Annotated in this window: 102 protein-coding genes, 1 tRNA gene and 6 pseudogenes (2 of these 109 running past the window's edge); 51 read left to right on the forward strand and 58 right to left on the reverse strand. The window is 61.6% G+C overall.

Annotated features, from left to right (window positions below):
- Both DBIPINDM_RS25460 and DBIPINDM_RS25465 read left to right on the forward strand, forming a co-directional pair.
- Positions 1–2507, forward strand: the 3' portion of a protein-coding gene (locus DBIPINDM_RS25460; RefSeq protein ID WP_258581794.1) for an efflux RND transporter permease subunit. 604 nt of this gene lie to the left of the window's left edge; the window shows 2507 of its 3111 coding nt (coding positions 605–3111); its start codon lies beyond the left edge, outside the window; the stop codon is at positions 2505–2507.
- A 732-nt stretch (positions 2508–3239) separates the two neighbouring features.
- Positions 3240–4526 carry a pentapeptide repeat-containing protein gene (locus DBIPINDM_RS25465; protein WP_258581795.1) on the forward strand — a complete coding sequence of 429 codons (1287 nt, stop codon included), beginning with the start codon at positions 3240–3242 and terminating at the stop codon, positions 4524–4526.
- 585 nt (positions 4527–5111) lie between these two features.
- Here the strand turns inward: DBIPINDM_RS25465 and DBIPINDM_RS25470 are convergent.
- Positions 5112–6083, reverse strand: a complete 972-nt coding sequence (locus tag DBIPINDM_RS25470) for a DUF4231 domain-containing protein (RefSeq protein WP_258581796.1) — start codon at positions 6081–6083, stop codon at positions 5112–5114.
- A gap of 777 nt (positions 6084–6860) precedes the next feature.
- On the opposite strand from DBIPINDM_RS25470, the gene DBIPINDM_RS25475 reads away from it, so the two are divergent.
- The 5 genes and pseudogenes from DBIPINDM_RS25475 to tnpA (DBIPINDM_RS25500) form a co-directional block, all read left to right on the forward strand.
- The gene (locus tag DBIPINDM_RS25475) at positions 6861–11210 is read left to right on the forward strand and encodes a toll/interleukin-1 receptor domain-containing protein (protein ID WP_258581797.1); all 4350 of its coding nucleotides are present in this window, start codon (positions 6861–6863) and stop codon (positions 11208–11210) included.
- An 828-nt stretch (positions 11211–12038) separates the two neighbouring features.
- Positions 12039–13139: pseudogene (locus DBIPINDM_RS25485) on the forward strand (toll/interleukin-1 receptor domain-containing protein); the annotation flags it as partial.
- A gap of 100 nt (positions 13140–13239) precedes the next feature.
- Positions 13240–15657, forward strand: a complete 2418-nt coding sequence (locus DBIPINDM_RS43445; RefSeq protein WP_323806033.1) for a WD40 repeat domain-containing protein — start codon at positions 13240–13242, stop codon at positions 15655–15657.
- Positions 15658–16590: a WD40 repeat domain-containing protein gene (locus DBIPINDM_RS25495; protein ID WP_416361709.1), complete on the forward strand. Its 933-nt coding sequence runs from the start codon at positions 15658–15660 to the stop codon at positions 16588–16590.
- A 233-nt stretch (positions 16591–16823) separates the two neighbouring features.
- Positions 16824–17070 (forward strand): annotated as a pseudogene (tnpA, locus tag DBIPINDM_RS25500) (IS66-like element accessory protein TnpA); the annotation flags it as partial.
- Between the two features lie 139 nt (positions 17071–17209).
- Here tnpA (DBIPINDM_RS25500) and tnpC (DBIPINDM_RS25505) read toward each other — a convergent pair.
- Genes tnpC (DBIPINDM_RS25505) through tnpA (DBIPINDM_RS25515) form a run of 3 tightly spaced genes read right to left on the reverse strand, consistent with a single transcriptional unit; the run spans position 17210 to position 19643 of the window.
- On the reverse strand, positions 17210–18781 hold the full coding sequence (gene tnpC, locus DBIPINDM_RS25505; RefSeq protein WP_258581801.1) for an IS66 family transposase: 1572 nt from the start codon (positions 18779–18781) through the stop codon (positions 17210–17212).
- 54 nt (positions 18782–18835) lie between these two features.
- Positions 18836–19189 carry an IS66 family insertion sequence element accessory protein TnpB gene (gene tnpB / locus DBIPINDM_RS25510; protein WP_014761846.1) on the reverse strand — a complete coding sequence of 118 codons (354 nt, stop codon included), beginning with the start codon at positions 19187–19189 and terminating at the stop codon, positions 18836–18838.
- Positions 19170–19643 carry an IS66-like element accessory protein TnpA gene (gene tnpA, locus DBIPINDM_RS25515; protein ID WP_258580855.1) on the reverse strand — a complete coding sequence of 158 codons (474 nt, stop codon included), beginning with the start codon at positions 19641–19643 and terminating at the stop codon, positions 19170–19172. Before tnpA (DBIPINDM_RS25515) ends, tnpB (DBIPINDM_RS25510) begins: the two co-directional genes overlap by 20 nt.
- A 125-nt stretch (positions 19644–19768) precedes the next feature.
- Here tnpA (DBIPINDM_RS25515) and DBIPINDM_RS25520 point away from each other — a divergent pair.
- The 4 genes and pseudogenes from DBIPINDM_RS25520 to DBIPINDM_RS43665 all read left to right on the forward strand — a co-directional run.
- Positions 19769–19891, forward strand: a pseudogene (locus DBIPINDM_RS25520) (IS66 family insertion sequence element accessory protein TnpB); the annotation flags it as partial.
- Entirely contained in the window at positions 19872–20225 is a 354-nt protein-coding gene (gene tnpB, locus DBIPINDM_RS25525) for an IS66 family insertion sequence element accessory protein TnpB (RefSeq protein WP_014761846.1), read from the forward strand. The pseudogene DBIPINDM_RS25520 and the gene tnpB (DBIPINDM_RS25525), both read left to right, overlap by 20 nt.
- 54 nt (positions 20226–20279) lie before the next feature.
- Entirely contained in the window at positions 20280–21851 is a 1572-nt protein-coding gene (tnpC, locus tag DBIPINDM_RS25530; protein ID WP_258581801.1) for an IS66 family transposase, read from the forward strand.
- 119 nt (positions 21852–21970) lie between these two features.
- Positions 21971–22108 (forward strand): annotated as a pseudogene (locus DBIPINDM_RS43665) (hypothetical protein); the annotation flags it as partial.
- A gap of 77 nt (positions 22109–22185) precedes the next feature.
- On the opposite strand, the gene DBIPINDM_RS25535 reads toward DBIPINDM_RS43665, so the two are convergent.
- The 9 genes and pseudogenes from DBIPINDM_RS25535 to DBIPINDM_RS25575 all read right to left on the reverse strand — a co-directional run bounded on the left by DBIPINDM_RS25535 (position 22186) and on the right by DBIPINDM_RS25575 (position 28805).
- Positions 22186–22875 carry a recombinase family protein gene (locus tag DBIPINDM_RS25535; RefSeq protein WP_258581802.1) on the reverse strand — a complete coding sequence of 230 codons (690 nt, stop codon included), beginning with the start codon at positions 22873–22875 and terminating at the stop codon, positions 22186–22188.
- Between the two features lie 126 nt (positions 22876–23001).
- The gene (locus DBIPINDM_RS25540) at positions 23002–24279 is read right to left on the reverse strand and encodes a PBSX family phage terminase large subunit (protein WP_258581803.1); all 1278 of its coding nucleotides are present in this window, start codon (positions 24277–24279) and stop codon (positions 23002–23004) included.
- An 18-nt stretch (positions 24280–24297) separates the two neighbouring features.
- Entirely contained in the window at positions 24298–24714 is a 417-nt protein-coding gene (locus tag DBIPINDM_RS25545; protein WP_258581804.1) for a hypothetical protein, read from the reverse strand.
- A gap of 1 nt (position 24715) precedes the next feature.
- Positions 24716–25090: pseudogene (locus DBIPINDM_RS25550) on the reverse strand (DNA methyltransferase); the annotation flags it as partial.
- A 27-nt stretch (positions 25091–25117) separates the two neighbouring features.
- Positions 25118–26827: pseudogene (locus DBIPINDM_RS25555) on the reverse strand (ParB N-terminal domain-containing protein); the annotation flags it as partial.
- 306 nt (positions 26828–27133) lie between these two features.
- Positions 27134–27472, reverse strand: coding sequence for a helix-turn-helix domain-containing protein (locus DBIPINDM_RS25560; RefSeq protein WP_258581805.1), 339 nt, complete (start codon positions 27470–27472; stop codon positions 27134–27136).
- A gap of 103 nt (positions 27473–27575) precedes the next feature.
- On the reverse strand, positions 27576–27782 hold the full coding sequence (locus DBIPINDM_RS25565) for a helix-turn-helix transcriptional regulator (RefSeq protein ID WP_258581806.1): 207 nt from the start codon (positions 27780–27782) through the stop codon (positions 27576–27578).
- Positions 27779–28027 (reverse strand): helix-turn-helix domain-containing protein, encoded by a 249-nt coding sequence (locus tag DBIPINDM_RS25570; RefSeq protein ID WP_258581807.1) that lies wholly within the window; start codon positions 28025–28027, stop codon positions 27779–27781. Before DBIPINDM_RS25570 ends, DBIPINDM_RS25565 begins: the two co-directional genes overlap by 4 nt.
- A 121-nt stretch (positions 28028–28148) precedes the next feature.
- Positions 28149–28805 carry a hypothetical protein gene (locus tag DBIPINDM_RS25575; protein WP_258581808.1) on the reverse strand — a complete coding sequence of 219 codons (657 nt, stop codon included), beginning with the start codon at positions 28803–28805 and terminating at the stop codon, positions 28149–28151.
- Between the two features lie 652 nt (positions 28806–29457).
- On the opposite strand from DBIPINDM_RS25575, the gene DBIPINDM_RS25580 reads away from it, so the two are divergent.
- The 3 genes from DBIPINDM_RS25580 to DBIPINDM_RS25590 all read left to right on the forward strand — a co-directional run bounded on the left by DBIPINDM_RS25580 (position 29458) and on the right by DBIPINDM_RS25590 (position 31618).
- The gene (locus DBIPINDM_RS25580) at positions 29458–29895 is read left to right on the forward strand and encodes a DUF2924 domain-containing protein (protein WP_258581809.1); all 438 of its coding nucleotides are present in this window, start codon (positions 29458–29460) and stop codon (positions 29893–29895) included.
- Between the two features lie 89 nt (positions 29896–29984).
- A complete protein-coding gene (locus tag DBIPINDM_RS25585; protein ID WP_318036899.1) occupies positions 29985–31226 on the forward strand; it encodes a recombinase family protein in 1242 nt (413 codons plus the stop codon).
- Complete coding sequence (locus tag DBIPINDM_RS25590; protein ID WP_258581810.1) at positions 31223–31618, forward strand: hypothetical protein; 396 nt, start codon at positions 31223–31225, stop codon at positions 31616–31618. The genes DBIPINDM_RS25585 and DBIPINDM_RS25590 overlap by 4 nt, the downstream gene beginning before the upstream one ends.
- A gap of 70 nt (positions 31619–31688) precedes the next feature.
- Here the strand turns inward: DBIPINDM_RS25590 and DBIPINDM_RS25595 are convergent, their stop codons facing one another.
- Together DBIPINDM_RS25595 and DBIPINDM_RS25600 are read right to left on the reverse strand one after the other, a co-directional pair.
- Positions 31689–33503, reverse strand: coding sequence for a hypothetical protein (locus DBIPINDM_RS25595; RefSeq protein ID WP_258581811.1), 1815 nt, complete (start codon positions 33501–33503; stop codon positions 31689–31691).
- The gene (locus DBIPINDM_RS25600; protein ID WP_258581812.1) at positions 33500–35275 is read right to left on the reverse strand and encodes a hypothetical protein; all 1776 of its coding nucleotides are present in this window, start codon (positions 35273–35275) and stop codon (positions 33500–33502) included. The genes DBIPINDM_RS25595 and DBIPINDM_RS25600 overlap by 4 nt, the downstream gene beginning before the upstream one ends.
- A gap of 229 nt (positions 35276–35504) precedes the next feature.
- On the opposite strand from DBIPINDM_RS25600, the gene DBIPINDM_RS25605 reads away from it, so the two are divergent.
- From DBIPINDM_RS25605 to DBIPINDM_RS25615, 3 genes are read left to right on the forward strand one after another with little or no spacing between them, the layout of a single operon-like run.
- On the forward strand, positions 35505–37220 hold the full coding sequence (locus DBIPINDM_RS25605; protein ID WP_258589338.1) for an SIR2 family protein: 1716 nt from the start codon (positions 35505–35507) through the stop codon (positions 37218–37220).
- On the forward strand, positions 37217–37768 hold the full coding sequence (locus DBIPINDM_RS25610; RefSeq protein ID WP_258581813.1) for a hypothetical protein: 552 nt from the start codon (positions 37217–37219) through the stop codon (positions 37766–37768). Before DBIPINDM_RS25605 ends, DBIPINDM_RS25610 begins: the two co-directional genes overlap by 4 nt.
- On the forward strand, positions 37765–40179 hold the full coding sequence (locus DBIPINDM_RS25615) for an AAA family ATPase (RefSeq protein WP_258581814.1): 2415 nt from the start codon (positions 37765–37767) through the stop codon (positions 40177–40179). Before DBIPINDM_RS25610 ends, DBIPINDM_RS25615 begins: the two co-directional genes overlap by 4 nt.
- Before the next feature lie 499 nt (positions 40180–40678).
- Here DBIPINDM_RS25615 and DBIPINDM_RS25620 read toward each other — a convergent pair.
- Positions 40679–40755: transfer RNA gene (locus tag DBIPINDM_RS25620), tRNA-Met, on the reverse strand.
- 240 nt (positions 40756–40995) lie between these two features.
- Here DBIPINDM_RS25620 and DBIPINDM_RS25625 point away from each other — a divergent pair.
- The gene (locus DBIPINDM_RS25625; protein ID WP_258581815.1) at positions 40996–41955 is read left to right on the forward strand and encodes a Gfo/Idh/MocA family protein; all 960 of its coding nucleotides are present in this window, start codon (positions 40996–40998) and stop codon (positions 41953–41955) included.
- A 45-nt stretch (positions 41956–42000) separates the two neighbouring features.
- Here the strand turns inward: DBIPINDM_RS25625 and mnmA are convergent, their stop codons facing one another.
- Entirely contained in the window at positions 42001–43191 is a 1191-nt protein-coding gene (gene mnmA, locus DBIPINDM_RS25630; RefSeq protein ID WP_258581816.1) for a tRNA 2-thiouridine(34) synthase MnmA, read from the reverse strand.
- A 287-nt stretch (positions 43192–43478) separates the two neighbouring features.
- Here mnmA and DBIPINDM_RS25635 point away from each other — a divergent pair, with 287 nt between their 5' ends.
- Positions 43479–43754: a DUF1153 domain-containing protein gene (locus DBIPINDM_RS25635; RefSeq protein WP_006203587.1), complete on the forward strand. Its 276-nt coding sequence runs from the start codon at positions 43479–43481 to the stop codon at positions 43752–43754.
- 149 nt (positions 43755–43903) lie between these two features.
- Here the strand turns inward: DBIPINDM_RS25635 and DBIPINDM_RS25640 are convergent, their stop codons facing one another.
- Positions 43904–44830: an NADP-dependent oxidoreductase gene (locus DBIPINDM_RS25640; RefSeq protein ID WP_258581817.1), complete on the reverse strand. Its 927-nt coding sequence runs from the start codon at positions 44828–44830 to the stop codon at positions 43904–43906.
- Positions 44831–44919: 89 nt separating this feature from the next.
- On the opposite strand from DBIPINDM_RS25640, the gene DBIPINDM_RS25645 reads away from it, so the two are divergent.
- The gene (locus tag DBIPINDM_RS25645; RefSeq protein ID WP_258581818.1) at positions 44920–45318 is read left to right on the forward strand and encodes a winged helix-turn-helix transcriptional regulator; all 399 of its coding nucleotides are present in this window, start codon (positions 44920–44922) and stop codon (positions 45316–45318) included.
- A gap of 94 nt (positions 45319–45412) precedes the next feature.
- Here the strand turns inward: DBIPINDM_RS25645 and DBIPINDM_RS25650 are convergent, their stop codons facing one another.
- Positions 45413–45790, reverse strand: a complete 378-nt coding sequence (locus DBIPINDM_RS25650; RefSeq protein ID WP_056578132.1) for a hypothetical protein — start codon at positions 45788–45790, stop codon at positions 45413–45415.
- Positions 45791–46242: 452 nt separating this feature from the next.
- On the opposite strand from DBIPINDM_RS25650, the gene ctrA reads away from it, so the two are divergent.
- Positions 46243–46938: a response regulator transcription factor CtrA gene (gene ctrA / locus DBIPINDM_RS25655; RefSeq protein ID WP_006203583.1), complete on the forward strand. Its 696-nt coding sequence runs from the start codon at positions 46243–46245 to the stop codon at positions 46936–46938.
- Positions 46939–47047: 109 nt separating this feature from the next.
- Here the strand turns inward: ctrA and DBIPINDM_RS25660 are convergent, their stop codons facing one another.
- Positions 47048–47416 carry a response regulator gene (locus DBIPINDM_RS25660; RefSeq protein WP_258581819.1) on the reverse strand — a complete coding sequence of 123 codons (369 nt, stop codon included), beginning with the start codon at positions 47414–47416 and terminating at the stop codon, positions 47048–47050.
- A 245-nt stretch (positions 47417–47661) separates the two neighbouring features.
- The gene (gene chpT, locus DBIPINDM_RS25665) at positions 47662–48291 is read right to left on the reverse strand and encodes a histidine phosphotransferase ChpT (RefSeq protein ID WP_258581820.1); all 630 of its coding nucleotides are present in this window, start codon (positions 48289–48291) and stop codon (positions 47662–47664) included.
- A gap of 415 nt (positions 48292–48706) precedes the next feature.
- Here chpT and DBIPINDM_RS25670 point away from each other — a divergent pair, with 415 nt between their 5' ends.
- Both DBIPINDM_RS25670 and DBIPINDM_RS25675 read left to right on the forward strand, forming a co-directional pair.
- Positions 48707–49243: a DUF1134 domain-containing protein gene (locus DBIPINDM_RS25670; RefSeq protein ID WP_246135674.1), complete on the forward strand. Its 537-nt coding sequence runs from the start codon at positions 48707–48709 to the stop codon at positions 49241–49243.
- Positions 49244–49403: 160 nt separating this feature from the next.
- The gene (locus tag DBIPINDM_RS25675; RefSeq protein ID WP_258581821.1) at positions 49404–50555 is read left to right on the forward strand and encodes a hypothetical protein; all 1152 of its coding nucleotides are present in this window, start codon (positions 49404–49406) and stop codon (positions 50553–50555) included.
- Positions 50556–50572: 17 nt separating this feature from the next.
- Here DBIPINDM_RS25675 and DBIPINDM_RS25680 read toward each other — a convergent pair whose 3' ends face one another.
- The 5 genes from DBIPINDM_RS25680 to DBIPINDM_RS25700 form a co-directional block, all read right to left on the reverse strand.
- On the reverse strand, positions 50573–51370 hold the full coding sequence (locus DBIPINDM_RS25680) for a TrmH family RNA methyltransferase (RefSeq protein WP_258581822.1): 798 nt from the start codon (positions 51368–51370) through the stop codon (positions 50573–50575).
- A 103-nt stretch (positions 51371–51473) separates the two neighbouring features.
- Positions 51474–51818, reverse strand: coding sequence for an ArsR/SmtB family transcription factor (locus tag DBIPINDM_RS25685; RefSeq protein WP_258589339.1), 345 nt, complete (start codon positions 51816–51818; stop codon positions 51474–51476).
- 155 nt (positions 51819–51973) lie between these two features.
- Positions 51974–52756 (reverse strand): HugZ family protein, encoded by a 783-nt coding sequence (locus tag DBIPINDM_RS25690; protein ID WP_258581823.1) that lies wholly within the window; start codon positions 52754–52756, stop codon positions 51974–51976.
- 133 nt (positions 52757–52889) lie between these two features.
- The gene (locus DBIPINDM_RS25695; protein ID WP_258581824.1) at positions 52890–53651 is read right to left on the reverse strand and encodes a 3-hydroxyacyl-CoA dehydrogenase; all 762 of its coding nucleotides are present in this window, start codon (positions 53649–53651) and stop codon (positions 52890–52892) included.
- Between the two features lie 69 nt (positions 53652–53720).
- Positions 53721–54245 carry a GNAT family N-acetyltransferase gene (locus tag DBIPINDM_RS25700; protein WP_258581825.1) on the reverse strand — a complete coding sequence of 175 codons (525 nt, stop codon included), beginning with the start codon at positions 54243–54245 and terminating at the stop codon, positions 53721–53723.
- 273 nt (positions 54246–54518) lie between these two features.
- Here DBIPINDM_RS25700 and DBIPINDM_RS25705 point away from each other — a divergent pair, with 273 nt between their 5' ends.
- Positions 54519–55502, forward strand: coding sequence for a glutathione S-transferase family protein (locus DBIPINDM_RS25705; RefSeq protein WP_258581826.1), 984 nt, complete (start codon positions 54519–54521; stop codon positions 55500–55502).
- Between the two features lie 13 nt (positions 55503–55515).
- Here the strand turns inward: DBIPINDM_RS25705 and DBIPINDM_RS25710 are convergent, their stop codons facing one another.
- The gene (locus DBIPINDM_RS25710; RefSeq protein ID WP_258581827.1) at positions 55516–55995 is read right to left on the reverse strand and encodes an ABZJ_00895 family protein; all 480 of its coding nucleotides are present in this window, start codon (positions 55993–55995) and stop codon (positions 55516–55518) included.
- Between the two features lie 66 nt (positions 55996–56061).
- On the reverse strand, positions 56062–56556 hold the full coding sequence (locus DBIPINDM_RS25715; RefSeq protein WP_258581828.1) for an NUDIX domain-containing protein: 495 nt from the start codon (positions 56554–56556) through the stop codon (positions 56062–56064).
- Positions 56557–56627: 71 nt separating this feature from the next.
- Between DBIPINDM_RS25715 and DBIPINDM_RS25720 the strand changes: the two genes are divergently transcribed.
- Positions 56628–57557 (forward strand): metallophosphoesterase family protein, encoded by a 930-nt coding sequence (locus DBIPINDM_RS25720; protein WP_258589340.1) that lies wholly within the window; start codon positions 56628–56630, stop codon positions 57555–57557.
- Here the strand turns inward: DBIPINDM_RS25720 and DBIPINDM_RS25725 are convergent.
- From DBIPINDM_RS25725 to leuA, 4 genes are all read right to left on the reverse strand, one after another.
- Positions 57541–58149 carry a hypothetical protein gene (locus DBIPINDM_RS25725; protein WP_258581829.1) on the reverse strand — a complete coding sequence of 203 codons (609 nt, stop codon included), beginning with the start codon at positions 58147–58149 and terminating at the stop codon, positions 57541–57543. The genes DBIPINDM_RS25720 and DBIPINDM_RS25725 overlap by 17 nt on opposite strands.
- Positions 58150–58258: 109 nt before the next feature.
- Complete coding sequence (locus DBIPINDM_RS25730; RefSeq protein WP_258581830.1) at positions 58259–59062, reverse strand: alpha/beta fold hydrolase; 804 nt, start codon at positions 59060–59062, stop codon at positions 58259–58261.
- Between the two features lie 207 nt (positions 59063–59269).
- The gene (locus tag DBIPINDM_RS25735; RefSeq protein ID WP_258581831.1) at positions 59270–61036 is read right to left on the reverse strand and encodes a tetratricopeptide repeat protein; all 1767 of its coding nucleotides are present in this window, start codon (positions 61034–61036) and stop codon (positions 59270–59272) included.
- A 257-nt stretch (positions 61037–61293) separates the two neighbouring features.
- Positions 61294–63039, reverse strand: a complete 1746-nt coding sequence (leuA, locus tag DBIPINDM_RS25740; protein ID WP_416361710.1) for a 2-isopropylmalate synthase — start codon at positions 63037–63039, stop codon at positions 61294–61296.
- A gap of 430 nt (positions 63040–63469) precedes the next feature.
- Between leuA and DBIPINDM_RS25745 the strand changes: the two genes are divergently transcribed.
- Genes DBIPINDM_RS25745 through DBIPINDM_RS25755 form a run of 3 tightly spaced genes read left to right on the forward strand, consistent with a single transcriptional unit; the run spans position 63470 to position 65731 of the window.
- Positions 63470–64636: an ATP-grasp domain-containing protein gene (locus DBIPINDM_RS25745; protein WP_258581832.1), complete on the forward strand. Its 1167-nt coding sequence runs from the start codon at positions 63470–63472 to the stop codon at positions 64634–64636.
- A gap of 4 nt (positions 64637–64640) precedes the next feature.
- Positions 64641–65417: an esterase family protein gene (locus tag DBIPINDM_RS25750; RefSeq protein ID WP_258581833.1), complete on the forward strand. Its 777-nt coding sequence runs from the start codon at positions 64641–64643 to the stop codon at positions 65415–65417.
- On the forward strand, positions 65417–65731 hold the full coding sequence (locus tag DBIPINDM_RS25755; RefSeq protein WP_258581834.1) for a nuclear transport factor 2 family protein: 315 nt from the start codon (positions 65417–65419) through the stop codon (positions 65729–65731). Before DBIPINDM_RS25750 ends, DBIPINDM_RS25755 begins: the two co-directional genes overlap by 1 nt.
- Positions 65732–65800: 69 nt before the next feature.
- Here the strand turns inward: DBIPINDM_RS25755 and DBIPINDM_RS25760 are convergent, their stop codons facing one another.
- Positions 65801–67333: an MFS transporter gene (locus DBIPINDM_RS25760; protein WP_258581835.1), complete on the reverse strand. Its 1533-nt coding sequence runs from the start codon at positions 67331–67333 to the stop codon at positions 65801–65803.
- Between the two features lie 146 nt (positions 67334–67479).
- Here DBIPINDM_RS25760 and DBIPINDM_RS25765 point away from each other — a divergent pair, with 146 nt between their 5' ends.
- From DBIPINDM_RS25765 to DBIPINDM_RS25790, 6 genes are all read left to right on the forward strand, one after another.
- On the forward strand, positions 67480–68367 hold the full coding sequence (locus DBIPINDM_RS25765; RefSeq protein ID WP_258581836.1) for a LysR family transcriptional regulator: 888 nt from the start codon (positions 67480–67482) through the stop codon (positions 68365–68367).
- A 99-nt stretch (positions 68368–68466) separates the two neighbouring features.
- Positions 68467–68928: a MarR family winged helix-turn-helix transcriptional regulator gene (locus DBIPINDM_RS25770; protein ID WP_416361792.1), complete on the forward strand. Its 462-nt coding sequence runs from the start codon at positions 68467–68469 to the stop codon at positions 68926–68928.
- Between the two features lie 54 nt (positions 68929–68982).
- Positions 68983–69546: a cysteine hydrolase family protein gene (locus DBIPINDM_RS25775; RefSeq protein ID WP_258581837.1), complete on the forward strand. Its 564-nt coding sequence runs from the start codon at positions 68983–68985 to the stop codon at positions 69544–69546.
- Positions 69547–69548: 2 nt separating this feature from the next.
- Positions 69549–69878, forward strand: a complete 330-nt coding sequence (locus DBIPINDM_RS25780; protein ID WP_258581838.1) for a hypothetical protein — start codon at positions 69549–69551, stop codon at positions 69876–69878.
- Positions 69875–71155 (forward strand): MFS transporter, encoded by a 1281-nt coding sequence (locus DBIPINDM_RS25785; RefSeq protein ID WP_258581839.1) that lies wholly within the window; start codon positions 69875–69877, stop codon positions 71153–71155. The genes DBIPINDM_RS25780 and DBIPINDM_RS25785 overlap by 4 nt, the downstream gene beginning before the upstream one ends.
- A gap of 148 nt (positions 71156–71303) precedes the next feature.
- The gene (locus DBIPINDM_RS25790; protein ID WP_258581840.1) at positions 71304–72383 is read left to right on the forward strand and encodes a siderophore-interacting protein; all 1080 of its coding nucleotides are present in this window, start codon (positions 71304–71306) and stop codon (positions 72381–72383) included.
- Positions 72384–72404: 21 nt separating this feature from the next.
- Here the strand turns inward: DBIPINDM_RS25790 and DBIPINDM_RS25795 are convergent, their stop codons facing one another.
- A complete protein-coding gene (locus tag DBIPINDM_RS25795) occupies positions 72405–73502 on the reverse strand; it encodes an AbrB family transcriptional regulator (protein ID WP_258581841.1) in 1098 nt (365 codons plus the stop codon).
- A 179-nt stretch (positions 73503–73681) separates the two neighbouring features.
- Here DBIPINDM_RS25795 and DBIPINDM_RS25800 point away from each other — a divergent pair, with 179 nt between their 5' ends.
- Both DBIPINDM_RS25800 and DBIPINDM_RS25805 read left to right on the forward strand, forming a co-directional pair.
- A complete protein-coding gene (locus DBIPINDM_RS25800; protein WP_095201961.1) occupies positions 73682–73927 on the forward strand; it encodes a type II toxin-antitoxin system ParD family antitoxin in 246 nt (81 codons plus the stop codon).
- Positions 73928–73944: 17 nt separating this feature from the next.
- On the forward strand, positions 73945–74244 hold the full coding sequence (locus DBIPINDM_RS25805) for a type II toxin-antitoxin system RelE/ParE family toxin (RefSeq protein ID WP_258581842.1): 300 nt from the start codon (positions 73945–73947) through the stop codon (positions 74242–74244).
- A gap of 101 nt (positions 74245–74345) precedes the next feature.
- On the opposite strand, the gene DBIPINDM_RS25810 is transcribed toward DBIPINDM_RS25805, so the two are convergent.
- The 3 genes from DBIPINDM_RS25810 to DBIPINDM_RS25820 form a co-directional block, all read right to left on the reverse strand.
- Complete coding sequence (locus DBIPINDM_RS25810; RefSeq protein ID WP_183462547.1) at positions 74346–74654, reverse strand: putative quinol monooxygenase; 309 nt, start codon at positions 74652–74654, stop codon at positions 74346–74348.
- Positions 74655–74718: 64 nt separating this feature from the next.
- On the reverse strand, positions 74719–75498 hold the full coding sequence (locus DBIPINDM_RS25815; protein WP_258581843.1) for an SDR family NAD(P)-dependent oxidoreductase: 780 nt from the start codon (positions 75496–75498) through the stop codon (positions 74719–74721).
- Positions 75499–75562: 64 nt separating this feature from the next.
- On the reverse strand, positions 75563–76000 hold the full coding sequence (locus DBIPINDM_RS25820; protein WP_258581844.1) for a DsrE family protein: 438 nt from the start codon (positions 75998–76000) through the stop codon (positions 75563–75565).
- 96 nt (positions 76001–76096) lie between these two features.
- Between DBIPINDM_RS25820 and DBIPINDM_RS25825 the strand changes: the two genes are divergently transcribed.
- The 3 genes from DBIPINDM_RS25825 to DBIPINDM_RS25835 all read left to right on the forward strand — a co-directional run bounded on the left by DBIPINDM_RS25825 (position 76097) and on the right by DBIPINDM_RS25835 (position 77895).
- Positions 76097–77200 (forward strand): hypothetical protein, encoded by a 1104-nt coding sequence (locus DBIPINDM_RS25825; protein ID WP_258581845.1) that lies wholly within the window; start codon positions 76097–76099, stop codon positions 77198–77200.
- Between the two features lie 66 nt (positions 77201–77266).
- Positions 77267–77512, forward strand: coding sequence for an antitoxin (locus tag DBIPINDM_RS25830; RefSeq protein WP_258581846.1), 246 nt, complete (start codon positions 77267–77269; stop codon positions 77510–77512).
- Entirely contained in the window at positions 77509–77895 is a 387-nt protein-coding gene (locus DBIPINDM_RS25835) for a type II toxin-antitoxin system VapC family toxin (RefSeq protein ID WP_258581847.1), read from the forward strand. Before DBIPINDM_RS25830 ends, DBIPINDM_RS25835 begins: the two co-directional genes overlap by 4 nt.
- A 6-nt stretch (positions 77896–77901) precedes the next feature.
- Here the strand turns inward: DBIPINDM_RS25835 and DBIPINDM_RS25840 are convergent, their stop codons facing one another.
- From DBIPINDM_RS25840 to DBIPINDM_RS25850, 3 genes are all read right to left on the reverse strand, one after another.
- Positions 77902–78849 carry a cation diffusion facilitator family transporter gene (locus DBIPINDM_RS25840; protein ID WP_318036900.1) on the reverse strand — a complete coding sequence of 316 codons (948 nt, stop codon included), beginning with the start codon at positions 78847–78849 and terminating at the stop codon, positions 77902–77904.
- A 5-nt stretch (positions 78850–78854) separates the two neighbouring features.
- Positions 78855–81044 carry an anthranilate synthase gene (locus DBIPINDM_RS25845; protein WP_258581848.1) on the reverse strand — a complete coding sequence of 730 codons (2190 nt, stop codon included), beginning with the start codon at positions 81042–81044 and terminating at the stop codon, positions 78855–78857.
- A 95-nt stretch (positions 81045–81139) separates the two neighbouring features.
- On the reverse strand, positions 81140–81334 hold the full coding sequence (locus DBIPINDM_RS25850) for a hypothetical protein (RefSeq protein ID WP_258581849.1): 195 nt from the start codon (positions 81332–81334) through the stop codon (positions 81140–81142).
- A 28-nt stretch (positions 81335–81362) separates the two neighbouring features.
- On the opposite strand from DBIPINDM_RS25850, the gene DBIPINDM_RS25855 reads away from it, so the two are divergent.
- Positions 81363–82133, forward strand: coding sequence for an isocitrate lyase/PEP mutase family protein (locus tag DBIPINDM_RS25855; RefSeq protein WP_258581850.1), 771 nt, complete (start codon positions 81363–81365; stop codon positions 82131–82133).
- 264 nt (positions 82134–82397) lie between these two features.
- On the opposite strand, the gene DBIPINDM_RS25860 is transcribed toward DBIPINDM_RS25855, so the two are convergent.
- The 4 genes from DBIPINDM_RS25860 to DBIPINDM_RS25875 form a co-directional block, all read right to left on the reverse strand.
- Positions 82398–83453 (reverse strand): succinylglutamate desuccinylase/aspartoacylase family protein, encoded by a 1056-nt coding sequence (locus DBIPINDM_RS25860; protein ID WP_258581851.1) that lies wholly within the window; start codon positions 83451–83453, stop codon positions 82398–82400.
- Positions 83454–83541: 88 nt separating this feature from the next.
- Positions 83542–84717: an MFS transporter gene (locus DBIPINDM_RS25865; protein WP_258581852.1), complete on the reverse strand. Its 1176-nt coding sequence runs from the start codon at positions 84715–84717 to the stop codon at positions 83542–83544.
- 111 nt (positions 84718–84828) lie between these two features.
- Positions 84829–86205 carry an FAD-containing oxidoreductase gene (locus DBIPINDM_RS25870; RefSeq protein ID WP_258581853.1) on the reverse strand — a complete coding sequence of 459 codons (1377 nt, stop codon included), beginning with the start codon at positions 86203–86205 and terminating at the stop codon, positions 84829–84831.
- Positions 86202–86663 (reverse strand): DUF4126 domain-containing protein, encoded by a 462-nt coding sequence (locus DBIPINDM_RS25875; RefSeq protein WP_258581854.1) that lies wholly within the window; start codon positions 86661–86663, stop codon positions 86202–86204. The genes DBIPINDM_RS25870 and DBIPINDM_RS25875 overlap by 4 nt, the downstream gene beginning before the upstream one ends.
- Before the next feature lie 139 nt (positions 86664–86802).
- Here DBIPINDM_RS25875 and DBIPINDM_RS25880 point away from each other — a divergent pair, with 139 nt between their 5' ends.
- Complete coding sequence (locus DBIPINDM_RS25880; RefSeq protein WP_258581855.1) at positions 86803–87360, forward strand: sugar O-acetyltransferase; 558 nt, start codon at positions 86803–86805, stop codon at positions 87358–87360.
- A 17-nt stretch (positions 87361–87377) separates the two neighbouring features.
- Here DBIPINDM_RS25880 and DBIPINDM_RS25885 read toward each other — a convergent pair whose 3' ends face one another.
- Entirely contained in the window at positions 87378–88364 is a 987-nt protein-coding gene (locus DBIPINDM_RS25885; RefSeq protein WP_258581856.1) for a GlxA family transcriptional regulator, read from the reverse strand.
- Between the two features lie 128 nt (positions 88365–88492).
- Here DBIPINDM_RS25885 and DBIPINDM_RS25890 point away from each other — a divergent pair, with 128 nt between their 5' ends.
- On the forward strand, positions 88493–89137 hold the full coding sequence (locus DBIPINDM_RS25890; RefSeq protein WP_258581857.1) for a cysteine hydrolase family protein: 645 nt from the start codon (positions 88493–88495) through the stop codon (positions 89135–89137).
- A gap of 64 nt (positions 89138–89201) precedes the next feature.
- Here the strand turns inward: DBIPINDM_RS25890 and DBIPINDM_RS25895 are convergent, their stop codons facing one another.
- The 3 genes from DBIPINDM_RS25895 to DBIPINDM_RS25905 form a co-directional block, all read right to left on the reverse strand.
- Positions 89202–90881 (reverse strand): formate--tetrahydrofolate ligase, encoded by a 1680-nt coding sequence (locus tag DBIPINDM_RS25895; RefSeq protein ID WP_258581858.1) that lies wholly within the window; start codon positions 90879–90881, stop codon positions 89202–89204.
- 314 nt (positions 90882–91195) lie between these two features.
- Positions 91196–92320 (reverse strand): DUF2333 family protein, encoded by a 1125-nt coding sequence (locus DBIPINDM_RS25900; RefSeq protein ID WP_258581859.1) that lies wholly within the window; start codon positions 92318–92320, stop codon positions 91196–91198.
- A gap of 101 nt (positions 92321–92421) precedes the next feature.
- On the reverse strand, positions 92422–93723 hold the full coding sequence (locus tag DBIPINDM_RS25905; RefSeq protein WP_258581860.1) for a DUF6638 family protein: 1302 nt from the start codon (positions 93721–93723) through the stop codon (positions 92422–92424).
- A gap of 353 nt (positions 93724–94076) precedes the next feature.
- Between DBIPINDM_RS25905 and DBIPINDM_RS25910 the strand changes: the two genes are divergently transcribed.
- Positions 94077–95012 carry an IS110 family transposase gene (locus DBIPINDM_RS25910; RefSeq protein WP_258581861.1) on the forward strand — a complete coding sequence of 312 codons (936 nt, stop codon included), beginning with the start codon at positions 94077–94079 and terminating at the stop codon, positions 95010–95012.
- 76 nt (positions 95013–95088) lie between these two features.
- On the opposite strand, the gene DBIPINDM_RS25915 is transcribed toward DBIPINDM_RS25910, so the two are convergent.
- The 6 genes from DBIPINDM_RS25915 to DBIPINDM_RS43360 all read right to left on the reverse strand — a co-directional run bounded on the left by DBIPINDM_RS25915 (position 95089) and on the right by DBIPINDM_RS43360 (position 100975).
- Positions 95089–96999: an AAA family ATPase gene (locus DBIPINDM_RS25915; protein ID WP_258581862.1), complete on the reverse strand. Its 1911-nt coding sequence runs from the start codon at positions 96997–96999 to the stop codon at positions 95089–95091.
- 24 nt (positions 97000–97023) lie between these two features.
- Positions 97024–98169 carry a hypothetical protein gene (locus tag DBIPINDM_RS25920; RefSeq protein WP_258581863.1) on the reverse strand — a complete coding sequence of 382 codons (1146 nt, stop codon included), beginning with the start codon at positions 98167–98169 and terminating at the stop codon, positions 97024–97026.
- Positions 98170–98209: 40 nt separating this feature from the next.
- Complete coding sequence (locus DBIPINDM_RS25925; RefSeq protein ID WP_258581864.1) at positions 98210–99298, reverse strand: hypothetical protein; 1089 nt, start codon at positions 99296–99298, stop codon at positions 98210–98212.
- 308 nt (positions 99299–99606) lie between these two features.
- Complete coding sequence (locus tag DBIPINDM_RS25930; RefSeq protein ID WP_258581865.1) at positions 99607–99996, reverse strand: c-type cytochrome; 390 nt, start codon at positions 99994–99996, stop codon at positions 99607–99609.
- 121 nt (positions 99997–100117) lie between these two features.
- Positions 100118–100864, reverse strand: coding sequence for a LysR substrate-binding domain-containing protein (locus DBIPINDM_RS25935; RefSeq protein WP_258581866.1), 747 nt, complete (start codon positions 100862–100864; stop codon positions 100118–100120).
- A 12-nt stretch (positions 100865–100876) separates the two neighbouring features.
- Complete coding sequence (locus DBIPINDM_RS43360; RefSeq protein ID WP_318036901.1) at positions 100877–100975, reverse strand: LysR family transcriptional regulator; 99 nt, start codon at positions 100973–100975, stop codon at positions 100877–100879.
- A gap of 112 nt (positions 100976–101087) precedes the next feature.
- On the opposite strand from DBIPINDM_RS43360, the gene DBIPINDM_RS25940 reads away from it, so the two are divergent.
- The gene (locus tag DBIPINDM_RS25940) at positions 101088–101984 is read left to right on the forward strand and encodes a DMT family transporter (RefSeq protein ID WP_258581867.1); all 897 of its coding nucleotides are present in this window, start codon (positions 101088–101090) and stop codon (positions 101982–101984) included.
- A 22-nt stretch (positions 101985–102006) separates the two neighbouring features.
- On the opposite strand, the gene DBIPINDM_RS25945 is transcribed toward DBIPINDM_RS25940, so the two are convergent.
- Positions 102007–102618, reverse strand: coding sequence for a thymidine kinase (locus DBIPINDM_RS25945; RefSeq protein WP_258581868.1), 612 nt, complete (start codon positions 102616–102618; stop codon positions 102007–102009).
- 237 nt (positions 102619–102855) lie between these two features.
- Here DBIPINDM_RS25945 and DBIPINDM_RS25950 point away from each other — a divergent pair, with 237 nt between their 5' ends.
- From DBIPINDM_RS25950 to choV, 3 genes are all read left to right on the forward strand, one after another.
- Positions 102856–103791 carry a choline ABC transporter substrate-binding protein gene (locus DBIPINDM_RS25950; RefSeq protein WP_258581869.1) on the forward strand — a complete coding sequence of 312 codons (936 nt, stop codon included), beginning with the start codon at positions 102856–102858 and terminating at the stop codon, positions 103789–103791.
- 132 nt (positions 103792–103923) lie between these two features.
- Positions 103924–104778 carry a choline ABC transporter permease subunit gene (gene choW / locus DBIPINDM_RS25955; RefSeq protein ID WP_258581870.1) on the forward strand — a complete coding sequence of 285 codons (855 nt, stop codon included), beginning with the start codon at positions 103924–103926 and terminating at the stop codon, positions 104776–104778.
- Positions 104775–105956: a choline ABC transporter ATP-binding protein gene (gene choV / locus DBIPINDM_RS25960; protein WP_258581871.1), complete on the forward strand. Its 1182-nt coding sequence runs from the start codon at positions 104775–104777 to the stop codon at positions 105954–105956. Before choW ends, choV begins: the two co-directional genes overlap by 4 nt.
- A gap of 36 nt (positions 105957–105992) precedes the next feature.
- On the opposite strand, the gene DBIPINDM_RS25965 is transcribed toward choV, so the two are convergent.
- Both DBIPINDM_RS25965 and DBIPINDM_RS25970 read right to left on the reverse strand, forming a co-directional pair.
- A complete protein-coding gene (locus tag DBIPINDM_RS25965) occupies positions 105993–107399 on the reverse strand; it encodes an ATP-binding protein (RefSeq protein ID WP_258581872.1) in 1407 nt (468 codons plus the stop codon).
- On the reverse strand, positions 107396–108112 hold the full coding sequence (locus tag DBIPINDM_RS25970; RefSeq protein ID WP_258581873.1) for a response regulator: 717 nt from the start codon (positions 108110–108112) through the stop codon (positions 107396–107398). The genes DBIPINDM_RS25965 and DBIPINDM_RS25970 overlap by 4 nt, the downstream gene beginning before the upstream one ends.
- A 344-nt stretch (positions 108113–108456) precedes the next feature.
- On the opposite strand from DBIPINDM_RS25970, the gene DBIPINDM_RS25975 reads away from it, so the two are divergent.
- The 4 genes from DBIPINDM_RS25975 to clpS all read left to right on the forward strand — a co-directional run bounded on the left by DBIPINDM_RS25975 (position 108457) and on the right by clpS (position 110007).
- Positions 108457–108756, forward strand: a complete 300-nt coding sequence (locus tag DBIPINDM_RS25975) for a hypothetical protein (RefSeq protein ID WP_013893442.1) — start codon at positions 108457–108459, stop codon at positions 108754–108756.
- A gap of 38 nt (positions 108757–108794) precedes the next feature.
- The gene (locus DBIPINDM_RS25980) at positions 108795–109085 is read left to right on the forward strand and encodes a hypothetical protein (protein ID WP_258581874.1); all 291 of its coding nucleotides are present in this window, start codon (positions 108795–108797) and stop codon (positions 109083–109085) included.
- Positions 109086–109247: 162 nt separating this feature from the next.
- Entirely contained in the window at positions 109248–109562 is a 315-nt protein-coding gene (locus DBIPINDM_RS25985) for a hypothetical protein (protein ID WP_258581875.1), read from the forward strand.
- Between the two features lie 139 nt (positions 109563–109701).
- Positions 109702–110007: an ATP-dependent Clp protease adapter ClpS gene (gene clpS / locus DBIPINDM_RS25990; protein WP_258581876.1), complete on the forward strand. Its 306-nt coding sequence runs from the start codon at positions 109702–109704 to the stop codon at positions 110005–110007.
- Between the two features lie 266 nt (positions 110008–110273).
- On the opposite strand, the gene DBIPINDM_RS25995 is transcribed toward clpS, so the two are convergent.
- Positions 110274–111715 carry the 3' portion of a hypothetical protein gene (locus tag DBIPINDM_RS25995; RefSeq protein ID WP_258581877.1) on the reverse strand. 637 nt of this gene lie beyond the right edge of the window, so the window shows 1442 of its 2079 coding nt (coding positions 638–2079); its start codon lies off the right edge, out of view; its stop codon occupies positions 110274–110276.

A 111715-nucleotide genomic window follows, 5' to 3' on the forward strand; every position in this document is an offset into this window, starting at 1 on the left:
CGGCACAGGACATCGTCGCTGCCTTGCAGCGGCAGAACACCGTCACGCCCGCAGGCTCGATCGACACCCTGGGGCCGCGCCTCTTTATTCGGGTCGACGGCGCCTATGACAGCGTTCAGGCGATCGCAGACACGCCGATTGTCGCTGGGGGGCGGACGCTGAAGCTCTCCGACATCGCCGAGGTCAGCCGCGGCTATGAGGACCCTCCCACATACCTCATCCGGCGCCAGGGCGAGCCCACCATCATGCTCGCTGCGGTTATGCAGGAGGGCTGGGATGGTCGCGCGCTGGGCAAGGCCCTGGAGGACAGGACTGCCGCGATCACACAGACACTGCCGCTCGGCATGACGCTCGACAAGGTAAGCGACCAAGCCGTCAACATCACCTCGGCAGTCGACGAATTCATGTTGAAGTTCGCGATGGCGCTCGGCGTCGTGCTGCTGATCAGCTTGCTCAGCATGGGCTGGCGCGTCGGGATCGTCGTGGCGGCTGCCGTCCCTCTGACGCTCGCCGTCGTGTTCCTCATCATGCTGGAAACAGGCCGGTTCTTCGATCGCATCACGCTCGGCGCCCTCATCCTGGCGCTTGGTCTTCTGGTGGACGACGCCATCATCGCCATCGAGGTGATGGTGGTGAAGATGGAAGAGGGCATGGACCGCATCGAGGCGGCGGCCTATGCCTGGAGCCACACTGCGGCGCCGATGCTATCGGGAACGCTGGTGACGATCGCCGGCTTCGTGCCGGTGGGTTTTGCGCGCTCGACGGCCGGCGAATACGCCGGCAACATCTTCTGGGTCGTGGGGTTCGCCCTCATCGTCTCCTGGATCGTCGCGGTGGTCTTTACGCCCTATCTCGGCGTCAAGATGCTGCCCGCGATCAAACCGGTCGAAGGCGGTCACCACGCTATTTACGACACGCGTAACTATCGACGTTTGCGGCGGGCCATCACGTTTGCCGTGCGCCATAAGTTCGTAACCTGCGGTATCGTTGGCATCGCCTTCGCGCTTTCCGTCGTCGGTATGGCCGGCGTCAAACAGCAGTTCTTCCCGACATCCGACCGCCCCGAAGTGCTGGTGGAGGTTCGCCTGCCGGAAGGTGGTAGCATCGAGACAACGACCGCTGCGGTCGAGAAGCTCGAAAATTGGCTGGACAGACAGCCCGAGGCCAAGATCGTCACGAGCTATGTCGGTCAGGGCGCTCCGCGCTTCTTCTTCGCAATGGCCCCGGAGCTTCCTGATCCCGCTTTCGCCAAGATCGTCGTGCTGACCCCGGACGCCGAGGCGCGTGAGGCGTTGAAGAACCGGCTCCGAGAGGCGGTGGCGCAGGGGCTTGCACCCGAGGCGTATGTCCGCGTTACGCAGCTTGTGTTCGGCCCCTACACGCCGTTCCCGGTCGAGTTCCGGGTCATGGGACCCGATTCCACTCAACTCTACAGCATTTCCGAAAAGGCCCTCGACATCATGCGGAGCGTTCCGGATGTGCGGCAGGCCAACCGCGACTGGGGCAATCGCACGCCCGTGCTTCGCTTCGTCCCGGATCAGGATCGGCTGAACCTCATCGGCCTCTCGCCGGCGGAGGTGGCACAGCAACTGCAATTCCTCCTGACAGGCATCCCCGTTACGCAGGTTCGCGAGGACATCCGCAATGTCCCCATCGTGGCACGCAGCGCCGGTGGCGAGCGGCTGGATCCGGCGCGTCTGGCGGATTTCTCACTCGTGAGCCGAGACGGCCGCTCGATTCCGCTCGACCAGATAGGGCATTCGGAAATCCGTCAGGAAGAGCCAATCCTGAAGCGCCGCGACCGGACGCCCGTTGTCACGATCCGCGCGGACATCAATGAGGCGACCCAGCCTCCGGAGGTCTCCAAGCAGATCATGAAGGCCCTTCAGCCGTTGATCGCGTCCCTTCCGGTCGGCTATCGCATCGAAATGGGCGGATCAATCGAAGAGGCTGAAAAGGCCAACACCGCGCTGGGTAAGGTCTTCCCGGCTATGATAGCTGCCATGTTGATCGTCATCATGCTGCAGGTGCGATCCTTCTCAACGATGTTCATGGTCATGCTGACGGCACCGCTTGGCCTTGTCGGCGTCGTACCGATGCTGCTCACCTTCCACCAGCCCTTCGGGTTCAACGCCATTCTGGGCATGATAGGACTGGCCGGCATCCTGATGCGCAATACGCTGATCCTGACCGAACAGATCAAGGAGAACCGCGCTGCCGGCATTGACGACTATCACGCTGTCATCGAGGCCACGGTGCAACGCACACGGCCCGTCATCCTGACCGCACTTGCCGCCGTGCTCGCCTTCATCCCCCTCACGCACTCCGTCTTCTGGGGTTCAATGGCCTATACGCTGATCGGCGGAACGGCGGCCGGCACGGTGTTGATCCTGCTCTTCCTTCCCGCGCTCTACACCGCGTGGTTCCGGATCAAGCCGACCGCGGATGAGATCCAGGAGGTTTCGACGGAGGAACCGGAACAGCGACTAGCAATGGCTGCCGAATAGGGCATTGTTGTCGAGCCTCGTTTGTCTGCACGGGGCGACTGGCGGGTTCGTGTTGTCGATGTGAGTGAGAGCAATCAGTGGCTGACGGTAGCGGATGGCACGTAACCGATTGATCTTATTGATTGAAGTGGTAGAGGGAAGCGCCCTGGAAACCAACCTTCTCCAGTGCGAAAGCGCAAGTCACGGCGTCGGGAACAACGAACCTGTCTGCCGGGTCGAGGTTGTAAGCCACCGGGCATTATGCTTGGCGCGCTGTGGCCAGCGCAGCGGCAAGGCGTGGCCTTCGATCTAGGGCGTCGGCGCCCTTTCCGGTTTCGACCTCGGTGAACTCGAAGAAGAGCGTGATGCCTTCGGTCCCGTCGAAGCGCGCGACTGTTGTTCGTTGGGCTTCCAGTCCGAGTCCTATCGACCTACCGCTGCGTGGAGACACGATAGTGGGCGACATCATTCTTCATGGCCAATTCTCCGAGATGTGCAAACCGCAAACCGCCGTTTGCTCAAGCTAACACAAGAAGTTACCATAAGCACCACGCTGCACTGCACCATCGCCAAATAACCCCTCTACCGACGTCCGCTTTTTACGCCATTCCCGGACACTCTGTTAACTCCTTCCAGTAGGGCGTATCCACCCAGTAAAATAGAAACAGTGGTGAGTGTCTTATGTGGGTCTTTCCATGGAAAAAGAGGTTGTCGCCCGCTCGACGGCCAAGCGTACGGGAGAGTGAAGCAACAATGACCAGCGTTTCTCTGCCGCGCTTCCAATCGAAAACCGATTTGGCTGCCGCGGAGTTTGCCAATAACAACGGTCAAAGTATCTTACTGGCCAGCAAAAAGTTCGTGCCGCATGATGAGGAAGTCACTCGATATCTGTTCGCAATCCTAAGGCAGGGAGGAAAAGTTTGGAATTTATGGAGGAATAATAATAAAGAAGTCTATATCGATCTTCGTGGCATCTCGTTGCTTGGTATGGATATAAATTTAGACGGTGCTGATCTGAGCGAGGCAATGCTGCATGGCGCCAATTTTGGCGGCAAACAGCTCAATGGGGCCGATTTTTCGGCGGCGTATCTTTACGGGGCCAACTTTCAAAGTGCCAAGCTCAACAACGCGAATCTGTCTGGCGCATACCTCGAAAGTGCAGACCTAAATGTTGCCTCGCTGAGAGATGCGGATTTGCGCAGCGCCTACCTGGGTTGGGCATCTCTAATGATGGCAGATCTTAGCGGTGCAAATCTTCGAATGGCTACGCTCACTGCGGCATATGCACTTAGTGCAGACTTTCAGGGTTCCGATCTCAGAGAGGCTGATCTTAGCGATGCAGTGCTCAAGGAAGCGGTATTCACGAGTGCAAACCTAACGGCGACATCACTTGTTGGCGCTAGCTTGGTTGAAACAGATTTTACGGATGCCGTGCTAGACCGGGCTCGCGTTTATGGGGCGTCCGTTTGGCGGACGAAAATAGAGAACACGTCACAGAGCGACCTCGTTATTACACCGGATGGCGAGCCGATGTTGACCACAGACAATCTCAAAGTCGCGCAGCTGCTCTATTTGATGATCGCTAACGAAGAGTTTCGAGACGTTCTGGATTCGTTGGCGTCGAAGTTGGTGCTTATCCTAGGTCGCTTCACCAATGAGAGAAAAGTAGTTCTGGAGCACCTAAGAGCGCTCTTACGTGAGCGGAACTACATGCCGGTGATTTACGATTTTGAAGGGCCAAGCTCTAGGGATATCCAGGAGACTGTTTCGACAATTGCCCACATGGCTCGTTTTATAATAGCCGATATTTCCGATCCAAGGAGTATTCCGCAAGAGCTAATGTCTATTGTGCCTCACTTGCCTTCCGTTGCTGTTCAGACCCTAATCCAAGAGGGGCAGCAGCCTTGGGGGATGTATAGCGCCATAACAAGGTATCCCTGGGTGCTCAAAATCGTCGAATACAGGAATGCCAACCATTTGGTGGAAATTATGGATGATGTCATCTTGAGGCCTCTGGAGACCTTCAAGAGCGCTAGATGAGAGCAACGCGGCTAACGCAGCGCTGCTGCGGGATCAGAATTGGACCTTCAGGCCGGCCTGTCGCTTCAAAACGCGCCGGCCATACGCGCTGAGATACTACGCCGCAATTAGCTACACTGTGTGACCACCGGAAGGAGATGAGGCCTCCAGAACGTCTGATTAGTGGTTTGAAGAAATCGCGATGTTTGCTTAAGTGCCTGTCTACAGAACCGGCAGCAGGCCACTGGTGGCGAGCTATGCGCTGAGATACTACGCTGCAATTAGCTACCGTGTGATCACTGGGAGGAAAAAGCCTCCAGAACGCCCGATTAGTCGCACCAAGGGGTGGAGCTTACCTAGGGAGTTCGAGGAAATCGCGATTGGTAGCTTAGGTGCCTGTTCACTGAACCGCCAGGAGGCCAGTCTGCTTTCTCAAGGCAAGGCTTTTCTTGACCCACCTTAGTGAGCGTGGACTACAAGCGACCCGATACGGCCAACCCGATCATCTTTTCGGCGTTGGGCCGCCGCTAGGCTTGTGCGTTAGCGCGACGTCGGATTTTCCGTTGCTTTCCCCAGCGCGTCGTCAAACGAACGGCAACCAATTGATCAAGTCTTGCCGAATTTGGCGATCCAGCTGCTGTTCTCGATGGAGAGGATCGTCTCGCACCGCTCGACGAAGCTTGACCAGTCGGACGACGGCATGGCGAATGCCGAAAGGGCCTGGTTGAGTTCGTGGCCGAGCCGGCGAGCCGCTGCGCGGTAGGTCGCAACGAGAAAGTCATATCGCGAGGCTTCGATATGGGCGAGGATGGCACCGCCGATCGTGGTCAACACCGCTGTCAATGCCACGAAATCGAACGAAAAGCCGATGAAATTGGTTTTTCCCGCTACGCCTACGGCCGCAGTGACGATCGCGGCGACAAGCGACAACGTGAATTCGATCCAGCGAAGCGTCTTCGCTAAGCCGCCATATGTCGCAGCTCCGTCGTTGTACCATTTGATTTGGCTGTGGACGCGCTTTTCGACGTATTCGTCTGGAGATTGGAAGGGCGCGGTAGACGCGGAGCCCGGGCCTTCCTCCCGCTCCAGCAGTCCGATCAGGTCGTCGATGTCGTTTGCAATCTCCTCCTGCTCAGCGTTAAAGCGCACCTTCGCCTGCGCGGGATCGTCATAGGGCGCGGCCGATGCCGCATATTTGTAGATCTCGCGCTTCAAGGCCTCCGAAGCCGCGCGGATCCGCGTCCAGGCAGCGACCTGGGTACCACCGAGCAAGCGGGCGCTCAGGAAGCTGACGACGCCGAGGAGTACGGCACTGCCAACGGCGAGGGACAGACGCAAATGATCCTGTGCCGGTGGCTGGGGTGCTTGGATCTGGCTGGCGACTGCGGCGAGCAGGGCTGCGACCGCAGACAACGCAAGGGCGATCCAGCGTGTGCGATCGATCGTCTGCTTGAGCCGATTGGCAGTTCTGGACCAAGTTGACTGCAAGACGGAGGCTGAAGCGAGAGGCTCCATGACAATGTTCCCCTTCCCAGCCGATCGGCAGCGGCTGATCGCGTTGATGATCCCGAAGGTCATCGCTGCATCTTTGAATCAATCGTCGGAAGGAATATCGGCAAAGCACGTTTGTAAAGGCTTTTCCGTTGCTTCATGCCATGGCCGGCGCATAATCCGAGCCCATCTACGATTTGGGGGGATGCAACAGTCTGAGGCTACATCGGATGAAAGTGCTTTGGCTTCGAAGGAGCGGTGCTGTTCCTGAGCGATTCCGGCATCGACTGGGAGGGGCGCGGGAGCTGAAGCGGCGGATCGAAGCGAGCGTCGCGGCGCGCGAATTGGTGGTCGCGGGAGCTGAACGCTTGTGGGGGCGATGAGCAAGGTGTGCGGCGAGGGATAGCACGAGCGTTTTGTCAGCTACGCTCTGAAAACTAGATGGGGGGAACTAGAGGCCTACCCGTGAACTCGGACGAGCCGCGTTGTGATTTAATAGACGTTAGGCTTGGAATTGAACGGCAGCCCACACCGGCAAAAGCGCTGAAACGTCTTCAAATACTGGTTACGATTTAGTTCCCGAAATCGAGGCGATACGATACGTTGCTATGTACTCATAACTTCCTTCATTTTCTGTCGAGTTCGGCAGTGAATTGGGCCTTGAACGATGAGCGGAATTTTCATCAGCCATAGCGCACTCTGCTTCATCCGCTTGAGGCCGGAAGTCATCTTCCGCACGATGCGAGGAGACGGGCGGAGCGCCGACACGCCTTTGATCCGGACGTGTTCTGTAGTCGATGTCCCTTGTTTCTTGTCTAAGGAACATGCTTACAATCCTACGAAACCTTGATTTAAGAGGATTGTGTGGCGGCCATTTTTATCAGCCATTCCAGCAAAGACCCCGAAGCGGCCCGCGAAATTAACACTTGGCTTCGCAGGCAAAGTTTTGAACGAGTCTTTCTAGACTTCGATAAAGAATCTGGGATTGGTATTGGGGAAGATTGGGAGCGGCAGCTTTATGCAGCACTGGATCGTTGCAGTGCAGCCATCTTTATTGTTACCTCGTCATGGCTTTCATCGAAGTGGTGCTTTGTGGAGTTCGCTCAGGCGCGGGCCCTTGGCAAAACTATCCTTCCTGTATTTCTAACCCGCGATGACAGAAAGCTAGCTGGAGCCGAATTGCGAATGCTCCAGGCCGAGTTGTGGAACCGAGACGGTCGGGCATCCCTAGCGAGGCGTCTTCGGGCGATCGTTGAGGAAGTTGCCCAAGGTTACCACTGGGACTCTCGACGGCCGCCGTGGCCCGGGATATTGTCGTTCGAAGCGGCAGACGCTGGTGTATTCTTTGGCCGAGACCTAGAGACGATCGATATTGCGCAACGGCTTGAAGCTAAGCGCGTCCAAGGCGGCCCTCCGCTAACCTTTATCATCGGCGCTTCGGGGGGTGGCAAGTCCTCTCTGATGAAGGCGGGGGTACTGCCTTACTTAGGGCGGAATGCTGAAAATTGGATTGTTATCCCACCCTTCAAACCTGGTGCGCATCCTACGCGATCCCTGTTGAAGGCAGTTGCGATCGCAGGTGGGCCGGAAGTGGATTTGGCGGGCGGCGGTGCGCAAGAGCTCTTATGCGTCGCCGAACGGCTTCGGCGTAGAACCTCACGACAGGCAACGATTTTGATAGCGATTGATCAGTTTGAGGAGCTCTTCACTGTCGCGCCAAAATCGGAGCGTGAAAAGTTTTTCCAAGCATTGAAAATGGTCACCGGTCCGGCGTCGAAGGAACCGTTCCTGATCGTTGCGACTGTGCGATCAGACCGACTGGGTGATATTCTGGCGTCCGAGGAGCTGGTCATTCATCATGAGGCTCTGACTGTAGGATCAATGCCCGCAAGCCGTCTTCGAAGCGTAATCGAGGGGCCGGCTCGGGTCGCCTCGATACAATTGGGGCACGACGTCGTTGATCGTATCCTAGCTGACGTCAGTTCGTCGCCCGATGCGCTGCCGCTTTTGGCCTTCGCATTACGCGAAATGTATGAGCGCCAACCAAAGGACACCCCCCTGACATCTACCGACTACGAGCAGTTGGGAGATGCCAAGCTTGGTTTGCGACCGATGGAGAATGTCGTCCGGCGCAAGGCAGAGCAGACGATCGCTGGAGCGAACCCTACTGACCTTGAATTGAGGGCGCTCAAGGAAGCGTTTGTCGGCTCGCTTGTTCAAGTTGACGAGGAGGGGGCTCGAATGAGCCGTCCAGCGCCTCTACACGAATTGCCTCCTGTATCTCGACGCCTCATCGATGACTTGGTCCAGGCCAGGCTCCTGACGACGCGGGGATCTGAAGATCAGAAAGAAGTGCAAGTTGCTCACGAGGCTCTCTTACGAGCGTGGCCGCAACTGGCAGATTGGCTCACCGAGGAGCAAGATTTTCTGCTCGGTCGGCGGCAGATCGAAGAGGCTTCCCGGCTGTGGGCAAGCGCCCCACAAGAAGGAAAGGCCGAAGCTCTACTGTCGGGGTTGCTCCTTGAGCGCGCCCGGGACTGGTATTCCAACTATCCAGCGCGACTGTCGAGCGTAGAGGATTTTGTTTCGAAGTCGCTGCGGAAAAACTTCCTGCTTACAAAGCGAAACCGCTTGGTCAGGAGAACCGTGATTGTCGCCGCCGTCACAGCACTGCTTTTGCTGAGTGGGCTCAGCGCGTGGGCACTGTGGGAGCGATCGAACAAGAAGATCGAAGCAAGTCTGGCTAACAAGCACCTTATTCAAGCGCTGCAAACCCGATCCCTATTACTCGCTGACCTCGGCAGACAGAGTGCGGCACAGTTTGACTATGGGACAGCGATGTCGCTCGCCGTGGCGGCATTAACAGACCCAAACACCACCAAAACGATCGATTCTGCTGAGAGTGAGCGCGTCCTGCGAGATGCATTATGGAATCTCGTAGAGAGACATGTTCTCGCCGTAGGGGACAAAACTGCCGTTAATCTGGTGCTGTTCTCCCCTACCGGTGACAAAATCCTCACCGGCTCTAGCGATGGAGTGGCGCGCCTTTGGGATAGCGTTACCGGGCGACTGATAGCCAACATGATTGGGCATCCCACGGTTATTACGAGCGCCGTGTTCTCAGCAGATGGAACAGTGATCGCAACAGGTGACAGTAGCGGCGGCATGCGATTGTGGAGCGGCGAAAATGGAGCATTGGTTCGCGTGCTGAGGCCACATGACGACTACGTCACATCGCTTATGTTTTCGAAGAATAGCAAATATCTGGTATCTGCGTCATGGGACCAGACTGCGCGCATCGACGATCCGACGGGCGACGGCCGAAGCACAACGTTGCATGCTCGCCGAGGTCACTTGTGGGCCGCAGGCTTTTCTCCTGACGAGAAAACCGTTGTCGTCGGAGGAGAAGGGGGTGTCGACTTTTACTCGGTAGAAAATGGCCAGGTTTCATCGCGTTACGCTGCCCCTGACCTAGTTTCGGTTATGTACGTTGCCTTCTCTCCAAAGGGAGACGCGATTCTAACGACGGACCGCGGCGGGAGCGCCAGGATATGGGATGTCGCAACCGGCAAAATGCGCAGCGAGCTCCGCGATATTTCGGTCGCCTGTATCCGATGTGCAAGCTTTTCACCTGATGGAAGGCTCGTCGCAGCTGGTGGGACAGGTTCCATCGCAATCTTCGACCCTAATACAGGCACGGTCACGGCCAGAACTCGACTGCTTGATAGCAGTACCGATCATGTGAAGTTCAGCGCCGATGGACAGTATCTCTTAAGTGGCTGGTATGATGGCTCTGTTCGCCTCGATCGTGTCGTGGATGGATCAAGCATCGAAGTCGTCGGGGGTCATGTCGGAGGCGTAAATGACATCGATCTGACAGCTGACGCCCAGACCTTCGTTTCGGGCGGCCCGGACGGAGTGGGACGAATATGGGGGAGACTCCCTTTCGCAGGTTCCAGTTATGTTCCCTCGTCGAACCCAGTCACCTGGGCCTCTTATTCGCCAAACGGATCGACATTGGCCGTGGGGGAGATGATGACGGGCGCAAAGTTTGGTCCCGAGGGAGGATTGGCATTCTACAGGACCCATGAGCGCAACTACCAGACACTTACTCCACGCCATCATGATCAAATAAAGCTTGGTGGCTTTTCCCCGGATGGTCGGCGTCTTGTCACAATTTCAGAAGGCGACGGAGTATTCCTTCGCGGCGGACAACAGGTTCTTGAACCTCCGACAATGATTCTTTGGGACGTCGCGACTCGAAGGGAACTGGCGGTGCTTTTGGGCCACACCGATCGCATAAACGATGCTGTGTTTTCTCCCGACAGCAAATTGTTGGTTTCCGTCTCCAATGATGGATCGGCCAGACTTTGGGATACGACCAACGGAAAACCAGTTGCAACGCTTGTCGGTCATCACGGAGTTATCTACCGGGCTTTATTCTCCCCAGATGGGCGCAAGATACTTACGATTTCACAAGATCATACCGCGCGACTCTGGTCTCAAAAAGGTGATTTGCTCGCGGTTCTTGCAGGCCATCAAGGACCCGTTGGCGTCGCTGCGTTTTCCCCCGACGGTGAAAAAGTGGCCACCGGGTCAGACGACTTTGACGTTCGCATATGGTCGGCAAATGACGGCGCGCTGATTACAACGCTTTCGGGCAGCGGTGGCACAATCAGCGCAGTGTACTTCCCGCGGCCCGATCGGGTGGTCTCAGCTTCCACTGATGGTTTAGTGCGGTTGTGGGCAATTGGCCGTTCCCTGCCGCTCGTGACAAGCTACAAAAGAAGCTTCAACGGGGGCGAAGCGGCGGTATCTGACGATGGCTCGCTGGTCTCTATGAGCTGGGGAGATCATGAGGTGAGGGTATTCGGTTGCATCGATGGTCAACTCACCGCGACCCTTAGCGGCGTTACAGTCGGGCAGTTCCAAACCTTTGTCCCACGATCCAAGCTTCTCATGGTCACCAGCAACTACGGCATCCAGATCTGGCGATTGCCGGAGGGGGAATTGGTTGGTGAACGCGATCTGCATTTCGCTCAAGGTAACCATGTCTACGTTCCCGATTCGGGTGATCGTTTCGCTGGCATGGATGACGGCAGGTTGCATGATTTTGCAATCTGGCCAGAGATTTCCGAAATGCTTGCCGCAGCACGTCGGTACGCTACCCATGATCTTCACAATGACGAGCGGTATCAACGTTTCTTGAACTAGGCCGACACCGCCTAAGGAACCGGAGCGGACATTCAGGGCTTGGGAGACGCATCCCGCCCGCGCGCGATAGATGACGACAAACGGCTATCGATATCTTCTGGCGGGCAGGGCGCCCCACTGAAAATCCTCCTTGGCTCGCTCATCTTCCAAGCGGCTTCCGAGACAACTCCGCGAGCTCCTCTTCGATGGTAATGCCAGCCATAAAGTTGGCAATGATGCGGGAGGCACGCGCCTCTCGCTTTGCCTCGGTTTCACCCTCGAAATTGCCAGTCTCGAAAACCCGGCGAAGCAAGGCGGTCTTGTCGGGGGTGGACGTATCTCGGTGAATGGGCATGACCGCTACCTCTGATCTCGTTTTCCTAAAACATTCCAGTTAGCTAAAATATTCCGGAACTAGCTGCGACAGCTTGAACCGCGTCTGTGGCGTAGGTCTCATATGCGTAAAGGCGAGTTGATCCGAGGGCGGGCGGACAAGTCCACAACCCTGACGACGGACAGTCGAGATAAAGACCATGATCAAGGTCCATTTGCCAACCTCGTGCCCGGCGCAAACGATCATGCCGATCGCGCTTCTGCGTATCCATCGCCTCCTCACCTGAATGGCCGGCGAGACATGCTCCGGAAACTTCGAACCCCTCTCGTCAACCCATAAACATCTTCGGTCCGCGATCTGCATTTGCTTCCGGAGACGAGGCCGTGCGCCCAAAGGGGCGTACGGCTGGAAAATGGCGGCCAAAAACCGGGACCGGCGGCACAATTTGCCAAAGGGGTGCATAATAGCGGCTACTCTGGCATAACATCAGGATGCGCGAGCTCGCGGTGGGGGCGATGGGGCGGTCCAAGGCAAAGTTGCAGGCAACAGCTTCGGTTTCGAGGCTGCCGCTTCTTTTTCTCAGCCATTCCGGGATTGATTCGGACGCGGCGCGCCGCCTGAAGGGTCTGATTGAAGCGAGCGTGTCGGCGCGCGAGGTAGGGCTTCGGGTCTGGTTGGACGGTGAGGGTAGCCTCGTTCCGGGGGCGCAGGGCTGGCAGGACCAGCTCGAGCAGGCGATTGATCGCGATTGCACGGCGTTTGCGGTCTACGTCGGCTCGAAGGGCGTGGTGAACTGGGTCGAGCGGGAGGTCCGGCTCGGTCTGTCGCGGGCGACGCGCGATCGCATTCCCTTCATTCCTATCCTGGCGGGCGAAGTGCGATCGGAGGCGCTGCCTCCGTTTGCGCGGCTCTACCAGGCGGTGCGCGACCCTTTGGGCAAGCCTGACGAACTGATACGCCTCATCAGTGCGGTCGTAGGAGGCGACGGATCGATAGTCGTCGTCGACAATCCTTTCGTCGGCCTTCGCGCCATGACGGAGGCCGACGCCAATCTGTTCTTCGGGCGTGAGAGCGAGCTCGATGACCGGGCCGCCAGCGGCAAGCTGGCCGAATACGACAGGCTGGCCGGTGAGCAGACTCTCGTGGGCAAGCTGCAACGAAGCCGCTTCGTTGCGGTGGTCGCCGACAGTGGGTCGGGCAAGTCGTCTTTGGTCCAGGCCGGCCTGATCCCGCGCTTCCGCGGTGGCGCCTTCGGTGCCCGCAACGGGCTCGAGCCGGAGGGGCGGGTCTGGCATGTCGTGGTGATGCGTCCGGGCGCCTCGCCCATCGAGCGCTTGCGCAAGGGGGTGATCGAGGCGTCGGAGAAGCTGTCGCTGACAATCGAGCAGAAGGCGGCGCTTTGGGACCGGATCGACGGAGACAAGCCCAACCAACTCGCCCTGGCGCTGCAATGCAATCTGCCGGCCGCGACGACCGAGACCCTGCTCGTCGTCGATCAGTTTGAGGAACTGTTCACCCAGACGCCGGAGCCCTTGCGCAAGCCCTTTATAGACTGGCTGCTGAGCCTGCTCGCCCCCGGAGCCGCCCTGGGCTTTCGGATCGTCCTGACCATCAGGTCCGACTATTTCAATCTGTGCTCCGCGCATGAAGCCCTGTTTGTGCTGCTGGGGCGCCAGGAGTCGCTCTTCCGCCTTAAGCAGATCTCGTACCGAGGGCTTGGCAGCGATTGTCAGGGAGCCCCTCAAGCTGGCCGGCCGTACCGATACGGACGAGCAGGACGCCCTGATCAAACAGATCCGGCAACAGGTCAGCGACCGGCCCGGCGATCTGGCCCTGGTGCAGATGGCGCTCTACACGTCCTGGACCAGGCGAAAGAAGCACGGCGACGATCTGGTTCAGAGCTTCGTGGCGGTCGGTGGTGTGGCGGGCGCACTCGCCACAGTGGCCGAGGAAGTGCGCACGCAGAAGCTCAATGCCGACGAACAGCGCCTGCTCGAGGCGATCCTTGTCCGATTGATCGTCTTGGGTGAAACCGCAGGTGCCACGCGACGAACCGCCCGGTTCGAAGAGTTCGGTGCGGAGGGCGAGCCAAAGCGGGCCCTCATCGGCAAATTGGCCGAGGACGACTATGGCCGCCTGCTGCTAACGGGGACAGATACCGTCGAGATCTGCCACGAGCAATTGGTGACGCAGTGGCCCTGGTGGCAGGACTGGATCAACCGCCACGCTCCCAACATGCGCCGTCTTGCGCGACTGATGGGTAAGGCAAGCGATTGGAGCGACGTTCAAGAAGAAGATCGCTCAAAATACCTGGCAACCGGAGCCGACCTTGAGATTTTCACTGGCTTTCTAGCGCAACGGGCTAACTGGCTTTCGGAAGATGAAAAGGGCCTGGTTCGGACGAGTCAGGAAGCACAGGAGAAGATCGAGCGGCGCAGCCGCCTGTTGGTAGGCATAGCCGCAGTTACAGCTGTTCTTTTTGCCGCGGTTGCAACCTTCGCAGGGATTCAATGGCATGAAGCCAAAATACAAGAAGATGTTGCGAACCGGCAGCGGGCAGTCGCGGAGGCCGAGCGCGACAGAAGCAATCTTCTAACCGAAAAAGCCAGAATCGCCGCAGCAAGAGAGAAGCAGGCGGCAACGCTGGCTCTAAAAAACCAGACCTCGGCGCTCGCGGCCCTTTCGAGTGCAGCGTTGGCTGACGATGCGACCGACGCGATGAAGCTCGCGCTCGCGGCGTGGCCGCGGGATGTAGCCGACCGAACGCCCATGCTCAAAGTCACACTCGGCGCGATCAGCAATGCACTGCTGACGCCACACCTCATTAAGAGGTTGCGGGCAGGAGGCGAAGTGAGTCGCATAGCCTGGGACGCGGATGGAACGCTTAAGGCAACAGCGGTTGATGACCTTACAGGACGAGTCTGGGATGTCGTAACAGAAAAAGAGATTGCGGTAGTCGCGGGGCACAAGGGCCAGTTCTGGAACTCTACGTGGAGCCCGGATGGGGCGCGATTGGCTGCGGCGTCCTGGGACAACACCGTCTGGGTATGGGATGGTGCGACGGGCCGGGAGATCACGGTCCTCAAGGGACATGAGAGCCAAGTCACCGACATTGCCTGGAGCCCGGACGGGACGCAGCTGGCGACAGCATCTGACGACAACACGGGCCGCGTGTGGGATGGCACGACGGGGCAGGAGATCGCGGTCCTCAAGGGGCATGGGAAGCGAGTCAATCAAATCACCTGGAGCCCGGACGGGACGAGGCTAGCGACAGCGTCCTGGGACAATACAGGCCGTCTGTGGGATGCCTCGACGGGCCGGGAGATCGCGGTCCTTAACGGGCACGCGGCAGGGGTCGATCAAATTGCTTGGAGCCCGGACGGGACGCGGCTGGCGACGGCGTCTGATGACAACACGGGCCGGGTGTGGGATGGCGCGACGGGCCGGGAGATCGCCGTTCTCAAAGGAGCCGGAATCACAGTTGCTCGAATTGCCTGGAGTGCGAACGGAACCCGGCTGGTAACCGTGCCAAAAAACGATCCTAGATCTCAAGACTACGTGGTACGGATCTGGGATCCTGTGACCGCTAACGAGGTCGCAAATTTGGATGGTCACCAGTTGGGTGTCAATGTCGCAGTCTGGAGCCCGGATGGATCACAGGTTGCGACTGCGTCCGATGATGGAACGGTTCGGGTGTGGGATACTTTTACTGGCAATCAACTATGGATACTTAGATTTCAGTTCGGTTCGGAAGGTATCAATCGTCTTGAATGGAGTCTTGACGGATCGCGACTGGCGGCCATATCTGAGGATTCTGTGATCAACGAATGGGATATGGCAACAAACCACGGGGTCTTGGCACTCAACGGGCACAAGGATTCAGTCTTGCAGGTTGCCTGGAGCCCGGATGGGACCCGGCTGGCGACGGCGTCCAGCGATAAGACGGGCCGGGTGTGGGACGCCGTTTCCGGCAACCAGATCGCGGTGCTCGCAGGGCACGCCGACGAAGTCTCGAATGTCTCATGGAGTCCGGACGGGAAGCGGTTGGCAACGGCTTCCAAGGACAAAACTGCCATCGTATGGAATGCAGTGTCGGGCGAAAAGGAAACTGTGCTTGGGGAGCACACAGATTAAATGAATTGGGTTGCATGGAGTTCGGACGGATCGCTCATAGCCACGGCCTCTGGCGACATTCTTGACTCGAAGGATAGCACGGTTCGTATTTGGGATGCCGCTACAGGCCGAGAAACAAATGTTCTCAGCGATTATGCTGGGGCCATCGTGCATGTCGAATGGAGCCCAGTTGGCAACCGTCTAGCGACAGCTTCAGAAGATGGCACAGGCCACGTTTGGGACGCCGCCAGCGGAGGCGAGGTCATCCTAAAGGATGATATGGGAGCTGTCAGATTCATAACATGGAGTCGGGACGGAACACGGTTGGCAACGGCATCAACCGATCAAACCGTACGTGTCTGGAATGCCGCAACCGGCAAGGTAACCGCTGCGCTCCATGAGCAATTTGAGATCTCAAACATTGCTTGGAGTCCCGACGGGACGCGGTTGGCGGTCGCAACCGGCAGTATACTCGATAATGGCGGTGCAATCCGCATATGGGATGTCGCAAGTGGAAGGGAAATCGCGGTTTTCGAAGACGACCAAGGTGTGTTCCTTCATGTTGAGTGGAGCCCCGATGGAACGCGGCTCGCGACCGCGTCCGGTAATTTGTTGATGGATCCGATCCATAGTCTCGGCAAGGTATGGGATGCGGCGACGGGCAAGCAAATCGCTCGACTTGTCGGGCACAGTAAAGCGATTGTTGACATCGTTTGGAGTCCGGATGGGACGCGGCTAGCAACCGCTTCGTTCGATGGTACCGCGCGTGTATGGAATGCACGATCAATCATTCTCGGCAATCTCTTCGAGATCGCCTGCGCGCATCTGGTGGATACGGATGTCACTGGGCTTGCCAGGGACTACGGTATTGTCATCGACCGGCCGATTTGCGAGAAGCCCTCCGAAATACCACTGCCGCCCTGGACCTCCGATTGGGATAAAGCGGCGCAATGAAGGCGCCAGCGCAATCGCTTGTCTTCACTGGCTTATGATCGACCTGCCGGAGCGGCCTGGCTGCCAGCCATTCTGCGCGCCTTGTGCCGCGATCACCCTTACGTTCGCATCGAACTCGAGGTAGCGCTTTCCCATGTGATCGAAGAGAAACGTAAGCGCGAATTTCCCCGCACCTTTTGCTGTTGAGTGCTCTGATGCATGAGGTGTCCACCCAAATAGGTGGACACCTTGTGATGGAAGAAGATGATCAGAAATTGCAGGTAAGGCTTGTTGGTCGGAACGGGCGACGCCGATACGACCCTGCATCGAAGGACCGTCTTGTCTCGGCCTGCCTTGAGCCTGGCGTGTCGGTATCGAGGCTTGCGCTCGAACATGGGGTCAATGCGAACCTTCTTCGGAAGTGGATAAAGAAGCGCACTGAGACCCAGTCCCTCCCGCCGTCCTCATCACCGGCGTTCATCCCGGTTCAGATTGAAAGCACTTCCGATCGGGTCTTGCTGCGACAGAGCAGCATGGCTGCGGTGGATTTGCCGGCGACCTGTGATGAAGGTAAGCGCTCATTTCCCCGCACATTGACGGCCCTTGCAACAACTGATCGCTTTCAGACGGACGCGTCGGGTCAGGCTGCGGCGGCTTTGAGGAAGTTGAAGGGCAGGAGATCGTCGATAGCCACGTTCTCGGGGCGCTGAGGCAGTTCAGTGAGGACGTGGCGCAACCACGCTAACGGCTCGACGCCACAGGCGCGGCAGGTTAACATCAGGCTGTAGACGATGGCGCTGGCCTTGGCTCCGTCGACAGTATCGCTGAACAACCAACTCTTCCTGCCAGTTGCAAAAATCCTGATGTCGCGCTCCAGAAGATTGTTGTCGATCGGCATGCTGCCGTCCTCGGTGTAACGCGTCAGATATCCCCATTGGTTCAGGGTGTAGGAGACGGCGTCGCCGAGCTTGCTGTCCGGCAAGACTTTTGGGGCGATGTCGTCGAGCCATGCCTTGAGAGCATGGAGGATGGGGACACTATGTTGCTGGCGGAAGCGGCGAATGCAGTGATCTCGCGTTTCGCCGTCATCGGGGATTTCGTTCCGCGCCTGCCTTTCAACTCGGTAGAGCTGTTCGAAGAACCGGAGTGCCTGTTCCGGCGGCCCGCCGCCTTTCTTCCTCGCCTTTAGGGCATCGACGAAGCGCCGCCTGGAATGGGCCATGCATCCAAGATGCGTTGCCCCTTCCAGCGTGCGCCAGGCGGAATAGCCGTCGCTCATCACGATGCCGCGGTAATCGCCGAGGAAGGCCTGCGGGTGTATCTGGCCGCGGCCCGGCTGATATTCGAGCAGCACGATCGGCTCGTCACTGTCCTGGCCGCTCCGGTATGCCCACATGTACGAGGTGCTGGCGGCCTCTCTGTCCATTTCCTTCAGCACCTGGACCGTGGTCTCGTCACCATGGATGAGGGGCTGCGATCTGAGCCGCAGCTTCAGCGCGTCATAGATGCGGGAGAGATGCTTTTCGCTCGAGCCGATCACCCAGTGGCCCAGAGCGCCTCGGCTGACAGGAACGCCGGCGCGCTCGAATGCCTGCGCCAGGCGGTAGAGCGGTGTGCCGTCGACATACTTATGAACGAGCGCGAAGGCCAGCGTCGAGGCCGTAGCGATGCTGCCCGGCAAAGGTTGCGTGGGCATCGGCGCGGTCACGACCGGCGTGCTGATCCCGGTGCGGTCGCAATGACGGCAAGCATATTTGAACCGCACATTCTGCAGGACCTTCGCCTTCACCTCGATATGAAGTTGCTCGGTAACGGTCTCGCCCATGCGATGCATCTGGTGACGGCAGCAAGGACAAGCCTTCTGGGCGTCGGGAAGGTCATACTCGACACGCTCGCGCGGCAGGTTTTCCGGCAAGGCCTTGCGGCCGCGCTTCTTTCCCGTCGCCCCTTCGCTCGCCGGCAAGCCCGTGTCCGGCAGGACAACGACATCGCCATCTTCGTTGTCGGCGGCGTCCTCATCCGCGGCCTGTTCGGCTTCATTGAAGAGGCGGTCAATGTGTTTTTCACTGCGCGGCGCAAAACGATGCAGTCGTGCAAGCGCCAGCTCTTCCTCGAGTTTGACGACGCGTTCGGTGAGTTGACGGTTCTCCGCCCGAAGCGCAGCAATACGCGCCATCAACTCTTCAACAGTCGGTTCGCCGGGTCGATTCATCAGATTCTTGAATCGAAAGCATGCCGGCGCGTCAATCGCTCAATTCGAGAGCCCTCAACCGGCAACCTGATATTGCCGCACCGGATGGCGGACCATCGCATCGATATCGATGCCGTCGAGGATCCAGTGCAATTGCTCGGTCGTAAGCGTGACCACCGCTGCCTCCCGGCGCGGCCACCGGAACTTGTCCTCGGTCAGCCGCTTCAGGACCAGCACGAAGCCGGACCGGTCAAAGAACAAGAGCTTCATCCGGTCGCGACGGCGATTGCAGAAGGCAAAAACCGCTGGAGCAAACGGATCGAGCGCCATCGTCTCTTGGACCAGAACCGCAAGGCTGTTGATGCCGGCCCGGAAGTCGATCGGCTCGCGGTGCAGGTAGACTTTCAGGTCAGCGCCCAGTCTGAACATGACCCAGTGCTCCGATGGTCGCCGTCAATGCATCCACATCACCGCATTCCAGCGTCAACTTCACGCCGTTCGGCAGTGACGCGCTCACCTTGGCTGGAGAGGAAAAAAGCGCAGCCCTTTTGGCTTCCGACCCATGCACTTCATCACAGGTCGCCGGCAAATCCACCGCAGCCATGCTGCTCTGTCGCAGCAAGACCCGATCGGAAGTGCTTTCAATCTGAACCGGGATGAACGCCGGTGATGAGGACGGCGGGAGGGACTGGGTCTCAGTGCGCTTCTTTATCCACTTCCGAAGAAGGTTCGCATTGACCCCATGTTCGAGCGCAAGCCTCGATACCGACACGCCAGGCTCAAGGCAGGCCGAGACAAGACGGTCCTTCGATGCAGGGTCGTATCGGCGTCGCCCGTTCCGACCAACAAGCCTTACCTGCAATTTCTGATCATCTTCTTCCATCACAAGGTGTCCACCTATTTGGGTGGACACCTCATGCATCAGAGCACTCAACAGCAAAAGGTGCGGGGAAATTCGCGCTTACTGATGAAGTGCATGGGTCGGAAGCCAAAAGGGCTGCGCTTTTTTCCTCTCCAGCCAAGGTGAGCGCGTCACTGCCGAACGGCGTGAAGTTGACGCTGGAATGCGGTGATGTGGATGCATTGACGGCGACCATCGGAGCACTGGGTCATGTTCAGACTGGGCGCTGACCTGAAAGTCTACCTGCACCGCGAGCCGATCGACTTCCGGGCCGGCATCAACAGCCTTGCGGTTCTGGTCCAAGAGACGATGGCGCTCGATCCGTTTGCTCCAGCGGTTTTTGCCTTCTGCAATCGCCGTCGCGACCGGATGAAGCTCTTGTTCTTTGACCGGTCCGGCTTCGTGCTGGTCCTGAAGCGGCTGACCGAGGACAAGTTCCGGTGGCCGCGCCGGGAGGCAGCGGTGGTCACGCTTACGACCGAGCAATTGCACTGGATCCTCGACGGCATCGATATCGATGCGATGGTCCGCCATCCGGTGCGGCAATATCAGGTTGCCGGTTGAGGGCTCTCGAATTGAGCGATTGACGCGCCGGCATGCTTTCGATTCAAGAATCTGATGAATCGACCCGGCGAACCGACTGTTGAAGAGTTGATGGCGCGTATTGCTGCGCTTCGGGCGGAGAACCGTCAACTCACCGAACGCGTCGTCAAACTCGAGGAAGAGCTGGCGCTTGCACGACTGCATCGTTTTGCGCCGCGCAGTGAAAAACACATTGACCGCCTCTTCAATGAAGCCGAACAGGCCGCGGATGAGGACGCCGCCGACAACGAAGATGGCGATGTCGTTGTCCTGCCGGACACGGGCTTGCCGGCGAGCGAAGGGGCGACGGGAAAGAAGCGCGGCCGCAAGGCCTTGCCGGAAAACCTGCCGCGCGAGCGTGTCGAGTATGACCTTCCCGACGCCCAGAAGGCTTGTCCTTGCTGCCGTCACCAGATGCATCGCATGGGCGAGACCGTTACCGAGCAACTTCATATCGAGGTGAAGGCGAAGGTCCTGCAGAATGTGCGGTTCAAATATGCTTGCCGTCATTGCGACCGCACCGGGATCAGCACGCCGGTCGTGACCGCGCCGATGCCCACGCAACCTTTGCCGGGCAGCATCGCTACGGCCTCGACGCTGGCCTTCGCGCTCGTTCATAAGTATGTCGACGGCACACCGCTCTACCGCCTGGCGCAGGCATTCGAGCGCGCCGGCGTTCCTGTCAGCCGAGGCGCTCTGGGCCACTGGGTGATCGGCTCGAGCGAAAAGCATCTCTCCCGCATCTATGACGCGCTGAAGCTGCGGCTCAGATCGCAGCCCCTCATCCATGGTGACGAGACCACGGTCCAGGTGCTGAAGGAAATGGACAGAGAGGCCGCCAGCACCTCGTACATGTGGGCATACCGGAGCGGCCAGGACAGTGACGAGCCGATCGTGCTGCTCGAATATCAGCCGGGCCGCGGCCAGATACACCCGCAGGCCTTCCTCGGCGATTACCGCGGCATCGTGATGAGCGACGGCTATTCCGCCTGGCGCACGCTGGAAGGGGCAACGCATCTTGGATGCATGGCCCATTCCAGGCGGCGCTTCGTCGATGCCCTAAAGGCGAGGAAGAAAGGCGGCGGGCCGCCGGAACAGGCACTCCGGTTCTTCGAACAGCTCTACCGAGTTGAAAGGCAGGCGCGGAACGAAATCCCCGATGACGGCGAAACGCGAGATCACTGCATTCGCCGCTTCCGCCAGCAACATAGTGTCCCCATCCTCCATGCTCTCAAGGCATGGCTCGACGACATCGCCCCAAAAGTCTTGCCGGACAGCAAGCTCGGCGACGCCGTCTCCTACACCCTGAACCAATGGGGATATCTGACGCGTTACACCGAGGACGGCAGCATGCCGATCGACAACAATCTTCTGGAGCGCGACATCAGGATTTTTGCAACTGGCAGGAAGAGTTGGTTGTTCAGCGATACTGTCGACGGAGCCAAGGCCAGCGCCATCGTCTACAGCCTGATGTTAACCTGCCGCGCCTGTGGCGTCGAGCCGTTAGCGTGGTTGCGCCACGTCCTCACTGAACTGCCTCAGCGCCCCGAGAACGTGGCTATCGACGATCTCCTGCCCTTCAACTTCCTCAAAGCCGCCGCAGCCTGACCCGACGCGTCCGTCTGAAAGCGATCAGTTGTTGCAAGGGCCGTCAATGTGCGGGGAAATGAGCGCTTACAGAGAAACTCTATTCGGGCGCGCTCGACATGGCGCTCGCCTCCTGCGAGATGCCGAATTCGAAATTCGTTGCCCTGCCGCTCGAGACCGTTGACTTCGTGTGGATGTGCAGCCCTGAGATCGAGCAGCCTCCCGATGTGGTGACGTCCAAGGTGCTGGCTGAACTGCCGGTGATCGCGACCTCACGCGAATGGCAATTCCGCGGCTCGATCCTCGCCTGGCTGATGGCCAACGAGGTGCATTTCCGCGCCAAGGAAATTCCCCCCTATAAAAGCAGGTTCGCAGGAGATTGCCGCGCCAAAATATTACGCACGTTGGACACTTGCCAGCGGCCGCCTCTGGCTGTGCGAACGCCGCGGTTATTCAGGGCGATGGCAAGGCCCCGCAGGCTGGTGACGCCAGAACGTTGAATGGACACGATGATCGGCAGCACCGACTGGGCAAACCGGTCAGCTTCATCGATCGATATCTTCCGGCCCCTTGCTGCAGCCTCGGCCGTGTTGGTTGGATTGCCGAGTTTCATGCCGGTTGTCTTGCGCGAGGCGAGGGCGGCTTTGGTGCGTTCCGAGATCAGGCGGCGCTCCTTCTCGGCCAAGGCGGCGTAAAGGTGCAGCATGAACGGATCCGCATCGGTGCCGAGCTCCGCGACGATGAACGGCACGCGTTGAACCATCAGGCCCGCAATGAAGGCGACGTCCCGCGACAGTCGGTCGAGCTTGGCCACGACGACCGGGCATTTGGCCTGGCGGGCCAGGGCGAGGGCGGCTGTCAGTTGCGGGCGTCGATCGAGGGCGTCCGCGCCCTTTCCGGTTTCGACCTCGGTAAACTCATGAATGATGCTCATGCCTTCGACTTCGGCAAAGCGTGCGACGGCAGCGCGCTGCGCCGCGATGCCCAATCCTGAGCGTCCCTGGCGCTGGGTTGAGACCCGGTAATAGGCGACCGCGCTCGTCATGCTGCTGTTTCCTCGGGGTGTTCAAACTGCAAACCACCGTTTGCAGTTTGCTCACAAGCGGCAAACAGGCAAGTTGCGTACGGAAAAAATGGTTAGAATTGAAGGGATTAACCTGACAGTTCGAATTCAGACGATACTCAGCGCCAGCGCCTTGGCACGTGTGTTGGCGGGGAGCTTGCCGGGCACTTCATGCGCCACGCACATGAGCCCGAAGGCGTCAGCGCCGTGGCTCGACCAGTCGTGGTCAGGTCCAAGTCCGATATTGCGCGCCTCATCATATTTCTCGTGGTACCAGCCCAATGCATCGAGGCCTGCGGCACAACGGTCGGCATCGAACCATATCGATGGGAACAGGCGCCTTCCAGCCTCGACGCGCTTCAGCGCGGCACCCTTGCCCTGGTTGGGGATCGTCTGCACCGCGAAGCCAGCTTGGCGGATATGGTCTTCGAACCTGACCGCCGTGACGGCGTCTTCACGGTTTCCATCATGCGGCAGATAGCAGGTTGCCGCTGCATAGCCTTTCGTGCGCAGCCATTCGAGATGGATCGCCAGCGGCTGCCTCACCGCCTCGTAGTAGTCGACAACCCTGATCTCGTGGCCGATGAATTGGGCGATCCAGATGGATGTCGCGTCCCTGATGCCAATGTCCCAGAACGCTTTGATTGGCATCAAAGGGTCGAGCGAGAGTTTCCCGATGCGTCGATCGGCTCTCGCCTGGGCAAGGGACCCTGCGTAGTAGGCGCCAGACAGCACCGATGCATAGTCGCCTTCCCAGATGTGCGGATACTGATCCGGGTTTGTGCGCAGGCAGTCCTTGCGCTCCTGTTCAAGTTCGACCGGAAACCATGGATTGTCGGACCAGTTGGCGCGAACGACGGTTGCTGCGGTCGGCAACTCACCGCTGCGCAGCATGACATCGACGGGATCGGCCTTTCGGCGCGGGTTCCAGGAGAACCAGAGCTCCGAGCCCGGGGCGCGGATGGTGGGCCGCAGCAGCGCCAGCGACGTGGTCGAGAGCGTCTGCGCCTCCTCCACCCAGGCCCGCCCGAAGCCTTCAAGGGATTTGATAGACTCTGCCGTATGGTCCTGCATGCCCTGGAAGGCAATGACGCCGTCACCAGGCGTCTCGATAACTTCGCGAAACACCTTGAAGCCGTCTGCTTCTCCCAAGCGATACTGGGCCAGTTTGTCCTCCAGTAGACGTTTGGCAGATTCCTTGAGGCTCTTCTGCACCTCGCGGATACAGACTGATCGAAGGCCTCTTTCCGCCAGGCTGTCCTCGATCAGTAGCCCTCCAAAGAAATGCGACTTGCCCGAACCACGCCCGCCATGTGCGGCCTTGTAACGGGCAGGGGCGAGCAGGGACTGGAAAACGCTCGCCGTCTCAATCTGGAGGACGGACACTGTATCTCTCGATCTCGATCATCCGGTGCCTCGGTTCAGCCACGCGGGATCCGTGCTCACGAGCGCGAGACCGCGATTTGCCTTCAGTTTCTCCGGATCTGATGGGGAGACGATTATGCGGCTGATGGTCTGGATCGGGTCGCCACTGTGCTCGTTGATGATCGTTTCCTTCCAGCCCATGCGGGTCTTGGCCCAGAAGATCGCTGCAGTAACGGATTGAGGACCTTCGCCTGTGGCTTTGCGAAAGAGGCTTTGCGCCACCGCCGAATTGGCCTTGGTATGGCCAATCCTGAGTTCTTGCCGGTAGTGCTTGCGCAGTGTCTTGGGATCAACAGCGATCATGTCGGCGATACCCGTTTCGGGCACGCCATAGCCGGCCAGAGCTTCGACCTGGCGACGTGATGCTTCGTCTGGCTTGTGACCGGGTCTTGCCATCTCAGGCAGCCCCCAGGGCGCGATCGGCGGCGACGTCAGTGTAGCAGCGGCCATCACCTTCCAGTACCGCTGCTTGCCCTACAAACGCCTGCCAGCGAAGCACCGAGACATCGACGTAACCCGGGTTGAGTTCAATTGCATGGCAGCAGCGGCCGGTCATCTCAGCGGCGATGATCGTGGTGCCGGAACCGCAGAACGGCTCGTAGACGGCCTGGCCAGCAGAAGAATTGTTCTCGATCGGACGCCGCATGCATTCGACGGGCTTCTGCGTACCGTGGCCGGTCTCGGACTTGCGGTGCGGAATGGCCCAGACGGTGGTCTGTTTGCGATCGCCCGCCCAATGGCCCTTCCTGCCCTTCCTCACGGCGTACCAGCAATTGTGCGTAATCAGCCCGTCAGCAACGTAGTGGAGGTCTCGGTCCACATCCATGGAATAAACGGGGCCACTGAAGGGTGTCGCATCATTGCCGGTGACGGTAGCCCAAGAAAACTCGTCGCCCGAAACTGGCATAGGAAGCTCCATTATCTGAGCGAAGATATTGCAGGCCCTTACAAGTCGCGTCGCCTTGCGCGAGAACATCAGCCGCTCACCACCTGTGATGAGCGGTTGATCACGCTCCAGACGATGATCCCGAAGCAGCAACGTTGCGCGCGCTGCGAGCGCACTCAGAGAAAGGCTAGCGTAAATGGCGGCGATCATCTCCGGCGACCGCACGCGCTCGGACGCTGTCGCCCAGCTGTCAACTTCCCAGTGTGTTGTCGGGATGCCGTATCTGCACGAGAGAACCTGCTCAGCGCACTGCGCCTGGCAGGGGGTGTCATGAACCGAAATGATCCACGCCTCCTCGCCCTTGTTGCCGGCAAGGCGAGTGGAAAGACCGAAGCCGCGTGAATTGAATAGGCTCACACGCCCAACGCGCCACCAGTTGCCGCGGCGCATAAGGTAAACCACCTGCTTGTTTGCGGCATCAGGGTTCAGGCGCACAGAAAAGCGGTGCTCTGGGGTGGCACGAGTTACCCGCCCGGCGGCCGAGATCGAGTGCATCATGCCGTCGAACTGACGTTCACCGAACCGAGTGATCTCCCGGCCCCGGCGGCGAACGACGCTCTCGTAGGGGTTATACGAAACCACGAAGTCGCCTTTACGGAGAGTCTCGATAGGCACTGCTTCAGTTTTTGCTGGTTGGGCGCCAGCGCCGCGCTCGACCACCTTCTGGACCATCGTACCGGCGGGCTGGCACGGCTCGTGCTGCCAGTGATAGTCGCCCCGGCCGATGACCAGCCGGGTCTTATCCCAGATGATCTGGGCTCGCACGGCGAACCCACTGGCTTCGAGGCTGGTGACGACAGAGGCCGAATGAAGGGCGGCGTGCCAGACGTACATGACGTCGCCGGGGAACAGTGCCCATGCCTCGCGCCAATCCGAGCGGTCGTCATTCAGGACTGTTCCGGTTGCCAAACCTTCGGTGGGAATACCAAGGCGCTCCCGCCAGGCCGGGTCATAGCTGACGCCATAGGGCGGGTCCGTCACCAGAAGGTGAGGCTTCACACCGGTGAGCACGCGCTCGACATCGTTGGCGTTAGTGCTGTCGCCGCAGATCAGCCGGTGCTTGCCCAGGATCCAGACGTCGCCGGAGAAGGTGATCGGTCGTTCCGGCTGTTCAGGGATGTCATCAGGATCGGTCAGGCCAGGATTGGCGGCGCTGGTGAGGGCCGCAATCTCGATCTCGTCAAAGCCAGTCAGCGATAGGTCGAAGCCGAAGTCGCCTAAGTCGGCGAGTTCCAGCCCGAGCAACTCGCTGTCCCACCCGGCATTGAGCGCCAGCTTGTTGTCGGCGATGACCAAGGCTCGTTTCTGGGCCTCGCTCAGGCCGGCGAGTTCGATCACTGGGACCTCACGCATTCCGAGCTTTTTGGCCGCAAGCAACCGGCCATGACCGGCTATGATACCGTTCGTCCCGTCGACAAGGATCGGGTTCGTCCAGCCGAACTCGCGGATCGAAGCCGCGATCTGCGACACCTGGGCTTCGGAATGGGTGCGGGCATTTTTGGCAAACGGGATCAGGCCCGATGCTGGCCGATAGCTGACTGCAACGGCTGCTTCGTTGCCCATGCCCTGATTCTACAGCGGCGGAAGCCACGCTGTAAGAACGACATTTCCCGACATTGTTGCGCTAAGTTACTCGGCAGCGCGATGATCGTCGGCTCACTCAAGAAGGCGCCGGGTGAGCGAGCGCCGAGGGCCTAGTCTACAAGGTAAGCGAATATTTCTGTCGCCGGATTTTGCGGACTGCAGTGTTCTTTGTTCAATGCCTTCTTATTAAGGTGTAGCGTTGAGGTGTTTACAGTCATTCAGATGACCATCACGACCGTCACCCATTTGCCGGTCATCGGGAATTGACCGTCATCTCAATGCCGATCAGGCCTTGGGACGAGCGCGGGTTTTGCGCTCCTCTCTCCTGGCTTCGTTAAGCGAAATTTGACGGTCCAGAACCGCGTTGATGTGCTTACTCTCGAAGCTGTACGAATTGGCCGTGCGCCGGTTCGGGCGCCACTTCCGCAACCAACCGTGGTGCACCAGACCGGCTATGCAAGCGCGCACTGAGCGTTCCTTCATCCCGATCTGACTGCCCAGACGGTCCTGTGACGGGAAGATCGCACCTGTCTCGGCGTTGGCATGTTGCAACAGCCGGAATGCCACCCGAAACTCGCCAGCGGTGACCCGACGATCCATCGATATCGCATCGAGCAGGTCCAACTTTCTGCTCGTATGCTCGCGAATAGATTCCGCCGAAACGTTCATTTGATCCACACGGTGCTTCTGCGGTTCGAGATTCCCCGGCCGAAATCTGCCGAAGACGTCATTCCCACGAGCCGAGAATCGAGGAATGTGTCTCGGCGCGACGGCGGCGCTCGCAAGCCTCAACGTCAACTACCGAGTACCCAATCTTGCCGCCGAGCTTGTGATAACTCGGTCCGGTCTTGAGGTAGCGCCAGCGCTCGAGTGTCCTAGGGCTTAGTCGCCAGCGGTCGGCCAGTTCCTGCTGGCTGAGGTAAACGGGGGTCATTGTGGGCCCCCCCATTTCGAATGGCGCTTGTGCTGGACATCAAGATCGACGTCGTCATCGACTCGTCCAACTTCTGCGGCCGGTAAGGAGCGCACGAAGGCATCCAACTCGTCGGCAAGGATCAGGATGCGCTTTCCGGACTTGCGTGGAACAAGCCTCTTCTCGGCAAAAAGCCGGTAGAATGACGATCGCGAGATCCCGGTGCGCTTTATGGCTTCGGAAAGAGTCAGGGATATTTCGGACATTTAAATATCCGCTGGCCGTATTCGCCGCCAGCACGCAGCCGAGCACCTTTGCTCAGATGCTTGGTGATATTCCGTGGTGTACCGACAAACATGGGGGCCGATACGCGCGAATTTCGATGACCTATCGGCCCCCTTGTGCGGCCCATGAATTGGCCTCAGCAGCCACCGCCTTCAGACGCTCGGCCAGGGCGGTTGGAGTATCGACCTTTTCGTGAAGCGAGAGCACTTCAGTACCATTGGCGGATTGGATTGCGATGGGCAATTTGACGGAGCGAAAGCAGAGGTTCAACGCATAGATGAATTCGGAAAAGGGTGACGCCATTTTTTCCGGCGCATCGAGAGCGTCGTCAATTGTAGCCTGCTTGAAGGGGCTGATCGGGTGTCCTGCTGACTTTGCCCAATCCCGTAACTGCCAAAGAAAATCTCGAAATGCGCTGCCAGGCGCGAAGCCGACCTCTTGGTCCTGCTTGATAGCACTCCCGACGCGATCCATGCTGAGGACGAGGCCGTGCGCAACGTTCATAAGCACGCTTGCGTTTAGATTGACGAGTACAGGTGAATTGGATGGCTCGAATTGGCCTTCGTTTGGCATCACCCAGACATGCTCGCGCTGTACCGATATGAAGATGGACTCGTACGAGTCCGCTAATAGGGCCTCCAAAGCATTGGCAGCGTCATCATTGCCGAGCAACCCGCCTTCGGCAAAACGAACGAACGGCCCGACGGCTTGTTGAATTTCTTCAAATTTGATCCGGGTCTTTGATCTCGGTTCGCTCACGAGCTCCCAAACTTTGCCCCTCAGAAACTGGTTTGCGATTACTCGCACTTTTCGACGGTCGACAGTCCGCAGAGTTACGCCGTAAATTTCCTGCAACCGTTCAAACTCTCGCTCTGATATCCGCACCGTTGGATACGGTCCTGAATAGCTGACATTCGAGAGTCTCTTTGGGATGGGGGCCATCTCAGGGGCAGTCCCACTCAGATGAGCCCGTGGCGGGATCGAGTTTTGGGCCGTTTAAGTGCACGTACACTCTGCATCTCAACGGCATAGGACTCCCTCGGTGCGTCCCTCGCTTCGATGGCTGTGAGTGCTAAAGGAAGCCCCTCGGACCTGCGCACGATTACAGTTCTTTTCGCGGCGCTCCACAGCAATTCGCTGGTGACTGGAGCAGCTGATTTCGATGGTTAAAGCTCGACTACCAAGAGCTGCCGGAATCGAAACAAATGCCAGGCCCAAACCCCCTTCATCCGGATCTGATGGAGGCCGCCGAGCGCCGCCACGAATTGGTCGCGATCATTGTCGCGGGGCTCATGCGTCTTCGAGTCCGACAGTCAAGCAGACTATCTCCGGAGTTGGAGAATAGTTTTGTCGACTTCGTTCCCAACCAGAGCGGTGGTGCCGTCGAAACTTTGGCGACGGAGATTGCTTGATGACCGACAATGTGCTGGCCCGCCTGGCCGAACTGAAGACGATGGACATCGGCGCGCTCAAGGCCAAATGGCGCGACCTCTTCACCTCGGAGCCGCCACCCTACAATAGGAAGTTCCTGGAGAGCCGGCTCGCCTATCGCATCCAGGAACTGGCCTACGGCGGATTGAAGCCCGAGACCGTGAAACGGCTCGCGGCATTGGCCGAGCAGCTGGAGCCTCGGCGCTCTGGCGCCAGGAAAGACAACATGCCGGTTACGGGCACGCGGCTGCTGCGTGAATGGCAGGGCGTACAGCACATCGCCACAGTGCTGATCGACGGCTTCGAGTATCAGGGTCGCCCCTACAAGTCGCTCTCCGCGATTGCGCGGACGATCACCGGGACGCGCTGGAATGGCTGGCTGTTTTTCGGCTTGCGAAGCCAGAAAAGTAACGGGTGACGACGATGACACTGCCCCCGCAAAAGCAAGTCATCAGAAAACTCCGTTGCGCGGTCTACACGCGTAAATCGAGCGAGGAGGGACTCGACATGGAGTTCAACGCCCTCGACGCCCAGCGGGAGGCCTGTGAGGCTTACGTGGCCAGCCAGCGAGCGGAGGGATGGGTTCCCGTGCCCGACCGCTACGACGACGGCGGCATCTCCGGTGGAACGCTGGAACGGCCGGCGCTGAAGCGCTTGCTTAAGGATATCGAGTTCGGGCTGGTCGACGTGGTCGTCGTCTACAAGATCGATAGGCTCTCCCGTTCGCTGACCGACTTTTCGAAGCTCGTTGAGATCTTCGAGGCCAATGACGTCACCTTCGTGTCGATCACCCAATCATTCAACACTACAACCTCGATGGGCCGGCTCACACTCAACATCCTGCTGTCCTTCGCACAGTTTGAGCGTGAGGCGATTGGCGAGCGCATCCGCGATAAGTTCGCCGCGTCGCGGCGCAAGGGCATGTGGATGGGAGGCAACGTGCCGCTCGGCTACCGCGTCGAAAGCCGCAAGCTGATCATCCAGGAGGACGAGGCCGCAACAGTGCGCATGATCTTCGACAGGTTTCCCTCCGTTGGCTCGGCGACGACGCTTGCACGAACGCTCAACGCCGAGGGTGTGACCAGCCGCGGTGGCAGGCCCATCGACAAGGGCTATCTCTACAAGCTGCTGAGCAACCGGGTCTACATCGGCGAGGCCGTCCACAAGGGCACGAGCTATCCCGGCGAGCACCAGGCAATCATCAGCCTCGATCTGTGGAACAAGGTGCGATCGATCATTGCCGAGGACCCGCGCAAACGAGCAGGGCATTGTCGCCGGCAGACACCGGCATTGCTCAGGGGACTGATCTTCGCGCCGAACGGCTATGCCATGACGCCTGCCCACACCCGGAAGAAGGGGCGTCTGTACCGCTACTACGTCACCACCAGTGTGCAGAAGCTCGGCCCTGAAACCTGCTCGGTGAAACGGCTGCCAGCTGCCGAGATCGAGGCTGTAGTGATCGACCAGGTGAGGAAGATGCTTCGCCAACCGGAGATCATCGTGAAGACTTGGGCAGCTGCAAGAGTCGAGGACGACGCAGTCACCGAGGGAGAGGTTCGCGACCGTCTTGTCGAGTTCGACGTACTCTGGGACGAACTCTTTCCAACGGAGCAGGCTCGTATCATTCAGCTGTTGGTCGAGCGCATCGAGGTCGATGTCGATGGCATCTCCATCCGCCTGCGAACCGAGGGCATGACAAGCCTCGTGGCAGAAATGCGGGCGCAGGCGACCCTTGGGCGGGCCGCATGATGATGGGCACCGAACTGAGCGATGACGGCAAGATCCTCACCGTTCAAATTCCAATGGCCATTCGCAAGCGTGGCGGCCGCAAGCTCGTGATGTCGCCGAACACTATCGAGGGATGGGCGCCGACACGTCCGCGCATCGACAGTACGCTGCTGCGCGCCGTGATCCAGGCCTTTGCGTGGAAGCACCAACTGGAGACCGGTCAGTTCGCCACGATCTCCGAACTGGCCGAGGCCAGGAAGCTCGACCGGTCATTCATATCCCATATCCTTCGACTAACGTTGCTGGCCCCGGATCTGGTCGAGGCAATTCTCGACGGGCGCCAGCCTCCGACGATGCAATTGCAGCAGCTGGTGCGAGGCTTTCCGGTTGAGTGGGAACGGCAGCTCCCCTGACGAACGTCAGCAGTTTCTAGGTTTCAGGTTCGCGCCGCTAAGCTGACAGCCAGGTATATCGGCTGAACGATCAAAACGGGCCAGAATAATCCTCCGCGTTAGTATCAGCGCCGGGTCCAGGGGTAGCCGGCGTCGATGCTGATCGCTTAATTGCCTGGAGAAGGTCCCGCCAGACATGGGCTGGCACCGGCAGGCGATGACTGCGGCAAGCGGTGAGCAGAATCGGCCAGTGACCGAACTCGATGACCGACAAGGCATCGTAGTGGCCATTGGATTTGACCTCCTCGATTACGAAATCTAGCGTATCGCGGGTGCCCTCGGTCACCGGAATTCCTGTCAGGGCAGCTCCATGATCCCCGTTGCCCAGATAGAGGTTCGCCTCGCTGTCCTCATCCGGAAGCCAAGTCTGGAACGTGCAGTCGCCAAGCGCCTTTGCCTTGAAATCTGAAATCTCGTCGATCACTTGTTGATAGCCGCGGGCCGCGGCCCACAGCGCCAGCATGGGATAGAGGATGCTGGCTTCGCTAGACTGCCGGCGATATTCTTCGCTGCGCTCGGCAGGATGCTCGACGAGATCCCAATACGAACGGCTGGTCGTGGGGTACGCGCCGTGCGACATATACGCGAAGATGATGCGGCTGGTCAGTCCCTCAAGCCATTGGTCGATCGCGCCATGAAAGCGCTCTCGCGTCGCCAGCAGCGTAAATGCAAGCGAGATATCAATCGCTTGCCAGTCGCCGATTGGCGACAAAAGGGCGCGGTTATTCGAGACAATTTCGACGAGCTGGTTGCACAGAGTGTCGATCCGCTCGACGAGAATTCTGTTTATTTCGGCAAGTGCCGATGGATGTGCCGCTAGCACTGCGTCCGTCAGTACCACCGGTTGCCGACCTGGCGACAACTGCCAAACCATCCAAAGTCCGCGCAGAGCGAGCCGGCCGACCAGCTCGAACAATTTGATATTGATATCGATCGAGGCATGGGAGTGGATCGCCGTCGAAAGAGCATGGCGTGTAGCGGCGAACGGTAAAATCTTCTTGGTAAACAGCTCTTCCCATATGGCGAAATGAAGCTCGATCATCTCACTCAGAACGAGACTTGCATCTTCCGCGGCTCGCCCTGTGCGCACGACATCAGTGCGAAGTAGGTGCCACACTACCAGCAGCGCGCGCTCGCTTGCACGATAGGGCGCTTCAACATCGTCAGCCTCACGCCCCCAAACGAACATGATCCACAGGCATATATTGATCAGCCGTGCCTGCGAAAGCCGAATGGCTGGGCGATCACCTGGGGTCGCGATCAGCGCGCGCAGCAGCCGTTCGAAATGGTTCATTGAAATATCAGGCTCCTCGACCATCGCAACGGCCTTCCGCAGATGGCTGCGCAATGGCGCCGCCAGCAGTTCCTCACGCAGAATGCCGTCAAGGATGACTTGCGCCAGGATGTCACCGTTCCATTCCTCGAAACTGATTTTTTCCGTTGTGTTTCGACGGATATAGCCGGTTACCTCGGCCCGCACCTGCTCATCGATCGCCCCACCGAAGCAGAGGCAGATTGCGATCGGCAGATCAGAGTGTTCGGGTGGTATTCGACTGGTCACATAGACATCAAGGATTTCATCGAGCGATGGTCGCAAGCTTTGCGGTGACGCGGTATTCCATTCCCCCCGATCGAGGTCGCCAGACTTGACGGAAAACAGGTGAACGCGCCGCACGCCATCTCGCCCTTTGCCGACCGCGCCTACATCGACGCCATATTGTCGTGTGCCCCGGCCTGGTCGTGAATAGACGACAAAGCCGAGTTCTGTCAGCAAATCAGGAAGCACCGCGTCGAGTTCGCCGCGCTCGCGCAGCGACGCAAGATATTCGCGGATCACGAGCTTCATGGCGCGACCTTCATCGTGCGAAACACGCGAAGGGCATAGTTGAGTTCGAAAGGCTCTATAATATCGAGCCGCGGCGCTTCGAAGCTATGGCTAAGGCTATGCAGTTGCATCTCATTGCGATGCTTTTTCCCGTCCGGATCTTGGAAATAGCTGATCGAGCGAGTGCCGTAGAGTAGCACCGAACGCGACACCAACGACATGAGGACCGACCTCTTTGCGCCCTCCTTGTGCACTCGACGCATCAATCGTTCCTGCTTATGACTCTCGATCATCCGCTCGCGCTCCGACGGCCGCAATTCCTTGATCAGTCCCACTCGGCGAAGGCCCTCAAGATAGGAATCAAGCCGAGCTAGGAGACGTTCGATTGTTGGCAATGCGGGATCGGTGCTCACGGCCGCCTTTGCCTTCAGCCAGTCGGAAAGGGCGCCGGAGAAGTTGATAAGCAGTGGCTCGAAGAGGATCTCTTCGATTGCCTGCCGTCCTTTGGCCGAGGCTGTTCGCACCAGCGATAGTGCGATCGAGGCTGCGGTGATCGGCTGCAAAAAAAGATAGCCGATTGCGCGATGCGCCAGGACGATAGTTTCATTTTCCGTAAGGCTGAGCGCGGCTGCATCGAACTCAAGGACCAGCGCGTCACCATGATGGTCGCCGACGAGATTGCGCGCTGCCTCGCCGAGGTTGCGCTCAAAACTGAGCAACCATGTCGATATGATCTGCGCTAGGCGTTCATGATCCAGCTGTAGTAGACCATGCGCAAACCCATCAAGCTGTTCGAGCGAGCTTAGCTCTTCGTGCGCAGAAAGGATGGGCACAATCAGCGCAAGAGCCTCGTCTACTCGCCCGTGCCTAAGCAGCGTAGCCGATGCATTGCCGAGATATTTGATCGTGCCTTTATTCACGATGCGAATTTTGTGCGCGATTTTCGTCAACGCAGCGATGATCTCGGCCGGAAGTTCGTCGCCATGAAACACCAATGTTGAGACCGCGCGATGAATCGCCTGGTCGCCCACGCTCTCGGCGATCGCGTCGATCAGCCGGACCATTGCGAGGACTTCGGTGGGCGCCTTTCGTGCAATGTCGGCCGCAGCGGCAATAATTTGCCCGAGTAGATTGTCTTGGGCTCCAACTTTAGATGCGGCTTCTAGCGCTTTTAGCGAGCGCATTCGTTCCTCAGTTGTGACCGATGGAAGCGCTCCGATCGCCTTTGCTGCGCCCAATTGTGCGGGCAAATCTTGCCCGGCCAGAAATGTGATAGCTTGGTCCAGCGCAGCCTGCGGCTCCGTCTTGGCCAGTGCCACGAGCGCCAGAAAGACATAGGCTGCATCCTCGGGATCAGCGGGATCGATTGATGCAATCAGGACGCGTGCTCGGTCGTCGCTCTCCACCCATTTCCGGAAAGCGTCATTGGGCCAGCCGGAGGCCAAATCTTCGCCGCCACGCGCAACCAGCGCCTTCACCGCTGCCAGCATTGCCGGAACCGTGTCCACCAACTCGGGGATGATCTCGGCAAAGACGTTTTGAACAAGAAAAAAATCTTTCTGCGAAATTGGCGAGGTCGCGATCATGCGGGCGGGCTCAAGGACGTCAATCGCGCCGGTATTGTGCAGTTCGACCAATGTTGCGCGAAACGACACTCCTGATTCGTCGCCTCGATGCTGACGCATCCGTTCGACGAACAGCTGTGGAAGTTCTCCCGCAGCATAATATGACAATATCTTGTCGCCAAACGCCAAATACTTCGATCCTTCGGTCAGAATCGGCTCCTTTTTCATTCCTATGTATATTGCATGCATTTGGCACTTTCACCCGTCGGCGAAAGTTTTCCCCGACTAAGCAAATCAGGCGCATCGTCAATGGCTAACTTCCGGTGCGGAACAGACGCCGACGTTGTAGGCTGTAGTTTAAACAGACAACCCGGGATCGGCTTTGAAGATTTGCGCACGAGACGCTATTCTTGTACGCAGCGTTGCATCGGCACGTGAATCGGAAACCGACGTGGTGATGCAACGGTATAAAGGGGGGCGATTGCCAGCAGCTTGGGAAATTAGCGTCGCCGAGACCATCGCGTTGCTCGAGGCAGACTTTCCAGGAATGGCCGGCGCGGTAGCGCGCGGCAGATACGCGTTGTGGCTTGGCTCAGGTATTTCACTCGATCGTGTTGTTGGCGTTCCTGCCGTCATTGGTCGTGTGATCGAGTATCTGCGGTCACGCATGGACGCCGGAAATCCGACATGTCGATACAAGGTTGCGCTCGATCAGGTCCTCGCAAACCTCTCACCGCCAGAGCGGGAGAGGTTGCACCTTGATTTGCCGATTGACGACTGGCCAGAGGCGGATCGGCGTGCGGTCACGTCGCGCTTGGCCGGTTTCTACGCCGAGGTATTGGAAACGCCGCTGGAAGGGGAACCGGATCCTGACTTTCTGCTCTGGACCGCAGTCGATGTGCCGGGCAGCTTTACCGGTGACGATCCGGACGTCGAACATCTCTGTGTCGTGATGCTGACGCTTGAGGGAGCCTTCCGCGATATTACCTCGGCGAACTGGGATTACCTGATCGAGGCTGCTGAGAACAAGTTGATAGGCGCGGTTGGCACCAAGATCGACGTTTGCATTAGAGCGCCCGATTTCCAGAACGCGAGCGGCCGCGCGAAGCTTCTTAAATATCATGGTTGCGCGGTTCGAGCGGTTGCTAATTCTGCCGTCTACCGGCCGCTGTTGATCGCGCGTACCCCTCAGATCACACAATATGGGGTCAACGCTGCCTACGCGGTTATGCGCGACCATCTGACAGCCCTGGTGCAGCAACGCCGCACGCTCATGATCGGCTTCTCGGCGCAGGACACCGATGTTCAGCATATATTCGTCCATGGCGCCAACGGGAGCGGTTGGGAATGGAATGCGGCGCCGACTGCTTTCCTCTTTGCCGAGGACGCCCTTTCGGGCGGTCAGCGCGGCATCTTGGCTAGTGCCTACGGGGAACAATATGCTCCACATAGGCCCGCCATCGAAGAGTCTGCAAGAATCCGCGCCTTCGCCAAACCATTGCTACTCGCGCTCCTCCTTACGGTTCTCGAACTTAAGGCCGCTGCGCTGGCGGACCTAGGACTGCCAGCAGCATGGAATGCTGCCGAGCGGAACACGGTCAAGATTGGCCTACGTCACATTCGCGATGCCGCGGCAATGGCTGCTGACCCGGAACGACTCAAGTTCACTCACAGTCTGATCGCAACCATGATGCTGGGGCTCGATCTCTTTCATCACGGCAAATCCGACAGCGGCCGCTATATTCCCTTGTCGTCGGATCCCATCCAGCAAATCGCCGATGTGCCAGAAACCACGGGCCTTCGACAGGCAGCCATTGCGTTTGCACTCCTCGGCAAAGGCGCTGCCGACGGTGACTGGTCAATCTCCGCTGGTACGGCTATGACCACACCGATCAACCTACAGCAGGGCTCGCGCGTCACACGCGTATTTGTCGCGGCCAATGACGATGTGGCCGGAAAAATGATACAAGCTGGGCACGTTGATCCCGACGCGGATGACACTGTCCTACTGCTGAGTACTTCACCCAAGGCAAGGAGGGCTCGATCGTCGTCGGGACCCATGGGAAGGACTGGCAAGATCGGACTGCGTGAGGTCTGCTTAACCTCGATGATCGACACGGCAACGGATGCACTCGACCTAATCGGCGCATTCAAGCGGAGCACGAGCCTGTGACCCCACTTGAGCGTGCGATCGCCCTGTTGAAAGATAACGGTTATCGGACGGTCAAGCAGCCTTTTGGGATTGGTAGCGCGACATATAGCTTCGATGCCGTTCTAACCGCCGAGCAGTCGCTCGACCTTGTACTGCTGCAAGATACGACGCTTGGTTCGGGGGAGCGCATGCGACGCGAGGTGCTTGCCTTTGGCCGCTCGCTCGACGTACTCGGGTCTCGCAGAACATTGACCCTGGTCCTTGTCGGACAGCCTCTCGAGGCCGCAACATTACTATCACTGTCGCAGGTATGCCGTATTCTTCCGGTTGGCCCCCTAGAGGTCGGCGATGCGCGGTTACGCGATTGCTTGGCCGTATTACTTCCACTTGAACTGCCCGATGCTACGATCATGCAAGGTGACTGGAGCAGCGAAGTTCGTCGCCGCCTTTCTGCGGAAGAAGCACGCGCGGCGACCAGCTACCTATTGGCTGCGGAACAAGGTGAGGCCGGCATACGCTTGGAACTGCGCAGGCGGGTTGATCGTGCCCTATCGGAAGTCCTGCCATGACCTACCAGCTAACCGAGCTCGTCGTCACCAACTTTCGAAGCATCAAGGGAACGCTAACTATCCCGCTTGATGCTCCGATCGTTCTGGTTCACGGCCCGAATGGCGTCGGTAAGACCAGCATCGCAACCGCGATCGAACTCGCCCTGACGGGCGACGTTGGGGGCCTGAGGCGGTCCGACGAGAATGTTCAGAACCATCTCGTGAATCGTGATGCGTTGGAGGCTTCCATCGTGTTGCGGATGACCGGCGGCCCCAAGTCGGAGACGAACATATCGGTCCGCGACGGGGTGGTCCGCGGGACGCCTATTCTTGACGAAGACAGCCGGATCTTTTTCACCGACCGCTGCTACTTGTCTCAATCAACGCTGGGGCGGCTGCTGGATATCTATCAAGCGCCCACCTCACGCGATCCGTCCAACACGCCATTGACGAGTTTCGTGAAGAAATTGCTGGGACTCGACCAGCTCGAAGCACTGATCGACGGAGTGTATCCGGCCGGCCACAAGGCTCGGATGTCCAAGCTGAGCGCTGATTTCGATCGCGCCGATCAGCTTGAAGGGCGATTGCAGGGCGAACAGCGTGAGCTCGACGCGCTGGAGCGCAGCCAAAACGCTGAGGCTGCCCGGTTGAACGCGGAGCTCGAGCAGTTGCGTAAGGCACTTGACTTGCCCGAAGATCTGTCCGCTGCCGTTGCAATGCTCGCCAAAGGCGAGGATCCCGAACTCGTCGCGCGCCACGAAGCGCGCGTGAGCGGGGTTATGTCGCTTCAGTTCCAATGGTCGTCCTATACGTCGAAGGAAGCGCAAGAGGATCGTGCATCCCTTGAAAATGAAGAGGCTGATGCCGCACGGGCTCTGGAAAATTATAGTGCTGGGCCGGGCCGCCGGCTTGCGACCTCCATTGCCAGTATTAGGCCAATCTTTCCTGATTCGGCCGACCCCGAGCGGACCGATCCGGAAGAGGCACGCATTGGTGCGATCAGATTGGTCGATCGCGAAATCGCGCGGGTTGACGGGCTGTTGTCATCAGCTGCTGCCGCAAGTAGGTCAATCAGCGCCAGGGACCAGTCGATCAATCAGCAGCAGGCCCGGCTGCAGCTGTTGAACGGTCAGATCGCTGATATCGCTGGTGATTCAGCGGGCCTTGGTCAGGCGCTGGCAGCGTTGCTGCCACATGTCACCGATGATGTGTGTCCGGTCTGCGATCGAGACTTTAACGAGGTATCCGATATCAGTTTGCGCACCCACTTGTCACAGGAAGTGGCCCGGTTGATTGGACAGTCCGAGAAGCTCAATTCCCTCGTTGCGGAACGCCAGCAGGTCCAGACGCAGCTTGCAGAGTTCGAGCGAAGCCGCAGCACTGAATCCGCGCGCGTGATCACGCCTGTGGATGCAACCACATACCAGGAACGTTTGGCGACGCTGCGCACTGCCAAGGGCGAGCTCGAAGCCCTTGCAGCGGAGACCCTTGAAGGAACTAGGATCCGCAACCGTCACTCGACTGCCGCAAGCAAGGTCGCTCAATTGCGCTTGCGCGATTCGACAAGTTTGGAAATTCGGAATTCGTTGTCGACGTTGGCGGAAACCATTGCCGAGCCGCCGATCGCCGAGGCCGAAACAACGCAGAATGCCCTCTCTAGACTTATCTCGGCAACCGAGACCGCACTCAAGGCGGCAATCGCACAGCATACTGATCGCAAAGCCGCAGCGAATACACTCGCGCGTCTGCTAGCACTTGCCGCGGAAAAGGCGGAGCGAGATGCCCAAACTGCCGTACGAACTCAGAGATTGGCTCAACTGACTGCCGCACAGCGCGGGGTGAAGCGCGAACGAGATCTCGCGAACAACCTCGGCCGCGCAGCGAGCGAAGCAAGGAGTGCGATCGTCGGTCGGGTCTTCAATGAGCGGCTAAATGCGATTTGGCGTGATCTGTTCGTTCGACTCGCACCCAACGAACCGTTTGTGCCAGCCTTTGTGCTCCCTTCATCGGGCGCGAAGATCGTCAACGCCATCCTAGAAACAGTGCACCGGGATGGTGGCAGCTATGGTCGGCCAGGCGCAATGCTGAGCGCTGGAAATCTCAACACAGCGGCGCTAACGCTATTCCTGGCCCTGCATCTGTCCGTGAAGCCAGAGCTACCTTGGCTGCTCCTTGACGACCCGGTCCAATCGATGGACGAACTCCACGTCGCTCAGTTCGCGGCTTTGCTGCGCACGCTCGCAAAGAGTGAAAAACGGCAGCTCATTATCGCTGTTCACGAGCGTCCACTGTTCGAATATCTATCGCTAGAACTAAGCCCTGCGTTCGTGGGCGACAAATTGATCACTGTAGAGCTTAGCAAGTCGACTGAAGGATCGACGCTGTACCGAACAAATGTTGTAGGTTTCGAACCCGATCGACTGGTCGCATAACAAGACGGTGTTAGATTTTAGGCACATCGAAGCAGCTTTTGTCGCCGAATGCGACAGGCAGAATGGCAACGGTTCTCCGCGCTTCCTTGGTAACGATTTGCCTCGGAACAATTGCGGCAATCGAAGGCCACCACTAGACCGATGCCCACATCTCACCCATCTCGCTCAAAGCTGCCGGGCCGCTTTCGGCCCAAAGCCGCTAAAATCCTGTCGCTGGAAAATCCGCCTTAGACCCTTGCTGAACGACACACCTTTCGTTGGCCGAAAGAAACGCAAAACCACGGTCAGGCACCGGGCCTTGATCTCATTGAAATTGCTGAAATCCATAGCTGGGGATTGAAACAGGCAACTCCCCAGCTTCGGAGAATGTTGGCCAATTCGGAGAGCAATTCGCAACACATTGGCGAGTGTCGATCCCCGGCTTTTGCCTACAAACCGCGCGGAGACTGGCCTTCAATGACGCAGTCTTCTCGACAGAGAATTGTTCGTTTGTGAGGACTGGTAGCGGGAGAGGGACTTGAACCCCCGACCCCAGGATTATGATTCCCGTGCTCTAACCAACTGAGCTACCCCGCCAGGGCGGCGAAAGGCCCGAAATCCGCCTCAAATCGAAAGGCATTTCGGGGCGTTCGCCAAGGTCGCGCGGATATAAGGTTGGGAGGGCGAGCCTGTCAAGCTTCGAAGCATTCCATATCGCCGCATATTCTCTTTGCCGAAAAAGCTTTGCCGCGTGGACATTTGGTTGCAACCGCCGGGGTTGAGTTCGAAGGGGCACGTCGCTATGTCTCGGCCACGAGTTTTTAGAGTTTGAAACAGATGAAGCCGCGCATTGCAGTCCTCGGTTGCGGATACTGGGGCAGCAACCACATCCGCACCCTCAAGGCGCTCGGCGCGCTGCACGCGGTTTCCGACGCCAACCGGGCTCGTGCCGAAGGTTTTGCCAGCGAACAGGATTGCCTGGCGATCGAGCCCGACCAGCTGTTCGTGCGCGATGATATCGATGCCATCGTCATGGCCTTGCCGCCGCAGTTCCATGCCGACCTTGCCGTACGCGCCGCTGAAAACGGCAAGGACGTGCTGGTTGAAAAGCCGATCGCGCTGACCGTGCCGGATGCCGAGCGCGCGGTGCAGGCGGCCAAGGACAATGGCCGCGTCTTCATGGTCGGCCATGTCCTGCGTTTCCATCCCGCTTTCGAGACGCTGAAGGGGCTGATCGACAAGGGCGAGCTCGGCGAGGTCCGCTATATCCACTCGCACCGGCTTGGCCTTGGCAAGTTCCACACCGAGAACGATGCGCTGTGGGATCTGGCGCCGCACGATCTGTCGATGATCCTGGCCATCACCGGCACCGAGCCGATCGAGGTGCGCGGCGAGGGTGCCGCGCTCCTCGACAACCTCAGCGATTTCGCGCATCTGCACATGCGCTTTCCCAACGGCCTGCGCAGCCATCTTTTCACCTCGCGGCTCAATCCCTATCGCGAGCGGCGGCTGACCGTGGTCGGCACCAAGGCGATGGCGGTGTTCGACGATGTCGAGCCGTGGGAGCGCAAGCTTGCCGTCTACCGCCACGCGGTCTGGCAGGACAGCGGCCAATGGGCGTTCACCACCAACGAGCCGTCCTATGTCGCGGTCGCGCAAGGGATGCCGCTGACGCGCGAGCTGGAGCATTTCATCCACTGCATCGAGACGCGCGCCGAACCGCGCACCAGCGGCGAGGAAGCGATCAGGGTGCTGCGCATCCTGACCGCGGGAACGGTCACCCACACCAAATCCTGAAGGAAGGCCGCGCCGCACTCCTGGCGCGACAGGGCAGGCGGGCGCCTATTCTGCGGGAACCTGTGCCGGCCTTGCCGCGAGCTTCGTCAGCATGGCCTCGGCTTCTGCGCCGCGCTCGGAGCGCTCGATGAAGCCGCCGCCGAAGATTCGGGCCTCGTTGCCGTCGTCTGAATAGAGCACGCAGGCCTGTCCGGGCGCGATACCGGACTCGCCATCGGCCAGTTCGACCGAAGTCACGCCTGCCGCGTGGCGCAGCACTGCCGGACGCGGCGGCCGGGTCGAGCGGACCTTGGCGAACAGTTCGAGGCCGCCTTCGGGAATATCGGCGAGCGGCCCGTCGCCAAGCCAGTTCATGTTGCGCAGATAGATCTTGTGCGTCTCCAGCGCCTCGCGCGGGCCGACCACGACACGGGCCCGTTCGGCGTCGAGATGGACGACGTAGAGCGGCTCACCGGAGGCGATGCCGATGCCGCGGCGCTGGCCGATCGTGTAGCGCAATATGCCCTCATGGCGGCCGAGCACGCGGCCATCGATGTGGACGATGTCGCCCGGATTGGCGGCGGTCGGCTTCAGCTTGGCGATGATGTCGGAATATTTGCCCTGCGGCACGAAGCAGATATCCTGGCTGTCCTGCTTGGCGGCCACCGTCAGCCCCATCTCCTCGGCAATGGCGCGAACCTGCGGCTTCGACAGGCCGCCCAAGGGAAAGCGCAGATAGTCGATCTGCGCCTGCGTGGTGGCGAACAGGAAATAGCTCTGGTCGCGGTCGGCATCGACCGGCCGGTAGAGCGCGCGGTGGGCGCCGTTGGCGCCGGAACGGATATAGTGGCCGGTGGCGAGCGCGTCGGCGCCGAGCTCCTTGGCGGTGGCCAAAAGGTCGGCGAACTTAACCGTCTGGTTGCAGGAGACGCAAGGGATAGGGGTCTCGCCGGCGACATAGCTCTCGGCGAAGGGATCGATGACCGCCTTGCGGAAGCGCTCCTCGTAGTCGAGCACATAGTGGGGAATGCCCAGCGTCTCGGAGACGCGGCGGGCATCGTCGATGTCCTGTCCGGCACAGCATGAACCGGCCCGGTGTGTTGCCGCGCCGTGATCGTAAAGCTGCAAGGTGACGCCGACGACATCATAGCCTTCGCGCTTCAACAGGCCGGCGACCACGGACGAATCCACGCCGCCCGACATGGCGACGACAATGCGGGTGTTTTCGGGACGTCCGGGAAGGTCGAGAGTGTTCATGATGCTTTCATTCTGCGCGGCATCTGAATGCCAATGTCGAGAATATAGGTCAAGCTTTCCGGCGACGCCAGCTTGCAAGGCGATTCCCGGATTGCCGGCAGTCCGCGATCGGTCGGATTTTTCCCAGCCGATTCAAGGCTTCCAGCCGGATGTTTCAAATGCCTGCGAAAAGACTAACGCGCCGTTCACGATCCTTACCTAGTCATTAGGGTCTGCTTAGGCAATTTTTAAAGCTGTGGCGGTAACGTGGCGGGGATTGGGTCTTTGAGTTTTTTGTAGAGAGTACGATGACCGATCTGGTTAGACCTAGAGTCAAGTATGTTATTGGGCCTGACGGCAGCCCTCTTACGATTGCCGATCTGCCGCCGACGAACACGCGTCGCTGGGTTATCCGGCGCAAGGCGGAAGTCGTCGCGGCGGTGCGTGGCGGGCTTTTGAGCCTCGAAGAGGCATGCCAGCGCTACAAGCTGACCACCGAGGAATTCTTGTCCTGGCAGGCGTCGATCGACGAATATGGCCTTGCCGGGCTGCGCACCACGCGCATCCAGCAATACCGGCACTAGCCCTTTGCTTTGACGCAATTCCGGACGGAAAACCGTTTCACACTTTTCCTGGAATTGCTTCAGAGCCGGGCCAACACATAAAAGGGCGCGGCACTCCGCGCCCTTTTTGTATTTCCGGCAGGCTCTTGGTCCTGGGGCAGTTTTGGCGGTCAGACCGTCAGCGCCACTTTGCCGATCGGCTTGGTGGCGAGAAAGGCGTGGGCGGCACCGGCTTGTTCGAGCGGGAAGCTCTTCGCTACATGGACGGTGAGCTTGTTCGCGTCGATCAACCGGCCAAGTTCCAAAAGGCCTTCCCGGTCAGGCACGACGGACATGCGTTCGACCCGGATGTCGCGCGCGCTGGCCAGCGCCCTGGTGGTGTCGTTCAGGTTCAGCAAAGACACCAGCACGCCGCCATTCCTGATGACTTTCAGCGAGCGTTCGGCGTGCTCCCCGCCCATTGGCTCCAGCACCAGATCGATGTCGCTGATCTTGGTGGTAAAATCGCCCTTGGTGTAGTCGATGACCTCGTCGGCGCCGAGCTTGCGGACGAAATCGAGCTTGTTTGGGCTGGCGGTGGCGATGACATAGGCGCCGCGCGCCTTGGCGATCTGCACGGCCAGATGGCCGACGCCGCCGGCCCCCGCATGGACCAGCACGCGCTGGCCCGATTTCAGTCCACCATGGCGGACAAGGCCCTGCCAGGCGGTCAGGCCTGCCAGCGGCAATGCGCCTGCCTGGATGTGGTCCGCCGCCTTCGGCTTCAGCGCGATCTCGTCGACTGGCACTGCGGCCAACTCGGCGTAAGCCGCCGCCTGCTTGGGGAAACGCGGCATGCCGAACACCTCGTCGCCGACCTTGAGGCTGGTGACGCCGGCGCCCAGCGCCTCGACGGTTCCCGAAATATCCCAGCCGAGGACAAAGGGCGGCTCGCCGAGCAGCTTATAATAACCGGCGCGGACGGAGCCATCGACCGGATTGATGCCGGCTGCCTTGACGCGGACCAACACTTCGCCGGGCTTTGCCGTAGGGTCGGGCTGGTTGGCAACGACAAGGACGTCGGGTCCGCCGACGGAATTCTGGATAACGGCACGCATGGGATGTCTCCTGCTTGGTTGGTGCCGCTATCATTTGGATAGTAATATTCTCTTGTCCAGTATGTACCTTCTTGATATATAGGTACCTTATGGATAGTGACTTCGACTCCCCCTTCGGTTACGACGCCTTCCGGCGGACATGTGCTTCGCACACCGTGCTGGAGATGCTGGCCAGCAAATGGGTCTACCTGGTGGTCTGTGCGCTGCGCAAAGGCCGGCTGCGCAATGGCGAGCTTGCCCGCAAGCTCGAGGGCATCACGCCCAAGATGCTGACGCAGACATTGCGTGTGCTGGAGCGTGACGGCCTGGTGCGGCGTGAGATTTTCCCGGTCATTCCGCCGCGCGTCGAATATGAATTGACCGAGCTCGGCCAGAACCTGGCGGGACTGCTCACCCAGATCAGGGCATGGGCGGAGCAGCACGCGCCTGACATCAAGGATGCCCGTGCAAGGGCGATTGCCGCAAATGAGGGGGATTGGGCGGCTTAGATCGGTGATCTCCGCGGCAATTCAGGCGGTTCGATGCTATCGCCCGATGAGTTGCGCGCTCGCGGACACGTCGATGATCCGGATCTCGGCCGGTTCAGCCGATCATGGCGCTGCGGCCACCGGTTTCGGCTTCGCGAATCTTGGTGTCGCGCGATTCCAGCATTTCGGCCTTCGAAAGCTCCGCTTCAGCTTCGCCGAGTAATGATTCGGCAGCGCTTCGCTGTTGGGCGAGGTCGCTTTGCGAGTTTCTGAGATTGTCGCGGCGCAAGCGTGCCGCCTTGGCGAAGGTCGGATAGGCGAAATGATTGATGTCGGTGATGCCGGCTTTCTTTTCCTCGGCGGTGATCTGAAGCTCCAGTTCGACGGCCATGCGTTCGAACTCGGCGATCATCATGTCGAGCTGCAGCAGCTGCCGCCGCTTCTCATTCACCTGAAACTGTTTCAGCCGAACGAGGTTTTCACGTGACTTCATGATTCGGTACTCCCGGAAACGCACACCCGCACATATCGTCCAAACCACCTGGAAAAGGCCCAGGCATTGCCCGTATCCACCGGCTTTCCCCGAACTATGGGAAACAAAACCCTAAAGTTTTTTGCCGGCGGTAACCATTCGTTTACGGGCATTGTTAATCATACGGGTCAGGACTTAAGGCCGGGTAAAAATTCCGGCCGCCGATTCGGAAGCGTGTCGATGAGTCCCTGGAGTCACTTAGTCCAGGTTATTAATGTGTTGCATTAGGAATTTGGGTCTGGGATTCGTTATTAGATTCAAGAGGGTGTAGAAAGGGGTTAAAAAATCTGATACCGTCGTGGACGGGAAATTAGGTTTTGTTAACCATTCGATGGCAGCCTCTGCACAAGGCAACCACTGCTCCGGGGCAGGACGGGTCGTGAAATGGTCCGGCAGCAGAAAAGGGGAATGAAATGCGTGTTCTGCTGATAGAAGATGACAGTGCAACCGCACAAAGCATCGAACTGATGCTGAAATCGGAAAGTTTCAATGTCTATACGACGGACCTCGGCGAAGAGGGTGTCGATCTGGGCAAACTCTACGACTACGACATCATCCTTCTCGATCTCAACCTGCCCGACATGTCCGGCTACGAGGTCTTGAGAACGCTTCGCCTCTCCAAGGTAAAGACGCCCATCCTCATCCTCTCCGGCATGGCCGGCATTGAGGACAAGGTACGCGGCCTGGGCTTCGGCGCCGATGACTACATGACCAAGCCGTTCCACAAGGACGAGCTGGTGGCGCGCATCCATGCCATCGTGCGGCGCTCCAAGGGCCACGCCCAGTCGGTCATCACCACCGGTGACCTGGTGGTCAACCTCGACGCCAAGACCGTTGAAGTCGGCGGCCAGCGCGTGCATCTCACCGGCAAGGAATACCAGATGCTGGAGCTGCTCTCGCTGCGCAAGGGCACCACGCTCACCAAGGAAATGTTCCTCAACCACCTCTATGGCGGTATGGACGAGCCGGAACTGAAGATCATCGACGTCTTCATCTGCAAGCTGCGCAAGAAGCTCGACGCCGCGTCCGGTGGCCAGAACTACATTGAGACGGTCTGGGGCCGCGGCTATGTGCTGCGCGAACCCGAGGACATCCGCGTCAGCGCCTGAGCGTGGCAAGCGTCGCCTGAATTATTGCCATCTTCGACAAAGAAACCCGGCTTCGGCCGGGTTTTTGCGTCATAGCTCAACAATGAGCGGTAAGCCGCGAACTGCCGTCTCAGGCGGCGATTTTCAGGGTGCGAAAGCGCTCGAGCAACTGCGGGCGATTGAAGGGCTTCAAGAGATAGCCCTGGGCGCCGGCGCGCTTGGCCCGCATGATCGAGGCGATATCGAGCTCGACCAGCGAGATCAGGATCTGCGGCTTGACCGGGCTTTCCATGGCGCGCACGCGGCGGATGAGATCAACCGCCTGCACATCCGGCAGGGCACCGTCGACGACGATGATGTCGGGCATGTCGGCGGCGCACATCTCCAGTGCGTCAAGCCCGCTGGCTGCTTCGATGACCACCATGTCGGAACCGCCCAGGATGCGTTTTGCAACCTTCCTGATGACGCTTGAGTCGTCGACGAACATGCAGCGTTTCATTTCCGGGTCCTCTTTGCCCTGGGGCAATCCGGTCGTGCGGGGTATCTGCCGAGCACCCTAGACCGATCTGGTAAAGAACCCGAAAAGCCATTAGGTAAAATTTTTGCAAAGATGCGGTCTGAAGGACTTTCGTTGCAGATGCTTCGACGCGGCCGATTGGGAGAAGCTCAACGCTACTCATCGAGCCATCACGGCAATATTACGCCGTTGAAATACTTTGCCCTCCCGGCAAATCCACCGGATGCTCAGGCTGCCGAAAGCACGATTTCTTCCGCCGTCGCATGGATCGATATCGTCATGCCGGCTTCGCGGGCCAGAAGCAGCGTGTAGTAGGGCTGCACCGAATGCGCATCGATCGGCTCTTCCGGCTTGTGGCCGGAATGCAGTTCGAGGAATTTTGGCGGCACGCGCAGCATCGGGCCGCTTGCCGAAAGGGAGATGCGCGGCTCGGTTTCGAGATTCTCGAGCGTGACGACCAGCTTGCCGCCACGCGGAATGGCGGCGTTGGCGACCAGGATCAGGTTGAGCAGCAGCTTGACCTTGTTCTTGGGCAGCAGCGCGCGGGCCCCGTTCCAGATCAGTTCCGGCTTTTCATTCTTGAGGAAGGCGATTGCCACCGCTTCAGCGTCGCCGGTGTCGATCAGCATGCCGGCAGAACCGGCCGCGCCGAAGGCGATGCGGGCGAACTGCAACCGGGCCGAGGCGTTCTTGGCGCTCTGGCGGATGAGCCGCATGGCGTCTTCGTCGGCGCCGCCTTCGTCGAGCAGTTCAAGCCCGTTGTTGATCGCGCCGACCGGCGAGATGATGTCGTGGCAGACGCGGCTGCACAGAAGCGCCGCCAGGTCAGGCGCGGAGAGGGTGAACAGATCGGCCATCGGTGAAAATCCCTGCAAAATTCCACAATTCGTGGCCGAGCGATTGATCGTCGCGCCTGCCCACACGAATCACGCTCCAACCCGAGGCTTTCTGAATACACAGCACTCGTACGTACAGCAACAAACCCAAAATTGTCGTCGGGGCAAATGGCGTGTTCGCGCAGGCTCCCGGCGCCGCGCGACCCCAAAGCCAGCCTTTGAACCGCCATCTTCCTGTGGGAGTTAATGGTTGAAAAAGGATTACGGCATAGTTTGCCCCTAACAGTCATCCTTAACGGCCGCCTAAAGAGCCGGACCGGATGCGAGGCGTCGGCGAAAGTGCTCCATGACGGAGATTGGAAGCATGTTTTCCCGATTCTACGACCGGAGTTTCCTCCGTGTCATCTCAGGCCGGAACTTTCTCCGCGTCTGCTCAATGGCGATCGCGCTCATGGGCGTTCTCGTCTTCTCGACCTCAGCCCTGCGGGCCCAGGAATACACCGCTCAGGAGATTATCGATTCCGGTCACAAGTTCTTCGGCGCGACATCGGGTGGGCTCGCCACCGTCGTCGAGAAGATCTTCGCCTCCTACGGCCTGCCCAATGGCTATCTGCTCGGTGAGGAGGGGTCGGGCGCGCTGATCGGCGGCCTGACCTATGGCGAAGGCACGCTCTACACCAAGAATGCCGGCGACCACAAAGTGTTCTGGCAAGGCCCGTCGCTGGGCTGGGATTTCGGCGGCGAGGGGTCCCGGGTGATGATGCTGGTCTACAATCTCGACGATGTCAGCAACCTCTATAACCGCTACGGCGGCGTGGCCGGTTCGGCCTATGTGGTGGCGGGCGTCGGCTTCAATGTGCTGAAGAACAACAATGTGCTTCTGGTGCCGATCCGCACCGGTGTCGGCGCCCGGCTCGGCGTCAATCTCGGCTATTTGAAGCTGACCGAACGGGCGACGTGGAATCCGTTCTAAAGTCCAACCCGTCATGACCGCAATGCCGAGTTTTCGATGGGATTTGTAGGCCTGTGACCCCCAATGCGCCGCGGCAAGCTCTTGCCGCAGCGCCGGATTTCCGCCATGCCAGTATGATGCGGTCCAGTTCCGGCGGTTGCCGCCGATAGCGGGTAGTCCTTTGGTTCAGTCGGTCCTGTTCTTTGCCCTCGGCTTTCTCTGTGCCGGCTTTCTGGCGCTGATCGTGGCTCCGGCCGTCTGGCGGCGTGCCGTCGCGTTGACCCGCAGGCGCATCGAAGCCTCAATCCCGCTGACGCAGGCCGAGATCCAGGCCGACAAGGATCGCATCCGGGCCGAGTACGCCATGGCGACGCGCCGCCTCGAAATGAACGTCAAGGCGCTGCGTGAGAAAGCGGCCGAACAACTCGTCGAGATCAACCGTGGCCGCGAGGCGTTGAAGGGGCTGGCGGTCGAACGTACGGACAAGAACCACGCGCTCGCCGAACTCGGCGCCAAGAGCGAGGCGCTGCGGCAGCGCGAAGAGGAACTGCATCAGCTTTCGGAGCGGCTCAAGGAAACCGAGCGCAAGCTGGAGAAGCGGGCGCTCGAGCTCGAAAAGCTGGAGCACATGTACGACGATGCCAGTTTTTCCTCCAGCAGCCGACAGATCGAGCTCGTGGCGCGCGAATCCGAATTGCAGAAGCTCGCCAGCGACATCTCGCTGCTGCGCGGCCAGCGCAAGGAAGCAGATCGGCGCCATCAGGAGATCGCGGCCGAAAGCAAGGCCGCGCGCGATGCCCTGAAGGCGGAGAAGAAAAGGGCGGCCGAACTCGACAAGAAAGTCGAACGGCTGCTGGCAACGCTCGCCGATCGCGAGGACAAGCTCGACCGCCGCGAAAAAGAGCTGGCGCGGCTGCGCGAAAAGGCGAAGGCCGAGGATGGCGGACCGGCCCTACGGCTGGTCGGCAAGCCGGATGAAGCGGGCAGACATGACCAGGCCCCGAGGCGCGATGATCTGGATCAGGCGATCGCCAAGCTGGACAGCGATCGCGAGCGGCTGGAGGCCAGGCTGACGGCGCTGGCGCGCGAGAACAAGCGGCTCAAGGCGGATCTCGGCGCCATGGCATCGTCGGGTTCGGCCAATAGCAGTGCCGCGCTGCGCGAGCAGATGAACGAGCTGGCGGCTGAAGTCGTCCACCTGACGGCCAAGCTCGAGGGACCTGATTCACCGATCGCCAAGGCGCTGGCGGCACCGGCGGACAGCCGATCCGACGGCGGCGACCGCAGCCTCGCCGACCGCGTGCGCGCCTTGCAGAAGGCGGCCGCGAACTGAAGCGGTGGTGCTGCCATTTAACGGTGCGAGAAGTGGTGCAGCGCGATAGCTGACGCTGCCGCGACGTTCAGGCTGTCGAAGCCTTTCGACATGGTGATCCGCACGGTTTGCAGGCGCGCAAGCAGGCTCTCGGGCAGGCCTTCGCCCTCGGTGCCGAGATAGAGCGCCAGGCGTCCTGCCGGCTTTGCATCGCGTATGTCGGTTCGTCCGCGCGGTGACAGGGCGAATTGTTCAAAGCCCCGTTCGGCGAGCATCGCCGTAAAGCCAGGAGTGTCGGTGAAGGAGGCGAATGGGATCTTGAGCACGGCGCCGACGGAGACGCGGATCGCCTTGCGGTACAGCGGATCGCAGCATGTCGCGTCCATCAGCACCGCATCGGCGCCGAAGGCGGCGGCATTGCGAAAGATCGAACCCATATTGTCGTGGTTGGCGATGCCGACAAGCACCACCACCAGGGCTTGGTCGGGCAAGGCATCCAGCAATGGTCCGGCCGCTTGCGGCATCTCCTTGCGGCCGATGGCCAGGATGCCGCGATGCATGTGGAAGCCGGCGATCGCGTCCATCACCGTTGTGGTGACGACGTAGACCGGCAGGTCGGCGGGCGCCTTGTGCAAGATATCCTTCAGGCCACTGAGCCGGTTTTCCAGGACAAGAACGGATTCGGCACCGAAGCGGCTCGACGAAAGAAGCAGATCGAGCACCACCTTGCCTTCGGCGACGAAACGGCCTTGCCGGCCGGCAAGATCGCGTTCACGGATATCGAGATAGGCGGCGACACGAGAATCCCGTGGGTCGTCGATGCGAATTGGGTCCATGTCCTCCGCTCAAAGATCGAGAGCGCGGTTCGTGCGTCGAAAGAGACACACAAGCCACGCTCCGGAAATCGTCAGCGAGCTAAAAGGCCGTAGGAGCGTCCGGTCAAGTCCCGGCGCGGCGCAATCTGTGCGCCATCTGGGAAAGGTCCTCCTTGCCGGTGCCGAAAATACCATCCAGCACGACAAGCAACTCGCGCACCGCTTCGGATTTGCAGGAGTAGTAGATCATCTGACGGTCGCGGCGGGTTTCCACGAGATCAAGCGCCCGCAACTTGGCCAGATGCTGCGAGAGGGCGGATTGGCTGAGCATCACCTTTTCGGCGATAGCGCCGACCGACATTTCACCGTCGATCAGATAGCTCATGATCAACAGCCGTTTTTCGTTGCCCATCAGCATCAGAAATTCGGCAGCCGATTCGGCGTTGGCGACTAGCTTTGTCGAGACCATGAATGCCCCATGCTGTTTGCTCATCGAGGCGCCATGGGGGCAATGGTGCCTGAATCCATAAATTCACTTGCGAAAGGTCACTGACGAGTCAGCGCCATCTCTGAAGGGTAGAACATTTCTTTCAAATCTCAAGTGTTGCTTTTGATCAAATGCAATTAAGTTTGATCGCTTGCCTGCCCGGCCGCCCGGCCGCTCCTGGCCATCTCGACCAGAACGGGTCTCAATTCCCGCGCCGATACCAGGGGTTGTGGGAAGAATACCCGGCAAACATTGTCTCCCGACACCAGATCCATGCCATCGGCGTCCAAACCCGTGATGCTCCAGCCGTCGCCAGATGCCCCGGCAAAATGATGCGCATAAACGGCGATCGCGTCGAGATGGTCCGCGTTCATGTGGTCCACGGCGGATTGTTCGCTCGCCGCAAGCTCTTCGACAATGGGTCCGCCGGTGACGAGATCGGAGCGATCGAGCAGATATGCCTTGCCGAAGCCGCCATTGAGGCTGGCGCGTTGCGGCTCGAGGCGAAAGATCGAGAAGTCGCCGAGCCCGGCATAGAGGCTCGCCTTGGGATTGCGGTTGAGATAGCGGCGCTCGGCACGAGCATGCGCGTCAGAGCCGCGCTCGAGCCGCGATGCCTGGCAGATCAGCGTCAGGCGCGGATGCGCCAGCGGGTCGCCCTTGCCGGGTTCGCCGAGCAGCAGGGAACAGCGTGGATCGGCAAGCATGGCAGGCGTGTGCGCCGACAGCATCGAGACCAGGATCAGCGGCGCGCCGTCGATGTCGGTGGCGACGCCGACCCGGCTTGCCAGCGGTGACCCGGTCTGCGGTTCCAGCACCGCCAGCGCGCCGAAGCGGGCACTGCGCAGAAGCGTCTTCGCCAACCGGATCGCCTCGGCGTCGGTCTCGCGGATCACGTCCTTATTTTGATTTTGCTTCATCAAAACGCTCGCCACAATTTCTATTCGCTTATCGGTGTTGCAGGTCGGATCTGGCAAGGTCGCCTGGTCAGCTTGCTCCTTCACCTTGGCCCTGCAGGCGGATCGGTCCTTTCCGACAGCAGGTCGGCCAGCGCTATTTCGGCGCCATGCGGATGGCGCCGTCGAGGCGGATGGTCTCGCCGTTCAGCATCTGGTTTTCGATGATGTGCAGGACGAGCGCCGCATATTCGGATGGTTCGCCGAGCCGCGACGGGAAGGGTACGGCGGCGCCCAGCGAATCCTGCACGTCCTGCGGCATGCCGGCCATCATCGGTGTCTTGAAGATGCCGGGTGCGATGGTGCAGACGCGGATGCCGGAACGGGCAAGGTCGCGCGCCACCGGCAGTGTCATGCCGACGACACCGCCCTTGGAGGCGGAGTAGGCGGCCTGGCCGATCTGGCCGTCATAGGCGGCGACCGAAGCGGTGTTGACGATGACGCCGCGCTCGCCGCCCTGCAGCGGCTCGAGCTTCGCTGCGCGATCGGCGACGAGGCGGATCATGTTGAAGGTGCCGATCAGATTGACCTCGATCACCTTGCGGTATTGATCGAGCGGATGGGGGCCATCCTTGCCGATCGTCTTCACGCCAATGGCGATGCCGGCGCAGTTGACCAGGATGCGCGGCTCGCCCAGCTTGCTCGCCGTCTCGGCGACGGCTGCGGCACCACTGTCGGCGCTGCTGACGTCGCATTGCACAGCAATGCCGCCGATGTCGGCCGCGACCTTGGCGGCGCGATCGATGCCGACATCGAAGATGGCGACGCGGGCACCCTTGGCGGCAAGCGCGCGCGCCGTCGCCTCGCCAAGACCGGAGCCGCCGCCGGTCACGATCGCGATCTGGCCGTTCGGATTCATGGCGTCATCCTTTCCTATGAGAACAGGACCGGATCAGGCCCGGATCGAAGGGCAAGGTCAAGCCACTGTCTAGACGTGCTCGGCGACCCTGGCCTGGCTGGCATGACCGACCTCGCCCGCGAGCCTGGCAACCGCGCCCGGCGTGATCTCATGCGACAAAAGGCGGTCGAGATCGACTGGACGCGGCATCGAGATCTGGCCGCGCGGGATGCGCTTGAAGCCGAGCGGCCCGTAATAAGGCTCGTCGCCGACCAGTATGACGGCCGGCGCGCCGGCCTTGACGGCCGCCTCGAGTGCGATCGCCACCAGCCGGCGGCCGATGCCGAGGTTCTTGAAGGCCGGCCGCACCGCGAGCGGCCCGAGCATCAGCGCGCGGCCGGCACCGGCGGCAATGCGGGTCATGCGCACCGAGGCGACGACGATATTGCCGTCGACCGCGACAAAGGACAGCGCGCGCTCGTGGCCGCCGGCTTCGCGGATCTTGTAGGCGGCCAGCACGAAACGGCCGGGCCCGAAGGCCTCGTCATTGATGGCTTCGATTTCAGGGTCGTGCGCCGGAGTTTCCGGCAGGTATTTCACGTCGGCAAGGCTCATGGTCTTTGCGTTCCGGTAAGGAGGAAAGGTTTGCTGCAAACGGCAGCATTCGCCAGTCAGCGCTTCATCAAGCGCGGGCGCCCTTTCGTCGTCGGTCAAACCGGATCAAAGCAAAGTCAAACATGCGGAGTGTCCGCTAGCATCAATTTTCGGCCGCTGCAATTGGCCTGATATGTCCGCCGTCTCCGTCAGGTGACGGTCTGTTCAGCGCCTGACGTCTTCGACAGGGCAACCTTGCGCCTACATTGGGCGACAGGACGCAAGGAGATTTGCATGGGATTGCTGGTCGAGGGCAGGTGGCAGGATCGCTGGTACGATACGGCGGACAGCGGCGGCAGATTCGTGAGGACGCAGTCGCAATGGCGCGACTGGATCACCGTTGACGGGGTGCCGGCCGAAGGCCGGACGCGCGGCTTCAAGGCCGAGCCCGGGCGCTACCACCTCTATGTCTCGCTCGCTTGCCCGTGGGCGCACCGGACGCTGATTTTTCGCGCACTGAAGAGGCTGGAAGACGTCATCTCCGTCTCGGTCGTGCATCACTTCATGGGGGCGAACGGCTGGACTTTCCTCGCCGAGGACGGCGCCACCGGCGACACGCTTTACGGCCTCGATTTCCTGCACCAGATCTATGCCAAGGCCGATCCCGCCTATTCCGGCCGGGTGACGGTGCCAGTGCTGTGGGACAAAAGGGACCAGACGATCGTCTCCAACGAGTCTTCCGAGATCATCCGGATGCTCAACTCGGTGTTCGACGCATGGGGCGATGCAAGCCTCGACTTTTATCCAAAGGACCTGCGCGGTGAGATCGACCGCGTCAACGCGCTGGTCTATCCCGCGGTCAACAATGGCGTCTACCGCGCCGGCTTCGCCACCACGCAGCGCGCCTATGAGGAGGCGTTCGGCGAATTGTTCGCGGCGCTGGATACGCTCGAGGAGAGGCTGTCAAAACAACGCTATCTCGTCGGCGACCGCATCACCGAGGCCGACTGGCGGCTGTTCACCACGCTGGTACGCTTCGATCCGGTCTATGTCGGCCATTTCAAATGCAATCTGCGGCGCATCGCCGACTATCCCAACCTGTCGAACTATCTGCGCGACCTCTACCAGGTGCCTGGTGTCGCCGCGACCGTGAACCTGCATCACATCAAGGCGCATTATTACGGCAGCCACGAAACGATCAATCCGACACGGATCGTGCCGGTCGGGCCGGAGCTCGACTATGGCGCGCCGCATGACCGGGGGCGGTTCGCGATCTGAAATCGCCGAGACTTTACTGGAAGGTCTCGGCGTTGATGCGCGCCTGTCTGGCAAGTTCTGCTTTCAGGAAACTCTTGCCCATCCGGCTGGAGTAGCCCAGGGCGTTGATACCGAAAACCACAAGCCCGGCAAACAACAGGATGAAAACCCAGACGAGAGCAGGGATGGTATCGCTTCCCGGCATGGCTCCGCCCGCAACAGCAAGGCCTACGAGCACCAGTGAAAGCAGGCACGAGGCCAGAGACGAGAAAAACGTTATCTTCCAATACTCGTCTCGATTGAAAAGCCGAAGGTTCCTCTTGATGAATTTGTAAGAGGCGAAAAAGGTCGACCCGAACGTAATGGCGAAGCCGCTTGCACGGCCAAAGCTGTCGGGTAGCGACGGAAAGATCATCGCGATGCCGATAAACACGACGGTCAAGCCGACCATCATGAGACTATAAAAGCCGACATAGGGCCATACGCTCACTGATTTTACTTGTTCGACATCCATGGAATCGCCCCCCGTGTATTTTCTTGATCAATACAGCTCGGAACTTTTTTAACGGCTAAGGCAAGCTTACCAATAGGGCGACGCGGGTTCGTCCCCAAAAACCTCGGCGATCCGCCGCAGCGTCGCCGGCGTCGTGCCCTCCGGCAAATGGTCGAGCGGGAAGAAGCCGGCCTCGGCGATCTCGTGGTCCGGCTGCTTCGGCGCTGTCTGGCTGAACTGCTCGATGAGATAGAAGCCGACATGGTCGCGCCGGCTGGAGCGGCGGTTGAAATGCATCGATTTCAACACCGGCGGTGCTGCCAGCGCGATGTTGCCCTCTTCGGCGAGTTCCCGCGCCAGTGCTTCGGCCAGCGTTTCGCCCACTTCGACGCCGCCGCCGGGAAGCTGCCAGCCGGGCACATAGGTGTGACGGATGAGGAAGACGGAATTCGTCGCAGTGTCATGAACGAGGCCGCGCACGCCGAGCGTCATTGGCCGCCGCAGCACGAAATAGAGATGGAACAGCCGAGCCCTCAAACCTGCCCAGCCGGTCTGGCGGAAGGCGTCCTCCGGGTTCGCCATCAGGTGCGAAACCGTGGTTGGTAAGGAAACCTTGAGTGGAAAGCCGGGCGCTGGTCGCCTATGAGGGATGGATGTTCAGGCTCGCGCATATTTCCGATGTCCATCTGGGGCCGCTCCCCGATGTATCCTATCGCGATCTCGCCTCCAAGCGCGTGCTCGGCTACGTCAACTGGCAGCGTAACCGCCGCCGCCACATGCATGACGCCGTCATCGACGCCATCACCGCCGACATTAAGGCGCAAAACCCCGACCATCTCGCCGTCACCGGCGATCTGGTCAATCTGGCGCTCGACGGCGAGATCGAGATGGCCAAACACTGGCTGGAGACGCTGGGATCGCCGCACGACGTTTCCGTGGTTCCGGGAAACCACGACGCCTATGTGCCAGGGGCCTTCGACAAGGTCTGCCGGTCATGGGCGGCCTGGATGAGCGGCGACCGCGTCAACATGCCGGTCGACCGCAACGCATTTCCCTATCTTCGCGTGCGCGGCAATGTCGCGCTGATCGGCGTCTCGACGGCGCGCGCCACCGCACCCTTCATGGCCAATGGTTTCTTCATGGAAGGGCAGGCGGAGCGGCTCGGCAAGATTCTCCGCGACACCGGCGGGCAAGGCCTGTTTCGCGCGATCATGATCCACCATCCGCCGGTGCGCGGCGCCGTCTCGCAGCATAAGCGGCTGTTCGGGATCTCACGCTTTCACAAGATCATTCGCCGCCACGGTGCGGAGCTTGTCCTGCACGGCCATTCGCATCTGCCGTCGCTGTTTTTCATCGGTACCCGGGCGGTCCGGATTCCGACGGTTGGCGTCGCCGCTGCCGGCCAGGCGCCGGGCGGCAAGCATCCGGCGGCACAGTACAATCTGTTCGACATCGATGGCGAAAAGGGCAATTGGCGCATCCGCCTGACGCGACGCGGCCTGACCGGGCCGGCGATGCCGCCTGCCGATCTGCAGACGCTGGAGATTGGCGTGGCCGCCGCAGCCGCTATGGCCGCAAGCTGAGCCCCATCGCCACGATGCGGTCCCAGAACAGGGCGACCGACACCGCCAGGCCGACCAGCGCGCCGGCGGCGACCAGGCCAAGGCCTGACAGGAAGGCCGACCAGCCCTTGCTGCGCGTCATCGACCGCAGCGGCGGCTCGGCTTCCGCCACCTCGGCGCGCTTCATGCCGGCGGCCTCGACCCCGCCTTCCATCATCCTCTGGCGCTCGACGATGCGCTCAGCGACATAGCGCGTCACGGAATCGGCAACCGGCTTCATCTCGGTCGATTCGGCAAGCACCACGCGGCCAATGCGGGTGTCCTTGAGAAAGCGGTAGGTGCGGCGGTCGCGCCCCATCGCGACATGGCTGACGGCATCGATCCACAGGCGCGGCTGCAGCCCCGAGGAAACGACGAAGTCGAAATTGTCCATGTCGGACGGAACATCGGCAAAGACGGGTGCAAGTTCGGCGGCCAGCAGATCGAGGCGCATGCGATGCGCCTCGCGCATGTCGACGACGACATCGTCGCGGTCGGCGAAGGCGTTCTTCACATCGCGGATAGCATCGGACAGTTTTCTTGACGGATCGATCTTTTCGCCTGCGTCCTTCATCGGCGTCTGCCTCGCGGGTTTGGTTAACACGGGGTTAACACAGCCGCCGGCAAAATGCACTGGCGAGATCGACGGACCAAGGCGCTGGGGATGGTGCGTTGGAAGGAACTCAACCTGTCGCGGCGGCGAGTTTCGGGCGAACGGGCCTGGCGCGACGGTTCATGTTGCGCCGGATGATACTTACCACCAGATCGGGCGCTTCTTCGATCAGCATATGGCCGGCCTCCAGCACGTGATGCACATGAAAGCGCGCGGGCAGGTCGTCCGCCTGGGTGAAGGGCAGCACCGCGTCATCACTGCCCCACACCACCATCACCGGCATGGCCAGCCTGTCCAATTGGTCGCGCGGGATGACGCCTTGCCGGTCGTCCCTGGTCATGGCGGCCGCGATCTCGGCGAGTTTTTCCAGTTGCCCGGGCCGCTTGCGCATTTCGCAGAGCGTATCAGCGGTATGATCAAAAGGCCGTGCCCGTGGGCCCGACATGGCGGCAAGGCAGGCGCGGATCTCGGACGGGCTGCGTGCGCCGGCATAGCGGCGCAACAGTGGCCCGTTGATTTCCGGACCGAAGCCGCCGGGCGCCAGAAGCGTCAGCGAGGCCACTTTCTCCGGCTCCGCCAGGGCCATCAGCACCGCCACCGCGCCGCCCATCGAGTGGCCAACGAGATGAACGCGCTTCGGCGCCCGGGTGGAGAGATCGGCGAGAAGCGCCCTGGCGGCCACCTTGGCCGAACCGGCGCCCGGGAAATCGAGCGACAGGCCGTGGCCCGGCAGGTCATAGGCCAGCGTGCGCGCGGGAGGCGACAGGGACGAGATCACCTCGCGCCAGACATCATGGCAACCGCCGAAACCATGCAGCAGGACGATGGTCTTCGAACCAGGTCCTTGTTCGGCGGCATAGAGCGATGAAATCATGAAGCTGGGGGCTTGTTGCGGGACTGAGAAAGGCACGGGACCAGGCACCAAATGCGGCTGGATTGCTCTTCGTCCAGCGCCATGGCCAGTAAAATTTTCGCGATTTGTACGGTTGGTGACAGAACGCGCCGGCTAACCGCTATTCGATGATCGGTGCGTACGAAATCGACAATGGCCGACGCGCCGAGCCGTGGATGCTGCTTGGCGTTAGCTGGCGTTGCCAAGCCCGGCGGCGCGCAAGGCGCCGACCAGCCGCTCGGTCAGATCGGCCGGATATTTTCGGTCGACGAAGGTCGCACGCGGATTGGCGGCGAATTTCGGGAATTTGGCGGTGAGTTCATCGAGCAGCTTGCGTGCCAGGCTGTCCTGACCGGAGATCCTGGCGCCGATCAGCCGGGCGGCAAGATAGTGCGATTTCGTTGCGGTCGTTCTCAGGGCAGAGCTGGCGATCGCGGCCTTGTTGGCGTCGCCGAGCATGAATTCGCCGGCGAAAAGCCCGAAATCCCACCATGTCGGATGGCCGCTGGAAGCATCCACCGCATGGGCCAGGATCGGCGTCCCCTCGGCATACCGGCCGGCGAAAATCAGCCCGTAGCCATAGGCCGCGGCCATGGCGAGATCGTAGGGGTTGAGGTCATAGGCCTTGCGCATCCAGCGCAGCGCCTCGTCGGCGTTGCCAAGACGCGAATTGATGTAGCCGTAGGAGCGGTGGGCATAGGGGCTGGTCGGCCCCATCTGCACGGCGCGATGGGCGAATGTCATCGCCTTTTCGATCGTTGCATCCGGCGGATAGGCATAGTGGTCGTTCACAGCCTCCAGGTGCAGCGAGGCGAGTTCCGAATAGACCAGCGGTGATTTGGCGCCGTTCTCGGCAAGGGTTTCCAGGCAGCGATAGGCGGCCTCGTGGGTCTTGGCGTTCTGGTCGAGATAATATTTGTCGTTGAGCAGCAGGCACTGCGTCAGCGCGGTCTGAATGCCGCTCTGTTCGATATAGCTGTAGATCGTGCCGGACGCGGGCAGCGCTGAACTGAGGATGCCGGCGATACGGTCCTCGACGGCCGATGGCGCGCTGTCGGCGGCGGCCAGGTTGCGCGACAAAAGCACCCGTCCGGTCGCCACGCTCTGCAATTCGATGGTGATGTCGCCTGAGCCCGGCCCAGGCAGGACATCGAACATGAAGCTCGTTGCACTGGCGACCGGATCGGTCTTGTCGACGGTGTCGCGACCAATGAAGTCGATCGTATCGAAGCCGCTCAGGCCGGCGCGCAACGACGCGGCGACGCGGCTGGCATCGGTGCCGCTGGCCTTGACGGCGATATAGACAAGCGGCAAGGCCTCACTCATGGGGGACGGCGCGATGTTGCTGGTCAGGCCGCCGCTCTCGAACGTGGCCGGCAGATCGCCGCCGGCCAGCAGCGCGCCGCTGCCCTGACGCAGGATCAGGACACCGAGCATGGCGATGACGATGGCGATCGCCATCCAGAAGAACCTGAGATGGCGCGCCACCGAGGGCACGGGTGCCGCCGGCGCCAGCAATGCGGCGGCCGCAAGGGTATCGTCGGCGGCGCCGGGGTGCTCGGATGGAGCCGCTGACGTCTGTTCGGCGGGTTTGGCTGCTTCCGGCAAACGGATCGCGTTGAGCTCGTAGGCCGGGACGTAGCCGCCGCGTGGAATGGCGATGCGGACGGGCTCGGCGACGCCTTCATTGGCAAAATACTGCTGCAGCAATTCGCGCAGCCTGCCTGCCTGCACCCGCACCACGGCATCGGTCGACGGATCGAAATCGCCGTCCTTGCCGAAGACATCCATGGCGATGGAAAAGCCCTTGAGCCTGTCGGCTTCGCCGGCCTGCTCGCGTTCGACGAGATAACGGATCAGCTTGCGCGCGCGCTCGGATCGTCCGAACGTTTCGCTCGCAAGCAGTCGCTCCAGTGTCTCGCGCACTGCGGGGGCGGCAGGCGTGGCATGCTGCAAGTGTCGATCCTCTCGAAGTCGGCACAGGTTGAGATACGATCATATAGGGCTCGCACCACCACACAAGTATACACCCATTATGCGATCGCGTACCTAACCGGATAATTTTCCGGTGGTTAATGGCGCGGCCGATGTCGGCGACAGGACGAGCGCGCCGCCGCCGACATCAGCCATTCGAGGCCAAGACCTTGTTCGGGCTTGAAAAAATGACCGGCGCGAGAGCCGTTCAGATCTCTCGCGCCAATCCTTGGCAAAGCTTACCGCGCCTTGCGGCCGACGATACGGTTGGCGGCCGAAGTCACCGCTTCCAGCGAGGCGGCGACGATGTTGGTGTTGATGCCGGCGCCGAACAGCTTGCCACCGGGATATTCCATTTCGACATAGGAAATCGCCGAGGCATTTGAGCCGCGCTGCATCGAGTGCTCGGAATAATCGAGCACCGACATCTCGACACCGACATGGCGCGAGAGCGCATTGACGAAGCCGTCGATCGGGCCGGTGCCAGTGCCGGTAATGGTCACTTCCTTGCCGTTGTCGAGGATGATCGCCTCGACCACGCGCCGGCCTTTGACCACGGTATCGGGATAGGTGTGGTGGTCGAGGAATTTCAGGCGCGCGCCCGGCTGGTCGACATAGCTTTCGAGGAAGCGCTCATAGATGCGCTTGGCCGGCACTTCCTTGCCTTCGGCATCGGTGATCGCCTGGATCGCCTGGCTGAACTCGATCTGCAGATTGCGCGGCAGATTGAGGCCGTAATCGGCCTGCAGCACATAGGCGATGCCGCCCTTGCCCGACTGCGAATTGATGCGGATGATCGCTTCGTAGCTGCGGCCGACATCGGCCGGGTCAATCGGCAGATAGGGCACTTCCCACAGGCTGGTGTTGGCCTTCTTCAGCGCCTTCATGCCCTTGTTGATGGCGTCCTGGTGCGAGCCGGAAAACGCGGTGTAGACGAGCTCGCCGACATAGGGGTGACGCTCGGGGATCTTCAACTGGTTCGAATATTCGTAGACGTCCTTCATCCGGTTGATGTCGGAGCAGTCGATGCCCGGATCGACGCCTTGCGTGTACATGTTGAGCGCCAGCGTGACGATGTCGACATTGCCGGTGCGCTCGCCATTGCCGAACAGCGTGCCTTCGACGCGGTCCGCACCCGCCATCAGGCCGAGTTCGGTGGTGGCGATGCCGGTACCGCGGTCATTGTGCGGATGCAGCGAGATGATCAGGTTCTCGCGGTTGTCCAGGTTGCGGCACATCCACTCGATGCGGTCGGCATAGATGTTGGGCGTCGACATCTCGACCGTCGACGGCAGGTTGATGATCAGCTTGTTGTCTGAAGTCGGCCTGACGATCTCGGTGACGGCGTTGCAGATCTCCAGCGCCACTTCGAGCTCGGTGCCGGTAAAGCTTTCCGGCGAATATTCGAAGCGATAGCCGCCGCCGGCCTTGGCCGCCATGTCGGTGATCATCTTGGCTGCGTCGGTGGCGATGCGCTTGATGCCGCCGACATCCTTTTCGAAGACGACGCGGCGCTGCAATTCGCTGGTCGAATTGTAGAAATGCACGATCGGGTTGGTGGCGCCCTTCAGCGCCTCGAAAGTGCGGGTGATCAACTCCGGCCGGCACTGCACCAGCACCTGCAGCGAGACATCGGCGGGGACATTGCCTTCCTCGATGCACCAGCGGGCGAAGTCGAAATCGGTCTGCGAGGCCGAGGGGAAACCGATCTCGATCTCCTTGAAGCCCATGTCGAGCAGCAGGCCGAACATGCGCGCCTTGCGCTCATGGCCCATCGGGTCGATCAGCGCCTGGTTGCCGTCGCGCAGGTCGACCGAACACCAGATCGGCGCCTTGTCGATCACCTTTGAGGGCCAGGTCCGGTCGGTGAGGCCAACAGTCGGATAGGGCTGATACTTGCGGGCCGCGTCGGGCATGCCGTGGGCTGATCCGGCATCGTTGCCGGCTACCGCGGCATCAGGGCGGATTTGTTCTCGTGCGTTCATCGTCTTGTTCTCCCGGCGGCCCTCGTATCCGTCTTCAGACGGATTGCTGGCGAGTGGCGCCTTTACCAGATTTTCGTTCGCTTGATGTGACTGCCAATTTTGAGACTGGCCAAGGAGCATGCGCTTGCGCGGCGGTTCGACCGCCGGGCGCTCCTTCAGCGAACCCGGCGATCGCCGATAAGGCCGAGAAGAAGCAGGGTCGAGGCAAGCGCGCGAACGGTCTCGCCGGCAAAGCCGGTCTGACGGGAAGCGGTGATGGCGCGCGTGTTCATGCCGGTTCTCATACAGGAGCGCCCCCGTAGAGGCAAGCGGGGGGCTGAATCCGTTGAACATTATCCCTAATGCGGATGCTCTTCCCCGCGCGCCGCAAATGCGCCAGACTTGGATGCCGACGGGGCTGCGGTGCCTTGTCACCGGGAGGGGATTGTCCATGAATTTCGTGTTCTTCTCGCCGCATTTTCCGACCAACGGTGCCGATTTCTGCGACCGGCTGAAGAAGGCCGGCGCCACGGTGCTCGGCATTGGCGACGCGCCCTATGACGCGCTGGACGGCAGACTGAAAGCAGCGCTTTCGGAATATTACCGCGTCGCCGACATGGAGGACTACGACCCGGTGTTCCGGGCGATGGGGCATTTCATCCACAAATGGGGCCGCATCGACCGTTTCGAATCGCTCAACGAACACTGGCTGGAGCTGGAAGCCAACATCCGCACTGACTTCAACATCTACGGCACCAAGCTCGATTTCGTGAAGAACTTGAAGCGCAAGAGCCGCATGCGCGCCTTCTTCCGCAAGAGCGGCGTCGAGACGATCGCGCAGCGCAAATGCTCCGATCGTGCCGGTGCCATGACCTTCATCCGCCGCGTCGGCTACCCCGTCGTGGTGAAACCGGATTCGGGCTCCGGCGCCTCGAACACCTTCAAGATCTCCAACACAGGGGAGCTCGACCAGTTCTTCCGGGACAAGCCCGAGGATGTGACCTTCGTCATGGAGCAGTTCATCGAAGGGCTGGTGGTGACCTATGACGGGCTGGTCAACCGCGACGGCGAGGTGGTGCTGGCAGCCAGCCACCGCTACGACCAGAGCGTCATGGAAGTGGTCAACAAGGACCGTCATATGAGCTACACCTGCTTTCCCCAGATCCGGCCCGCGGTCGAGGAGGCCGGCCGCAAGATCCTGAAGGCGTTCGACGTGCGCGAGCGCTTCTTCCATATCGAACTGTTCGAGACCAGGGACGACCGGATCATCGCGCTGGAGGTCAACATGCGGCCGCCCGGCGCCTGGATGACCGATGCCATCAACTACACGTTCGACATCGATGTCTACGCGGCGTGGGCCGACATGGTGGTCAAGGACGCCGCCGGCGGGCCCTATGAGGGCAAGTATTTCACCGCCTATGCCAGCCGCAAGCGGCACCTTCACTATTTGCACAGCCATGAGGACGTGCTAGCCGCGCACCGCGACAAGATCGTCCACCATCAGCCGATAGAAGAGGTTTTCAGCCGCGCCATGGGAAATTACGCCTACCAGATGCGCTCGAAGGATCAGGCGGCACTGCGTGAAGCGGTCGCCTATATCCACGCGGAAAAGGCTTGAGACCATGGACATCTCCTATCACAAGCATTTCTCCGGCAAGCTCGGCCGCGACATGGAATACAAGCGCTACGGTCATGCCGGGCGGCCGGTGGTGGTGTTCCCGACCTCGCAGGGACGGTTCTATCAGTTCGAGGATTCCGGCGGGGTGGGCGCGCTTGGCGAGTTCATCGACACCGGCCGCATCCAGCTGTTCACGCTCGACGGCATCGATTCGGAGTCCTTCTTCAACAAGCATGTCGATGCCGCGCAGCGCATCGCCCGCCACGAGGCCTATTTCCGCTATGTGCGCGAGGAGGCGCTGCCGGAGGTCCTGGCCACAGCAGTGCAAGCTAATGGCGGGCGCAAGCTGAAGCCACTGTTCTCGGGCTGTTCGATGGGCGGCTACCATTCCTCGAACTTCGTCTTCCGGTTTCCGGAACTCGCCAGCGGCGTCATATCGCTGTCAGGCGTCTATTCGGCTCGCGATTTCTTCGGCAAGGCGCTGGAGGGCGACATCTTCTACAACTCGCCGCTCGACTATCTGCCCGGCATCGTCGATCCGAAGCTTTTGGCGCGGCTGAAGGCGCTCAGGCTGATCTTCTGCTGCGGGCAGGGCGCCTGGGAAGAGCGCATGCTGGTCGAGACGCGCCAGCTGGAACAGATCCTGCGCGACAAGTCCATTCCGGCCTGGGTCGATTACTGGGGCGGCGACGTCAGCCATGACTGGCCATGGTGGCACAAGCAGCTGGTCTATTTCTTCGGCCGCTGGCTGGATGATGATTTGATGCACAGGCTCGACTGATGACCACACCCGACCCCATCCGCCGCTTTGTCGAGGCCACCAATGAAGGCGACACGGAAGCCTTTCTCAACACGTTCAAGGCTGATGCCTCCTTGACCGACTGGGGACGGTCGTTCCAGGGCCGCGAGCAGATCGCGCGCTGGAACCAGTCGGACAATATCGGCGTGAAGTCGCATCTGAGCATCGTCAGCATCACGCCGGCGGAAGGCTCCTATCGCGTCCGCATCGCCGTCAAGGGCAAGGGCTTCAACGGCGAGGGCGATATGACCTTCACGCTGGATGGTGACCGCATAGCGAGCCTCGTCATCACGTGAGGTCGCTTATTTTGGTGCATGTCGTTTTCCCAAAGCCGCTGCGCACTTTTGGGCGACATGCACTGACCGCTACCCTTCCTGGCATGCCTGTAGCGGGACGGCTTCGTGTTCCGCCGCCGATCCGCGGCGCAGGCCGAGGAAGACGACAAGAGCGGTGACGATGGTGATCGCGGCCAGCACGATCAGCAGCCTGTCGAACGCCGTCTCGTAGGCCCCGACCAGAATGGCCGCGTTCGCCGTCGGCAGATGTTGCGCCGTTTCACCGACATTGCCCGTTACCAGCAATTGCGCTGCGGCAGCCGCATCCCTGGAAGAGGCTCCCTGGGCGGCGAGTTGTGCCGCGGTGAAGCCTGACAGGGTCGCCATGACGATGGCCACCGCCACGCCCTCGCAGGCGACTCGCGTGGTGTTGAAGATGCCGACCGCCATGCCGGCGCGCTCCCTCGGCACGACGCTGACGGCGAGCCCGTCCATCAGCCCCCAGGGCAGGGCGATGCCAATGCCGATCAGCACCAGCGGCGCCACCAGCGCGATGGCGACCGGTGGTGTCAGGCTCAGCCAGACGAGGCCGGCGGCAGCGATGAGCAGGCCCGCGCCGCAGATCGTGGCCGGCGCGGTCCAGCGCGCCAGCTGCCCGGCAAGCAGGGGCAGGATCAGCAGCGGCCCCGAGAGGCAGATCATCAATTGCCCAGCCTTGATCTCGCTCATCCCTTCGATGCCGATGAAGCGGATCGGCAACAGCACCAGCAGGACGACGAAGCCATAGGCGGGTGCCGCCGCCAGGAACTGGACGCCGACGAAGCGGGGAAAGCGAAACAGCGTGAGATCGAGCATCGGCCGGCGCACGCGCCGCTCAACGACTACGAACGCGGTGAAGAAGACGACTGCCGCGGCGAGCAGGGCGATGACAAGGGGATCGGCCCAACCGCTCTGCGGCGCCTGCAGGACACCATAGGCCAGCGAGGCCAGCGCTATGGTGAAGGTGCCGGCACCCGCCCAGTCGAGGCCGGTCGCATCCGGGTCGCGCGATTCCCTGATGGTGCGCAGGCCCAGCACTGCCGAGGCGATCGCGAGCGCTGCGACCAGAACAAAGATCGAGCGCCAGCTGAATGCGGAGATGAGCAGGCCGGAGGCAATCGGACCGAAGGCCAGGCCGATGCCGAAACTGGTGCCAAGGAAGGAGAAGGCGCGCAGCCGCAGCGGCCCTTCGAATTCCTGGGCAAGTGCCGAGGCGCCGCCGGCGAAGGCCAAGGCACTGCCGATCCCTTGGGCGGCCCTGAAGATGTCGAACCAGACGATGTCGGGCGCCAGCATGGCGCCCAGTGACGCCAAGACATAGAGGCAGAGGCCAGCGAGGAAGATGCGCTTGCGGCCGTGGTTGTCGGCGAGCGCGCCAGCCGCCATCAGGCTGGCGCCGAAGGTCAGCATGAAGGCGTTCGTCACCCAGTTGAGCGCGATCGGGCTGCCGCCGAGATCGGCCGCGATGCGGGAGAGTGCGACGGCCGGACCGGTGAAGGTCAAGGGCATGGTCATCGCGGCAAGGCATACCGACAAGAGCACGAGCCATCGCTCGGCCGGGCCGGTTGTGGTCTTCAAGGTCATGGATTTTCCTATCTGAAGCAGCATCCGCCGGTATGCCGCGTGGGTCGTGGCGCCGGTCGTAACGACAAGATAGGTCGACAGCCTTTCAGGAAAAATGGTATTATATCTCCTGATATACCGGACTGAAACGCTCGAATGGAAATGCGATGGATCGTCTCAGTGGCCTCCTGGCCTTCGCCCGCACTGCCGAGCTCGGCAGTTTCATTGCCGCCGGCCGCGCGCTCGGCATTTCGGCTTCCGCCGTCGGCAAGAGCGTCGCGAGGCTCGAACAGGAGCTCGGCGTGCGGCTTCTGCAACGCAGCACGCGGCGGATCGGCCTGACGGAAGAGGGCAGGCTGTTCAACGAGCGGGTGCGGCGCATCCTCGACGACATCGACGACGCTGAGGCGATGCTGTCGCGAACACGGGAGACACCGCACGGACGGCTGCGCGTCTCGACCCCGATCGTCACCTATCATCTGCTTTTGCCGGTGCTGTCGGAGTTCATGGCTCGCTATCCCGAAATCGAGCTCGATATCGATTTCAACGACCGCGTCGTCGATGTCATCGAGGAAGGCATCGACGTCGCCATTCGAAGCGGCCAACTGCCCGATTCACGATTGGTGTCGAGACCCGTTGCGCCCTTTCGCATGCTGTTGTGCGCGGCGCCCTCCTATCTCGACCGCCATGGCACTCCCGGCGAGCCGGCGGATCTCATCAGGCATTTCGGCATCAACTTCCGCTTTCTCAACAGCGGCAGGCTGCTGGAGTGGCCGTTCATGACCGGAAGCGCTGAACCGCGGATCCGCTCGATGCTGACCTGCAACAACATGGAAGCCTTGAAGGGCGCCACGCTCGCCGGACTCGGCATCTCCTGCATGCCCGATTTCCTGGTCTGCGAGGCGCTGCGCGACGGCAAGCTGCGCACCGTGCTGGACGATCATGTCGACGGCCGTGGCCAGTTCCGGATGCTGTGGCCCTCCAATCGCCATCTGTCGCCGAAGGTGCGCGTCTTCGTCGATTTCCTTCCCGAGCGGCTTGCGGCGCCGCGATAGGCGGGCACGACCTTTGGCCGGCCTGAGGTCACGGCCTTGTGATGCCTAGATATGAAGGTAAGCTTTGAAGTTTACCTTCATATTTGTTACAAAGCAGCCATGAAAGATCACGTGTCTCCGCAAGACGATCCGGAAACCATGCGTGCGATGGCTTTGGCGGCCGAGCTTCGGGTTGTCGCCGGCAGGCTGATCCGGCGCCTGCGTGAACAAGCAGGCGACGGCGATCTGACCTCGTCGCAGAAGTCAGTGGTGCTGCATCTGGACCGAGAGGGTCCGGCGACGGTCACGACGCTGGCGCGCGCTCAGGATATGCGTCCGCAATCGATGGGCGCCATTGTTTCAGCGCTGCAAGTGGCCGGTCTGGTGGAAGGTGCGCCGGATCCGGCCGATGGCCGGCAGACCCTCCTGTCGCTCACACCGGCCTGCCGGGACATGATCGCGACCGGACGGGCGGCAAGGCAGGATTGGCTGTTCCGCGCCATCCAGTCGAAGCTTGACCACGAGGAGCAGGAGCAACTTGCAGGCGCCGTCGAACTGCTCGGGCGCCTCGCCGACTTCTGACCAATCGTCCGGCGTGCAACGCGCGCTGTTCCAATCATCGGAAGGAAAACACGGATGGCAGTCACCACGCTCGACCAGAAAACGGCACTTATCGTCATCGACCTGCAGAAAGGCATCGTCTCCTTGCCCGCTGTCCATCCGATCGGTGACGTCGTGCGGCGGGCGAGCTCGCTTGCCGATGCGTTCCGCGGCCGCGGCTTGCCGGTCGTGCTCGTCAATGTTGCCGGCGCGCCTCCAGGTCGGACGGAGCAGGCGCCTCGCATGCGGGAATTTCCCGCCGGCTGGGCCGATCTTGTCCCCGAATTGCAGCAGCAGCCGGCGGACCACACCGTGACCAAACGCACCGTGGACGCCTTCGTCGACACTGATCTCGGAACCTGGCTCAAGGGCGAGGGCGTTACCCAGGTGGTGATCGCCGGCGTCTCCACCAGCATGGGCGTCGAAGCGACAGCACGCCATGCCCGCGATCTCGGGTTCAACGTCACGCTGGCCGTCGATGCCATGACCGACGGCAATCCCGACGCCCACGCCAACAGCATCGATCGCATTTTCCCGAAACTCGGCGAAAGCGGCACGACGCGGGACGTCCTCGATCTCCTGGCGAAGAGGAGTGCCTGACAATGCAATGGATCGACTGCGTGTCCTATTTCTTCGGCGGCGCCGTGCTGACCAACGCCGTGCCGCATTTCGTCAGTGGCGTGATGGGGCGGCCTTTTCAAAGTCCCTTCGCCAAGCCGCGCGGCCAGGGGCATTCTTCCTCGACCGTGAACGTGCTGTGGGGATTTCTGAACCTGGCGATCGGTTATCTCCTGGTGCTCCGTGTCGGAGATTTCGACCTGCGATCCGCGGCTGACGTCCTTGCGCTGGGGCTGGGCACCCTCCTGATGGGCGTGGCGATGGCACGCATGTTCGGCCGCTTCAACGGCGGCAATTCCCCGGCCGACGGATGAGTGGTCCGGCAAAAGGCACGTTCCGTTCGCTGGCCAATTTCAATTACCGAGTCTGGGCCGGCGGCGCGATCGTGTCCAATGTGGGAACGTGGATGCAGCGTACCGCGCAGGACTGGGTGGTGCTGACGCAACTGACCCACAACAACGCGACCGCCATGGGCGTGGTGATGGCGCTGCAGTTTGCTCCGCAGATCCTGCTGCTGCCATGGACCGGCTTTGCCGCCGATCATCTCGACCGGCGCAAGCTGCTGCTCGCCACGCAGGGCGCGATGGGCCTGCTTGCGCTCGGCCTCGGCCTGCTCACCGTCGCCGGGCTCGTGCAGTTGTGGCACGTCTATGTGTTCGCCTTCCTGCTTGGCTGCACGACAGCGTTCGATGCGCCGGCGCGCCAGACATTCGTCTCGGATCTGGTTGGCGAGGCAGACCTGTCGAATGCCGTGGCGCTGAATTCCACCTCGTTCAATGTCGCGCGCATGATCGGGCCCGCGGTCGCCGGCGCCCTTATCGCTTCCATCGGCTCCGGCTGGGTCTTCCTGATCAACGCTGCATCGTTTGCCGCTGTCCTTGCCTCGCTCGGCCTGCTGCGTGTCGGCAAGCTTCACCTGAAGGACAAGGCGCAGCGGAGCCGCGGCAGCCTTGCCGAGGGCTTTGCCTATGTGTGGAAGCGTCCTGATCTCAAAGCCATCCTTCTGATGCTCTTCCTGATCGGCACGTTTGGGCTCAACTTCCCGATCTTCATTTCGACCATGTCCGTCTCCGTCTTTCACGCGGGCGCCGGCCAATACGGGCTGCTGACGTCGACCATGGCGATCGGATCGGTCAGCGGCGCGCTGCTGGCCGCCCGGCGCGAGCAACCCCGCCTGGCGTTTCTTCTGGCGGGTGCCGCGATCTTTGGTCTGGGCTTCAGCCTGGCCGCTGTCACGCCCAACTACTGGCTGTTTGGCCTCGCGCTCGTTGTCATCGGCATCTCTGCGCAGACGATGACCACCTCGACGATCAGCCTGGTGCAGCTCTCGACCGAGCCCGCCATGCGTGGGCGCGTGATGGCGATCCTGCTGGCCACAACGCTGGGCGGCACCGCTCTCGGCGCGCCGGTGGTCGGCTGGGTGGCCGATGATGTCGGCCCGCGCTGGGCGCTTGGCGTGGCCGCCATTGCCGGCTTTGCGGCTGTTATCGTCGGGGTTCGCTATCTCGCGACGTATCGCCAGCTGCGCGTGCGGATCGAGGCCGGGCGTTTGCGCTTTGACCTCGATGGCGGCAAAGCCGAGCCGGCATAGGCCGCCTTCTCCGGCGTCCTGATAAAATATGATTACTGAAGTCAAGTTTCTGTGGAAACCCTGGCGACGCTGTGGCATGCCCGGCGATGGCGAAGAGGCCGAGATATTTCGGTGGCTTCGTTTGAACTGCTATCGAAGGATTTCAGCGATGGACCAGTCGAGCGCGCAGACCCGCATCAGCGATGCGGCAATCAGGTCGGCGATCGAGCGCCTGCGCGCCGAGCACGGCGAATTCGAGATCGAAACCGGCGCTGCCGACCGATGGGAGCTTCGCCTGTATTACGGGTCTTTGAGCGCCACGCTCGAAGGCGACGCCATGCTGATCCGCGTCGCGGCAACAGACGAAACCTGCCTCTCCTACATGAAGATGACGGTCGCCGGCCATGTCGCCCAGCATCTCGGCACGGCCAGTGGATTGCGCTGGCAAGGCGACGGCAGCGATGCCGGCACGCCGGTCTTCTTCCGCGAGATCACGGTGGTGTCGTCGACGCGGATTTCGCCGCATATGCAGCGCCTGCGCTTCGCCGGCACGGACCTCGGCCGCTTCACCCATGGCGGCCTCCACATGCGGCTGCTGTTGCCGCCACGTGGCCGGCGGCCAGTCTGGCCCTCCATGGGCACTGACGGCCTACTTGTCTGGCCCTCGGGCGAGGATGCGCTCACCATACGGGTCTACACGATCCGGGCGATCGATTCGGCAAGCGGCTGGCTCGATGTCGATTTCGTGCTGCACCCCGGCCAGGATACGCCGGCCGCCACCTTTGCGCAGAACGCCCAGGCGGGAGACGTGATCGGGATGATCGGACCCGGTGGCGGCGATGCACCGAAAGCGCAGACCCTGTTTCTCATCGGTGACGATACCGCGCTGCCGGCCATTGGCAGGATCCTCGAGCAGCCGCCGCCGTCAACTCAAGTGGAGGCGCTCATCGAGGTCGATGGTCCTGACGACCGGATCGCGCTGCCGCAAGGCGAGACCATCGCCATCAGCTGGCTCTACCGGCATGGCCGCGACGCTGGCACCGCCAGTCTGCTGCCGGCAGCCCTGCGCGGGCGCAGCCACGCCGCACTTGCCGACGGCCTTTTCGTCTGGGCCGGATGCGAATTCACCGACTTCCGCGAGATCCGCAGGATCGTGCGCAGGGAATGGGGCCTGCCACGCGACAGGCATCTGGTCACCGCCTATTGGCGCCGCGGCGCGCAGGGCGAAAATGGGGGTGGCGAGGAGTAGGGCTCCGATGGGGAAAAGCCGTCAGTCCCGGATGCTTCTCGCCACCAGCCGAGCAACGCTCGGGCCGACAAGCAGCACGATCAGGAAGCGCGCCGATTGCAGCGCCATGACGAAGGAGATGTCGACGTTCTGCGCCGCGGCGGCGATGATGGCGACGCTGTCCATGCCGCCGGGGCTGGTCGCCAGATAGGCGGTCAGCGGATCTATGCCGAGCAGGTGGCTGATCAGGAAGGCGAGCCCGCCGCAAAAGGCGATCAGCGCCACGATCGAGGCGATGATCTGCGGCAGCGCGCGTGTCGCATGGCGCAGGATCGGCCTGGTGAAGTTCAGCCCGATCGACCAGCCGACCATGGCGTAGCTGACCGCCAGCAGCCATGGCGGCAACTGCATCTCGATGCCAAGGCCGAGATGGATGACGGCGCCGAAGATGAAGGTACCGAGGAAGAAGGGCGAGGGCAGCCGGCACAGCTTGCCCGCCAGGCCGCCGACCAGCGCGATGCCTGACGTGGCGGCGAAGGCTTGGGCATCGATCGGCGGAAACCAGATGATCGGCGTGATTTCGATGCCCGACGTGTCGACCCACATCTTGGCGACGAGAGCCGCCGTCATCGAGACGAAGATGACGCGCAGATACTGCATGAAGGCGACGAGGCGCTGATCGGCGCCGAACGCGCCAGCCATCAGCACCATGGCGGTGGCCGCACCTGGCGAGGAGCCCCAGACGGCGGTGGTGCCGGGCAGGATGCGCCAGCGGCTGGTCAGCCAGCCGAGCAGGCTGGAGGCTGCGACTGTCGCAATCACCACGCCCAGGAACAGCGGCCATTCCTGGTAGAAGACGGGAAAGATGTCGGCCGAGATCGACGCGAGGCAGCCGACAATGGCCTGGGCGGAGCCGAACAGCAGGCGCGGCACCCGCACCGTAGCGCCATTGGTGCCGGCGATGATCGCCGCCAGCATCGGCCCGATCAGCAGCGCCGCCGGCAGAGCGGCGAGTTCGAGCGCGCCGGCAAACAGGGCGGAAATGGTGAGCAGGACCAGCCATTGCCAAGGCTTGCCCATCCGCGCCATGCGCTCGGTGGCGGGCTGGTCAGGGGATGGCTGCTGGGCCGAGGAATCCATGTTTCGGTCTTAGACCCGGCCGCGAAAATACGAACCCTTGCGGCGAAAATGGGCACGATTTCTCTCAGTTGGCGACGCTGGCTTGGAGTCTACGTCAGTACGGGCATTTTCACGCTGATGTCAGTAATTGCGCAAATTTTGTTATTTGCGTATAATGAAAGGGACAAGGAGGTACACCTATGAACGTATCATTGGGAGATCGTTGGGAAAATTTTGTCTCCGACATCGTCAAGCTTGGCCGCTACGGCTCGGCCAGTGAAGTCGTGCGCGAGGGGCTGCGCCTGGTCGAAGAACGCGAGGAAAAGCTGAAGGCTTTACGCGCTATGCTTGACAAATCGTTTGCTGAGGGTGGTGAAGCCACCGAACAGGACATTGATGCATCTTTAGACGCCAAGGCGGCACAGCTCGCAAAGGAAGGTCTCTAGGGGTGCCACGCCTTCGCATGCTCCCTTCAGCCCAAGCAGACTTGGTCGGTCTTCTTGAGCATATCGCTCGAGAAAGCGGCAACCTCGAAATCGCGAGACGGTTTGTAGAGGTCTTGCGTCAAAAATGTCGCGACCTCGCGACATTGCCAGCCACTATCGGGCGTGCGCGACACGAACTCAGACCTGACGTGAGAAGCTACGCATTTCGCGGATATGTGATCTTCTTCCGTTATCGGGACGATTTCTTCGAAGTCGCCAACATAATCGAGGGGCATCGAGATATTGACGCTCTGTTTTCTAAAGCAGAGGGTGACTGAGGAGTATTCCGTATCAATGCCACTATCCTCAGCGCCGTGCCGACGCGCGCTAGCGCCCGGCCATGGGTCCGCATTCGAGAATGCGCTTGCTCTGTTGAGGCTCAGCCCGTCTTGCCGTCAGCCAAGCCAAAGCCGCCGACGGGGTGGGTTTCCACCTGGAACTCGAAGCCGGCGATGAAGGGGCGCGCCTTGGCGATGGCCGCTTGGACTTCCGGAAGTTGCAGCGAGGCCTTGTGGCTTTCGGCGTCGGTCCACACTTCGGTGACCCAGATCGCATCGGCATCCGCGGGGTCGCGGGCGATGATGTAACTCAGGCAGCCGGGCAAGGCACCGGTGCTGGCGCGCAGGACGTCCATGACCGCGTCGCGCTGGCCGCGCGATGCCCGCATCTTGCCGATCAGTCCGTACATTCTGTTGTCTCCCCTTCAAAGTCTCCGACAAGAGTATGCGGACCTTCAGTATGCAGATAGCCGGTCACGGCATCAACTGGCCGCCATTCACCTCGATCACCTGGCCGGTGATGTAGCCGCTCAGCAGGTCCGACGACAGGAACAGATAGGCGCCGACGCAGTCTTCCGCCGTGCCGGCGCGGCCCTGCGGAATGGTGGCGACCATGCCCTTGATCTGCTCGTCGGTCGAATAGCGCTCGTGGAACGGGGTCAGGATCGTGCCCGGCGCCACGGCGTTGACGCGGATGCCGAAGCCGATCAGTTCCTTGGCCATGCCGCGTGTCACATTGGAGACGAAGGCCTTGGCCGAACCGTAGAGACCGGCGCCACCGCCGGCGCCATTGCGCGCGGCGATCGACGAGGTGTTGACGATGAAGCCGCCCTGCTTCTTCAGCCACGGGATGGCCTTGCGCGAGGCTGTCAGCACCGAACGGGCGTTGAGGTCCATCACCGCGTCGTAGTGCGCTTCGGTCTGCTCGGCATAGGGCACGCGGCCAAGCATGCCGCCGGCATTGTTGACCAGCCCGTCGAGGCGGCCGAAATGCTGCGCGCTGTCCTCGACGACGCGTTCGACATCGGCGGCAACGGAAAAATCGCCCTGGACGAGGAACACTTCGCCGCCGCTGTCGGCAATGGTCTTGCCCAGTTTCTCGGCGGCATCGCGGCTCGAATTGTAATGCAGCGCCACCCTGGATTTCTGCGCGGCATAGGCCAGCGCCAGTGCTGCGCCTATGCCGGTAGAAGCGCCGGTGACCAGCACCGCCTTGCCGGCGAGATCGGGAATGGTAAGCGCGGTCGTGGACACTGCTGGTCCTCCGGAGGGTTTCGGCGAGACCAGCCGTTCCCGGCCCCGGAGTCAAGACTGTGCACTATGGCCGGAGATAGGCATAGCCCTGGCTTTGCAGTTCCGCGAGCTTGACGACGCCACCCTTGTCGGCGGCATGGAAACCGTCGAGCAGATCGGCGAGCGAAATGTCCATGCCGCGCATGGTGTTGGCGCAGGCCTGCGGCACGAGCCCTTGCTGCACCAGGCCGGCCAAGCGACCCGAGACCGCGGCCGATATGCCCTTCGACTTGAAGGCGGCCAGGGCCGGGCCGTGGACAACCAGCACGATGTCGACATTGCCGCCGGTGCCCTCATAGTGGTTCTTGATGTTGCCGAGCACGAAGTTGACCTTGTCGGGATCGCTCAGGTGATAGGCGACCTTCAGCTTGGCCGGCTCCGTGGCCGCGGCCTGCACTGCCCGCAAGCCAAGAAGCGTTCCGGTTCCGGCAAGAACCGCGCGGAACATGTCGCGTCGGCGCATGGCATCCTCCCTGGATTTCACCGCAATTTGCGTGGCTGCGGCCGTAATACTAGCATAAATTGACGTTACGTCCTGCCGATGCGAGGAGAGGGTCACATGACGTTCAGGGCAGGGGCATGGAAGACAATTGCCGGCGCGGGGTTTGGCGTTGTGTTGCTCGGGTTGCTGGCAGGCACGGCTGTCGCCGACGACGCGCTTAAACTTAGGGAACTCAGCCCGAACGGGGCGGACGCCTGTTTCGGCCGTGTCTACGACCCGGCGCATCTCAAGGCGCATCCGAAGCAGAAAGTGGCGCGGATTTTCTTCTACTACGGCCATGACCCGGTCAGCCGGCCGAACGAGGAACCGACCGCGAATTCGGACACCTCCTACAATGGCTTTGTCACCACGACGGTGCGGGGCGCCAAGGCGCCGCAATGGGCCAGCGGCTGGTGCAATCACGAGTCCGAAGACGGCACATCAGGCCCGATCCGCTGCGGCATGGATTGCGACCGCACGCTGGCCTCGCTGAAGGTCGACGACAAGGGCCGGGTGCTGCTGTCCGACCTGTCGCCCGATATTTACCTCGATCCGGATTCGGAGGAACAACTCGGCAAGGCGGAATATGACAGGCAGGCGCTCGGCTCCGAGGACGACAATTTCCGCCTCGACCCGATGCCGGTCGCGACCTGCCAGGCGGAGTTCGCGCGCATCGATCCGATCGACCCGGCGCTCGGGGCCCCGCTGCGCGAGCGGCTGAAGCCTGACCAGCCCTTCTGCTATGGCCGCGATTATGATGCGGCGCATATGAGCTCACACCCCAACCAGCTGACGCAGTCGATCCGGGTTTTTCGAGGGCCGGTGGAACTCGCTTCCTACGCTTCGAGCGGTGACGCCGCCAATTGGCCTGATGGCGCCGACATCGCCGTTTCGGTCACGACGCGCCTGAAGCCGGGCAAGGTCACGCAGACCTATTCCTGCCAGGGCGAGGCCGACCAGTGGCGTTGTGCGGCAAGCTCGAAGCTGAGCGATTTCTCCTGCGACATTGCGCAGAAGGAGATCTTCCTCAAGCGCGGCGCCAATGGCATGATGATGCTGGCCAACCCCAACAGCAGCCTGGCGATCGTCGATCTCTGCTCAAAGGCCGCCGACGGCAAGACGAAGTCGGACGACAAGGTCTACCGACTGGAGCCGATGCCGCAATCGGCCTGCGCGCCGTGAGGTCGGACTTGTCTACGTCGTCTTGAAGGGATATATCTTTGCTATATCTCACTTGAGGATAGCATGATGGACAAGGCAAAAGTGTTCTGGTCGGGACGATCACAGGCTGTGCGACTGCCCAAGGAGTTCCGTTTCGAAACAGACGAGGTTTCGATTCGCCGTCATGGGCAAACCGTCATCCTGGAGCCGCTTGCGCAGGATTGGGCGTGGCTCGACCAAGTGATCGGACCAGTTGACAACGATTTCGCCGAGGCAGCGCTGGAACACCAGGACGGGCAGGATCGACCTGCCTTGGATGACGTCTTCAAGTGATCTACCTGCTCGACACCAATGCCGTTATCGCAGTCATCAAGGGTGATGAGGGTCTGCTGGCTCTGCTCAAACAGCATACGCCGCAGGACTTTGCTCTCTCTGCGATCGTCCTGCACGAACTGTACTATGGTGCTGAAAAGAGCCAGCGAAAAGCCGAGAATTTAACGCGCATCGAAGCTCTGCAGTTCCCCGTTCTGGAATTCGACCGGGAAGACGCGAGACATGCCGGAGAGATTCGAGCAACGCTTGCGACACTGGGAACTCCGATTGGTCCCTACGATGCGTTGATTGGCGGGCAGGCGCGTGCTCGGAACCTCACGCTGGTGACCCGCAACGTCAGGGAATTCGAGCGGATCAAAGCTCTTTTTGTCAAGACGTGGTGAGCCGCATCAAGCAAACGGCACGGCCGTCGTGCCCTTCGGCAACTTCGCCTCGTCGTCAGGCTCGACGTGGATGGTGACGCGCACCGAGGGGATTTCGGCCTTCAGCGCATCCTCGATGCGGTCGCAGATGACGTGGCTGGCGCCGACCGACATGTCGGCGTCGACGACCAGATGGAACTCGATGAAGGTGGCGCGGCCGGCGATGCGGGTCTTCAGGTCATGCACCTCCAGCGCGCCCTTGCAATTGGCCGAGATGACGTCGCGGATGTGCATATGCTCCTGGGTGTCGACGGCGCGGTCCATCAGGCCGTTCATCGACGAGCCGATGACATGCCAGCCCTGCCACAGGATGTTGAGCGCGACGATGACAGCGAGTGCCGGATCGAGGATCTGCCAGCCGGTCAGGATCGCCCCGACCAGGCCGCCGAAGACGCCGATCGAGGTGACGACGTCGGTCATGATGTGATTGCCGTCGGCGACCAGCGCCGGCGATTTCTCGGCCCTGCCGGCGCGGATCAGCGTCCAGGCCCAGAAGGCATTGATGACCGTGGCAATACCGTTGACGGCAAGGCCGTTCCAGGGCTTTTCCAGCGGCGCCGGCGCCTGCCAGGAGCGCCAGACCTCGTTGAGAATCAGCAAAGCCGCGAGCACGATCAGCACGCCTTCCAGCACGGCCGAGAAATACTCGGCCTTGTGATGGCCGAACGGATGGTCCTGGTCCGCCGGCTTGTAGCTGACCTGGATCGCCCAGAAGGCGGCGCCCGAGGCAATGACGTTGACGATCGATTCCAGTGCATCGGAATAGAGCGCGACAGAGCCGGTCACGTACCAGGCGGCGGCTTTCAGCGCGAGCACGACAAAGGCGACCACGATCGACCAGAAGGCAAGGTTGGCAACCCTGCGCTTCGCGGCCGCCTTGGCTGCGATCGCCATCGTGTTCTCGGCTTCGGCCATCGAGGTCAGGCTGCCTTTTCCTTGGCCTTGCGGGGCAGGTGGGCGACGATGTTCTCGATGATGCGCATGCCGGCATTGTGGCCGAGCGTCATGATCGATTCCGGGTGGAACTGCACCGCGGCGATCGGCTCCTTGCGGTGCTCGAAGGCCATGATGACGCCGTCCTCTGTCTCGGCCGTGACGATGAAATCATCAGGCAGCCGCACCGGATCGGCGAAGATCGAGTGGTAGCGGCCGACGGTCACTTCCTTGGGCAGGCCGGAGAAGATGATGCCCGGCTTCGAGACGCGGATGCGCGAGGGCTTGCCGTGCATGGGAATATGCAGTTGGCGCAGCTCCCCGCCATAGGCCTCGGCCAGCGCCTGCAGGCCAAGGCAGACGCCGAAGATCGGCAGGTCGCGGGCGCGGGCCTTCTTGATGGTCGCGGCGCAGTCGAAATCCTTCGGCGTGCCCGGTCCTGGCGACAGCACGACAAGGTCGGGCTTCAGCCGGTCGAAGACTTCCTCCGGCACCGGCGTGCGCACGGTCGAGACATTGGCGCCCGTCTGGCGGAAGTAGTTGGCCAGCGTGTGGACGAAGGAGTCTTCATGGTCGACGAGCAGGATGTTGACGCCGTCGCCGACGCGCGCGGTGGTGCGCTCGGTGCTGGCTGAGTTGCCCGTCTTGGCGTCGCGAATGGCGGAGAGCATGGCGGATGCCTTCAGTTCGGTTTCGGCTTCTTCTTCCTCGGGAATGCTGTCGAACAGCAATGTGGCGCCGGCGCGCACTTCGGCGATGCCGTCCTTGATGCGGATGGTGCGCAAGGTGAGGCCGGTGTTCATGTCGCCGTTGAAATTGACCATGCCGATGGCGCCGCCATACCAGGCGCGGGGGCTTTTCTCGTTCTGCTCGATGAAGCGCATGGCCCACAGTTTCGGCGCGCCGGTGACGGTAACCGCCCAGGCGTGCGAGAGGAAGGCGTCGAAGGCGTCCATGCCTTCGCGCAGCCGCCCCTCGATGTGATCGACGGTGTGGATCAGGCGTGAATACATCTCGATCTGGCGGCGGCCGATGACTCGCACCGAACCCGGCTCGCAGACCCGCGACTTGTCGTTGCGGTCGACGTCCGAGCACATGGTCAGCTCGGACTCGTCCTTCTTGGAGTTGAGCAGCTTCAGGATCTGCTCGCTATCCGAAATCGCATCGTCGCCGCGCTTGATGGTGCCGGAGATCGGGCAGGTCTCGACGCGGCGGCCATTGACGCGCACGAACATTTCGGGCGACGCGCCGATCAGATATTCGCCTTCGCCCAGATTGATGAAAAAGGAATAGGGCGAGGGGTTGATCGACTTCAGCTTGCGCGAGATCTCGGATGGCTGCGTCTCGCAGCGCTCATAGAACATCTGGCCGGGAACGACCTCGAACAGGTCGCCGCGCTTGAAACTATCCATCGCCTTGCGCACGAGATTGGCGTATTCGCCGGGCTCATGGTCGCCGCGTGGCGGAATGCGGTCGGCGGTCTTGAACGGTTCGGCGATTTCGTCGCGCGACAGGCCTTCGGTCGAAAAACCCTCGCCTGAATAGTCGTAGCGGTCGGTCCAGGCTTTGGCTGAATAATGGTCGACGACCAGGATCTCGTCGGGCAGGAACAGGACGAGGTCGCGCTGGCTCGGCTTGCGCCCGAGCTTGTAGTCGACCGGGTCGAACTGGAAGGCAAGGTCGTAGCCGAAGGCGCCATAGAGGCCGAGATTGGCGTCTTCCTCGGTTTTGAACAACGCGGTGATGGCGCGCAGCACGGTAAACACCGAAGGCACGCGGCTGCGTTCCTCCTCGGTGAAGACACGGCCTGGCTTGGCGACACCGAGGCGGATCAGCGTCTTCGTCGTCTCGGCGATGGTGATGTCGGCAAGGCTACCGAGCGTCTTGCCGATGACCGGCAACAGCGCCTCGCCACGGCGGTTCAGCGCCTCGATGCGCATGGCGCGGCCGCGCGCGGAAATCACCAGCGGCGGATCGATGATGGCGGTGTCCCAGCGCGTGTAGCGGCCGGGATATTCGTAATTGGAGGAAAACACCGCACCCCGGCGCGAGTTCAAGCCATCGACATAGGTATCGATCGCGCCTGCATAGGGCCGGTCATGGCGCTCGCGGGTGATGGTGATGCCACCCGCGGTCACGAAGCTTTCAGCGCCGTTTTCCAGAACCTTCATCGTCATTGCCGTCTCCATCAGCTTGTTGGGGCAACGGACCCGGGACTGGCTTGGAAAAACAAATGGCCGCCCGGACTTTCCGTTGCGGCCACCCTCTCTTTTCACGCACGCGCGTTCGAACAGGCCGCTGTCAGCAGGCCCACCACCAAATGGTCTTGGTCGAACGCATGTTCATGGCGAAATCCATAGCGGCGAAAAACCGGATGCGCAACAGGTTTGAAAAGTCTGTTCAGTGGCCGCCGCTTCTCGGTCTCTGGCACATCGCCACAGCCGGTGGCGTTGCCTACACTATACATCCAATATCCAGAGAACGGGAAAATACCAATGACCGATCAGGCTGAGCGCGCGCGGACGTTCCATTCCCTTCACGTCAAGGGCAACCCGATCGTTCTCTACAATGCCTGGGATCCGGGCTCGGCCAAGATCGTCGAGAAGGCGGGCGCCAAGGCGATCGCGACGGGAAGCTGGCCTGTGGCGGCCGCCTTTGGCTATGCCGATGGCGAGAAAATCCCGCTGGAACTGGCGCTCGACAACATCAAGCGTATCGTGGCGGCGGTCGACCTGCCGGTGACCATGGACCTAGAAGGTGGTTACGGCGTCGAGCCGGAAGTCGTTGCCCAGACGGTGACACGCGCCCTGCAGGCTGGTGCCATCGGCTTCAATTTCGAGGACCAGATCGTTGGCGGCACCGGCCTGCACGAAATCGCCGTGCAGGTGAAGCGGGTCGAAGCCGCTGCAGCGGCGGTCAAGGCCTCCGGCATTCCGGCTTTCCTCAACGCCCGCACCGACATCTTCCTCAAGGCGAAGCCCGATGCGCATGACAGGGCATTGCTCGACCAGGCGATCGAGCGGGCGCATGCCTATGAGAAGGCCGGAGCGAGCGGCTTCTTTGCGGCCGGCCTCGGTGACGAGGGACTGATCGAGGCGCTGTGCAAGGCCACGGCGCTGCCGGTCAACATCATCGCATTGGCGCATGTGCCGCCACGCCAGCGGCTGGCCGAACTCGGCGTCGCCCGCATCAGCCATGGTCCGGTGCCGTATCGGCAAATGGCCGAATGGCTGGAGGCCAAGGCGCGGCTGGCGATCTCCGGATAGTGCTGCTGCATGCGGCAGCCAGTCGGGATGAGGCGAAGCCTCCCAACGTCATCATCCCCTGGCGAAGCTCCGTCGCGGAGACCCTGAGATCCATGCCGCGACCTTAGACCTTGGATGCAGCGGAGCAGAAATTCCGCACCGCCGCGGCGCTCAGAAGTAACGGCATGGATTCTAGGGTCTGCGCCGCGTCGCTTCGCTCCTTGCTCCGCCCTAGAATGACGAAGCTATGGGGTGCCTGGGTAAAGCGAGCAGGCAGATGCTTCCTCAATCCTCCAGCGTACCCGACCTCGCATCGGCGCTCTTCCTGTCGCCAACCAGCTTCAGCAGATCCTCGCCGGCGCGGATGATGCGCCGCGAGCGGCGGGTCAGGATGATGCCGTCCTGCGGCGCGAACACTTCGGCGCGGCCGTCGGTTTCGCCGGGCGCGTGGACGATGGTGGCGAGGCGATCGCCACGGGCGACGTGGTCGCCGGGCTTCACGTCGTAGAGCACCGCACCCGCCCGGGGCGAAGGCATCATGTCGATGTTTTCCAAGGGAGCGACGACACCCTTGAAAGGACCGGGCGCAGGCAGCGCGTTGTCGATGACCACGCCGCGCGCCACCAGCAGCCGGTATAGGCCCTCGGCGTCGGCAGCGGCGAGCGCACCATCGACATCGAGGATGCCGCGATATTCGACCGTGGTGGCGACGCGACGGTCGAACTTCGCCACATCGGCGGGGACATTCTGGTAGGGCATGATCGAGGCGCCCTCGAAGGTGCCGTCAGTGTCCTCGCTCCACAGCACGACCGCATCGACGCCCATGGCGGCGGCGCAATCGGCCATCGCCGGCCACAGGCTGGTGTGGACGTAGAGATAGGCGAGACCCTCATCGTCGCAATGCAGGTCGAGCACGATGTCGTGGCCGAGCGACAGCTGCACCAGGCGTGACTTCAGCCGCTGATCGGCGCCACCGAAGCTGGTGTCGGGCAAGAGCTTGGCGTCGGGCGCGGCAAGCAGCGGAAAGGCGCGGTTGAAATTGGTGCGGGTGCCCAGATGAAAGCGGCCCTGGTGTTCGCCGAAATGATATTGCGCGCGGCCGATCGGGTTGGCCCAGGGCACGATGGTGATATCGCCCTTGATGCGGCCCTCGGCTGCGGCCTTGTCCAGCGTCGGCATCAATGCGTCGATGGCGACGACGCCCGGCAGTTCGCCGGCATGGAGGGCCGCCTGCAGATAGGCCGAGGGTGCCGCTTTATCGGTGCCGGCGAAGCGGAACACCGGGAATTCAAAGGACACGCCCTCGCTGTCACCGGCGATGCGTTCGATCGATTTCTGCATGACTTCCTCCATCAAGAGCAAGAAGACATGCCCATTTGAGGCTATCGATGTCGATTGGTCCAGCCGGCCGCGCTATGGGCGCAAGAGGTTACTCTGCGGCAGCCTGAAGTGGGACAGGCGCGCGCCGGTCCAGCGCCTGCGACAGCACCGCAACGGTTACAGCCAGCAAAGCGAGCACCGCGCCGACCAGTGGCAGGTGGGCGTAGGAGACGCCGGCCGAAAGGGCCACGCCGCCGATCCAGGCGCCGCTGGCATTGCCGACATTGAAGGCGCCCTGGTTCAGCGTGGCGGCAAGGTTCGGTCCCTCGGACGCGGCCTCGACGACGCGAATCTGCAGCGGCGGCACGACGACGAAGATGAGCAGGCCCCACAGGAAGACGATGCCGATGGCGACACTGGCGATGGCGCCGAACTGCATGAAACCGACGAACAGCACCGCCATCAACAGCAGCGTGCCGATGACGGTCGGCATTAGCTTCCAGTCTGCCAGCCGGCCGCCGATGATGTTGCCGATGGTCATGCCGGCGCCGAACAGCAAAAGCACCCAGGTAACCGCAGAGGTCGACAGGCCGGACACGTCGGTGAGGTAGGGTTTTATGTAGGTGAAGACGGCAAACAGGCTGGCCGAGGCAAGGGAAGCGATGAGCATCGCCAGCCAGACCTGCAGCTTGCCCAGCACCCGCAACTCGCCGCGCAGGCCGCCGCCGCTCGGCTCAGTGACATCGGACGGCACCAGCCAGGCGATGGCGGCGACCGAGATCAGACCAATGCCGACGACGGCGATGAATGTGGAGCGCCAGCCGAAAGCTTCGCCTAGCGCTGTGCCGGCGGGAACGCCCAGAATGTTGGAAAGCGTCAGGCCGGCGAACATCAGCGCCATGGCGCTGGCGCGCTTGTTGCGCGGCACCAGGCTGGCGGCAACGACCGAGCCGATGCCGAAGAAAGCGCCGTGGCCAAAAGCGGTGAAGACGCGCGCGGCCATCAGCGTCCAATAGTCCGGCGCGATGGCGCAGAACAGATTGCCGACGACGAACGACGCAGTCAGCCCGACCAGCACCGGCTTGCGCGGCAGATGCGCGGTGGCCATGGCGACGATCGGCGCGCCGAAGACGACGCCCAGCGCATAGCCGGTGACCAGCAGCCCGGCCGAAGGGATCGACACGCCTAGGTCGGCGGCGACCTCCGGCAGCAGGCCCATGATGACGAATTCGGTGGTGCCGATGCAGAAGGACGCAATGGCAAGCGCAAGGATCGGCAAAGGCATGGGGTGTCCAGACTGAATCGGTTCAATTTGGAGATTGAACGAGGAGCTAAGCCATGCACAATGCACATTGCTGCAATGCACCAATGCAGAAAGTCTGGAGCTTGAGATGCCTCAGGCCAGCGGCTTCAACTCCTGCGCAATCGTGGGCAGCAGTTCCGAGACGGTGGGATGGATGTGCACCGCGCGCGCCAGCGTGTCGACCGGTGCCTTGGCGTACATCAAATCGAGCACGCAATGCACCGCCTCGTCGCCGCCGGGGCCGAGCACCGAGCAGCCGAGGATTTCCCTGGTGTCGGCATCGACAAGGATCTTCATGAAGCCTTGCGTCTCGCCCTTTTCGACGGCGCGGCCGACGCGGGTCATCGGTCGCTGGCCGACCAGCGCGCGGCGTCCGGATTTCTTCACCGCCGCTTCCGTCATGCCGCAGCGGCCGAGTGGTGGATCGATGTAGAGCGCGTAAGCCTCGATGCGGTCGCTGACTTTGCGCGGATCATTGTCGAGCAGATTGGCGGCGACGATCTCGTAGTCATTGTAGGAGGTGTGGGTGAAGGCGCCCTTGCCGTTGCAGTCGCCCATCGCCCAGATGCCCGGCACGCTGGTGCGCAACTGGTCGTCGACGATAATGGCACCACGTTTGTCGACGGCGACGCCGGCTCTGTCGAGGCCGAGATCGTCGGTGTTGAGGGTGCGCCCCAGCGCCAGCAGCACATGCGAACCGACAGCCGGCGGCTTGCCGGCCGAGAAGGTCACGGCGATGTCGGTACCTTGTTTGGCGAAGCCGATGTCGTCGGCGCCGACATGGACCGCGATGCCTTCGTTTTCGAGAATGGACAGGATGGTGGCCGAGACGTCCTCGTCCTCACGGCCGGTCAGGCGCGGGCTCTTTTCGACGACGGTGACGTCCGAGCCGAAGCGGCGGAACATCTGCGCGAATTCGAGCGAGATGTAGCTGCCGCCGACGACAATCAAATGGCGCGGCAGGACGTCGAGATCCATCATCGAGGAATTGGTCAGGTAGTCGATGTCATGGATGCCGGGCAGGTCGGGCACGGAGGCTCGGCCGCCGGTGTTGAGGAAGATCTTTTCGGCGGTCAGAAGATCGTCGCCGATGCGCACCGTGTTGGCGGATTCGAAGCGCGCATGGCCGCGATAGAGGGTGCATTTGTCCATGCTGGCGATCCAGCTTTCCAGCCCGGTGCGGGAGGCGCCCGAAACCTTGTCCTTGCGCGCCTTGATCGCCTTATAGTCGACGCCGACAGGGCCACTGAGCGTCACGCCATAGTCGGCGGCGCGTCGCGCCAGATGCGCGGCATAGGCACTCGCCACCATCGTCTTGGTCGGGATGCAGCCGGTGTTGACACAGGTGCCGCCGACCAGCTTGCGCTCGATCAGCGCCACGCTCATGCCGGCTGCGTTCAGCCTGCCGGCGAGCGGTGTGCCGGCCTGTCCGGCGCCGATGATGATGGCGTCGAAAGTCTTCTCCGTCATGCCACCGCCGCCACGATCAGCAGGCCGCCGATGATCGCCACCGCGTCCTCGATGAAGGCGGCGGGCGGGTCCTTGCCGAAAGCGGCCGCCAGCCGGCCGCGCGCTTCGGCCCCACCCAGCGTGCCGATGACCGCGCCGATGGCGCCGGCAATCAGGCCGCCGATGGTGGAACCACCCGTTGCGCCGATCACCGCGCCGGTGAAAGCGCCCATGATGATGCGGGCGCCGAATTGCTGTGGCACTTTACGGCTTGGCGTCGACGGCAGCTGGTCGGTGACGAGCTCGACGATGGCCAGGATGGTGAAGATGCCGACAGCAGCCCAATGGCTCATGAAGCTGGCCCAGGTGCCGGCAACCGGCAGCCAGCCGAGCCAGGCGCCCCAGGCGACCGCGGCCGGCGCGGTCATGGCGCGCAGACCGGCAATGACGCCGATCAGAAGTGCAAGAAGATAGAGCATGTTGATCCCCTCGATCCCCGGGCCAGGACGGCCTTGAGACGGCAGGCTACCATAGGTCCGATATTTGACCAGTACTTGGATTGGCGCTTTTCTGCTGGTCGCAACTATGCTTTGCAATGACGTCAATTGGAGACCTGCCATGGCTGCAAGCGAGCGCGCGAAGATGGCGGCCGGCGAATGGTACTCTTGCCTCGATGACGAGTTGGAGGCGCTGCGCGTCACGGCGCGCGACGCGGTGTTCGCGCACAATTGCCTGCCGCCGCGGCAGCGCGGCAATCTCGGGCCAGGCCTCAAGGCATTGCTCGGGAAGGTGGGCGAGGGCGCCCGTGTCGAGGCGCCGTTCCACTGCGCTTATGGCTTCAACATCTTTCTCGGCGACGGCGTCTTCCTCAATGCCGGCTGCACCATTCTCGACACGGCAAGCGTGCGCATCGGCAAGGGGACGCTGCTTGGTCCCAATGTGCAGATCTACTGCGCCGAGCACCACAGGCAAGCGGCAGGGCGGCAAGCGGGACTGGAGATCGCCAGGCCGGTCGAGATCGGCGCCAATGCCTGGATCGGCGGCAGCACCATCATCCTTGGCGGCGTCAGCATCGGCGAGGGCGCCATCGTCGGTGCTGGCGCGGTGGTGACGCGTGACGTAGCTGCGAACACGACGGTGGTTGGTAATCCAGCGCGGGCCGTCAAGCGCGACTGAATTCCCTTGGCATGCGATCAGGCCTGCGCCACCCGTTCGTCCCGATCTACCCGCCTGGAAAACTCGCGCCGATATTGCACCGGCGATGTCCTGAGCCTTGCCGCAAAATGCTGGCGCAGCGAGGTGGCGCTGCCGAAGCCGGCTTCGAAGGCGACGATATCCATCGATTTCTCCGTCGCTTCCAGCAACCGTTGCGCCAGTTCGATCCGCTGGCTGGTCAGCCAATCGCCAAAACTGGTGCCGATCGATTTCTGGAAGCGGCGGGTGAATGTACGTCGTGTCAGACCGGCGGCCTCGGCTACGCTGTCGAGGCTGTGCGCTTCGCCGAGCGTTGCGCGCACTGCGTCGAGAGCCTGGGTGAAACGGTCGGCATTGGCGCTTTTTGCCACGGGGCGCTCTATGAATTGCGCCTGTCCGCCCTGTCGGTGTGGGGACAGAACGATCTGGCGGGCGAGCCGGAGTGCGGCCTCAGCGCCATAGCGGGCGCGCACGATGTGGAGGCAGCAGTCGAGGCCGGCGGCGACGCCCGCCGAGGTCACCACATCGCCATTGTCGACATAGAGCACCGTGGCATCGACAGCGATGTCGGGATGGAGTTTTTGCAGCCGCTCGGCATAGGCCCAGTGCGTCGCAGCACCGCGACCTGAAAGCAGCCCGGCAGCGGCGATGGCAAAGGTCCCGAGACACAGGCCGACGATCAATGCGCCATGCTCGTGCGCCTGACGCAGCGCCTTTATCAGCAGCGGCGATGGTGGCTCGCCGAGATGATGCCAGCTTGGGATGATGACGATGTCGGCGCCATCGAGCCCGTCGAGCCCGTGCGGCGCGGCAACCGTCAGCCCGGCTTCGGTATGGACGGGGCCGGCCTTGAGCGCGCAGATGCGGAATTCGAAGCGCGGCAGACCAAGGGATGTTCTGTCCTCACCGAACACCAGGCATGGCACGGAGAGATGGAACGGGCTGATGCCATCGAAGGCGAGGACGGCAATGATCGGGGCGGTCATGGGCTACTTCCGCTAGTGAAAAGCGGATTGTCCCAATTCTTTCGAGTGATGTCAATCGGGCCACTTTTGGCCGCTCGTCGACTGGCCTATTTTCGGCCCATCGCATTCAAGCCGGAAAGGAAAACACCATGTCTGACCCAGCCAACACCACGCCGCGCCGCGCGCTGATCGTCGTCGACGTCCAGAATGATTATGATGGCGGCAACCTGGCCATCCAGCATCCGCCCTTCCGCGACAGCGTCGTCAATGTGGCACGCGCCATGGATGCCGCGGCGGCGGCCGGCATCAAGGTGGTTGTTATCAAGCAGATGGCGCCCGAAACCTCGCCGATCTTCGCCAAGGGCAGTCACGGCGGCGAACTCCACCCGGAAATCGCCAGGCGCGGCCGTGACCATTATGTCGAGAAGAACCTGCCCTCAGCCTTCACCGGCACCGACCTCGAAGAGTGGCTGCGCGCCAACGCCATCGATACGCTCACGGTGGTCGGCTACATGACGCATAATTGCGACCTGTCGACCATCATCCACGCTGTCCATATGGGGTTTGCGGTCGAGTTCCTGTCCGACGCGACCGGCGCGGTGCCCTATGCCAACAGCGCCGGCTATGCCTCGGCCGAGGAGATCCACCGCGTGGTGACGATCATCCTGCAGTCGCGCTTCGCCGCGGTGCTCAAGACCGCCGAATGGGTCGAGTGCCTGAAGACCGGCGCCTTGCCGGAGCGTGACACGATCTATGCGTCCAACCAGCGGGCGCTGGCGCGCGCCGCGGCGTAAAATCCCTGGAAACAGAAAGGGCGCCGCAGCGATGCGGCGCCCTTTCGCTTGTCGGGACAAAAGATCAGAACAGGCCTTCGATCTGGCCGGCCTCGTTGAGGAAGATCTTTTCCGAGGACGGTGCCTTGGGCAGGCCGGGCATGGTCATGACCTCGCCGCAGATGATGACGACGAAGCCCGCACCCGCCGAAAGCCTGACCTCGCGCACCGGCACGGTGTGGCCGGTCGGCGCGCCGCGCAGGTTCGGGTCGGTCGAGAAGGAGTACTGGGTCTTGGCCATGCAGACCGGCAGATTGCCGTAGCCGGCTTGCTCCCAGGCGTGCAACTGGTCGCGCACCGACTTGTCGGCGATCGCCTCCGAGCCGCGATAGATGCGCTGGACGATGGTGTTGATCTTCTCGAAAAGCGGCATCGCATCCGGATAGAGCGGCGCGAACTGCGAGGCGCCGGATTCGGCCAGCGCCACCACCTTGTTGGCAAGCTCCTCGATGCCTGCCGAGCCCTTGGCCCAATGCTTGCACAGGATCGCCTCTTCGCCCATCGAGGCGACGTAGTCCTTCATCGCCTGGATTTCGGCGTCGGTGTCGGAATAGAAGTGGTTGATGGCAACCACCGCCGGCACGCCGAACTGGCGGATGTTCTCGATGTGGCGGCCGAGATTGGCGCAGCCCTTCTTCACCGCCTCGATGTTTTCCTTGCCGAGGTCTTCCTTCTTGACGCCGCCATTCATCTTCATGGCGCGCACGGTGGCGACGATGACGGCGGCTGCCGGCTTGAGGCCCGCCTTGCGGCACTTGATGTCGAAGAATTTTTCAGCGCCGAGATCGGCGCCGAAACCGGCTTCGGTGACGACATAGTCGGCAAGCTTGAGAGCCGTCGTGGTGGCGACGACCGAGTTGCAGCCATGGGCGATGTTGGCGAACGGACCGCCATGAACGAAGGCCGGGTTGTTCTCCAACGTCTGCACCAGGTTCGGCTGCATGGCGTCCTTCAAAAGCACGGCCATGGCGCCGTCGGCCTTCAGGTCGCGGGCGTAGACCGGCGACTTGTCGCGGCGGTAGGCGACGATGATGTCGCCGAGGCGCTTTTCCAGGTCCTTCAGGTCGGTAGACAGGCACAGGATGGCCATGACTTCCGAGGCGACGGTGATGTCGAAGCCGCCCTCGCGCGGAAAGCCGTTGGCGACGCCGCCGAGCGAACAGATCATCTCGCGCAACGCCCGGTCGTTCATGTCCATGACGCGGCGCCAGACGACACGACGGGTGTCGATGCCGAGCTCATTGCCCCAGTAGATGTGGTTGTCGATCAGCGCCGAGAGCAGATTGTGCGCAGTGGTGATGGCGTGGAAGTCGCCGGTGAAATGGAGGTTCATGTCCTCCATCGGCACGACCTGCGCATAGCCGCCGCCGGCGGCACCGCCCTTGACGCCGAAGTTCGGGCCAAGCGAAGCCTCGCGGATGCAGACGATCGCCTTCTTGCCGATGCGGTTGAGGCCATCGCCGAGGCCGACGGTGGTGGTGGTCTTGCCTTCACCGGCCGGGGTCGGGTTGATGGCGGTGACCAGGATCAGCTTGCCGTCCTTGTTGCCCTTCACCGACTTGATGAATTCGGCCGATATTTTGGCCTTGTCGTGGCCATAGGGCAGCAGATGTTCGGTCGGGATGCCGATCTTTTGGCCGATCTCCTGGATCTGCTTTTTGTTCGCGGCGCGCGCGATCTCGATGTCGGACTTCACTTCGGCCATGATGGCTTTCCTCTGGACTGAACGGTGGAGGGGACGGGGTTGAGCTCTATCGCAAGCAGGTTGAAACCGGGCGCGCGGGCATGTTCTAACCCTGTCGCTGCCGTGGCGTCAACTTCCATGCAACTATGTTTCCTATAGAGAAAATTCTTCTGCGGCCGGCCGACCTGTCCTCGGTTCTTTCTGGCTCCGCTTGCCGCGCCGTATAGAAGCCAGAGCAAGGGCGCTTCCGCCGTCTCAAAACAGCCGCACAATGCACGGAATGCGACAGAGGCGACGGCGCAAATTCGCCATCGCTAGAGTTGCGACCGGTGTGCCTACTGCGTCAGCACGTTGCTGATTTCGACCATGTTGGAGCGCACACGCAGGATGTAGAAGCCCATTGTCGTCAGGTGCGTCGGCAAGAGCCAGCCGTCCTCGCGGCCATTGGCGATGATGAAGGGCTGAATGCGCAGCGCCGAGACGAATTGCGCGTCCATCGTGTCCCACAGGCTCTGCAGGTGCTTTTCCTTGATGACATCCTCGAAATCGGCCTGGGCGCCCTTCATCAGGCCGTAATAGGCATAGAGCTGGCCATAGGCGAACCAGTAGCGGTCGTCGGCGCGGGTGTCGAACCAGCCATTGTTGTGGTTCTCGGCACGCTCCTTGAGGATGGCCGAGGTCGAGCCGATGTCCGATGCGATGCGGTCGATATACTGCTTCAGATTGTCGGCGCGGGCATCGAAAGTGGCCTGGCAGGTGGCCAGCCTTGCGTTGAACGAGCGCAGCTTGCGCACCGCGTCGCGATAATAGCTCGGGGTCGGCGTCTTCGGGCCGAACGGGCTGACGCCGAAATACCAGGTGTACTCGTCGAACTGCAGATTGCCGCGCGCGTCTTGCAGATCGGCATCGATCTGGGAGGTCGTGCGCACGCGGCCGAGATTGTCGGCAAGCTCGGTCGCGGTGCGCCGCACAGCCTGGTTGATGCCACGCTGGAACGAGGCCTTGTTGTCCATCCACGGCGTATCGTCCCAGTTGATGCCGAACAGGCCGAGCTTGTAGAGGATCATCGACGAGATCCAGGCATTCTGGTTGACGTTGAAGTCGGTCAAGTCGGCCGCGATCTGGGCAATGCCGGAGTTGCCGCAAGTCTTGGCCGTATCGGTGCCGGTGCCGGCGGCCACCTGCTCACCGGCGGAAACGTTGCGCTTCTCGAACGTGTAGGTGTCTGGATAGTTCGGGTTGAAATTGTTCCACCACTGGGTGGCGTAGAAGAAGTTGGCGTAGAGGCCGATCAGCACCAGCAGGGCCAGGCCGAACACGGCCTTGAGGATCCAGCCGCGCTGCGTGTACCAGCGGCCGGCCCACAGGAACGGCCACAGGATGACGCCGATCAACAGGCCGATGCCGCGGCCGATCCATTGGAAAATCCGGGTGAAGAAGTTCACGATCGGATCGAGCATGGCTGTGTCACCCCCTCAAAGCATGATGCCAAAAAGTTGCAGGCTTTTTGGGTAAAATCATGCGCAAAAACAATTAGAACGAAATGACGGTTCATTTCGTTCTAGTCAGTCAGGCCGTAGAGGCGTGTGCGGAACGCCACCTTGTCCTTCAAATATGTGGTTTTCAGAACGTCCACAACATGCGATCGCCAAGCGTCGCTGAAGCCGTCATAGTCCTTGTAGAAGCCGTCCTTGTTGAAGATGTAGCGCGAGACGAAGTCCGACGGCACGAAATCCGAAATCAACCGGTTGGTCAGCCAGGCGTCGGGATGGTCCGGCTTGGCGCGGATCACCAGGAAGCGCTGCTGCGGGAAGACATCGTCGATCTTGAGGTGGCCGAGCTGGGCGATCTCGCGCTTGGCGGCGTTGAGGAAAGGGAAATTGCCGTCCTTGGTGATCAGGTCGGCATGGCTCTGGATCCAGGTCTGCAGCCAGACCTTGTCGACATCGGTCAGATTGCGGTCCGGCTCGGCGTCGCGGATCAGCGCGCGCACCACCATCTCGGCCCGGTGTTCGAGATAGCCGGAGGCCTCGATCCAGGAGGCGCGCGGCAATTCGATGCGGCCGGTGCTGGCCAGGAACTTGAACACCTTGTCGGCGTCGTTGATGGAGAGATAGCTCACCTGCCACGGCCGCGAGCGGCGGAAGCCCGGGGCAGCCGGATCGCTGATCACCGTTGTCATGTCGGGGTCGACGAACACATAGAGCCCGCCGAAATGGCTGGTCCAGTAGGCATTGTGGCGGAAAATCACCTGGTCGGGCACCAGTGCGTTCTCTCGGATATCGCCGCAGATTTTCGCCAGCTCCACCATGCGGGTCAGCATGGCATTGTCGCGCCAGGCGTCGGGCTCCTGCTTCAGCCGGTCGACGAGCTTGCCGAGTTCGGCGGCCTTGCCCAGCACGTCCTCCGCCGACAGCACCTTGAACTCGACCTGGTTGATCGACAGCAGGTCCTCGATGTCGTTGACCTTGGGAACGGAATCCTCGATCTCGCCGTAGATGACGTCCTTGATGGTCAGCGCGTCGATGGCGCGCTGGTTCTTCGACATGAACTCGAACATCAGCTGCGAAGTGTTGGAGAAGGCGGTGTGCACCACCGGCAGGTCGATCTGCGACGGCGTCAGGATGATGAAGCGGCGGTTGACCTCGTCAGGGTCGAGATAATCGTAGTCGCCGCATTCCTCGGCCACTTCGGGCGAGAAACCGGTGCGGTCGATCTGGAAGCTGGTGAGCTTGGTGGGCTTCTTGCCGAACGCGGCCAGTGCCTTGTTGTAGCGATCGATCAGATGCGGCTCGTCGACGGTGAGCAAACGGCCGTAGATGAGTTCGTTGTCGCGCAGAAGGTCGGGTTTCTTGGCGTTCACTTTTCCTTCTCCCCGTTCACGGGGAGAAGGTGCCCGAAGGGCGGATGAGGGGCGCGGCTCTCCCTTCTCCCCTTGTGGGAGAAGGTGGATCGGCGCGTAGCGCCGAGACGGTTGAGGGGTGCGTGCCGGAGCGCCGTCGGCGTCAAGCTGGAACACCCCTTGTATCTGCACGGAGGAGACTTTGTGCGATGGAAGCGACTGAGCCTCGAACCGGACGGCCATCCGATTCGAGGCTTGGCGAAGTCGCCCGACACCCCTGCGGCTACAACCGTGGATGAGCCTGGGATCTTCGCCTTCGTCACGCACGACCGAATAGTCGCTTGGCTCCAATCGCACGCACAAGGCAGGTTACCGTGAACACGACCCTCTGTGGAATAGATATTTCGAAAGACTGGCTCGATGCCCATATCGAGCCGATGGGAGCGGCAAACCGCTTCGCCAACGATGCGGCAGGCATCGCCGATCTGGCCGCCTGGTGTCAGAACCATGCTGTCGAACTCGTCGTCATGGAGGCCAGTGGCGGCTACGAACGGTTGGCCTTCTTGCTGTTGTGGGAGATGGGGCAACCCTGCGGCATGGCCAATGCGAGGAGCGTTCGCTACTTCGCCGAGGCAATGGGTTTCCTGGAGAAGACCGACGGGATCGATGCCGCCATGATTGCCCGTTATGGTGCCGTCAAGCGGCTCAAGCCGACGCCGCCGCCGAGCGCGGCCCAGCAGCGGCTCAAGGCGCTGGTTGCGCGGCTTTCCCAAGTGGGAGGTGACCTCACCATTCAAAAGCAGCGCAAGAGCACTGCCGATGCCGAAACCATCGCCAGCCTTGATGAGGTGATCGCGCTGCTTGCGCGCCAAAGCCGCAGGCTCGAGGGTGAGATCGCCACGCTCATCGATGACGATCCGCTGTGGGCATGCCTCGACCGGGCCTTCCGCTCGCTCAAGGGTGTTGCCTCTCGCACCGTGGCGCGGCTGATGGCGCAGTTGCCCGAGATCGGCATCCTCTCCAACAAGGCCATCGCCAAGCTGGCCGGTCTGGCGCCGATCGCCAATGACAGCGGCAAGCGCAGCGGTCGAAGACCAGTGCGCGGTGGTCGTGCGGGGCCGCGCGGCGTCCTCTTCCTCGTCGCCAGCATCGTTGCCAAATATGATCCGCATCTGGCAGCTTTCAAGCAACGGTTGCAGACCGCCGGAAAGGAGAAAATGGTCATCCGCATTGCGCTCGCCCGCAAGCTGCTCGTCATTCTCAACGCAAAAGCACGCGACGCGCGTAACGAATTCGCAAATGCAACTTGACACCTCAGATAGTCGCTCATCCGTCGCCTTCGGCGACACCTTCTCCCACAAGGGGAGAAGGGAAGGCTGGCGCGGCTCACGCATTCCACAGCCCCTTCTTCTTCATCTCCTCCATCTCGCGCGCGGCGCGTTCGCGCAGGCGGGCGTCGCGCAGGAGCTTTTCTACGGCGGCATCGTCCGACTTGTCGGAATAGCGGAACTCGGAATCGGCGTAGCGGTTAATCTCCTGCATGACCATGTCCATCGAGAACGGGCCGCGCAGTTCCTCGATCATCGCTTTCTTCTCGTCATAGCCCTTGTGCATGAAGGCTTCCGGCTTTTCGAACCAGTCATCGGGCAGTTCGATGTCCATGGCGCGCATCTTGATGGCGTCGGTGACGTTCTTGATGGCGCGGCCGGTGAAGCGCGGTTCGGCGTCCTTGATCAGGTGCAGATAGGTGCCGATGTCGGCCATGGTCTTGGGCGCGCCATTCTCCTTCATGTAGCGCTCGTAGACCCGCATCAGCCCGTCCTCTTGCGGCTTCTCATGCTCCTCATAGGCCTCCTCGACAGCGCGCTGGATCTCCTGCGCGGCGTAGAGTTCGTGCTTGCCCAGAGGGATCTCGTGGTTCTTGCCGGCGAGCAGCACGAAGATGTCGATATAGTCGTCGCGGGTCTGCGGACCGTCGACCAGCCAGCGGGCGCCGGCGCGCTGGCGCAGCGCGTCGTCGACATTTTCGGGATAGTTGGAGAACATGCCGAACGAGCAATTGCCGCGCACCACGGTTGAAGCGCCGGCGAAGGCATCCATCAGGACGCCGGTGATTTCCTGCTGGCCGGCCGAGGCGCGGTCGTCGGAGCGGCGTGCCGCCACCTGGTCGATGTCGTCGATGGTGCCGAAGCCGATGACGCGCGGGTTCAAGACATTGTTGATGAACTGGCGGCAGTTCTGGCCCGACTTGCCCTGGTAGGACGAGATCTGGTCGACGCCGAAATTCTCGTAGGCGAAGGGATAGCCGGCAACCTGGCAGTAGTCGTTGACGAGGCCGGCGATCATCTGGATCAGCGTCGTCTTGCCGGTGCCGGGCGCGCCGTCGCCGATGAAGGTGAACAGGAAGCCACCGAGCTCGACGAACGGGTTCAGCTCGCGCTCGAAATCATAGGCCATCAGCATCCTGGCGAGCTTGACCGACTGGTATTTGGCGATGTGGTTGCCGACGACCTCTTCCGGCTTCTTGAAGGTCATCACCAGCGGCTTGGAGCGCTTGCCGGGGGCGACGTCGAAACCATCGAGGGTGAAATCGTCGGCATCGATGCGGATATGGGCGTTCTCGAACGGGCCGATGCCATCGAAGCGGCCTTTTCTGGCCAGCAGCCCGTCGATGGCGACACGGGCAAAGGCGCGCGCCCTGATCATCAGGTCGGCATCATCCTTCGAGCCCGCTATCGCCTTGTCGAGGCCGGCGAGGATCGACTTCACCGCATCCTGCGGCGTGTCGAACAGGAAATCCGGCTCGGGGATGTCGTTGGGCGCTTCGCCGTCGCTGTCGATCAGCTGGAACAGATAGGAGGCGAGGCTGAAGGCCGAGATGTAGGCCGAGGCCGACAGGAGTTTCTTGAAGGCGGAGGCTTCGTCGCCTTCGAGCAGGGCGCGGGTGTTTTTCGCCTGCAGGCTTTCGAGGTCGGAGCCTTCGGCGAAAACATCCGATACGGCGAGTGCAATCGCCGTGCCGCGACGGGCGCGAAACAGAAGCGTGTGCTGCGGGATGGTCAGCAACTGGTCATCGGGATGGACGGCGCCGACCGTCTTCGTCAGCTCGACCTCGCGCGTACGGCGCACCGAGCCGACCGAGACGGTGGAGACGAAGCGGCGGTTGGTGCCGGCCAAGGCCGTGCCGGATTCGCGTGAGGGATCCTCCAGCACGACGATGCGGGTGATAAAACTCTGCGCGGTGGCGCGGTGCTTCTCGATCGCAGCTTCCGGGATGGTGGTCAGGCCGGTGTCCATGAAGTGTGCTCCGTGGTGTTACGGTCAGACGTCTGAGATGACCTGTCCGTTGGACAGGATATGAACCTTGTAGCCGCCAAAGATCTTCTGTGCTTCGCCGGCGGCATAGAGCGCCTGATAGGCCTCATGCGGGATCAGCGCGTGGTTCTCGTAGCTCGACACGCCCTGGCGCGCGGCTTCAAGATCGTCGGTGTTGATGAAGAATTCCTGCGTCGTCTTCTCGCTGGAAAACAGTCCCTTGCGGCCGGGCTTCTCGCCCTTGGAATAGACCTCCTGGATGGTCCAGGTCAGCAGCCAGGCATTTTCCGGCTTGCGCACCTTGGCCAGCACTTCCGTGACCGTCGAATTGTTGTCGGTAATCCCGGCCGAATAGAAGGGGCCGAGCACAACGCGGCGCAGCTGCTTGGGATGCAACGGCTCGAAATCCTTGTCGAGATTCACCGCAATCGTCGCCGGCGACAGCGTGTAGGCGGAGTTCTTTTCGGTGAAATCGTCGAAACGGTGGGCAAGCTCGGGATTGAGCAGGCCGTCGACCGGCAGCGGGATGTCGACCTTGTCGTTGAGCTTGCCGTTGCTGTCGACGAGCTGGCGGATCATGCTTTCCGAGGAATCCTCGACCGTCACCATATAGACCAGGGGCAGGTTGGCACTGCCGTCGAAGGTCGCCCAATGGACGAGATAATAGGGCCGCGCCGTCTTCGGATTGACCGACACCTTGGCCGTCTGCGCCAGCGTGAATGGCCCAAAGGTCTGCTCGCTCTTGACGTCCTCGAGATAGAGCCGCTCGGCCATCGACTTCTGCAGCGCCTCGGGGAATTCCTTGTGGCGCAGGATGAAGTCGGCCATCTCCTCGCGCAGCTCGCCGGCGAGCGGGATGTTGGCGAGCCGCGCATCGGCCTGGCGGCGGTCGTTTTCCAGTTCGAGCAGGTTCTGGAACACCGGGAAGCCGCTTTCGGCGCGCGAAATGCGGAACGTGTCCATGAAGCCCAGCCGGTTGCGCCAGCAGGAGAAGGACTTGTCGAGCCGGGCGATGTATTCGGCAACGATCTTGGCGACGATGCCATGCCGGTAGAGCGGCGAGCGGTCGTCGCGCATGAACACTTCAAGGCCGCTGAGCGCGGCCGTGATTGCCGAGAAATACCGCGCCGCCGCGTCGTTTTCGGGGGTCATGCTGTCAGTCCTGGGATTGTCGCACCAATGCGCGCGGCAATTATGACTGCACGTAATTGGCCGAATTGTGCTTCTTCAGCACCTCGTCGAAGCGGCGGGCAAAGGCGTCGTCGGCGAGCTTCTTGCGGCGCTGGATGTCGGCGCTGGCGACCATGTTCTTCTCGTGCATTTCAAGCAGGTCGCCGATGTGCTTCTGCGAGGCGGCGCCGATGCCGGCCATGGTTTCTTCCGCCGTGTTGTCGACCTGACTGCCCAGTGTGTTGATCTTGTGGGCGACGTCCTGCTGGGCGGCGGTCTTCAGCGAATCTTCCAACGCCTTGTAGAGCACGATGCGCTGCTCGGTATCGATGGTCAGTTTGTTGATCAGCGTCGACTGCGCGGCGATCTGGTTGTTAAGCGAATCGACGAAGGTCTGGAACATCGAGGTGTAGCGCTCGAGCGTCTGGCTTTCGGCCAGCAACTCCTGTTCCTTGGCCTGCTTCTCATTGTATTCGGTGGCGAGTACGGAGCGTTCGCCTTCGAGCTGCGTGCGGTCCTTCTGACTGGTCGAGGCCGCGATCTTGTTCTCGATGTCGAGCAGCATCGGATTGAGCTCCTCGATGCGCTTCTGCACCGCTTCGAGATTGGACATGGTGGTCTTGCGGCGTTCGATCACCTGCGACAGGCTGGCCTCTGAGGTCTTGTAGCGCTGGTCGAGGACCTCTTTCTGCGCCTTCAGAATGCCGACGATGGTGTCGGACTTGGCCAGAAGTTCCTGCAGATTGCCGGTCAGCGACATGTTGCGGACGCGGTCGGTGCGCATGCGCTGCTTGCGCTGTGCCGAAAAGATGCCGACGAAATTTTCCCAGCCGGAATAGTTCTTCATGCTTTCGAACTCGGCGCCGAAGACGTTGGTGGCGTCCTCAAGGCCGATGATCAGGTCGGCAATGTTGCCTTCCATCACCTTCTGCTGCTTCAGCACATCCTCGATGCGGGCGTTCTCGATGTCGAAATTGGCGTCGCCGATCTTCTTGTCCGCGGTGGCGAGCGTATCAAGCACGGTGCCGGACTGCTCGATCTTGGTGCGCATGTCCTGGACGACCTGCTTGGTCTTGGCAATTTCGGCATCGAAATTCTGCAATGTCGCCATAGGGGCCTCCCGCTTCGGCTTCCGGTCGCTGGTTGCGAACAGCGGCGAATATATGTGGGGCATCCGGGGATTGAAAGACGTGAAGACAAGGGCGGCGTGAAAACAAAAGAATCCGCCAAGGCCTTGAAAGACAATGAAGGTGGGGTCATGGCGTGATTAGCCAGCCGGCTTGGCCTAGTTCAACTGTCATTGAACTTTAATGCCGGCGAAGCAATCGCTCTTCGCCAACGCTGATATGTTGAATTCGGCAGGGAATTGAACCAGTTGCAGGCACACATATCAGGTTAAGCCGACGCCGTGGTGCGCACTCAGGGCTTCGGGTCGGCCTTCAGATAGGCGATGACGTTGGCGATATCGTCATCATTGGTCAGGCCGCCAAAAGCCATCTTGTTGCCGGGAACCTTGAGCTTGGGAGCCCTGAGATATTCGGCAAGATTTGCCTCGTCCCAGACGAGACCGCCAGCGCCCGCACCCTTCATTGCCTCTGAATAATGACCCAGGAAGCTTTCCGCGGTGCCCGCGGTGCGGCCGACGACACCCAGCAAATGCGGGCCGACCTTGTCGCGGTCGCTGGCTGCTTCATGGCAGGCGATGCAGCGGTTGAAAACGTGCTTGCCCTGCACGGCGTCGCCGCCGGCATGAGCGGCCATGGAGGTGGCAAGCAGAAGAAGGCTGGCTGAGGAAATGGCTCGAAGCATGGCTGACCCTGGAGAGCTCTGGCTGACGGCCTTATAGGACCGAGGCCTTAACAAGCTGCATCGTGGCGGGATTGGGGATAGGCGGGCCGACACCCAATCTCCTGCGACCAGGACGATGATCTCAGGCCTGCTGTGCGAGGTCGCGGCGCAGGAAATCATGCAGCCGATCGACCGCCGGCGTCGTCGACACCGGGTTGCGCAGAATGCCGATTTCGAGATCCGGCAGCACGGGAAGGCCTTCATTGCCGCCGATGATGCGCAGCGATGGCGGCACGCTGCGTTGAGCGAGACCCGCGACCGCAAGCCCGGCCTGCACGACCGCGATCAGGCCAAGCAGCGAGGCGCTGGAATAGGTGCAGCGGTAGGATCGGTCGGCTTCGCCAAGTGCCTGCAGGACGTTCATCCTGGCGGCGCAGCCGGGCTCGAACAGCGCGACGGGCAAGGGATCGGTCTGCCACGCGACATGGTTTGGCGAGGCGACCCAGACGAAACGTTCGAGCCGGATCACCTCGAGCGCCTGCTCCGGCAAACGGGTGACGATCGCCAGATCGAGCCGCCCTTCCGCCAGGGTTTTCACCAGCGCGGTCGACTGTTCGCAGACCAATTCCACCGTCACCAACGGATGATCCTCGGCGAAGCGCGACAGGACGGGTGGCAGCAGGAAGGCTGCATAGTCGTCCGGTACGCCAAGGCGCACGCTGCCCGTTTCCTTCGGCCGCGTGACGCTCGCCCAGGCCTCATCCGACAGCTTCAGCAACCGGCGCGCATAGATGAGAAAGTCCTCACCGATGGCGTTGGGGGTAACCGTTCTCGGTCCCCGCACCAGAAGCTGGTTGCCCACCATCTCTTCCAGCCGCTGCATCTGCATGCTGACCGCCGACTAGCTGCGGCCGACCCGCGGCGCCGCATTGGACAGGCTGCCGCTCTCGACGACGGCGACGAAGGTTTTCAGCAAATTGAGGTCAAGCGGAGCGGCCATGGTGCTATCAGCATATCGAATAGCTAGGTCCAAATCTATTCGCTTGTTTGAAAGCTATCCTGCTGGCCAGATGGGTCTCGCCCGTCCGAGGCATAGTCCCGAGGGATTTTCGATGAAGGACCTGCCAACCTCCCGTTTTCCGGCCGCGAGCCTGGCCTTTGCGATGACGATCGCCGGCACGGTTGGCGCCTTCGTGACGGAAGCGGGGCTTCATCCCGTGACAATCGTGTTCTGGCGCTGCGTGTTCGGCGCCATGTTTCTCGGCGCATGGTGCCTGCTCCGGGGCTATTTGCCGGACAGGACGCTGTCGCCGTCGCGACTCGCGCTGGCAGCGCTTGGCGGCGCCTGCATGGTGCTGAGCTGGACGGCCTTCTTCGCCGGCTTCGCCATGACCTCGATCGCCACGACGACGATCGTCTATCACGTCCAGCCCTTCTTCGTGGTTGTCATCGGCGTGGTCTTCCTCAAGGAGCGTATCTCGCTCGACCAGATGCTGTGGATGCTTGGCGCGTTTCTTGGCGTCGTGCTGGCCAGCGGGCTGGTGGTTTCGCATGCGCAGGCCAGCACGGCATGGGCGCTGGGCATCGCGCTGACGCTGGTCGCCGCGCTGCTCTATGGGGTGGCGACGATCCTCGCCAAGGGCCTGGGCCAGCAGCGCGCGGAGGTCACCGTGCTTTGCCAGACGATCGTCGGGATTGTCATGCTCGCGCCCTTCGCCGGGATCGGCCAGCATGTTCCCGCGCATTCATGGGGCTGGCTGGTCAGTATCGGCGTGCTGCACACCGGCATTGCCTATGTGTTGATGAACTCGGCCTTTCCGCGCCTGACGACGCCGGTGATCGGCATCATCACCTTCATCTATCCTGTCGTTGCCATTATCATCGACTGGGCGGTCTATGGGCATCCGCTTGGGCCGGCGCAGGCCGCCGGCATGGTGCTGATCGCCGTGGCGACGCTCGGTGTCCGGCTGGGCTGGCGGTTTCCGCTTCGGCGCGTCTCGGCGGCCTGACGCGGATCGCAGGGTAGCATGGTCAGGCTTTCATGAAGCCGATGAAATCGTCGGGCGCGGCGCGGCCCATTTCTTCTTCCCAGTGGCGGCGGCAGAGCGAGACATAGACGTCCTTGCCGATCGCCACCTGTTCGCCCTGGCGGGCCACCTTGCCGTCGGCGCCGAGGCGCACGACCATCGTCGCCTTGCGGCCGCAGCGGCAGATGGTGCGCACCTCGCGCAGATCGTCGGCGATCGCCAGCAGCGCGCGCGAGCCTGAGAACAGCTTGCCCTGGAAATCGGTGCGCAGGCCGTAGCACATCACCGGGATGTTCAGTCGGTCGGCGATGCGGGCCAATTGCCAGACCTGCTCCTCGTCGAGGAACTGCGCCTCGTCGACGAAGACGCAATGCACCGTCGTATGGTCGTGATGTTCGGCGACGCGGGCGAACAGGTCGTCGCCATCGCGGAACATCTCGGCCTCGGTCTCAAGCCCGATACGCGACGAGATCAGGCCGGTGTCGCCCTTGCGGTAGTGGCCGGCGACGAACAGCATCGTCGTCATGCCGCGCTCGCGATAATTGTACGACGCCTGCAAGAGCATCGTCGTCTTGCCGGCATTCATCGTTGCGTAGTTGAAGTAGAGCTTGGCCATGCCGCTCTTTTAAGCTGACTTGCCTCCGCGCGGGGAGGGCCCGCCGCCGCATTCCCCCGAAAAAGCAGCCTTGCACAACAAAAGCGTCAACCGTGTCGCTGATTGGCCAGTCTGCGCCGTTGATCGTGATTGCCTTACCGCTTGAATCCACACCAGAATGGTGTTTGGCTGACGAAACAAGGCGGGCAGAGAAACCGTAACTACGCTTCGCCAAAGAATCACAATGGGAGACTGTCTATGTCGCGTATGAATTCCTTCGCCGCCGGCCTCGGCCTGGCGGCTTTGTTGTCCACGAGCGTCGCCTTCGCCGGTGACGCCGCAAGCTGCAAGACCGTGCGTCTTTCCGATGTCGGCTGGACCGATATCCAGGCGACCACCGGGGTTGCCTCGGTGCTGCTCACCGCGCTCGGCTACGAGCCGAAGGTGATCCAGCTGTCGGTGCCGGTCACCATGGCGTCGCTGAAGAACAAGGACCTTGATGTCTTCCTCGGCAACTGGATGCCGTCGATGACCAACGACATCAAGGATTACACCGCCGATGGCTCGGTCGAGACCATCAGCACCAACCTGACCGGCGCCGGCTACGGCATCGTCGTGCCGACCTACGTGGCGGATGCCGGCGTCAAGTCGCTGACCGACCTTGGCAAGTTCAAGGACAAGTTCAACGGCAAGATCTACGGCATCGAAGCCGGCAATGACGGCAACCGCATCATCCTCGACATGATCAAGAATCCCGCCGACAAGCTCGACGGCTTCGAACTCGTCGAGTCCTCGGAGGCCGGCATGCTGACGCAGGCCGAGCAGTCGATGAAGAACAATGAGTGGATCGCCTTCCTCGGCTGGACGCCGCATCCGGTGATGGGCGCCATGAAGATCACCTATCTCGACGGCATGGGCGACAGCGGCTTCGGCGCCGCCACCGTGTTCACCAATGTGCGCAAGGGCTACACCACCGAGTGCCCGAATGCCGGCAAGTTCATCGCCAACCTCAAGTTCAATCTGGACATGGAAGGCCAGATGATGGACGCGATCCTCAAGGGTGGCGATGCCGCCACGGTGGCGACCGACTGGCTGAAGAAGAATCCAGACGCGGTCAAGCCATGGATTGCCGGCGTGACCACCTTCGATGGCGGTGACGCGGCTGCGGCCATCAAGACCGCGCTCGGAAGCTGAGCCGACTGAATTCGGCAAGGCCGAACCAGGAAGGGCAGCCATCTTAGAAAAGGCTGCCCTTTTTCATATCGTGTGACAAGATGACGTTGCGCGAGCCGAGAGCAGGGCGGCTCCTGGACGAAGAGGGGTGAGATGGATCCGATTTCGCAATTCATGGTCGACCACAAGATCCCGATCGGCGCCTGGGGAAAGGCGTTCTTCGGCTTCCTTACCGACAATTTCGATACCATCTTCAGGGCCTTCTCCAATGGCCTCAACTTCCTGCTCGACGGGCTGGTCAACATCCTGCTGCTGGTGCCGCCGGTGCTGCTGGCACTGGTCATCGCGATCATTGCATGGCTGCTGCAGCGCTCGCGGCCGCTCGCCATCGGTGTCTTCCTCGGCCTGATCTTCATCATCAACCAGAACCTGTGGAAGCAAACGGTGCAGACCTTGGTGCTGGTCGTCGCGGCCGCGGCCATGGCCATGGCCATCGGTGTGCCGCTCGGCATCTGGGCGGCGCACAAGCCGAAGGTCTACCGCATCATGCTGCCGGTGCTCGATTTGATGCAGACGCTGCCGACCTTCGTCTACCTGATCCCGGTGCTGACGCTGTTCGGCCTCGGCAATGCGCCCGGCCTCATCGTCACCATCATCTTCGTCATCCCGACCGCGGTCAGGCTCACGCATCTCGGCGTCGTCTCGGTGCCGAAGTCGATCATCGAGGCCGGCGAGGCGTTCGGCGCCACCAAGAGCCAGCTTCTGTGGAAGGTGGAACTGCCTTCGGCGCTGCCCACAATCATGGCCGGCCTGACGCAGTCGATCATGCTGTCGCTGTCGATGGTGGTGTTCGCCGCCCTCATCGGCGCCGGTGGCCTCGGCACCGAAATTAACCGCGCGCTCGGCTCGCGCCGTATCGATCTTGGGCTTGAGGCGGGCCTCGCCATCGTCGTGCTCGCCATCGTGCTCGACCGGATGACCCGCATTGGCGTTGGAGGCAAGAAATGACCGTCGCCGTCGATTTCAAGAACGTCGATATCGTCTTCGGCGCCGACCAGGCCGGCTCGCTGGCGATGATCGACAAGGGGGCCACGCGCGCCGAAATCCTCGAGAAGACCGGCAATGTGCTGGGCTGCGCCGACGCCAGCCTGACCGTGCATGAGGGCGAGATTTCGGTGCTGATGGGCCTGTCAGGCTCCGGCAAGTCGACGCTGCTCAGGGCCGTCAACCGCCTCAACGTGGTGTCGCGCGGCCAGGTGCTGGTCAAGGACGGCGACAAGATCGTCGATGTCGTGACCTGCGACCAGGCCACCTTGCGGCGCTTGCGCCAGAAGCAGGTGGCGATGGTGTTCCAGCAGTTCGGCCTGTTGCCGTGGCGCACGGTCGAGGAAAATGTCGGCCTTGGCCTCGAGCTTGCCGGCGTACCGGAGGCCGAGCGCAAGGAGCGCGTGCACAAGCAGCTCAAGCTGGTCAATCTCGACCAGTGGTCGAAGAAATACGCGCATGAGCTCTCGGGCGGCATGCAGCAGCGCGTCGGCCTTGCCCGCGCCTTTGCCACCGAGGCGCCGATCCTGTTGATGGACGAGCCGTTCTCGGCGCTCGACCCGCTGATCCGCACCAAGCTGCAGGATGAATTGCTGCAGCTGCAGGCGGAACTGAAGAAGACCATCATCTTCGTCAGCCACGATCTGGAAGAGGCGCTGAAGATCGGCAGCCACATCACCATCATGGAAGGCGGCCGCATCGTCCAGACCGGCGCGCCGGAAGACATCGTGCTGCGCCCCGCCAACGACTATGTCCGCGACTTCATCGCCAATGTGAACCCGCTCTCGGTGCTGACCGCCTGGAACGTCATGCGCGACCGCCGCGACCTGGAGCACGGCGACAATGGCTGGGTGTGGCTCGACCGGCGCAAGACGACGCGCTTCAAGATCGACGAGCACGGGCTGGTGGCGGCGGCCGAACGCGACGGCAAGCCGGCGGTGTGGGTCTCCTGCGCCGATGTCGAGGCCCAGCCGGAGGAAGCGGCGCAAGTGTTCTGGGCCAATCCCGGCACCTCTCTGAAAACCGTCATGCTCGCCATGCACCGCTCGCAGACGGCCCCCGTGGCGCTGTTCGACGACCAGTCGCGCTTTGTCGGCGCCATCGGCATCCGCGACGTGCTGAGCGCGGTGCTGCGGCGGTAAGCGCCTCGCTATCCTTGTTTTGACGTCATTGCTGCGTCAGGCCGCCAGCGGCAGGCGCAGCTCCGTCAGCAGCCCGCCGTCCGGATGGTTGGACAGGCGGATCTCGCCGCCAGCCGCGCGCGCGATGTTGCGGGCGATGGTGAGGCCGAGGCCGAGGCCGCCGGTCTGGCGGTTGCGCGACTGTTCGAGGCGCACGAAGGAGCCGAACACGGCATCGATCTGGGCCTGTGGTATGCCTGGTCCTTCGTCGCGGATGGTGAGCGTGATGGTGCCGTCCGAGCGGTGCAGGCTGAGATGCGCCTTCTTGCCGTAGGTGACGGCGTTCTGCACCAGATTGGTGACGCAGCGTTTGAGCGCCACCGGCCGCGCGATGCAGATCAGGCCGCGCGAACGGGTGTCGTCATTGTCGAACAAGACCTCCGGATAGGGGTCGGCGATCGATTCCACGAGTGACCAGAAATCGATGCGCTCGGGCTTCTCCTCGTTCACCTCGAAAGTGGCAAAGTCGATCACTGAACTGGCGATGCTCTCGACATCGGCGAGATCATGCGCCAGCGCCTCGCGCACCGCCGATTTGCGCAACAGTTCCAGGCGCAGCCGCATGCGCGTCATCGGCGTGCGCAGGTCGTGCGCGAGCGCGGCAGCCAGATGTTCGCGGTCCTCGACATATTCGCGCAACCTCGCCTGCATGGCGTTGATCGCCCTCGCGGCAGCCTGAACCTCGCGGCTACCCGACTCGGCGATCGGCGGGCTCTTCAAATCCTTGCCGATCCTGTTCACGGCGGTTTCCATCATCCGGTAGGGCGCGGTCAGCCGGCGCAGCGACCAGATCGACATGATCACCACCAGGCCGGCGATCAACGCATAGAGCGGCAGGCTGTCGAAGCTGAGGATCGGGCCGACAGGCGTGATCGGCTCGGTGAAGTTCAGCCATTGACCGTCGGCGAAGCGCAGCGAGGCCGTCAGCTTGTCGCTCTGGGCGAAATCGGCGGCCAGCACCAGAAGGTCGCGCTCGACCTGGCCGATGTCGGGGCCGGATGCGGTGCTGGCGTCGTCGGCCTCGCGCGTCGCCGGATCGCGCCGCACGCGCGCGTCGGTCACGCCGAACTTCGACAGCCGGCCAACGAGGATGTCCTCGAGTTCTGCCAGCTCGTCATCGCCGGCGATCGAGGAGGTGACGGCGGGCGTGTCCGAGACGGTGAGGGCGTAAGTCGAGTTGAACAGGCCCGCGGCGGTTGCCTTGCGCTCCTCGGGCGTGGCGCTGCTCATCAGCTGTACCAAAGAGAAGGCGCGGTCGTTGAGCCGGTAGAGGTCGACCACGTCGTTGGCGGCGGCGCGGTCGCGCGACACGATGTAGAGGGTCGCGACCTGGCTGATCAAAAGGCCGGCAATGACGATCAGCAGCACCCAGACAGGCAAGGTCTGCGGCAGGAAACGTCTCATTCGGAGGTCGTCTCGGGCAGGAACTGGTAGCCGCCGCTGCGCACCGTCAGGATCAGTTTCGGCGTTTTCGGATCATCTTCCATCTTGCGCCGCAGCCGGCTGACCAGGATGTCGATGCTGCGGTCGAAGGAATAGTCGCTGTCGCCGCCGGAGAGTTCGATGAGCTGGTCGCGGGTCAGCACGCGCTGGGCGCTCTTGACGAAGGTCTGCAGTAGGTTGAACTCGGCCATGGTCAGCTCGACCCTGACATCGTCGGGCGCCGTCAGCCGGCGCCGCGAACAGTCCATCGTCCAGCCGGCGAAATGGTAGATCTGCTTGGTGGTGGCGCGCTTCGGCTCGGCAGCACCATTGCGCCGCAGCACGGCGCGGATGCGCGCCAGGAGTTCGCGCGGATCGAAGGGCTTGGGCACATAGTCGTCGGCGCCCATTTCCAGGCCGACCACGCGGTCGGTTGTCTCGGTGACGGCGGTCAGCATGATGATCGGCGTCGTATACTGGGCGCGCAGGTCACGGCACAGTTCCAGCCCGCTCTTGCCGGGCAGCATCACGTCGAGCACGATGAGATCCACCTGCGAGCGGCGCAGGATGGCCTCCATCTCGGTGCCGTCGGCGGCAACCGATGTGTGCAGCCCCCGCTTCTGGAAGAACTCCTGAAGCAGGTCGCGGATGCCCTTGTCGTCGTCGACGATCAGTATGTGTGCGTCGGATTTCACGAGGTGCCCTGTCTCGATTGCCGGCCAAGTCATTCTGGCAGGTGAGCCACACGATAGAATTCGGGCCATATGTTGGCCAGTGCCTTGGATTTCAAGGGAGAACGAATTCCACCTTCTCCACATGGAAAGCTATGGCCGCTGTAAAGGTCTTTGTTTCCACGCGTGTCGTTTTCCCAAAACCGGGGCCACTTTGGGCGACACGCATCAGCCGGGCCGGCCAGACACAATCCAGAAACAAAATTCTACAATCGGGAAAAACTCCTGAAAAGGTAGGGCGGCATAACGGTGCCGTGGCGGTCAGATTATCGGCTGCGACGCTAATCTCCGGGTTCACGGAAAAACCGATGCCAAGGTTGTCGATCAGTTTGTTGGGTGCGTTGCTGGGCCTTGGCCTGGTCACTGCCGCTGTCGGACAATCGGACGCAAAGGCGCCGCTCACCCGGAGCGAACGGTGCGCCAATCTCAGCCACCAATTTGATGAAGCCCTCGAAACCCATGCCACGGCAACGCAGGTCACCGCGGCAAAGGCACTTCAGAGAAAGGGCAACCGGTATTGTGCTGCCAAGAAACAGGCACAGGGCATCCGGATGCTCGCCAACGCTTTGAAGCTGCTTGGAGTGACACCGAACGACCCGGTCCAGTGACGCTCGAAATCGACCCGCATAAAAAGGAAAATGAAGCCATGAAAAAGTCCCTTCTGTCGGCCCTCGGCCTCACCGTTGCTCTCGCCTTCTCGATGCCGGCTCTCGGCAACGCTGCTGCCACCACGACCGCTGCCCCGGCTGCTGCCGCCACGACCACCGCTCCGGCCGCTGCCGCGACGACCACCGCTCCGGCCAAGGCTGCTCCGAAGAAGGTCGCCAAGAAGACCGTCTGCAAGGTGACCAAGAAGCACAAGTGCCCGGTCAAGAAGGCCCCCGCGAAGGCGGCGCCCGCGAAGGCTGCTCCGAAGGCTGCCCCGAAGAAGCCCTGATCGGCTTCGAGATCAGTTCTAGCAAGGCCGCCCCAGCCGCAAACCGGCTGGGGCGGCCTTCTGCCAGGCACCCGATCGGGCGGCTGAACACCGGTGGCTCACAGCCAGCCACCTCGATCGCATTTAACCCGTTTTCAACGCCGGCCGTGTAGGACAATCCGCATGAAGAAGCGGCTTTCGTCCATTTTGCGTTCCATGGTGATTGGCGGCCTCGTGGCCACCGGTGTCGCCAGGGCGCTGATTCTGCTCACCGCCAGCCCCGTGCCCGACCCGGCCAGTGGCCGTACCGAACCCTCGCTGTTCGCGCCGATAATTTCCAGCAACTGGGACTACATTACGCCTGTCCAGGCATGGCTGCTGATCGTGCTTCTGGCCGTGACTCTGATCTGCGTTGCCGGATGGCCGATCGCGGCGTGGTTGGAACGCCGGGCGGATGCCGGCGCGAACCGCCGTATCTTCGGCCGCCAGGGCCGTTGAACCGCGCCCGACAATTCCCCACATGATTGTGGATGACCGGGCTCTCCCGCCGGTGGTCCGCACGCCAATCAAAATGGACGATCGCTGCCGCCCGTGGCAAAATGCGCGGTGAAGCCCGATCGCGAAACTGTCGGTTCCGATGCCTGAAATCACCACAAAACCGCGTACCAAGGTCAAGTCGCAGACCGAGCGGCCGAAGCTCTACAAGGTCATCCTCATCAACGACGATTTCACGCCGCGCGAATTCGTGGTGACGGTGCTGAAGGGCGAGTTCAAGCTCAGCGAGGACCAGGCCCACCGCATCATGATCACCGCCCACCGGCGCGGCGTCTGCGTGGTCGCGGTGTTCACCAGGGATGTCGCCGAGACCAAGGCGACGCGGGCCACCGACGCCGGCAAGGCCAAAGGCTATCCGCTGCTGTTCACGACGGAGCCGGAGGAGTGAGGAGTGGTCGCCCGTAGGGCGATCAATCGACAACGATTTGTCGATTGAAGCGACGAACGCCCGGAGCCATAGCGGAGGGCAGGGGCCGGTTCGCCGCAGTTAGATAACAGATCGCACAGGAGGCGGCCCTTCGCAGGCTCAGGGCGTTCGAAGCTCGAAAAGCCAAGCAATTGGCTTTTCGTCCGCTACGCGGACCGCTTCTCACCCCCTCATCCGCCCTTCGGGCACCTTCTCCCCGTGAACGGGGAGAAGGAATAAGCGCCGCGCTACCTTCCCTCGCGGTACCACATCGAACCCATCGCCAGGAGCAGCAGGCCGAGGCCGAGGAAGCCGCCGAACAGCGGCACGCGCGAGACGGCTTTCAAGACGCTGTCGTCGGTGGTGCGCAGGCCGATCCAGTCGCTGCCCGACGCTTCGCCGGCCGAGCGCACCGGCACGATGGAAGGCAGGGTCACGTCGCTGCCAAGGGCCGTGGACGAGGCCAGCCGGCGCACGCTGCCGCCGGTGGCTTCCGCCGGTGCCCTCAGGCGGTTTTCGGTGGAGACGACGTCGGCGAATTCCGGCGCGTTGACCGGGCCGACATGGGCGAGCGCGGTGAGATCGCCATTGGCGACCTGGAACAGGCCGATCTCATTGGTCTGGACGCTACCGAGGAAGACGCCGGGCTCGGATTTGTCGAGCTTGACGGTCACGGTCTTGCCGGACGGGGTGATGATCTGCGCCGGGCCTGGATCGTCGGCCATGGTCTGGCGGCGGATCTCCAGCACCATGCCGCGCCCCTCGGCGGTCAGCCGCTCTTCCTCGAGCTCGGGCTCCTTCATCAGCCAGTGGGCGATGCGCCGGTAGAGCTGGACATGCGGTCCGCCGCCCTCGAAGCCGCGCGCCCACAGCCAGCCCTGGTCGGACAGAAGCATGCCGACGCGGCCTTCACCCTTGCGGTCGAGCAGGAGCAGGGGCCGGTTGTCGGCGCCCTTCATCACCACTTCGCCTTGCGGGTTCTGCACGCCGATGGTGCGGAACCAGCGGCTCCAGTGCGGCGGCTCGGTGGCCGAACCATCGAGGCCGCGCGTCACCGGATGACGCTGGCCGAGTTCGGTCAGCCGCGGATAGAACGCCTTTTCGACCACCTCGCCGGTCGGCATCGCCGGCAGGGCCGACATCAGCGGCGTGCGTGCGATCGAAGCCTCGCCGGCATATTCGGGGCCGGCGGCGATCAGCAGCGCGCCGCCCTTTTCGACATATTCGGAGATGTAGTCGTAATAGAGGATCGGCAGCACGTCGCGGTGCTGGTAGCGGTCGAAGATGATGAGGTCGAAATCCTTGATCTTCTCGACGAACAGCTCGCGGGTCGGGAAGGCGATCAGCGACAATTCGTTGATCGGCGTGCCGTCCTGCTTTTCCGGCGGCCGCAGGATGGTGAAATGGACGAGATCGACCGAGGCGTCGGATTTCAGCAGATTGCGCCAAGTGCGCTCGCCCGCATGCGGCTCGCCGGAAACGAGCAGCACGCGCAAATTCTCGCGGATGCCGTCGACCAGCGCGATGGCGCGGTTGTTGGTGTCGGTGAGTTCGCCGGGTTCGCGGTCGATGGCGAGTTCGATGATGTTGCGCCCGGCGCCCGGAATGGTCACCTGCAGCGGCATGGCCTGGCCGACAGTGGCATGCTCGACCGCGACCTGCTCGCCATTGACCGAGACGCGCACATCGA

The organism is Mesorhizobium sp. AR02 (assembly GCF_024746835.1).
GTDB lineage: Bacteria > Pseudomonadota > Alphaproteobacteria > Rhizobiales > Rhizobiaceae > Mesorhizobium.

What these genes read in the sequence shown, in the direction of transcription:
- DBIPINDM_RS43360 (WP_318036901.1), bottom strand. Translation starts at nt 100,975, where the DNA reads ATGGCCGCTCCGCTTGACCTCAATTTGCTGAAAACCTTCGTCGCCGTC.
- DBIPINDM_RS25615 (WP_258581814.1), top strand. Translation starts at nt 37,765, where the DNA reads ATGACCTACCAGCTAACCGAGCTCGTCGTCACCAACTTTCGAAGCATC.
- DBIPINDM_RS25545 (WP_258581804.1), bottom strand. Translation starts at nt 24,714, where the DNA reads ATGGCAAGACCCGGTCACAAGCCAGACGAAGCATCACGTCGCCAGGTC.
- DBIPINDM_RS25795 (WP_258581841.1), bottom strand. Translation starts at nt 73,502, where the DNA reads ATGGATTCCTCGGCCCAGCAGCCATCCCCTGACCAGCCCGCCACCGAG.
- DBIPINDM_RS25950 (WP_258581869.1), top strand. Translation starts at nt 102,856, where the DNA reads ATGTCGCGTATGAATTCCTTCGCCGCCGGCCTCGGCCTGGCGGCTTTG.
- DBIPINDM_RS25975 (WP_013893442.1), top strand. Translation starts at nt 108,457, where the DNA reads ATGCCAAGGTTGTCGATCAGTTTGTTGGGTGCGTTGCTGGGCCTTGGC.
- DBIPINDM_RS25700 (WP_258581825.1), bottom strand. Translation starts at nt 54,245, where the DNA reads ATGAGCCTTGCCGACGTGAAATACCTGCCGGAAACTCCGGCGCACGAC.
- DBIPINDM_RS25895 (WP_258581858.1), bottom strand. Translation starts at nt 90,881, where the DNA reads ATGGCCGAAGTGAAGTCCGACATCGAGATCGCGCGCGCCGCGAACAAA.
- DBIPINDM_RS25790 (WP_258581840.1), top strand. Translation starts at nt 71,304, where the DNA reads ATGGACCAGTCGAGCGCGCAGACCCGCATCAGCGATGCGGCAATCAGG.
- tnpB (WP_014761846.1), top strand. Translation starts at nt 19,872, where the DNA reads ATGTTCAGACTGGGCGCTGACCTGAAAGTCTACCTGCACCGCGAGCCG.
- DBIPINDM_RS25965 (WP_258581872.1), bottom strand. Translation starts at nt 107,399, where the DNA reads ATGAGACGTTTCCTGCCGCAGACCTTGCCTGTCTGGGTGCTGCTGATC.
- DBIPINDM_RS25885 (WP_258581856.1), bottom strand. Translation starts at nt 88,364, where the DNA reads ATGACCGCCCCGATCATTGCCGTCCTCGCCTTCGATGGCATCAGCCCG.
- DBIPINDM_RS25730 (WP_258581830.1), bottom strand. Translation starts at nt 59,062, where the DNA reads ATGATTTCATCGCTCTATGCCGCCGAACAAGGACCTGGTTCGAAGACC.
- DBIPINDM_RS25775 (WP_258581837.1), top strand. Translation starts at nt 68,983, where the DNA reads ATGGCAGTCACCACGCTCGACCAGAAAACGGCACTTATCGTCATCGAC.
- DBIPINDM_RS25935 (WP_258581866.1), bottom strand. Translation starts at nt 100,864, where the DNA reads ATGCAGATGCAGCGGCTGGAAGAGATGGTGGGCAACCAGCTTCTGGTG.
- DBIPINDM_RS25720 (WP_258589340.1), top strand. Translation starts at nt 56,628, where the DNA reads ATGTTCAGGCTCGCGCATATTTCCGATGTCCATCTGGGGCCGCTCCCC.
- leuA (WP_416361710.1), bottom strand. Translation starts at nt 63,039, where the DNA reads ATGAACGCACGAGAACAAATCCGCCCTGATGCCGCGGTAGCCGGCAAC.
- DBIPINDM_RS25760 (WP_258581835.1), bottom strand. Translation starts at nt 67,333, where the DNA reads ATGACCTTGAAGACCACAACCGGCCCGGCCGAGCGATGGCTCGTGCTC.
- DBIPINDM_RS25860 (WP_258581851.1), bottom strand. Translation starts at nt 83,453, where the DNA reads ATGCAGAAATCGATCGAACGCATCGCCGGTGACAGCGAGGGCGTGTCC.
- DBIPINDM_RS25770 (WP_416361792.1), top strand. Translation starts at nt 68,467, where the DNA reads ATGAAAGATCACGTGTCTCCGCAAGACGATCCGGAAACCATGCGTGCG.
- DBIPINDM_RS25755 (WP_258581834.1), top strand. Translation starts at nt 65,417, where the DNA reads ATGACCACACCCGACCCCATCCGCCGCTTTGTCGAGGCCACCAATGAA.
- DBIPINDM_RS25590 (WP_258581810.1), top strand. Translation starts at nt 31,223, where the DNA reads ATGATGATGGGCACCGAACTGAGCGATGACGGCAAGATCCTCACCGTT.
- DBIPINDM_RS25890 (WP_258581857.1), top strand. Translation starts at nt 88,493, where the DNA reads ATGTCTGACCCAGCCAACACCACGCCGCGCCGCGCGCTGATCGTCGTC.
- DBIPINDM_RS25805 (WP_258581842.1), top strand. Translation starts at nt 73,945, where the DNA reads ATGCTCCCTTCAGCCCAAGCAGACTTGGTCGGTCTTCTTGAGCATATC.
- DBIPINDM_RS25980 (WP_258581874.1), top strand. Translation starts at nt 108,795, where the DNA reads ATGAAAAAGTCCCTTCTGTCGGCCCTCGGCCTCACCGTTGCTCTCGCC.
- DBIPINDM_RS25920 (WP_258581863.1), bottom strand. Translation starts at nt 98,169, where the DNA reads ATGACCCCCGAAAACGACGCGGCGGCGCGGTATTTCTCGGCAATCACG.
- DBIPINDM_RS25765 (WP_258581836.1), top strand. Translation starts at nt 67,480, where the DNA reads ATGGATCGTCTCAGTGGCCTCCTGGCCTTCGCCCGCACTGCCGAGCTC.
- DBIPINDM_RS25670 (WP_246135674.1), top strand. Translation starts at nt 48,707, where the DNA reads ATGGCGATCGCGCTCATGGGCGTTCTCGTCTTCTCGACCTCAGCCCTG.
- chpT (WP_258581820.1), bottom strand. Translation starts at nt 48,291, where the DNA reads ATGGCCGATCTGTTCACCCTCTCCGCGCCTGACCTGGCGGCGCTTCTG.
- DBIPINDM_RS25640 (WP_258581817.1), bottom strand. Translation starts at nt 44,830, where the DNA reads ATGCGTGCCGTTATCCAGAATTCCGTCGGCGGACCCGACGTCCTTGTC.
- DBIPINDM_RS25685 (WP_258589339.1), bottom strand. Translation starts at nt 51,818, where the DNA reads ATGGTCTCGACAAAGCTAGTCGCCAACGCCGAATCGGCTGCCGAATTT.
- clpS (WP_258581876.1), top strand. Translation starts at nt 109,702, where the DNA reads ATGCCTGAAATCACCACAAAACCGCGTACCAAGGTCAAGTCGCAGACC.
- DBIPINDM_RS25565 (WP_258581806.1), bottom strand. Translation starts at nt 27,782, where the DNA reads ATGACCCCCGTTTACCTCAGCCAGCAGGAACTGGCCGACCGCTGGCGA.
- DBIPINDM_RS25850 (WP_258581849.1), bottom strand. Translation starts at nt 81,334, where the DNA reads ATGTATAGTGTAGGCAACGCCACCGGCTGTGGCGATGTGCCAGAGACC.
- DBIPINDM_RS25870 (WP_258581853.1), bottom strand. Translation starts at nt 86,205, where the DNA reads ATGACGGAGAAGACTTTCGACGCCATCATCATCGGCGCCGGACAGGCC.
- DBIPINDM_RS25830 (WP_258581846.1), top strand. Translation starts at nt 77,267, where the DNA reads ATGGACAAGGCAAAAGTGTTCTGGTCGGGACGATCACAGGCTGTGCGA.
- DBIPINDM_RS25470 (WP_258581796.1), bottom strand. Translation starts at nt 6,083, where the DNA reads ATGACCTTCGGGATCATCAACGCGATCAGCCGCTGCCGATCGGCTGGG.
- DBIPINDM_RS25585 (WP_318036899.1), top strand. Translation starts at nt 29,985, where the DNA reads ATGGAGTTCAACGCCCTCGACGCCCAGCGGGAGGCCTGTGAGGCTTAC.
- DBIPINDM_RS25625 (WP_258581815.1), top strand. Translation starts at nt 40,996, where the DNA reads ATGAAGCCGCGCATTGCAGTCCTCGGTTGCGGATACTGGGGCAGCAAC.
- DBIPINDM_RS25580 (WP_258581809.1), top strand. Translation starts at nt 29,458, where the DNA reads ATGACCGACAATGTGCTGGCCCGCCTGGCCGAACTGAAGACGATGGAC.
- DBIPINDM_RS25785 (WP_258581839.1), top strand. Translation starts at nt 69,875, where the DNA reads ATGAGTGGTCCGGCAAAAGGCACGTTCCGTTCGCTGGCCAATTTCAAT.
- DBIPINDM_RS25535 (WP_258581802.1), bottom strand. Translation starts at nt 22,875, where the DNA reads ATGACGAGCGCGGTCGCCTATTACCGGGTCTCAACCCAGCGCCAGGGA.
- tnpC (WP_258581801.1), top strand. Translation starts at nt 20,280, where the DNA reads ATGAATCGACCCGGCGAACCGACTGTTGAAGAGTTGATGGCGCGTATT.
- mnmA (WP_258581816.1), bottom strand. Translation starts at nt 43,191, where the DNA reads ATGAACACTCTCGACCTTCCCGGACGTCCCGAAAACACCCGCATTGTC.
- DBIPINDM_RS25940 (WP_258581867.1), top strand. Translation starts at nt 101,088, where the DNA reads ATGAAGGACCTGCCAACCTCCCGTTTTCCGGCCGCGAGCCTGGCCTTT.
- DBIPINDM_RS25725 (WP_258581829.1), bottom strand. Translation starts at nt 58,149, where the DNA reads ATGAAGGACGCAGGCGAAAAGATCGATCCGTCAAGAAAACTGTCCGAT.
- DBIPINDM_RS25690 (WP_258581823.1), bottom strand. Translation starts at nt 52,756, where the DNA reads ATGAAGCAAAATCAAAATAAGGACGTGATCCGCGAGACCGACGCCGAG.
- DBIPINDM_RS25600 (WP_258581812.1), bottom strand. Translation starts at nt 35,275, where the DNA reads ATGAAAAAGGAGCCGATTCTGACCGAAGGATCGAAGTATTTGGCGTTT.
- DBIPINDM_RS25750 (WP_258581833.1), top strand. Translation starts at nt 64,641, where the DNA reads ATGGACATCTCCTATCACAAGCATTTCTCCGGCAAGCTCGGCCGCGAC.
- DBIPINDM_RS25845 (WP_258581848.1), bottom strand. Translation starts at nt 81,044, where the DNA reads ATGACGATGAAGGTTCTGGAAAACGGCGCTGAAAGCTTCGTGACCGCG.
- DBIPINDM_RS25820 (WP_258581844.1), bottom strand. Translation starts at nt 76,000, where the DNA reads ATGCGCCGACGCGACATGTTCCGCGCGGTTCTTGCCGGAACCGGAACG.
- DBIPINDM_RS25695 (WP_258581824.1), bottom strand. Translation starts at nt 53,651, where the DNA reads ATGAATCCGAACGGCCAGATCGCGATCGTGACCGGCGGCGGCTCCGGT.
- tnpC (WP_258581801.1), bottom strand. Translation starts at nt 18,781, where the DNA reads ATGAATCGACCCGGCGAACCGACTGTTGAAGAGTTGATGGCGCGTATT.
- DBIPINDM_RS25495 (WP_416361709.1), top strand. Translation starts at nt 15,658, where the DNA reads ATGAATTGGGTTGCATGGAGTTCGGACGGATCGCTCATAGCCACGGCC.
- DBIPINDM_RS25635 (WP_006203587.1), top strand. Translation starts at nt 43,479, where the DNA reads ATGACCGATCTGGTTAGACCTAGAGTCAAGTATGTTATTGGGCCTGAC.
- DBIPINDM_RS25875 (WP_258581854.1), bottom strand. Translation starts at nt 86,663, where the DNA reads ATGCTCTATCTTCTTGCACTTCTGATCGGCGTCATTGCCGGTCTGCGC.
- DBIPINDM_RS25800 (WP_095201961.1), top strand. Translation starts at nt 73,682, where the DNA reads ATGAACGTATCATTGGGAGATCGTTGGGAAAATTTTGTCTCCGACATC.
- DBIPINDM_RS25570 (WP_258581807.1), bottom strand. Translation starts at nt 28,027, where the DNA reads ATGTCCGAAATATCCCTGACTCTTTCCGAAGCCATAAAGCGCACCGGG.
- DBIPINDM_RS25595 (WP_258581811.1), bottom strand. Translation starts at nt 33,503, where the DNA reads ATGAAGCTCGTGATCCGCGAATATCTTGCGTCGCTGCGCGAGCGCGGC.
- tnpB (WP_014761846.1), bottom strand. Translation starts at nt 19,189, where the DNA reads ATGTTCAGACTGGGCGCTGACCTGAAAGTCTACCTGCACCGCGAGCCG.
- choV (WP_258581871.1), top strand. Translation starts at nt 104,775, where the DNA reads ATGACCGTCGCCGTCGATTTCAAGAACGTCGATATCGTCTTCGGCGCC.
- DBIPINDM_RS25780 (WP_258581838.1), top strand. Translation starts at nt 69,549, where the DNA reads ATGCAATGGATCGACTGCGTGTCCTATTTCTTCGGCGGCGCCGTGCTG.
- DBIPINDM_RS25915 (WP_258581862.1), bottom strand. Translation starts at nt 96,999, where the DNA reads ATGGACACCGGCCTGACCACCATCCCGGAAGCTGCGATCGAGAAGCAC.
- DBIPINDM_RS25900 (WP_258581859.1), bottom strand. Translation starts at nt 92,320, where the DNA reads ATGCTCGATCCGATCGTGAACTTCTTCACCCGGATTTTCCAATGGATC.
- DBIPINDM_RS25925 (WP_258581864.1), bottom strand. Translation starts at nt 99,298, where the DNA reads ATGGCGACATTGCAGAATTTCGATGCCGAAATTGCCAAGACCAAGCAG.
- DBIPINDM_RS25650 (WP_056578132.1), bottom strand. Translation starts at nt 45,790, where the DNA reads ATGAAGTCACGTGAAAACCTCGTTCGGCTGAAACAGTTTCAGGTGAAT.
- DBIPINDM_RS25605 (WP_258589338.1), top strand. Translation starts at nt 35,505, where the DNA reads ATGCAACGGTATAAAGGGGGGCGATTGCCAGCAGCTTGGGAAATTAGC.
- DBIPINDM_RS25945 (WP_258581868.1), bottom strand. Translation starts at nt 102,618, where the DNA reads ATGGCCAAGCTCTACTTCAACTACGCAACGATGAATGCCGGCAAGACG.
- DBIPINDM_RS25745 (WP_258581832.1), top strand. Translation starts at nt 63,470, where the DNA reads ATGAATTTCGTGTTCTTCTCGCCGCATTTTCCGACCAACGGTGCCGAT.
- DBIPINDM_RS25810 (WP_183462547.1), bottom strand. Translation starts at nt 74,654, where the DNA reads ATGTACGGACTGATCGGCAAGATGCGGGCATCGCGCGGCCAGCGCGAC.
- DBIPINDM_RS25465 (WP_258581795.1), top strand. Translation starts at nt 3,240, where the DNA reads ATGACCAGCGTTTCTCTGCCGCGCTTCCAATCGAAAACCGATTTGGCT.
- DBIPINDM_RS25680 (WP_258581822.1), bottom strand. Translation starts at nt 51,370, where the DNA reads ATGGACCCAATTCGCATCGACGACCCACGGGATTCTCGTGTCGCCGCC.
- DBIPINDM_RS25985 (WP_258581875.1), top strand. Translation starts at nt 109,248, where the DNA reads ATGAAGAAGCGGCTTTCGTCCATTTTGCGTTCCATGGTGATTGGCGGC.
- DBIPINDM_RS25825 (WP_258581845.1), top strand. Translation starts at nt 76,097, where the DNA reads ATGACGTTCAGGGCAGGGGCATGGAAGACAATTGCCGGCGCGGGGTTT.
- DBIPINDM_RS25715 (WP_258581828.1), bottom strand. Translation starts at nt 56,556, where the DNA reads ATGGCGAACCCGGAGGACGCCTTCCGCCAGACCGGCTGGGCAGGTTTG.
- DBIPINDM_RS25645 (WP_258581818.1), top strand. Translation starts at nt 44,920, where the DNA reads ATGGATAGTGACTTCGACTCCCCCTTCGGTTACGACGCCTTCCGGCGG.
- DBIPINDM_RS25865 (WP_258581852.1), bottom strand. Translation starts at nt 84,717, where the DNA reads ATGCCTTTGCCGATCCTTGCGCTTGCCATTGCGTCCTTCTGCATCGGC.
- DBIPINDM_RS25840 (WP_318036900.1), bottom strand. Translation starts at nt 78,849, where the DNA reads ATGGCCGAAGCCGAGAACACGATGGCGATCGCAGCCAAGGCGGCCGCG.
- DBIPINDM_RS25705 (WP_258581826.1), top strand. Translation starts at nt 54,519, where the DNA reads ATGGGATTGCTGGTCGAGGGCAGGTGGCAGGATCGCTGGTACGATACG.
- tnpA (WP_258580855.1), bottom strand. Translation starts at nt 19,643, where the DNA reads ATGGAAGAAGATGATCAGAAATTGCAGGTAAGGCTTGTTGGTCGGAAC.
- DBIPINDM_RS25710 (WP_258581827.1), bottom strand. Translation starts at nt 55,995, where the DNA reads ATGGATGTCGAACAAGTAAAATCAGTGAGCGTATGGCCCTATGTCGGC.
- DBIPINDM_RS25930 (WP_258581865.1), bottom strand. Translation starts at nt 99,996, where the DNA reads ATGCTTCGAGCCATTTCCTCAGCCAGCCTTCTTCTGCTTGCCACCTCC.
- ctrA (WP_006203583.1), top strand. Translation starts at nt 46,243, where the DNA reads ATGCGTGTTCTGCTGATAGAAGATGACAGTGCAACCGCACAAAGCATC.
- choW (WP_258581870.1), top strand. Translation starts at nt 103,924, where the DNA reads ATGGATCCGATTTCGCAATTCATGGTCGACCACAAGATCCCGATCGGC.
- DBIPINDM_RS25880 (WP_258581855.1), top strand. Translation starts at nt 86,803, where the DNA reads ATGGCTGCAAGCGAGCGCGCGAAGATGGCGGCCGGCGAATGGTACTCT.
- DBIPINDM_RS25660 (WP_258581819.1), bottom strand. Translation starts at nt 47,416, where the DNA reads ATGAAACGCTGCATGTTCGTCGACGACTCAAGCGTCATCAGGAAGGTT.
- DBIPINDM_RS25855 (WP_258581850.1), top strand. Translation starts at nt 81,363, where the DNA reads ATGACCGATCAGGCTGAGCGCGCGCGGACGTTCCATTCCCTTCACGTC.